The sequence below is a fragment of the Mesorhizobium sp. M0243 genome, assembly GCF_040321775.1.
Classification (GTDB): Bacteria; Pseudomonadota; Alphaproteobacteria; order Rhizobiales; family Rhizobiaceae; genus Mesorhizobium.
This window is the reverse complement of record NZ_JAMYSF010000001.1, coordinates 229725-344512: the sequence shown is the minus strand read 5'-3', so window position 1 is coordinate 344512 and position 114788 is coordinate 229725. Positions and strand designations below refer to the sequence as shown.

100 protein-coding genes, 1 tRNA gene, 4 pseudogenes and 1 riboswitch (1 of these 106 only partly in view) are annotated in these 114788 nt (G+C 61.9%); of the genes and pseudogenes, 57 read left to right on the top strand and 48 right to left on the bottom strand.

What is annotated here, in order from left to right:
* Positions 1-362: 362 nt before the first annotated feature.
* The 3 genes from NKJ11_RS01575 to nifA all read right to left on the bottom strand — a co-directional run bounded on the left by NKJ11_RS01575 (position 363) and on the right by nifA (position 4618).
* Positions 363-1403 (bottom strand): LLM class flavin-dependent oxidoreductase, encoded by a 1041-nt coding sequence (locus NKJ11_RS01575; RefSeq protein WP_352792541.1) that lies wholly within the window; start codon positions 1401-1403, stop codon positions 363-365.
* 90 nt (positions 1404-1493) lie between these two features.
* Positions 1494-2633 (bottom strand): histidinol-phosphate transaminase, encoded by a 1140-nt coding sequence (gene hisC, locus NKJ11_RS01570; RefSeq protein WP_352792540.1) that lies wholly within the window; start codon positions 2631-2633, stop codon positions 1494-1496.
* A gap of 218 nt (positions 2634-2851) precedes the next feature.
* Positions 2852-4618 carry a nif-specific transcriptional activator NifA gene (gene nifA, locus NKJ11_RS01565; RefSeq protein WP_352792538.1) on the bottom strand — a complete coding sequence of 589 codons (1767 nt, stop codon included), beginning with the start codon at positions 4616-4618 and terminating at the stop codon, positions 2852-2854.
* 958 nt (positions 4619-5576) lie between these two features.
* Between nifA and NKJ11_RS01560 the strand changes: the two genes are divergently transcribed.
* Positions 5577-7199 (top strand): dicarboxylate/amino acid:cation symporter, encoded by a 1623-nt coding sequence (locus NKJ11_RS01560; protein WP_502905777.1) that lies wholly within the window; start codon positions 5577-5579, stop codon positions 7197-7199.
* 305 nt (positions 7200-7504) lie between these two features.
* Positions 7505-8536, top strand: coding sequence for a LacI family DNA-binding transcriptional regulator (locus NKJ11_RS01555; RefSeq protein WP_023736284.1), 1032 nt, complete (start codon positions 7505-7507; stop codon positions 8534-8536).
* Between the two features lie 631 nt (positions 8537-9167).
* Here NKJ11_RS01555 and NKJ11_RS01550 read toward each other — a convergent pair.
* Positions 9168-10067: pseudogene (locus tag NKJ11_RS01550) on the bottom strand (LysR family transcriptional regulator); the annotation flags it as partial.
* Between the two features lie 238 nt (positions 10068-10305).
* On the opposite strand from NKJ11_RS01550, the gene NKJ11_RS01545 reads away from it, so the two are divergent.
* The 13 genes and pseudogenes from NKJ11_RS01545 to NKJ11_RS01485 all read left to right on the top strand — a co-directional run bounded on the left by NKJ11_RS01545 (position 10306) and on the right by NKJ11_RS01485 (position 22573).
* Positions 10306-10899, top strand: a complete 594-nt coding sequence (locus NKJ11_RS01545) for a NodA family N-acyltransferase (protein ID WP_023736281.1) — start codon at positions 10306-10308, stop codon at positions 10897-10899.
* Positions 10896-11555, top strand: coding sequence for a chitooligosaccharide deacetylase NodB (gene nodB / locus NKJ11_RS01540; RefSeq protein ID WP_023766912.1), 660 nt, complete (start codon positions 10896-10898; stop codon positions 11553-11555). Before NKJ11_RS01545 ends, nodB begins: the two co-directional genes overlap by 4 nt.
* Positions 11556-11569: 14 nt before the next feature.
* On the top strand, positions 11570-12928 hold the full coding sequence (nodC, locus tag NKJ11_RS01535; protein WP_352581813.1) for a chitooligosaccharide synthase NodC: 1359 nt from the start codon (positions 11570-11572) through the stop codon (positions 12926-12928).
* A 35-nt stretch (positions 12929-12963) separates the two neighbouring features.
* Positions 12964-13572, top strand: coding sequence for a nodulation methyltransferase NodS (gene nodS / locus NKJ11_RS01530; protein WP_023770905.1), 609 nt, complete (start codon positions 12964-12966; stop codon positions 13570-13572).
* A gap of 35 nt (positions 13573-13607) precedes the next feature.
* Positions 13608-13853, top strand: a pseudogene (locus NKJ11_RS01525) (carbamoyltransferase N-terminal domain-containing protein); the annotation flags it as partial.
* A gap of 43 nt (positions 13854-13896) precedes the next feature.
* Positions 13897-14808: a nodulation factor ABC transporter ATP-binding protein NodI gene (gene nodI, locus NKJ11_RS01520; protein ID WP_023736276.1), complete on the top strand. Its 912-nt coding sequence runs from the start codon at positions 13897-13899 to the stop codon at positions 14806-14808.
* Positions 14809-14811: 3 nt separating this feature from the next.
* Positions 14812-15600, top strand: a complete 789-nt coding sequence (locus NKJ11_RS01515) for an ABC transporter permease (RefSeq protein ID WP_023736275.1) — start codon at positions 14812-14814, stop codon at positions 15598-15600.
* Positions 15601-15666: 66 nt separating this feature from the next.
* The gene (locus NKJ11_RS01510; RefSeq protein WP_023736274.1) at positions 15667-16617 is read left to right on the top strand and encodes a LysR family transcriptional regulator; all 951 of its coding nucleotides are present in this window, start codon (positions 15667-15669) and stop codon (positions 16615-16617) included.
* A gap of 30 nt (positions 16618-16647) precedes the next feature.
* A pseudogene (locus NKJ11_RS01505) lies at positions 16648-16909 on the top strand (hypothetical protein); the annotation flags it as partial.
* Positions 16910-17218: 309 nt separating this feature from the next.
* Positions 17219-17617, top strand: coding sequence for a hypothetical protein (locus NKJ11_RS01500; RefSeq protein ID WP_352792620.1), 399 nt, complete (start codon positions 17219-17221; stop codon positions 17615-17617).
* A gap of 722 nt (positions 17618-18339) precedes the next feature.
* Complete coding sequence (locus tag NKJ11_RS01495; protein WP_031249252.1) at positions 18340-19140, top strand: calcium-binding protein; 801 nt, start codon at positions 18340-18342, stop codon at positions 19138-19140.
* A gap of 369 nt (positions 19141-19509) precedes the next feature.
* Positions 19510-21285, top strand: a complete 1776-nt coding sequence (locus NKJ11_RS01490; RefSeq protein ID WP_352792609.1) for a type I secretion system permease/ATPase — start codon at positions 19510-19512, stop codon at positions 21283-21285.
* Positions 21260-22573, top strand: a complete 1314-nt coding sequence (locus NKJ11_RS01485) for an HlyD family type I secretion periplasmic adaptor subunit (protein ID WP_352441440.1) — start codon at positions 21260-21262, stop codon at positions 22571-22573. Before NKJ11_RS01490 ends, NKJ11_RS01485 begins: the two co-directional genes overlap by 26 nt.
* A gap of 284 nt (positions 22574-22857) precedes the next feature.
* Here NKJ11_RS01485 and NKJ11_RS01480 read toward each other — a convergent pair whose 3' ends face one another.
* Positions 22858-23088 (bottom strand): hypothetical protein, encoded by a 231-nt coding sequence (locus tag NKJ11_RS01480; RefSeq protein WP_023736267.1) that lies wholly within the window; start codon positions 23086-23088, stop codon positions 22858-22860.
* 405 nt (positions 23089-23493) lie between these two features.
* Between NKJ11_RS01480 and NKJ11_RS01475 the strand changes: the two genes are divergently transcribed.
* The 3 genes from NKJ11_RS01475 to NKJ11_RS01465 all read left to right on the top strand — a co-directional run bounded on the left by NKJ11_RS01475 (position 23494) and on the right by NKJ11_RS01465 (position 25020).
* Complete coding sequence (locus NKJ11_RS01475) at positions 23494-24012, top strand: AbiJ-related protein (protein ID WP_352792535.1); 519 nt, start codon at positions 23494-23496, stop codon at positions 24010-24012.
* Entirely contained in the window at positions 24006-24302 is a 297-nt protein-coding gene (locus NKJ11_RS01470) for a putative endonuclease domain-containing protein (RefSeq protein ID WP_352792534.1), read from the top strand. Before NKJ11_RS01475 ends, NKJ11_RS01470 begins: the two co-directional genes overlap by 7 nt.
* A gap of 241 nt (positions 24303-24543) precedes the next feature.
* Entirely contained in the window at positions 24544-25020 is a 477-nt protein-coding gene (locus tag NKJ11_RS01465; RefSeq protein WP_352792533.1) for a hypothetical protein, read from the top strand.
* 67 nt (positions 25021-25087) lie between these two features.
* On the opposite strand, the gene NKJ11_RS01460 is transcribed toward NKJ11_RS01465, so the two are convergent.
* On the bottom strand, positions 25088-25306 hold the full coding sequence (locus NKJ11_RS01460) for a Shedu anti-phage system protein SduA domain-containing protein (RefSeq protein WP_352792532.1): 219 nt from the start codon (positions 25304-25306) through the stop codon (positions 25088-25090).
* A gap of 15 nt (positions 25307-25321) precedes the next feature.
* Between NKJ11_RS01460 and NKJ11_RS01455 the strand changes: the two genes are divergently transcribed.
* The 5 genes from NKJ11_RS01455 to NKJ11_RS01435 all read left to right on the top strand — a co-directional run bounded on the left by NKJ11_RS01455 (position 25322) and on the right by NKJ11_RS01435 (position 29435).
* Complete coding sequence (locus NKJ11_RS01455; RefSeq protein WP_023736263.1) at positions 25322-25915, top strand: GIY-YIG nuclease family protein; 594 nt, start codon at positions 25322-25324, stop codon at positions 25913-25915.
* A gap of 576 nt (positions 25916-26491) precedes the next feature.
* Positions 26492-26977, top strand: a complete 486-nt coding sequence (parS, locus tag NKJ11_RS01450; RefSeq protein ID WP_352554104.1) for a type II RES/Xre toxin-antitoxin system antitoxin — start codon at positions 26492-26494, stop codon at positions 26975-26977.
* Positions 26974-27483 carry an RES family NAD+ phosphorylase gene (locus NKJ11_RS01445; RefSeq protein ID WP_352441449.1) on the top strand — a complete coding sequence of 170 codons (510 nt, stop codon included), beginning with the start codon at positions 26974-26976 and terminating at the stop codon, positions 27481-27483. Before parS ends, NKJ11_RS01445 begins: the two co-directional genes overlap by 4 nt.
* A 229-nt stretch (positions 27484-27712) precedes the next feature.
* Entirely contained in the window at positions 27713-28150 is a 438-nt protein-coding gene (locus NKJ11_RS01440) for a hypothetical protein (protein ID WP_023813918.1), read from the top strand.
* A 175-nt stretch (positions 28151-28325) separates the two neighbouring features.
* Positions 28326-29435 (top strand): DUF4432 family protein, encoded by a 1110-nt coding sequence (locus NKJ11_RS01435; RefSeq protein WP_352612184.1) that lies wholly within the window; start codon positions 28326-28328, stop codon positions 29433-29435.
* On the opposite strand, the gene NKJ11_RS01430 is transcribed toward NKJ11_RS01435, so the two are convergent.
* The 3 genes from NKJ11_RS01430 to NKJ11_RS01420 are packed head-to-tail and all read right to left on the bottom strand — an operon-like array spanning position 29432 to position 33258.
* Positions 29432-30313, bottom strand: a complete 882-nt coding sequence (locus tag NKJ11_RS01430) for an alpha/beta hydrolase (RefSeq protein WP_352792531.1) — start codon at positions 30311-30313, stop codon at positions 29432-29434. The genes NKJ11_RS01435 and NKJ11_RS01430 overlap by 4 nt on opposite strands.
* A 25-nt stretch (positions 30314-30338) precedes the next feature.
* Positions 30339-32390, bottom strand: a complete 2052-nt coding sequence (gene fhuB, locus NKJ11_RS01425) for a Fe(3+)-hydroxamate ABC transporter permease FhuB (protein WP_352792530.1) — start codon at positions 32388-32390, stop codon at positions 30339-30341.
* Positions 32383-33258, bottom strand: coding sequence for an ABC transporter substrate-binding protein (locus tag NKJ11_RS01420; RefSeq protein ID WP_352792529.1), 876 nt, complete (start codon positions 33256-33258; stop codon positions 32383-32385). The genes fhuB and NKJ11_RS01420 overlap by 8 nt, the downstream gene beginning before the upstream one ends.
* A gap of 507 nt (positions 33259-33765) precedes the next feature.
* Between NKJ11_RS01420 and NKJ11_RS01415 the strand changes: the two genes are divergently transcribed.
* Positions 33766-34113 (top strand): hypothetical protein, encoded by a 348-nt coding sequence (locus NKJ11_RS01415; RefSeq protein ID WP_032808338.1) that lies wholly within the window; start codon positions 33766-33768, stop codon positions 34111-34113.
* Between the two features lie 86 nt (positions 34114-34199).
* On the opposite strand, the gene ggt is transcribed toward NKJ11_RS01415, so the two are convergent.
* The 3 genes from ggt to NKJ11_RS01400 all read right to left on the bottom strand — a co-directional run bounded on the left by ggt (position 34200) and on the right by NKJ11_RS01400 (position 39779).
* Positions 34200-35939 carry a gamma-glutamyltransferase gene (gene ggt / locus NKJ11_RS01410; protein ID WP_352792528.1) on the bottom strand — a complete coding sequence of 580 codons (1740 nt, stop codon included), beginning with the start codon at positions 35937-35939 and terminating at the stop codon, positions 34200-34202.
* 291 nt (positions 35940-36230) lie between these two features.
* Positions 36231-37523, bottom strand: coding sequence for an L-rhamnose catabolism isomerase (rhaI, locus tag NKJ11_RS01405; protein ID WP_352792527.1), 1293 nt, complete (start codon positions 37521-37523; stop codon positions 36231-36233).
* Positions 37524-37676: 153 nt separating this feature from the next.
* Entirely contained in the window at positions 37677-39779 is a 2103-nt protein-coding gene (locus NKJ11_RS01400; RefSeq protein ID WP_128305240.1) for a bifunctional rhamnulose-1-phosphate aldolase/short-chain dehydrogenase, read from the bottom strand.
* A 184-nt stretch (positions 39780-39963) separates the two neighbouring features.
* Between NKJ11_RS01400 and NKJ11_RS01395 the strand changes: the two genes are divergently transcribed.
* The 7 genes from NKJ11_RS01395 (at position 39964) to NKJ11_RS01365 (ending at position 47109) form a co-directional block, all read left to right on the top strand.
* Positions 39964-40773, top strand: coding sequence for a DeoR/GlpR family DNA-binding transcription regulator (locus tag NKJ11_RS01395; RefSeq protein WP_023813909.1), 810 nt, complete (start codon positions 39964-39966; stop codon positions 40771-40773).
* A gap of 55 nt (positions 40774-40828) precedes the next feature.
* Positions 40829-41824 carry a rhamnose ABC transporter substrate-binding protein gene (rhaS, locus tag NKJ11_RS01390; RefSeq protein WP_023813908.1) on the top strand — a complete coding sequence of 332 codons (996 nt, stop codon included), beginning with the start codon at positions 40829-40831 and terminating at the stop codon, positions 41822-41824.
* An 84-nt stretch (positions 41825-41908) separates the two neighbouring features.
* On the top strand, positions 41909-43450 hold the full coding sequence (locus NKJ11_RS01385; protein ID WP_128305242.1) for a sugar ABC transporter ATP-binding protein: 1542 nt from the start codon (positions 41909-41911) through the stop codon (positions 43448-43450).
* Positions 43447-44427, top strand: coding sequence for an ABC transporter permease (locus NKJ11_RS01380; RefSeq protein WP_023813906.1), 981 nt, complete (start codon positions 43447-43449; stop codon positions 44425-44427). The genes NKJ11_RS01385 and NKJ11_RS01380 overlap by 4 nt, the downstream gene beginning before the upstream one ends.
* On the top strand, positions 44424-45419 hold the full coding sequence (locus NKJ11_RS01375) for an ABC transporter permease (protein WP_023813905.1): 996 nt from the start codon (positions 44424-44426) through the stop codon (positions 45417-45419). Before NKJ11_RS01380 ends, NKJ11_RS01375 begins: the two co-directional genes overlap by 4 nt.
* Positions 45419-45736 carry an L-rhamnose mutarotase gene (gene rhaM / locus NKJ11_RS01370; RefSeq protein ID WP_023813904.1) on the top strand — a complete coding sequence of 106 codons (318 nt, stop codon included), beginning with the start codon at positions 45419-45421 and terminating at the stop codon, positions 45734-45736. Before NKJ11_RS01375 ends, rhaM begins: the two co-directional genes overlap by 1 nt.
* Positions 45733-47109 (top strand): FGGY-family carbohydrate kinase, encoded by a 1377-nt coding sequence (locus tag NKJ11_RS01365; protein WP_128305245.1) that lies wholly within the window; start codon positions 45733-45735, stop codon positions 47107-47109. Before rhaM ends, NKJ11_RS01365 begins: the two co-directional genes overlap by 4 nt.
* Here the strand turns inward: NKJ11_RS01365 and NKJ11_RS01360 are convergent, their stop codons facing one another.
* The 3 genes from NKJ11_RS01360 to galE all read right to left on the bottom strand — a co-directional run bounded on the left by NKJ11_RS01360 (position 47110) and on the right by galE (position 51290).
* The gene (locus tag NKJ11_RS01360; RefSeq protein ID WP_352792526.1) at positions 47110-48936 is read right to left on the bottom strand and encodes an alanine racemase; all 1827 of its coding nucleotides are present in this window, start codon (positions 48934-48936) and stop codon (positions 47110-47112) included.
* A 2-nt stretch (positions 48937-48938) separates the two neighbouring features.
* Positions 48939-50189 (bottom strand): D-amino acid dehydrogenase, encoded by a 1251-nt coding sequence (locus NKJ11_RS01355; protein ID WP_352792525.1) that lies wholly within the window; start codon positions 50187-50189, stop codon positions 48939-48941.
* Between the two features lie 105 nt (positions 50190-50294).
* On the bottom strand, positions 50295-51290 hold the full coding sequence (gene galE, locus NKJ11_RS01350; RefSeq protein ID WP_352774590.1) for a UDP-glucose 4-epimerase GalE: 996 nt from the start codon (positions 51288-51290) through the stop codon (positions 50295-50297).
* A 268-nt stretch (positions 51291-51558) separates the two neighbouring features.
* Between galE and hemA the strand changes: the two genes are divergently transcribed.
* Positions 51559-52836 (top strand): 5-aminolevulinate synthase, encoded by a 1278-nt coding sequence (gene hemA / locus NKJ11_RS01345; protein WP_127297829.1) that lies wholly within the window; start codon positions 51559-51561, stop codon positions 52834-52836.
* Between the two features lie 336 nt (positions 52837-53172).
* Here the strand turns inward: hemA and NKJ11_RS01340 are convergent, their stop codons facing one another.
* Together NKJ11_RS01340 and mscL are read right to left on the bottom strand one after the other, a co-directional pair.
* Positions 53173-54339: a pyridoxal phosphate-dependent aminotransferase gene (locus NKJ11_RS01340; protein ID WP_352792524.1), complete on the bottom strand. Its 1167-nt coding sequence runs from the start codon at positions 54337-54339 to the stop codon at positions 53173-53175.
* Between the two features lie 112 nt (positions 54340-54451).
* Positions 54452-54874 (bottom strand): large conductance mechanosensitive channel protein MscL, encoded by a 423-nt coding sequence (gene mscL, locus NKJ11_RS01335; RefSeq protein ID WP_023813897.1) that lies wholly within the window; start codon positions 54872-54874, stop codon positions 54452-54454.
* A 263-nt stretch (positions 54875-55137) separates the two neighbouring features.
* On the opposite strand from mscL, the gene NKJ11_RS01330 reads away from it, so the two are divergent.
* A complete protein-coding gene (locus tag NKJ11_RS01330; protein ID WP_352554085.1) occupies positions 55138-58626 on the top strand; it encodes a PAS domain-containing hybrid sensor histidine kinase/response regulator in 3489 nt (1162 codons plus the stop codon).
* 147 nt (positions 58627-58773) lie between these two features.
* On the opposite strand, the gene NKJ11_RS01325 is transcribed toward NKJ11_RS01330, so the two are convergent.
* On the bottom strand, positions 58774-59682 hold the full coding sequence (locus tag NKJ11_RS01325) for a LysR family transcriptional regulator (RefSeq protein WP_352792523.1): 909 nt from the start codon (positions 59680-59682) through the stop codon (positions 58774-58776).
* A 146-nt stretch (positions 59683-59828) separates the two neighbouring features.
* Here NKJ11_RS01325 and NKJ11_RS01320 point away from each other — a divergent pair, with 146 nt between their 5' ends.
* Positions 59829-61340 carry an MFS transporter gene (locus NKJ11_RS01320; RefSeq protein ID WP_352554084.1) on the top strand — a complete coding sequence of 504 codons (1512 nt, stop codon included), beginning with the start codon at positions 59829-59831 and terminating at the stop codon, positions 61338-61340.
* A gap of 32 nt (positions 61341-61372) precedes the next feature.
* On the opposite strand, the gene NKJ11_RS01315 is transcribed toward NKJ11_RS01320, so the two are convergent.
* Together NKJ11_RS01315 and NKJ11_RS01310 are read right to left on the bottom strand one after the other, a co-directional pair.
* Positions 61373-62032: a response regulator transcription factor gene (locus NKJ11_RS01315; protein WP_023813893.1), complete on the bottom strand. Its 660-nt coding sequence runs from the start codon at positions 62030-62032 to the stop codon at positions 61373-61375.
* A 122-nt stretch (positions 62033-62154) separates the two neighbouring features.
* Positions 62155-62583 (bottom strand): hypothetical protein, encoded by a 429-nt coding sequence (locus NKJ11_RS01310; protein ID WP_023813892.1) that lies wholly within the window; start codon positions 62581-62583, stop codon positions 62155-62157.
* Between the two features lie 187 nt (positions 62584-62770).
* Here NKJ11_RS01310 and NKJ11_RS01305 point away from each other — a divergent pair, with 187 nt between their 5' ends.
* Together NKJ11_RS01305 and NKJ11_RS01300 are read left to right on the top strand one after the other, a co-directional pair.
* The gene (locus NKJ11_RS01305) at positions 62771-63121 is read left to right on the top strand and encodes a DUF952 domain-containing protein (RefSeq protein ID WP_352554146.1); all 351 of its coding nucleotides are present in this window, start codon (positions 62771-62773) and stop codon (positions 63119-63121) included.
* Positions 63118-64194: a quinone-dependent dihydroorotate dehydrogenase gene (locus tag NKJ11_RS01300; RefSeq protein ID WP_352792522.1), complete on the top strand. Its 1077-nt coding sequence runs from the start codon at positions 63118-63120 to the stop codon at positions 64192-64194. The genes NKJ11_RS01305 and NKJ11_RS01300 overlap by 4 nt, the downstream gene beginning before the upstream one ends.
* A 7-nt stretch (positions 64195-64201) precedes the next feature.
* Here NKJ11_RS01300 and NKJ11_RS01295 read toward each other — a convergent pair whose 3' ends face one another.
* Together NKJ11_RS01295 and NKJ11_RS01290 are read right to left on the bottom strand one after the other, a co-directional pair.
* The gene (locus tag NKJ11_RS01295) at positions 64202-64375 is read right to left on the bottom strand and encodes a hypothetical protein (protein WP_164748943.1); all 174 of its coding nucleotides are present in this window, start codon (positions 64373-64375) and stop codon (positions 64202-64204) included.
* Positions 64376-64676: 301 nt separating this feature from the next.
* Positions 64677-66050: an MATE family efflux transporter gene (locus NKJ11_RS01290; RefSeq protein WP_352554082.1), complete on the bottom strand. Its 1374-nt coding sequence runs from the start codon at positions 66048-66050 to the stop codon at positions 64677-64679.
* A gap of 132 nt (positions 66051-66182) precedes the next feature.
* Here NKJ11_RS01290 and NKJ11_RS01285 point away from each other — a divergent pair, with 132 nt between their 5' ends.
* The gene (locus NKJ11_RS01285) at positions 66183-67085 is read left to right on the top strand and encodes a histone deacetylase family protein (RefSeq protein WP_352554081.1); all 903 of its coding nucleotides are present in this window, start codon (positions 66183-66185) and stop codon (positions 67083-67085) included.
* A gap of 60 nt (positions 67086-67145) precedes the next feature.
* Here NKJ11_RS01285 and NKJ11_RS01280 read toward each other — a convergent pair.
* Together NKJ11_RS01280 and NKJ11_RS01275 are read right to left on the bottom strand one after the other, a co-directional pair.
* Positions 67146-67418: pseudogene (locus NKJ11_RS01280) on the bottom strand (DUF6460 domain-containing protein).
* 90 nt (positions 67419-67508) lie between these two features.
* Positions 67509-67823 carry a DUF6460 domain-containing protein gene (locus NKJ11_RS01275; protein ID WP_196815359.1) on the bottom strand — a complete coding sequence of 105 codons (315 nt, stop codon included), beginning with the start codon at positions 67821-67823 and terminating at the stop codon, positions 67509-67511.
* 410 nt (positions 67824-68233) lie between these two features.
* On the opposite strand from NKJ11_RS01275, the gene NKJ11_RS01270 reads away from it, so the two are divergent.
* From NKJ11_RS01270 to NKJ11_RS01230, 9 genes are all read left to right on the top strand, one after another.
* Entirely contained in the window at positions 68234-68851 is a 618-nt protein-coding gene (locus NKJ11_RS01270) for an outer membrane protein (protein ID WP_128305256.1), read from the top strand.
* Positions 68852-69168: 317 nt separating this feature from the next.
* Positions 69169-69561: a hypothetical protein gene (locus NKJ11_RS01265; protein WP_352441472.1), complete on the top strand. Its 393-nt coding sequence runs from the start codon at positions 69169-69171 to the stop codon at positions 69559-69561.
* Positions 69562-69601: 40 nt separating this feature from the next.
* Positions 69602-70276 (top strand): response regulator transcription factor, encoded by a 675-nt coding sequence (locus tag NKJ11_RS01260; protein ID WP_128305258.1) that lies wholly within the window; start codon positions 69602-69604, stop codon positions 70274-70276.
* Positions 70273-71772: a sensor histidine kinase gene (locus tag NKJ11_RS01255; RefSeq protein WP_352792520.1), complete on the top strand. Its 1500-nt coding sequence runs from the start codon at positions 70273-70275 to the stop codon at positions 71770-71772. The genes NKJ11_RS01260 and NKJ11_RS01255 overlap by 4 nt, the downstream gene beginning before the upstream one ends.
* Positions 71773-71852: 80 nt before the next feature.
* Positions 71853-72842 (top strand): glycosyltransferase family 2 protein, encoded by a 990-nt coding sequence (locus NKJ11_RS01250; RefSeq protein ID WP_206535300.1) that lies wholly within the window; start codon positions 71853-71855, stop codon positions 72840-72842.
* A gap of 41 nt (positions 72843-72883) precedes the next feature.
* Positions 72884-73330 (top strand): GtrA family protein, encoded by a 447-nt coding sequence (locus NKJ11_RS01245; protein WP_128305261.1) that lies wholly within the window; start codon positions 72884-72886, stop codon positions 73328-73330.
* A gap of 33 nt (positions 73331-73363) precedes the next feature.
* Positions 73364-74854, top strand: coding sequence for a hypothetical protein (locus NKJ11_RS01240; protein ID WP_352792519.1), 1491 nt, complete (start codon positions 73364-73366; stop codon positions 74852-74854).
* Positions 74855-75051: 197 nt separating this feature from the next.
* Positions 75052-76965, top strand: coding sequence for an acyltransferase family protein (locus tag NKJ11_RS01235; RefSeq protein ID WP_352792518.1), 1914 nt, complete (start codon positions 75052-75054; stop codon positions 76963-76965).
* Positions 76966-77042: 77 nt separating this feature from the next.
* Positions 77043-77116: transfer RNA gene (locus NKJ11_RS01230), tRNA-Gly, on the top strand.
* Positions 77117-77118: 2 nt separating this feature from the next.
* Here NKJ11_RS01230 and NKJ11_RS01225 read toward each other — a convergent pair.
* Both NKJ11_RS01225 and NKJ11_RS01220 read right to left on the bottom strand, forming a co-directional pair.
* The gene (locus NKJ11_RS01225) at positions 77119-77355 is read right to left on the bottom strand and encodes a hypothetical protein (RefSeq protein ID WP_023813880.1); all 237 of its coding nucleotides are present in this window, start codon (positions 77353-77355) and stop codon (positions 77119-77121) included.
* A gap of 222 nt (positions 77356-77577) precedes the next feature.
* Complete coding sequence (locus tag NKJ11_RS01220) at positions 77578-78567, bottom strand: LysR family transcriptional regulator (protein WP_352613080.1); 990 nt, start codon at positions 78565-78567, stop codon at positions 77578-77580.
* Positions 78568-78879: 312 nt separating this feature from the next.
* Here NKJ11_RS01220 and chvE point away from each other — a divergent pair, with 312 nt between their 5' ends.
* The 4 genes from chvE (at position 78880) to araD1 (ending at position 84186) form a co-directional block, all read left to right on the top strand.
* Entirely contained in the window at positions 78880-79950 is a 1071-nt protein-coding gene (gene chvE, locus NKJ11_RS01215) for a multiple monosaccharide ABC transporter substrate-binding protein (protein ID WP_023813878.1), read from the top strand.
* Positions 79951-80072: 122 nt separating this feature from the next.
* Complete coding sequence (gene mmsA / locus NKJ11_RS01210; protein ID WP_023813877.1) at positions 80073-81605, top strand: multiple monosaccharide ABC transporter ATP-binding protein; 1533 nt, start codon at positions 80073-80075, stop codon at positions 81603-81605.
* Positions 81602-82894, top strand: coding sequence for a multiple monosaccharide ABC transporter permease (gene mmsB / locus NKJ11_RS01205; protein ID WP_352792517.1), 1293 nt, complete (start codon positions 81602-81604; stop codon positions 82892-82894). Before mmsA ends, mmsB begins: the two co-directional genes overlap by 4 nt.
* A 299-nt stretch (positions 82895-83193) precedes the next feature.
* Positions 83194-84186 (top strand): AraD1 family protein, encoded by a 993-nt coding sequence (gene araD1, locus NKJ11_RS01200; RefSeq protein ID WP_352613082.1) that lies wholly within the window; start codon positions 83194-83196, stop codon positions 84184-84186.
* A gap of 55 nt (positions 84187-84241) precedes the next feature.
* Here araD1 and NKJ11_RS01195 read toward each other — a convergent pair whose 3' ends face one another.
* Together NKJ11_RS01195 and NKJ11_RS01190 are read right to left on the bottom strand one after the other, a co-directional pair.
* On the bottom strand, positions 84242-85012 hold the full coding sequence (locus NKJ11_RS01195; protein ID WP_352554073.1) for an ABC transporter substrate-binding protein: 771 nt from the start codon (positions 85010-85012) through the stop codon (positions 84242-84244).
* 99 nt (positions 85013-85111) lie between these two features.
* The gene (locus NKJ11_RS01190) at positions 85112-86206 is read right to left on the bottom strand and encodes a 2'-deoxycytidine 5'-triphosphate deaminase (protein WP_352443181.1); all 1095 of its coding nucleotides are present in this window, start codon (positions 86204-86206) and stop codon (positions 85112-85114) included.
* Between the two features lie 138 nt (positions 86207-86344).
* Positions 86345-86422, top strand: a riboswitch (SAM riboswitch).
* 57 nt (positions 86423-86479) lie between these two features.
* On the opposite strand from NKJ11_RS01190, the gene NKJ11_RS01185 reads away from it, so the two are divergent.
* On the top strand, positions 86480-87667 hold the full coding sequence (locus NKJ11_RS01185) for an O-succinylhomoserine sulfhydrylase (RefSeq protein ID WP_023811337.1): 1188 nt from the start codon (positions 86480-86482) through the stop codon (positions 87665-87667).
* 5 nt (positions 87668-87672) lie between these two features.
* Here NKJ11_RS01185 and NKJ11_RS01180 read toward each other — a convergent pair whose 3' ends face one another.
* Positions 87673-88824 (bottom strand): ceramide glucosyltransferase, encoded by a 1152-nt coding sequence (locus NKJ11_RS01180; RefSeq protein ID WP_352613086.1) that lies wholly within the window; start codon positions 88822-88824, stop codon positions 87673-87675.
* A 121-nt stretch (positions 88825-88945) separates the two neighbouring features.
* The gene (locus NKJ11_RS01175; RefSeq protein ID WP_352554071.1) at positions 88946-89149 is read right to left on the bottom strand and encodes a hypothetical protein; all 204 of its coding nucleotides are present in this window, start codon (positions 89147-89149) and stop codon (positions 88946-88948) included.
* A gap of 25 nt (positions 89150-89174) precedes the next feature.
* On the opposite strand from NKJ11_RS01175, the gene apaG reads away from it, so the two are divergent.
* Positions 89175-89567, top strand: a complete 393-nt coding sequence (apaG, locus tag NKJ11_RS01170) for a Co2+/Mg2+ efflux facilitator ApaG/CorD (protein ID WP_013533640.1) — start codon at positions 89175-89177, stop codon at positions 89565-89567.
* 48 nt (positions 89568-89615) lie between these two features.
* Here apaG and NKJ11_RS01165 read toward each other — a convergent pair whose 3' ends face one another.
* The 3 genes from NKJ11_RS01165 to NKJ11_RS01155 form a co-directional block, all read right to left on the bottom strand.
* A complete protein-coding gene (locus tag NKJ11_RS01165; protein ID WP_031213286.1) occupies positions 89616-90647 on the bottom strand; it encodes an Hsp33 family molecular chaperone in 1032 nt (343 codons plus the stop codon).
* 110 nt (positions 90648-90757) lie between these two features.
* Complete coding sequence (gene argF / locus NKJ11_RS01160) at positions 90758-91669, bottom strand: ornithine carbamoyltransferase (RefSeq protein ID WP_352792516.1); 912 nt, start codon at positions 91667-91669, stop codon at positions 90758-90760.
* Positions 91670-91686: 17 nt separating this feature from the next.
* A complete protein-coding gene (locus tag NKJ11_RS01155; RefSeq protein WP_023811341.1) occupies positions 91687-92886 on the bottom strand; it encodes an aspartate aminotransferase family protein in 1200 nt (399 codons plus the stop codon).
* A 358-nt stretch (positions 92887-93244) separates the two neighbouring features.
* Between NKJ11_RS01155 and NKJ11_RS01150 the strand changes: the two genes are divergently transcribed.
* Positions 93245-93763 carry a GcrA family cell cycle regulator gene (locus NKJ11_RS01150; RefSeq protein WP_023811342.1) on the top strand — a complete coding sequence of 173 codons (519 nt, stop codon included), beginning with the start codon at positions 93245-93247 and terminating at the stop codon, positions 93761-93763.
* A gap of 99 nt (positions 93764-93862) precedes the next feature.
* On the opposite strand, the gene NKJ11_RS01145 is transcribed toward NKJ11_RS01150, so the two are convergent.
* The 3 genes from NKJ11_RS01145 to NKJ11_RS01135 all read right to left on the bottom strand — a co-directional run bounded on the left by NKJ11_RS01145 (position 93863) and on the right by NKJ11_RS01135 (position 97067).
* The gene (locus tag NKJ11_RS01145; protein WP_023811343.1) at positions 93863-94873 is read right to left on the bottom strand and encodes a magnesium and cobalt transport protein CorA; all 1011 of its coding nucleotides are present in this window, start codon (positions 94871-94873) and stop codon (positions 93863-93865) included.
* 89 nt (positions 94874-94962) lie between these two features.
* Positions 94963-95688 carry a phosphate signaling complex protein PhoU gene (phoU, locus tag NKJ11_RS01140; RefSeq protein ID WP_023811344.1) on the bottom strand — a complete coding sequence of 242 codons (726 nt, stop codon included), beginning with the start codon at positions 95686-95688 and terminating at the stop codon, positions 94963-94965.
* A gap of 113 nt (positions 95689-95801) precedes the next feature.
* The gene (locus NKJ11_RS01135; RefSeq protein ID WP_023811345.1) at positions 95802-97067 is read right to left on the bottom strand and encodes an ATP-binding protein; all 1266 of its coding nucleotides are present in this window, start codon (positions 97065-97067) and stop codon (positions 95802-95804) included.
* A gap of 224 nt (positions 97068-97291) precedes the next feature.
* Here NKJ11_RS01135 and ppk2 point away from each other — a divergent pair, with 224 nt between their 5' ends.
* Positions 97292-98200 carry a polyphosphate kinase 2 gene (gene ppk2, locus NKJ11_RS01130; protein WP_023811346.1) on the top strand — a complete coding sequence of 303 codons (909 nt, stop codon included), beginning with the start codon at positions 97292-97294 and terminating at the stop codon, positions 98198-98200.
* Between the two features lie 53 nt (positions 98201-98253).
* Here the strand turns inward: ppk2 and NKJ11_RS01125 are convergent, their stop codons facing one another.
* The 3 genes from NKJ11_RS01125 to NKJ11_RS01115 all read right to left on the bottom strand — a co-directional run bounded on the left by NKJ11_RS01125 (position 98254) and on the right by NKJ11_RS01115 (position 100484).
* Complete coding sequence (locus NKJ11_RS01125) at positions 98254-99003, bottom strand: enoyl-CoA hydratase-related protein (protein WP_013533649.1); 750 nt, start codon at positions 99001-99003, stop codon at positions 98254-98256.
* A gap of 14 nt (positions 99004-99017) precedes the next feature.
* The gene (locus NKJ11_RS01120) at positions 99018-99656 is read right to left on the bottom strand and encodes an acyl-homoserine-lactone synthase (protein ID WP_352631080.1); all 639 of its coding nucleotides are present in this window, start codon (positions 99654-99656) and stop codon (positions 99018-99020) included.
* Between the two features lie 96 nt (positions 99657-99752).
* The gene (locus NKJ11_RS01115; protein WP_023811347.1) at positions 99753-100484 is read right to left on the bottom strand and encodes a helix-turn-helix transcriptional regulator; all 732 of its coding nucleotides are present in this window, start codon (positions 100482-100484) and stop codon (positions 99753-99755) included.
* 248 nt (positions 100485-100732) lie between these two features.
* On the opposite strand from NKJ11_RS01115, the gene NKJ11_RS01110 reads away from it, so the two are divergent.
* Positions 100733-101581, top strand: a complete 849-nt coding sequence (locus NKJ11_RS01110) for an ABC transporter substrate-binding protein (RefSeq protein WP_352792515.1) — start codon at positions 100733-100735, stop codon at positions 101579-101581.
* A 61-nt stretch (positions 101582-101642) separates the two neighbouring features.
* On the opposite strand, the gene NKJ11_RS01105 is transcribed toward NKJ11_RS01110, so the two are convergent.
* Positions 101643-102050 carry a tellurite resistance TerB family protein gene (locus NKJ11_RS01105; RefSeq protein WP_281040482.1) on the bottom strand — a complete coding sequence of 136 codons (408 nt, stop codon included), beginning with the start codon at positions 102048-102050 and terminating at the stop codon, positions 101643-101645.
* Positions 102051-102215: 165 nt separating this feature from the next.
* On the opposite strand from NKJ11_RS01105, the gene NKJ11_RS01100 reads away from it, so the two are divergent.
* Positions 102216-103862 (top strand): lysine--tRNA ligase, encoded by a 1647-nt coding sequence (locus NKJ11_RS01100; RefSeq protein WP_352792513.1) that lies wholly within the window; start codon positions 102216-102218, stop codon positions 103860-103862.
* On the opposite strand, the gene NKJ11_RS01095 is transcribed toward NKJ11_RS01100, so the two are convergent.
* From NKJ11_RS01095 to NKJ11_RS01060, 8 genes are all read right to left on the bottom strand, one after another.
* Entirely contained in the window at positions 103828-104679 is an 852-nt protein-coding gene (locus NKJ11_RS01095) for a thermonuclease family protein (protein ID WP_352792512.1), read from the bottom strand. The genes NKJ11_RS01100 and NKJ11_RS01095 overlap by 35 nt on opposite strands.
* A 9-nt stretch (positions 104680-104688) precedes the next feature.
* Positions 104689-105357 carry a S24 family peptidase gene (locus tag NKJ11_RS01090; RefSeq protein WP_352773360.1) on the bottom strand — a complete coding sequence of 223 codons (669 nt, stop codon included), beginning with the start codon at positions 105355-105357 and terminating at the stop codon, positions 104689-104691.
* Positions 105358-105472: 115 nt separating this feature from the next.
* On the bottom strand, positions 105473-106027 hold the full coding sequence (locus NKJ11_RS01085; protein ID WP_352610729.1) for a thioesterase family protein: 555 nt from the start codon (positions 106025-106027) through the stop codon (positions 105473-105475).
* Positions 106028-106092: 65 nt separating this feature from the next.
* Entirely contained in the window at positions 106093-108312 is a 2220-nt protein-coding gene (locus NKJ11_RS01080; protein WP_352610731.1) for a 3-hydroxyacyl-CoA dehydrogenase NAD-binding domain-containing protein, read from the bottom strand.
* Positions 108313-108326: 14 nt separating this feature from the next.
* A complete protein-coding gene (locus NKJ11_RS01075; protein ID WP_127295300.1) occupies positions 108327-109535 on the bottom strand; it encodes an acetyl-CoA C-acetyltransferase in 1209 nt (402 codons plus the stop codon).
* Between the two features lie 33 nt (positions 109536-109568).
* Positions 109569-110738, bottom strand: a complete 1170-nt coding sequence (locus NKJ11_RS01070; protein ID WP_352631071.1) for an acyl-CoA dehydrogenase family protein — start codon at positions 110736-110738, stop codon at positions 109569-109571.
* A gap of 121 nt (positions 110739-110859) precedes the next feature.
* On the bottom strand, positions 110860-112671 hold the full coding sequence (locus NKJ11_RS01065) for an acyl-CoA dehydrogenase (RefSeq protein ID WP_352610735.1): 1812 nt from the start codon (positions 112669-112671) through the stop codon (positions 110860-110862).
* Positions 112672-112941: 270 nt separating this feature from the next.
* Complete coding sequence (locus tag NKJ11_RS01060; protein WP_128304373.1) at positions 112942-113400, bottom strand: MerR family transcriptional regulator; 459 nt, start codon at positions 113398-113400, stop codon at positions 112942-112944.
* Between the two features lie 454 nt (positions 113401-113854).
* On the opposite strand from NKJ11_RS01060, the gene NKJ11_RS01055 reads away from it, so the two are divergent.
* A protein-coding gene (locus NKJ11_RS01055) for a peptidoglycan-binding protein (RefSeq protein WP_352792510.1) crosses the window boundary here: on the top strand, positions 113855-114788 show its start. It continues 3089 nt past the right edge of the window; the window shows 934 of its 4023 coding nt (coding positions 1-934); the start codon lies at positions 113855-113857; its stop codon lies off the right edge, out of view.

Below are 114788 nucleotides of genomic sequence, written 5' to 3'. Positions count from 1 at the left end.
CGTAGCGAGTGGCGGCTTTGCTACCGCCGGGCCGCTGATGAAGCTGGATGGGGGGCGCCGCACCGACGCCGCCCCAGGCGAGAAGAACCTCTGCGGCGGGCTATGGGCAACGGCTAGCGCGAGCGCGACGAGCAGACGCGTGCCTGCATCGTGACGCGCTCGGCCATCATCTCCTTAGGATCATGCAGGTTCACAAGATGGCCCAGACGCCAGCCAACGCACAAACCTGGTATTCTGTGCCGCCGGCTCGTCGTCAGTTTGGCCTCCCTCCCGATTGCCCGTCCCCATCACGTGCACGCTCGAGCACGTGGATGTGAGGGAGCGCTGTACAACGATTCAACCTCAGACCGCGAATTTCATGGTCAGCCAAGTCGAGCCATGATTTCGGATTGAATGGTCGTCGCAGTGTACAGGGAAGCATCTAGCGGCAGATTTCCAAATGCCAGTTGACAAAGCAGGTAGTTGGCACCTGCCTCTTCCAACTGACCTAACAGAGCTTTTCGCACAGATTCTGCTGATCCTACCACGCACAATTCACTCTCGACTGCCGCATCGAAGGTCAGCGGCAGGTTTGGTGGAGTGGGGATAGCGTTAAGCTCGTAAAGGAATTGGAAGCTCTTGAGCCAGCGTTCGTAAGCAGGTGCCGCGAGCGAATAGGCATGTGTGTCACAACGCCCAACCACGACCATGCGGAGCAATCCGATAAATTGCGCCTGATCCCCCGCGCCAGCGTTGTCCTCTCGATAGGCGCGGAACGCATCAGTAGTTTTGCGAACAGAAGAGGAAGGTCCTACACACGCGATATTGGTTCCATTCGCAGCCGCCCAAGCTGCGGACTCGGGTCGATTGGCAGCAACCCATGTCGGCGGATGTGGACGCTGATGAGGTCTTAACGTCAAAGGAACGTCATTGAGATCAAAATGGCGGCCTTGATAGCATAGCGTGCCGACCTTCATCGGATTAACAAGTATTTCCATGAGGATTTCGCTGGCTTCGGCATAACGGCCCGGCACCGCGTCCGCACCAATCCCGAAGTAGCCCAATTCGATCGGGAGAGCACCGCGCCCTATGCCCAGTTCGAGCCTGCCACCGCTCAACTGGTCCAGCATACAGATCTCTTCGAACGCACGCAGCGGATGATAAAGCGCAAGCAGCATCACCAAGGGTCCGAGACGCAAGCGCAGGGTGCGCTGGGCGACGCTCGATAAGAACAGATTCGGCGATGGACCTCTCCCATGGGGAGTACAGTGATGTTCTGCGAGATGATAGGCATAGAACCCTAGCTGATCGCACGCCTCTGCTAATATCAGGCGATCTTCGTATTGCCGACCGATATCGCGGCCATCCTCGTCCAGATGATCGAAGATGCCGAACGCTAGGTTTGAAGGAAAGACGTTTGTCACTCGATAAGTCCCCGATTTTAAAAGGCAGGCTGTTCTCTTGCTGGGATGACCAAGCAAGTCGGAAGAGATGTGTGTGATCGCCGATTTGCGTCAGCGTAACGAAGAAGCAGAGCCTGACGCTTCCCTGCCCTTGGAGCTTGGCACCGTTAAGCTTCCAGCAATGTCGCCAGCGGCAGCAAGAAATGCATCCATCTGCTCTTTTGTGCCGATGCTGACGCGGATGCAGTGTTCCAAGCCTTTGTCCGGAAAAAACGCGACAAGTATCTTTTGCCTTTCCAATGCTGCTTGCCACCATGAGCCGTCCTGTCCCGCGGGCACACGGGCCAGCAAGAAATTTGCGCGGGAGGGCGTTACGGAAAATCCGAGTTGCGACAGCGCGACTGTCACTCGCTCTCGTTCATCCTTGATGTGCTTGTGGTTCTCTGCGTAGGCGCCGCGATGCGCAAGCACGCTGATACCAACGGCATGCCCGATGACGTTCATGTTGAAGACGTTCTGGATGTTTCGCAGCCTGCCAATAATTTCAGGGTGACCGAAACCGAAACCGACGCGAATGCCGGCGGCGGCATAGCTCTTCGAGAATGACCTCAAGATCAGAACGTTCGGATACTGGTTGATGAGGCGCAGGCCATGATCGGGTGCAAAGTCGACGTAGGCTTCATCAAGGACAACCAAGCGGTCCGATTGTGCTACGAGGCGTTCGATATCGCTTATCGGGAGGAATGTTCCGGTCGGATTGTTTGGATTGGCCAACATAATGAACTTGGCGTCTTTTGCCGGACCGGAAAGCAATTGCTCCATTGGCAGGGAATGAGCTTGACATCCGATTTCGAGAAACTCGGCGCCCTGAATCATGGCAAGTTTGCGGTTGAACGAAAACCCTGGCGACATCATCGCAACCTTGTCGCCAGGCGCGAGGAAAGCTCTGTAGATGAGTCCGAGCAGTTCAGACGACCCGTTGCCTGCGATGACCTGATCCCTGGAAACGCCATAGGTGCTGGACGCCGCTTCCCTCAAGCTGATGTTATCGTCATCCGGATATAGATACTGGCACTTGAGGGCCGCCACTGCACTTTGCATTATGATTGGCGGCAACGGAAACGGGTTCTCATTCGTATTCAGCTTGACAAAATTTCCGTCCGGCGCTGGTCCGTTGGACGGCAGAGGATCTAACTGTCGCGTCACTGGCGGAAGAGCCGAAAGCACAGTTTGCAGTTTTGCATCGGACATATTTTAACTCCGTTTCAGTCAACAGGGGCATCCGTATGAGCTCGCAACGAGAGCAACATGGCGGACAGGATTGACGATGGAAGCGTTGCCTCTCACACGATGGTCGCAACGCAGACACGGGAATTCGGCCAGGCTGTCCTCGGTGAATCGAGTGGACGCGGACGTGGATCTGCATCGCTGCCGCAAGGCGCTAAGCAGCTCAGCTCATCTCCTCGGTTTCAGATACGCTTGATCTCGACGCCGTATTTCCTCAGCACGTAGCCAATCTGGCGCGGGGTCAGTCCAAGGAGGCGCGCTGCCTTTGCCTGCACCCAGCCACATCTTTCCATGGCAGCAATGACGCGCTCTATGTCGGGGGTCCTCGCACCAATTGGGTGTGTTTCGCCGGTACGCGGGACTGTGGTCGCGGCCGAACAGGCTGCCGCATCCGGCGGCGTGGCCGGATTCACTGACTCCGGCAGGATCGGCGCTGGTTGCAGCGCGGCCTTGCCCGATCTGCACTTCCACAGCGCCTCGGCAAAGCATTGGCCTTGGGAGCAGGCAAAGTCGTTTCTCCCGATTGATAGTCCCTCGGCCAGGATCGCTGTCCGGTGCACGCAATTTTCAAGCTCGCGAATGTTGCCGGGAAACTCACATTTCATCAGCACTTCAATCGCACACGGATCGAAGGTAAGCGTACAGCCGTTCTCGTCGTTGAACTTCTTGAGAAACTCAGCTGCGAGCAGCGGAATATCGCTGCGCCTCTGGCGCAATGCTGGTACCAGCAAGGGAACCACGTTGATGCGGTAGTATAGGTCGGCGCGGAACTCATTCCTTGCAACCGCCTCTTCCAGGTTCCTGTTCGTGGCGGCAATCACGCGAACATCGACCTTAATGGTCTGATTGCTGCCGACGCGCTCAAACTCCTGCTCCTGCAGCACGCGCAGTAGCTTTGCCTGGAACGAGGCCGAGATCTCGCCAATCTCATCCAGAAACAACGTCCCCTTGTCAGCTAGCTCAAAGCGCCCCTTGCGGGAATTGAATGCGCTTGTGAAGGCACCCTTCTCATGACCGAACAATTCGGATTCCAGGACTGTCTCTGGGAGCGCTGCACAATTGAGTTTAACGAAGGGCCGCTTGGCGCGCGGCGACAACTCGTGAATTGCCTTGGCAGCCAGCTCCTTCCCTGTACCGGACTCGCCTCGCAACAGAACCGTGGTTTTTGCCTTGGCTACGATCGCGATCTTCTCCAGCAGCGCACTTATCGCCGGACTGTCACCAATCATCCCCTCGACATGAACCTTTTTGCGCCGGGGTGCAGGGTGCTTAACATCGGAAAATTTCGTTTGCAGCCGATCTTCCAACTCCGGCGGTCGCTCGCGGTCCCCCGCGCAGAAGCGGTGCAACTTGACTGTCTGTCCCACCATGTTGGCAATCATGGTGAGCAGTCGGACATCGTAATCGAGCCGATAGCTTGACCTGCTTTCCAAAGCCCTGTCCATAGTCAGCGCGCCTACGGCGTTCCCATCAACACGAATGGGAACGCCGATGAAGGACACGGTGTCGGAGGCCCCAAGCACCTCGATGTCAGCGGCAGTGAAGGCCGGATGCATTGCTATGTCCTCGGCGATGAGCGGCGTGTCCGTCGTCACAATCTGATCGATGGCGTTGCGCGGCACGCGCGACCGGGAGGGCTCATTGCTGTTCGTGTCGCGGTCGCTGGCCACGGTGATGTCCAGTCCGGCCTCGGCATCGCAGAGAGTGATGATGCCGTGCCGCATTTGCACTAACGAGTGCAGGAGATCAACGACCTTGGCCAACGTGAGTTCGAGCCGGGCGGGACCGGTGAGTATTTTCGATATTTCGAAGATTCCGGTGAGGGCGCGCTCGTGCAATGCCCCATTCGCAGGATTCGTCTCGGACGTTGGACAACCCCTTATCGCATCCGGCAGCGATATGCCGCACTCGCTGGCATTTTGTTCTGATTTGCGAATGTTGTGGTGCATGTGATCCTCGATCTCGCGCCATCAAACGTAGGCCGGCGGCATGTGCGCCCGCGACGTCGCGAGCAAGCGCGAAAATACTCCGACGTGAACTCGTGCCGCCGCCGTTTGGTCGAGTGCAGAGCGGATCGAACCCTGATGCATCGCTTGGCTCTCCCCTCCACGAAGCTTGGCCATGGTCTCGGCTTGCACCAAGGCAACCACACGTTGTTTTCAACAGACTGGAGCGAGGCGGGATAGTCAATCGAGCTTTCTTTCATTCGTGAAAGGAAACCTCGCGGCATATGATAGAATTCATCAATTCTGTTTTTGCCGTTGAACGACGGAAATACTTGCGCCGGCGATGCGGTGCCCGAGCGGCTGACCTCGCCGAGTGTAAAAGCCGGGCCGTGCCATTCACCAGCGCCCGCGAAGGAGGGGCGGAAGTGATAATAACCGCCAACGGCACTGGTCGTTTGCGGCAACCGCCATTTTGCTCGAGTTGATCATGCGGCGGCGGTGTCGCGTGTGAAGGCGCGAAGCTGGCGTCGAGTACGGCTTGGTAGGCGGTGCTCGCAATTTCCAGATCGCATCGTCGTGGTCAGCGCCAACGGCGTCAATCTCTCCGTCTCGACGTGGCTTTCATGCAGCGGGAGCGCTGCAAAGAGCACAGCCATTCTCGGCTCTGGTGCCACCGATGAACCGCGAGCCAGAGGGATCGACCGGCAGCACTCTGTCAGTGAACATCAACGGGTCGTGCTGGACCCTCGTCGTTCCAGCCTTGTGCCAGCGCATTCATTCCATCATGGGTGCCACGGCTAGTCAGGGAAAGCGAAGCTCTCGGCCTCCTCTAGTCATGTGGCGCAGGCGTTCCGGCGAGAGAAACTCGCCTCTCACAGCGCTTCCGAACAGGGGTAAGTTAGCCTGTCATCTGGACGGGCTTATGAACAGGCGACCTATCTGGTACGCGCTGGCGCCAGCGATGCGGCCCGGTCCAAAGCCGGCTAAAACGAGGAACCCACCACGCTCTGTGCAGCAAACCGCTAGCCAGAGGGATCGACCGGCAGCACTCTGCCAGAGACATCAAGGGCGTGCCGGACCGCGGCCTCCCGCTGGTCTGACACCGCATTCCTCCATCATTGGCGAGCCCACGTCAGTTCAGGTCATGCGGATTCATCTGGCATGGGTATTGCGGCGGCGTTGGTGCAGCGTTCGACCGGAGCGCCGCGATAGGGAGAAGTCACGCCACCTCGATCCGGTCAGGGAGAGAGAAACAGTGTCAGCTGCGCAAGTCCGCGGCGCGAGTCCCGCGCCCCGCAAACCCTTCTACACCAAGCTCTACGCCCAGGTGCTTGCCGCCATCGCGCTCGGCGTCGCAATTGGCTATTTTTATCCGGAGACCGGCGAGAGCCTGAAGCCGCTGGGTGATGCCTTCATCAAGCTGGTCAAGATGATCATCGCGCCTGTCATCTTCCTGACAATTGCCACCGGCATTGCCGGCATGAACGATCTTCATAAGGTCGGCCGGGTCGCCGGTAAAGCAATGGTCTATTTCCTCACCTTCTCGACGCTCGCGCTGATCGTCGGCCTCATCGTCGCCAATGTCGTCCAGCCTGGCGCCGGCCTCAACATTGATCCGGCCTCGCTCGATGTCCAGGCCGTGAATACCTATGCCGCAAAAGCCAGCGAGCAGTCGGTCACCGGCTTTCTGATGAACATCATCCCGCCAACGATCGTCGGTGCCTTCGCGGAAGGCGACATCCTGCAGGTGCTGTTCTTCTCGGTTCTGTTCGGCATGGCGCTTGCGATGGCCGGAGAGCCGGGCAAGCCTGTCGTTTGCTTCCTTCAGGCGCTCATCGCGCCTGTCTTCAAGCTCGTTGGAATTCTGATGAAGGCCGCGCCGATCGGCGCTTTTGGCGCAATGGCCTTCACCATCGGCAGATATGGCATCGGTTCGGTGGTCAACCTCGCGATGCTGGTCGCGACGTTCTATTTCACCGCCTTCCTCTTCGTGTTCGGGGTTCTCGGCGCGGTCTGTCGCTACAACGGCTTCTCGATCTGTTCTCTCATTCGCTACATCAAGGAAGAGCTGCTGCTTGTCCTCGCAACGTCCTCCTCGGAGGCGGCGCTCCCTTCGCTGATGCAGAAAATGGAGAAGGCGGGCGCCAGGCGTTCGGTTGTGGGTCTCGTCATCCCGGCCGGATACTCATTCAATCTGGACGGCACGAATATCTACATGACGCTGGCGGCCCTCTTCATCGCGCAGGCGACGAACACGGATCTGTCCATCGGCGATCAGGTGCTGCTGCTGCTCGTAGCAATGCTTTCCTCCAAGGGCGCTGCAGGTGTCACAGGCGCGGGCTTCATCACCCTGGCGGCTACGCTCGCCGTAGTTCCGAGTGTTCCCGTTGCTGGGATGGCACTGATACTCGGCATCGACCGCTTCATGTCCGAATGCCGGGCGCTGACGAATTGCGTCGGCAACGCAGTGGCATCCCTCGTCGTCGCCCGCTGGGAAGGAGAATTGGACCGAGCACAGATGAAAGCCGCCTTCTGCGGTCATCAGCTTGCCGAGGCATCAAACCGGCTACCCTCCTCCAAGTAAGGTGGGCGGCCCACGACCTGTTAAGTCGCCTAGCTGGTCACATGAACTGAACGACCGACCCGCAGCCTCTAAACGGCTCCTCACGGACCATGTAGCCGAAGCGCTAAATGTGTGAGTGCAAACCGTCACCGCCCTTTAAGCGAATGAGCCTTTCAGTATACCCGGCCGGTTTACGTCTGGAATGATGTTCGTCCAACACGCTGTTGGCCATTCGTATGGGACGTTTTCACTTTGCCACCCGAAACCGAAACGCGTTAGGCGACAGAGAGCCGGCCCGCGTCAAAAACCGATCAGAATAGGGACCTATGACCAAGCGCCCCACAATTGCCGATCTCGCCCGCGAAGCCCGAGTCAGCGTAGCAACGATCGATCGGGTTCTGAACGCCCGCCATCCGGTGCGCGAGGAGACCGCGCGGCGGGTCCACGACGCCGCCCACGCGATCGGCTATCATGCTGCCGGGCTAATCAAGCAGCGCTTGCGGCGAGACCTACCGCACTACCGTCTGGGCTTCATCTTGAGAAAACCGGCCCAGCATTTCTACCAAGATTTTGCGCGCGAGGTCGAAGCATCGGTCAATTTGGCCCAGTCCTTCCACGGCATTCCGCTCGTCGAATTCGCCCCGTCACATATGCCGAGCGACCTGATCGCACGGCTCAAGGATTTGGGCGCACGCTGCCATGCGATCGCGATGGTGGCACCGGACCACCCGAAAATTACAGCAGCGGTTGAGGACCTCAAGGCCAAAGGCATTCCGGTTTTCTCGCTGCTTTCCGACTTCGCCGCCGGCGTACGACAGGGGTATATCGGCCTTAACAACCGCAAGGTGGGGCGCACGGCCGCTTGGATGGTGTCGAAGGTCGCAAAACGGCCCGGCAAAGTGGCGGTTTTTGTCGGCAGCCATCGTTTCCAGGGGCACGAGCTCCGTGACGTCGGCTTTCGCTCCTATTGCCGTGAGAACGCGCCCACGTTCGAGGTGCTGGATCCTGTCATGAACCTCGAGAAACGGCAGATCACCTACGAGGCAACGCTTGATCTCATGCAGCGAGAGCCCGAGCTCGTCGGCTTCTATGTCGCCGGCGGCGGCATGGAGGGCGCCATCTCCGCGCTCCGAGAAGAGGGCAAAAGTCGCGATCTCGTCGCGATCGTGAATGAAATCACGCCGGAGTCTCGGGCGGCGCTCGCAGATAATATCGTCACGATGGCGGTCGCCACGCCAATGCGCCGACTTTGCCGGGAGCTGATAACGCTGATGACGCGGGCTATCGAGACCGGCACCGCTGAAACACCCGGACAGACATTTCTCCCGTTCGACATCCATCTGCCGGAAAATATATGAAACTCATGGGCTCTATCGTGAGCGGGGAGTTTCCTTTCATAAACCAGAGAAAGTTGAATGATGATCCAATCCCGCGGGGTGGCCGCACCCACGGACCTCAGCCGGGCAGAATGTAGCGCCGATTAGATGAACGGATCGGCCACGCGTTCAGGCAGAAGCGCGGGGTCAATTGCCTGGGTCCGCAGCGTCAAGCTCGACCGGCTTCATTGCCAAGTGCCCGACTTTCTCGGTGCAGGGGACTGTGGTCGACGCCAGTAGCCGAGCGAGGCTGGCACAGATTGGATCGACCACGTCGACCGCCATCTCCTCGCCTGGCCGCGCGTGAAAAGCCGCGGCAAGGCCTGCGACGTGGCAATTAAGTGGGGCTGAGCATCTTCTGGGACTCCGCAAGCAAAATCGGAGGCGGCAGTCAATCCAGTAGCAACCCCGGGCGTGTGTTCTGCTCGTTCCTGGCCCTCGTACTTGACAAGCAACTGCACCGCTCTGCTGGGCAAAGGCCCGGTGTTTAAGTGGGACTTAACATCTTCCGGGACTTCGCACGTGAAATCGAGGTGGCAGTCGGTACCAACAACCGCAAGGTCGGATCGGCGTGCACGAGACGCTCATTGATTTCAGGCAAAGGCGCCAGGCTAGATGCCTCCTGCAACATCATTTCCCGCATCCACATGCTTGCCGGATCAGTATTGTGAAGCTCAGGCCACTGGACGGCCTCCGTGAATGCGGGAGGAGGAAGTGGCGGCGGAAGTTGGACAATCCGCAGGGGTGTTGTTTTTGCGAAATGCTGCGCCAGCCGTAAGGGCATGGTCCCGATGCGGTTGCTGCCTGACAGGACGGGCGCGATCAGGCTAAAGCCCTGTACGACGACCTCGACACGTCTCTCGAAACCGTGCTCGAGCAAATACCATTCCTCCATGGTGGGCTGCCGGGTGTGCCTGAATTTGAGCACGACATGCCCCATGGACAAGTATCGCTCGAATGTAAGTGGCTCTGACAGCTGCTTGTTCGTGCCGCAGCCTACGCATACGAGCATATCTTCGAACAGGACTGCGCGAGGATGTTTCGACATGAACACTTCCGGCATAATCAGAAAATCAAGGTCGCCGCGCCGGAGAAGCTCCTCGGGGTCGTCGCAAATAGGCAGACATTCAAAGCGAACGGCGGGTGCTTCCCGCGCAGCACGCTCTACGATCTTCTTAAAAAATACGAGCGTGATGTAATCGGAAAGCATCATTCGGAAGAGACGATCCGATTGGGCTGGGTTGAAAGCGTCGGAGGAAATAATCGATAGCTGGATGTGCAGCAATGCCTCCCGGACTGCTGTGGCGAGCCCGTCGGCGCGCGGTGTCAAAATGAGCTCGCGGCCGTTCATCGTAAATAGCTCATCGTTGAAATAGGCGCGTAACCGAGCAACGGCGGCGCTCATGGCCGGCTGGCTCAGGTTGATACTGCGAGCCGCGGCAGTGACTTTACGCTCCCTCATCAGAGCGTCCAGCACAACGAGGAGATTTAGATCGAGTCCCTTGAAACGCATGTCATGTTCTATCCAACGCGTGGATGCGTATCATTCAAACAATCAATTTTACGAATTTACGAGCCATGCATTAGAGGAACGTTAATGAGCGACGTCAAGCTCAAATCGACGACACGGGCCGGAACTTCGAGAGAGCGTCTGGCTCACCTTCGCCAACGACAACGGCTGAATGCAGCCAACAGCGCCGCTTTGGTCGGGTAATGCGGCCGCAAAAAACTAATATGAAGAGAGGTCCTGAATGCGCCATCAGGTGCAGTGGAAGTTGTGCTGGGAAAACGAATTGCAGCTCTCCGATCACGTTGAGCTCGCCGAGTTCTTTCGTGATACGTACGGGCCGACTGGGGCGTCCAACGCAGAACCGTTCGAAGGTAGTCGAAGCTGGGCCGGAGCCAGGCCTGAACTCCGCGTGATCGCCTATGATTCAAGTGGTGTAGCGGCTCACATGGGCATACTGCGCCGTTTCATCAAGGTTGACGCGGTCGACCTGTTGGTGGCTGAGCTGGGCCTGTACGGGGTACGCCCGGACCTTGAGGGTCTCGGAATCGCCCATTCAATCCATGTCATGCTTCCAATACTGCAGGAGCTTGGCGTTCCATTCGCTTTCGGAACGGTCCGGGACGCGCTGCGGAATCATGTTGAGAGGTTCGGGCGGCGATACAGGCCTTTGGCCGTTTTGTCGGGAATTCGCGTGCGCTCGACCCGACCAGAGGCCCGCCTCGACCTGCCGCCCACACGCATCGATGACGCACTCACCATTGTTCTGCCGGTTGGACGGCCGATCAGCGAATGGCCCACGGGCACGATGATAGATCGGAACGGACCAGAGCTATGAGCCGTCCCGATTGCTTGTACGAAGTGCGCCGTGAGTGCTCTGACGGCACCGGCCGTCGCAGCGTTTATCTGACGTTTGACGACGGTCCCAATCGACTTTTCACACCGGAGATTCTCGATGTGCTGGCAGAGCAGCGGGTGCCGGCGACTTTCTTCGTCATCGGCGCCTACGCCTTAGAGCACCCAGATCTAATCCAACGGATGATCGCAGAAGGGCACGAGGTAGGCAACCACACGATGTCTCATCCGGATCTGTACCAATGCGGTTTCGGCGAAGTGCAACGTGAGGTCTTTGAAGCGAACGACGCCATCATGAGAGCGTGCCCGCAGGCCTCGGTGCGCTATGTTCGCGCGCCCTACGGCGCCTGGAGTGAAGAAGTCTTCACAGCGTCACAGATCGCCGGGCTGGCGGCCCTCCATTGGTCCGTCGACCCTCGAGATTGGTCTCGCCCTGGGGTCGACGCGATTATCGATAAAGTGCTCGCCTCTGTCCGGCCGGGCGCAATCGTACTCTTGCACGACGGATGCCCTCCCGGCGAGTTGGGCCGGGGCGCTCACGCCGGTCTGCGCGACCAGACGGTCACGGCGCTGTCCCGGCTGATTCCAGCATTGCGTGAGCGCGGATTTGTAATCCGCTCACTTCCTCAACATCACTGAACAAACGAGATCCCATGACTCTTCTTGGTACAACCAGCACTGTGGCCATATCGCTTTATGCGCTGCTCTCGACTGCTTATAAGAGCATGCAGGGGCTTTATGCTCTGCCGACAAACGACCCATCGGCGTTGGAGGTTCTCGTCGGCTCCGATCAACTGCCCAGCGTGGATGTCATCGTCCCCTGCTTCAACGAGGATCCGCGCACGCTTTCAGAGTGCCTGGCTTCCATTGCCGACCAAGAATACGCCGGAAGACTTCGGGTCTATGTGGTTGATGACGGTTCTGGAAATCGCGAAGCCTTAGGAACTGTCCACGAAACCTACGCGCGCGACCCTAGGTTCGACATCATTTTGCTTCCCGAGAATGTTGGAAAGCGCAAGGCGCAGATCGCCGCGATACGCCGCTCATCAGGGGATCTGGTGCTTAACGTTGATTCAGACACGTTACTCGCGTCCGACGTCATTGCCAAGCTTGTACCGAAGATGCGAGATTCAGCGGTCGGCGCAGTCATGGGTCAGTTGACGGCCAGTAACCGGACCGAGAGCTGGCTGACCAGGCTGATAGACATGGAGTACTGGCTGGCTTGCAACGAGGAGCGCGCGGCGCAGGCTCGCTTCGGTGCCGTTATGTGCTGTTGCGGCCCATGTGCCATGTACCGCCGGTCTGCGCTCCTTTTGTTACTGGACCAGTACGAGTCGCAGTTTTTTCGGGGCAAGCCAAGCGACTTCGGTGAGGATCGCCATCTTACTATCCTGATGCTGAAAGCAGGCTTTCGAACCGAGTACGTTCCGAGCGCCATCGCGGCCACAGTCGTCCCGAACAGACTAGGACCGTATCTGCGCCAACAACTCCGTTGGGCACGAAGCACATTCCGGGACACGCTGCTTGGGCTGCGCTTGCTGCCCAGCCTGAATAGCTATCTCACGTTGGACGTGGTCGGACAGAATCTCGGCGCGCTACTCCTCGCCATATCGGTATTAACGGGCCTCGCACATTTCGCACTGACAGGCTCTGTGCCTTGGTGGACAGGACTGATGATTGTGTCCATGACCCTGCTCCGATGCAGCGTGGTAGCATTTCGTGCCCGACAGTTTCGATTTCTGGGCTTTTCGCTGCACACGTTCATCAACATCTTTCTCTTGCTTCCGTTGAAAGCCTACGCGCTGTGTACATTGAGCAATAGCGATTGGCTGTCGCGAGGCTCTGCTGTCGCTACATCGAACACTGGGGGAAAACAGGCCCCCACCCAAACTCCGATCACTGGTTCCAGCAGGGCAGAATTCTCGCCGCATGCGGCTCCGCTTCGCAGGCTCAATCTTGCGCGGGATTCTTCGGAATTAGTGCTGTCGGGCAACATTTGCGGCGACGAGTGATCGCTAATTACCTAGTGGACGAGAGGTGCACGAGTTTGACCCAGAACGTGAATCATCAGTTGCTTGATCGGGAATTGGCCGCAGACGATCCGTGGCTTCTCGACGGCAATCCGTTCGAGCGGAAGCGCCACACGCAAATGCTCCAGCTGGCGCTTGCCCAAGGCTCCATTTCAAATGCCCTCGAAGTCGGGTGCGCTGCCGGCGCATTCACGGAAAAACTAGCCCCCTACTGCCAAGGGCTCACCGTCATCGATGTCGTGGCGCAAGCGATTGCTCGAGCACGTCAACGGATAAACGAGCCGTCGCGCATCAACTGGATAGTCTCCGATGTTCAACAGTTTTCGACCGACGAGTTGTTTGACCTGATCGTTGTGGCGGAGGTCCTCTACTATCTCGAAGACATAGCCGAGATGCGCGCGGCCGTCAAAAACCTGGTGCGGGTGCTTGCGCCTGGCGGGCATCTGATCTTCGGATCGGCAAGGGATGCTAATTGCCGTCGCTGGGGCCACGCCGCTGGTGCTGAGCCGGTCATCGCCATGCTGAACGAAACGTTGATCGAGGTAGAGCGTCTTGAGTGTCGGGGCGAGTCGGTCAACGAAGACTGCTTGCTCGTCCGTTTCCGAAACCCGCTTTCCGCTTCCTGATGAATCGAATCTATCGCCGTTAACCTGGAGACACTATGCGCATCTTTGGTATCAAGCTGACCCATGATGGGGCGATCGCCCTGGTCGAGGATGGACGGCTCGTCTTCTGCGTTGACCAGGAAAAGCGGCACAACGATCCGCGTTACCAAGCCATCGATAATCTATACGCAATTGTCGCCGCTTTACCGGAACAGGGGCTAAATCCTTGTGATGTCGATCAGTTCGTTATCGACGGCTGGAATGGCGAAGACGAGTCACAGTTTCAGGTCCGGCAGGCAACCAAGCAACCGCCAGTCTTGGCGTCCCTCTCGGTAAAATGAACCCATGTCCATGGTAGCGATCGATCTTACTGACGTAAGCAAAACTTATGACAAGCTCGTTGTCGACAGACTGTCGTTCCGCGTTGCGGCGGGGGAATGCTTCGGGCTCTTGGGACCGAACGGCGCGGGCAAAAGCACGATTGCGCGTATGGTCCTCGGCATGACATCGCCCGATGCGGGGAAGATTACTGTGCTCGGCGTTCCAGTGCCGGCGCGCGCGCGTTTGGCACGTATGCGCATCGGCGTGGTCCCGCAGTTCGACAATCTTGATACCGCGTTCACTGTACGCGAGAACCTGTTGGTGTTCGGGCGCTACTTCCGGATGAGCAGACGCCAGATCGATGCGGTCATACCATCGCTGCTTGAGTTCGCCCGCCTCGAGAACAAAGCGGATGCGCGCGTCGCCGAACTGTCCGGCGGCATGAAGCGGCGCCTGACGCTCGCGCGTGCGCTGATCAATGACCCGCACTTGCTGGTGATGGACGAGCCGACCACCGGCCTCGATCCGCAGGCCCGCCACCTGATCTGGGAACGGCTGCGATCGCTGCTGGCGCGGGGCAAGACTATTCTTTTGACTACCCATTTCATGGAAGAGGCCGAGCGGCTGTGCGATCGGCTGTGCGTTATGGAGGAGGGGCGCAAGATCGCCGAAGGCCGCCCGTCCGCACTCATTGACGAGCAGATCGGCTGTGACGTGGTCGAGGTCTACGGCGGCAATCCGCATGAACTGGGTGCGCTGATCCGGCCGTACGCACAGCGCATTGAGGTGAGCGGTGAGACGCTTTTTTGCTATGCACCCGATCCGGAGCAGGTGCTGGCGCAGCTACGCGGGCGCGCGGGTCTACGCCTTCTGCAGCGTCCTCCCAATCTCGAGGATGTGTTTTTGCGGCTAACCGGGCGCGAGATGGAGGACTGAACAATGGGCGAACGTTATGCGGCGGGCATGCCCGCCAATGCGTGGAATTGGGTCGCGGTTTGGCGCCGCAACTATCTTGGATGGAAGAAAATCGGGCTTGCATCGGTGCTCGGCAACCTCGCCGATCCGATGATCTATCTGTTCGGTCTCGGCTTTGGAATCGGAACAATGATAGGTCCTGTTGAGGGCACTTCGTACATTGCGTTTCTCGCGGCTGGCATGGTTGCCACAAGCGCGATGGCATCGGCGACCGCTGAAACGGTTTACGGGAGTTTCGGCCGCATGGGCGACCAGCGCACCTGGGAAGGAATGCTATGCACTCAGCTGACGCTCGGCGATATCTTACTCGGCGAATTGGCGTGGGCAGCCACCAAGGCCCTGATGGCGGGCACAGCAATCACTATTGTTGCGACCACGCTAGGCTACGCATCGTGGCCATCCATCCTCTGCTTGCTGCCAGTCATCGCTCTCAGTGGCCTCGCCTTCGCGAGTCTAGCGATGGTCGTCACGGCGCTTGCGCCCAGTTATGAATATTTCATATTTTATAATACGCTTGTTATAACACCCATGCTGTTCCTTTGCGGCGCGATGTTTCCGGTCAACCAATTGCCCGGCGCTTTTCAGGACGTCGCCTCCTTGTTGCCGCTCGCACATGCAATTGACCTCATTCGTCCGGCGATGCTTGGCCGTCCCGCCGGCAGCATGGGCCTGCATATCGGCGCGCTTTGCATATACACGGTTTTGCCGTTCTTCCTATCGGTTGCTCTGTTTCGTCGTCGGCTGATGCGTTGACGCTCTCACCATTCGTGAAATTGATTGTTTGGGCGATACCCATCCACGCGTCGGATAGGTCAATGCATGCGTTTTAAGGGACTCGATCTAAATCTCCTCGTTGTGCTGGACGCTTTGATCAGGGAGCGTAAAGTCACCGCCGCAGCCCGCAGTATTAACCTGAGTCAGCCGGCCATGAGCGCCGCCGTCGGTCGGTTACGCGCCTATTTCAGCGATGAGCTATTTACGATGAACGGCCGCGAACTCATTTTGACACCGCGCGCGGAGGGGCTCGCCACAGCAGTCCGGGAGGCATTGCTGCACATCCAGCTGTCGATTATTTCCTGGGACCCCTTTAACCCGGTCGGATCGGATCGTCGCTTCCGCATCATCCTTTCCGATTACCTCACACTCGTATTTTTTAAGAAAATCGTAAAGCGTGCTGCGCGGGAAGCTCCCGCCGTCCGCTTCGAATGTCTGCCTATTTCCGACGACCCCGAGGAGCTTCTCCGGCGCGGCGACGTTGATTTTCTGATTATGCCGGAAGTGTTCATGTCGAAACATCCTCGCGCAGCCCTGTTCGAAGATATGCTCGTATGCGTAGGCTGCGGCACGAACAAGCAGCTGTCAGAGCCACTTACATTCGACCGATACTTGTCGATGGGGCAGGTTGTGCTTAAATTCGGGGACACCCGGCAGCCCTCCATCGAGGAATGGTATTTGCTCGAGAACGGTTTCGAGAGACGTATCGAGGTCGTCGTACACGGCTTTAGCATGATCCCGCCCCTTCTATCAGGCACCAGCCGCATCGGGACCATGCCGTTGCGGCTGGCGCAGCATTTCGCGAAATTAACACCCTTGCGGATTGTCGAACTTCCGCCGCCACTTCCTGCCGCATTCACGGAGGCCGTCCAATGGCCTGCGCTTCACAATAATGATCCGGCAAGCCTATGGATGCGGGAAATGATGTTGCAGGAGGCATCTCGTATGATTGCCCTGCCTAAGAGCACCGGACGTCTCAGTTGTCGGCCGAATTGAGAAACTGACCCCTCGGTTATGGGAGGAGGCATGGATGGCGATTGGGATTGGGCGATTCCTGCATTGTCGAGAACGATGCAGGGAGAGCAGATCCTTCAGCCTGAAGAGGTGGCAGCGATGCTGCGGCGGCATGAGGTTGGCGGGGAACCGACGGGCGAAGGAATTCGGGTGCGCGCGCAACACCGTGCATCGGCATCTAAGCGAGGGCGGGACTGTTCCGTTTCGCAAGCCCGTGCGGCCGACGGCGTTTGACGGACTGGACGATTGGCTGCGGGAGCGCTTCTTCCCCCATGGGTCGAGCCGGATGACGATCTCGACCCGCTCCAGATGCACCGGGAACGCCTTGCGCGGTCGCGCAGCACGTCGCGGCTCGCCTGTCGGTCTTGCGGCCTTGCGGCCTCGAGTTCGGACTCAATCGCGCCGAGCCCGGTCTGGATTCGAAGGCGAAGGCCTGCTGGGCACGTTCGAGCTTCTCGGAGCTGCGACCGAAGCGCCGCGCTCCAGCTGCTTGACGATCCCTGAAGGTCGGCGAGCCTCTCCTGGGCACGCTCGTGTGTCGCCATCCGGACGATCTCGGCCTTGAGTGTTCGCTCCGGAGTTGTTGCAGTTCGGCCTTCTCCGCCGCCATGGGGACGAATATCGCCTTGAGCGGAACGATTTCGTGGAGACGGGCCAAAGCGCTTCTCTTCATGACGCCGACAAAAGCTTATTTTGCACGGCCAGAGGCCCGCCTTTTGCGCCTGAGTCACTTCGCCACGGCCTATCCGGCCGACGTCGGACGCCGTCTCCGTTCGGCTTAAGCGCGCCAGTCCATGCCTTCGACGAGCGCCATCAGTTGGTGCGTCTATCGGTTCCGCATGCGGAACTGACGAAGCTCAAGGACCTGACGCTCGTGCCCGGCATGCCGGCCGAAGCGATGGTCCAGACGGGCGAGCCTACGGCGCTTTCCTATTTTGTGAAGCCGCTGTCGGACCAAATCAGTCGGGCATTCCACGAGTAATGAAAGTAATTCTGTTAGCTTGGCGTAGGCCGCGTCGCGTAGAGCCCGTGCGGCCGACGTGCGGAAGCTGTCGTTCCGAGATCCTTGAACTCTCGGCTCGCGCGAACGCGCTCCCTAATGTTCCATTGCTCGCAATGGGCAGTGCTGGCGAGATACTCGGCAACACAGCCCTATGCCTGTTCTTCCGAGGCCGGCTTGACGGTGAGCGAATGCGTAACGCAGCTGTGAGGACCCGTCAGTTGTCGTTTCAGCTCGGCTTCGGTCAACTTCGACAGCCTGTCGGCGAAAGGCGCTATCACGAGACCATTGGCGGCAAATTGCCCCCCCCCTGTTGCGCGGTAGCAGCATGCGTGTCGGGGAAGGAACCGTCTCCGGCCCCCATTCATCGCTGAGCCGCGCCGTACCCGCCGCCACCGGAACTTGTCCACGTCCAGCGCTTACGGTGCGGGTATGCCGGCGTCGAGCAAACAGAGAGAGGTTTGGGCCCAACCAGGGCGGCCGGTTACCAAGTTTTCCTCGTCCGCTTGAGTGTGAATGTTCGGGTCGATCGTCTGGGCGCGTCCCCGCCGCCTGCGAGCCCGCTACTGCTCAGCGGAAGGGCGAAGTGAACGTGAATGCATCCATTTCGTAAATGTGTGTCTATCCAAGCAATCGATTTCTCTAATTACCCGATGGGCAATATGAACGCGTCAGGCAGGGTGCATCATTAGGAGTATTTTTCGATGGCAAACATTATCGAGGGTAGCCCGGATGCCGAAACACTCCTCGGCACAAAGGGTGAAGATTGGATGGAGGGTTTCCAGGGCGGTGACTGGATTGACGGTCGTGGCGGCAACGACGAGATCTCGGCTGGCCCGGGCAGTGACCGAGCCCTTGGCGGCGAGGGTAACGACCGCATCTTCGGCGGAGATGGCTGGGACGATCTCTCCGGCGACAACGGCCGCTTCAACGCGCGCGTCTCCGGTGAGGACAATGACAGGCTCAGCGGCGGTCCCGGCCAGGATGTCCTCTACGTGGGTGACGGCCAGGATACGTTGACCGGGGGCACCGACAATGACACGTTCGTGTTCCAGTTCCACAATCCGGTGCCTGGGGTCAATCCGAGTGTCGGGTCGAAGCCGGACATTACCACTATCACCGATTTCAACCCGGCGGAGGACAAGTTCGCCTTCGATGCGGTGGGCCTCTACAACGACGGTTTTGGCGCGAACTTCGTCAACAACGCCAGCATACAGTCCGGCTACCCGGTGAGCAGCTTCTACAGTGGCGCGGCCTCGGGTGCGAACGGCGAACATGTCGTGGTAATCACTGGCGAATCTTTCAACTCTGCTAATGAGGCAGCGAGTGCGATCTCCGGCGAGCACGCCGGCGACATCATTGTCTACCAAAGCAGCTACACCGACAGAGTCGCAACTCTGGCCTATGTCACCGCCGACGGCAGCGCGCACGAGTTCGCCCACCTGGGCGGTGTGGTCACCGTGGCCGACCTAGGCCTGACCGCGTCGGACTTCACCTTCGTTTGATCCAGAAAAACGATACGGAACAGCGCCCCGCCCCCTGGGCGGGCGCTTTCCGTCTCCGCTACTTGCGATGGGCCGGGGCGCCGGGAGCAGTCGCAGCGTGTACAGCTTGACGAAGCCCTGCACGTCGCGCTGGTCGTACACCGAAATCTCCCTGAAGGCGTCTGTTCGGGCCCTTGCGGCCGGCCACGATGAATCCCTTCCAAACCTTCAGCCGGACGGTGTCGTTGTTGACCCGCTCCATTAGATGCCAAACCAAACAAATTCGGCGGGAGCACTGATCCTGAATCAGCGAGTCGGTTGCCGCTCGGGGAGCAATATAGGGAGCTGGGTCGCCAGATCCTCACGGAGACCTACGTGAGTAACCATTCCATGAAGGATTCAGCTTTGAGACCTTTCCCTCTGACTTCCGCTATTTGGGGAATTCTGTTGATCAGCGGCGTGGTCAACGTGCTTGCGCTGATCTCGCCGCTGTTCATGCTTCAAGTCTATGACCGCGTTCTGGCAAGTGGCAGCGTATCGACGCTGGTGGGGCTCGTCGTGCTTGCTGCGGGGCTTTATGCGTTCCAATGCTTGCTCGACATTTTGCGCGCCCGCGTGCTGCTGCGGATTGGCGAGCGTTTCGATGGAGAGTTTTCCGGACGCGTTCACAATGCGATCGTTCGCCTTCCGCTTTCAACGCGCATGCCGGGCGACGGCTTACAGCCGCTTCGCGATCTCGACAATGTTCGCGGCTTCTTAGGTGGAAATGGTCCGACAGCGTTCTTCGATCTGCCATGGATGCTGCTTTATCTTGGCATTTGCTTCCTCCTTCATTTCTGGATCGGCATGACGGCACTTATCGGGGCGGTCGGCCTCACATCTCTGACACTCCTTGCCAACACTCTCTCGCAACGGCCGATAAGCGATACCGTTTCCCACAACATGGCACGCAATGGTCTGCTGCAAGCAGCGCGTTGCAATGCCGAGGTCGTGCAAGCTCTCGGTCTTGGAAAGCGGATCGCTGCCCGATGGCAAAAGGCCAATGCCAAGTTTCTGGCCACCAACCGGAAAGCTGGGGACGTGGCAGGTGGGCTGGGTGCCATTTCAAAATCGCTGCGCGTGCTGCTGCAATCGGCCATTCTTGCCGTCGGCGCGTACCTTGTCATCAGACAGGAGGCTACGGCCGGGGTTATGATTGCCAGTTCGATCATGATGGGGCGCGCGCTGGCTCCGGTCGATCTGGCCATTTCAAGCTGGAAACCTTTCCTCATGGCGCGCCAGGGTTGGGCGCGGCTGGAGGAACTCCTGGAAAAGGTTCCTGAATCCGCTGCCGTTATGCCAATGCCTGCACCTGAACGCGAACTGCGCCTCGAAGGCGTGACAATCGTTCCGCCCGGCGCAAGGAAGCCGACCGTGACCGGCCTTGCGTTTGCCATTCAGGCGGGAAGCGCACTCGGGATCATCGGTGCATCGGGCTCGGGCAAGTCGACACTCTCGCGCGCCATCGTCGGCGCATGGGCGCCGGTCGCCGGAAAAGTTCGCATCGACAGCGCAAGCCTCGATCAATGGGACCGGGAAGCACTAGGCCGTCATATCGGCTATCTGCCGCAAGGTGTTGAACTGTTCGACGGCACCATTGCCGAAAACATCGCTCGTTTTGAAGATAATCCTGACCCTGAGGCTATTGTCGCCGCGGCGAAAGCAGCGGGCACGCACGAACTGATCCTCCGATTTGAGCACGGCTACGAAACTCCGATCGGTGAGGCCGGATCGGCACTTTCCGCCGGGCAGCGCCAGCGTATCGGCCTTGCCCGTGCTCTTTATCGAGACCCTTTCCTTGTTGTGCTGGATGAACCCAATGCCAATCTCGATTCGGAAGGCGAGGCTGCGGTCATTAAGGCGATCGCCTCCGTGCGCGAGCGCAAGGGCATTGCGGTTGTCGTCGCCCATCGGCCCAGCGCCATCCGCGCCGTGGATTTGGTGTTGGTGATGGAAGGTGGACGGCAGCGAGCATTCGGTGCGCGTGATGAAGCGCTTTCCAAAGTCCTGAAGGGGACAGCGATGGCACGAGGCGCTGGCGTCAACGCCATCGAGTCTACACAGGATCACGTGGGAGAGCGCGCTGACATGGAGGATCCCGGTGTCCGGCATTCATCAGAACAATGACGTTTCCAGCTCCATTCGCCGCCACCTGGTGGCGGGCCTTCTGGCGAGCGTAATCTTTGTGGGAGGAGCCGGAGCCTGGGCGGCCTTCACGAATCTCTCCGGTGCGGTTGTCGCGTCCGGACACTTTGTCGTCGATTCCTATGTCAAGAAGGTGCAGCACCCGACCGGCGGGGTGGTGGGAGAAATCCTGGTGCGCGAAGGCGATAAAGTGAAAGCCGGCGACATCCTCATGCGGCTCGATGCCACCCAGACGCGCGCCAATCTCGCCATAGTCACCAAGCGGCTCGATGAGCTCGCCGCCTACCAGGCAAGACTCGATGCTGAACGTGACGATCTCGCGGAGATCGCCTTCCCGGACTGGCTGCTCGCCCGAAGAGATGTTCCGGACGTAGCTTCGGCAATACATAGCGAGACGCTGCTGTTCGAATTCCGCAGACAATCCCGCGACGGAAAGCAGGCGCAACTGGCGGAACACATTACTCAATATCACCACGAGATCGAAGGATTCGAGGCGCAGGAAATTGCCTGTGAAAAAAGGATCGAGGTTCTCCTAAAGGAAATTGCTGTTCTGAGTGGGCTGCGCGACCAAGGCATTGTCTCGGACCAACGGTTGAACAGCCTGAAGATCCAGGTTGCCACTTTCGGTGGTGAACGCGGTGAGAAGATCGCACATCAGGCACAGACAGCAGCCCGCATAGCCGAAACGCGCCTGCAGATCCCGCAGATCGATCAGGATTTCAAGACCGAAGTCGGCCAGGAGCTCAGAGAGGTTCAGGCGCAGATCGGGGAGTATGGTGAGCGCAAGGTGGCGGCTGAACAGGAACTGCGACGGATCGATATCGTCGCGCCGCAGTCAGGCACCATTCAACAACTCGCAGTTCATACGGTCGGCGGAGTGATTACGCCCGCCGATCCGATCATGCTAATCGTGCCGAAAGGCGACGATCTTGCGCTGGAAGTACGGATCACCCCGAAGGACATCGACCAAATCCAGCTTGGTCACAAGGCCGTGCTGCGGATGTCAGCCTTCAATCTGAGAACCACGCCGGAATTGAACGGATATGTCAGCCGGATCGCAGCAGATCTGGCGACGGACGAAAAAAACGGCATTTCGTATTACCTGGTGCGTCTATCGGTTCCGCATGCGGAACTGACGAAGCTCAAGGACCTGACGCTCGTGCCCGGCATGCCGGCCGAAGCGATGGTCCAGACGGGCGAGCGTACGGCGCTTTCCTATTTTGTGAAGCCGCTGTCGGACCAAATCAGTCGGACATTCCGGGAGGAATGAAATAAGCCACAGAAATATATTGTTGTATTTCTTGGTTTCTTTGAGAGTGGTAACACCTGAAGGCACAGACATATTTCCTCATTTGCCTCTGGTCACCACTTCTTTCTGTAGTGAATTTAGCATCTTAACGTACCCTCAAATGCAGAAATGTCCGCGTTTCATGTTGCAACTGAGTATCCTTGGTTTTCAACGGTTTTTAATGGTGCGCGACATGAAAGGCGACACGAAACACCGCCACCAGCGGCAGCGGGCTGTTCGTTTCTCTTCTGCGGAATGAAAGTCAGTCAGTGCCGCGTGGCTGACATCGCCTCGAACATATCCCAAGCCTCATCTCGGTTTCGGTGCTTGCCGGGAATGCGGACCCAGCACTGCTTCGCAAAGATCCGAGCTTCTAGATCGTCATCAGGATGCGTATCGGTCATAAGCGCCGTCCAGTCCCACTTCCGGGCTTCGCGGCGCATCACGTCGACCACAAACCAGCCGGAAGGCGGTCGATCACGTTCGGTGGTTCGCATGGCAGTTTCCTTCTGAACGAAAGATCCATCTCGACGGTCTCTTCACTGTGGGTGCAATGCATAGGAAGGTCAGAATCTCGCGGGAGGCGTCGGCTATGGCGCTTCAACTTGCCGTTCTTTGAAAGATCGCATCACAAAATGGTGTGGCGGTCTGAGCAACTGCCTCCCCGTTCGAACATCGCGATGATGATCATGCGTCCGCCGCAGCACGGGCACGGAAGCGCAAGCCGTCCGGTTCGGCTGATGGGTCGTTAGTGGCGGGAGGCACGGCCGCGAGCACGGGATCTGCGGTATTGTCGCATTAGATTACCTGGCTCGCGATCGAGACGGTCTCTTCGTCTTGCGTTGCCGTCGGCTCGATCTGAGATCGGGGCCTTCGATTGTTCAAGGGCCAGGTTCGGCGCTTTGCTCGAACAGGCTGTTCACCCCCTTTCCCGATCTGGCGATGAGCAGGCGAAGACGGTCGCTGCCCTGAACAAGGTCCTTTCGCGGGATGGATATGAGCTGGCCCAGGATGGCGAAATCTCCGGTCATCCGCTCTTCAGTTTTCGCTCTGTTGTGCGCGGGGTCGGTGGCAGGCCGAAGAACCTGATCTTTGCCTCGCGGGGACCAAAGCCGGAGATCGGCTTCGCCGATGCGATCAACAACGACATCGTCATACTGTCCGGCGAAGAGAGCTGCCTTGTTTACGACCGGCCGATCGGCGCGAGCGGACTTCTGTGGTCGGAGCTCGTCGCCTGGTGGGGCGAGGTTGCGCCGGGAGCAGATGCCGCAAAACTCGGGGCGCGCCTTCAGGAATCGCTGGCCTCGGACGCGGAACGCAAGCTTTTCGCGACCTACTTCAAGTCCTATCGCTCCGCCCTCGGCGAGGAGTTGCCCGCACTCCTGCCCAAGTCTATCTTCACTATGACCCTGCAGTGGTGAAGACCCTGCGTCATCGACTGCCTCTGCCGCGTCAGCGCATGGACTTCCTTATGTTACTTCGCAACCGTCAACGCATCGTGATCGAGGTCGATGGCAAGCACCATTTCTCGGAAAACGACCTCCCATCATTGAATGTCTATGCCGACATGGTGTCGGCTGACCGTGAACTGCGCCTTGCAGGATATGAGGTCTACCGGTTCGGCGCGAATGAACTGGTCGGTAGCGGTGCCGAGGCGAGGATCACGGATTTCTTCGAGAAGCTTTTTCGGCTGCACCGCATTCGGCAATGAGGGTGTCGGGTCTCGGGCAAAAGGATGACTTCGCGCGGTTTCACATGGTCCGCGAGCGCGTCAGCGGCAGCGATGCCGCAGCTTGGATCGGCCCTCACGCGGCCATAGGTCGGCGCGACCTCCTCGCGAGGCCAGCGCTCGACGACCGCATCGCGTTCCTGCAAGGCGCAAGGCCAGCCAGGGCGACCTCGCTTGCGGCACAACGAACGCGTACTATAACGGCCGCTCGGGGAAAGATGACATGGACCTTTTGTTCGACGACGCGCAGCTGAAGCGGGTGTGGAATCAAGAAGCCATCCCGGTCATCTTGCGACGCATCGGTAAGGGCGAGAAATTACGGGTGCGGTTGCCCTACGGAGAACGCAATCGCAAGTGGCTGCGCAATGAACGCCGGCATCGCCCGGAATGGATCGAGGAGCTGCGTTGCTGGGACTTGCCGAAAGCCTGGCTAAATGATTTCGTCGATCGCGCGCTTGTACGCTACCGCAGCGTTTACATTATTCAGCCGTACCGCGAGCAGGAGAAATGTTCCCCTGCTTGCCTCAACGCAACTGGGCACGATTGCGAATGTTCCTGCATGGGCGAGAACCATGGTGCAGGCAATGACGGCAGCTGGTTTGAAGTATCCGAGACATTCGCAACGCGATGGGGTGGGCCTGAGCTGGCGTGTCGGCTTCTAACAGCCAAAAGTTGCGCGTCAGCAGGCGACCACGGGTAGGTCGGATTGTGGGTAGTCAAGCGCGGTGAGCGGAGGCCTGCACTACACGCAGCATCCCTGTTGACAATCAACCTTGATCCATCTGCTCTGGACCATGTTCCACGATGAACCTCGCGCGCTCCAACAACTCATCGAACGTGACAATTTCTGGGCGATTGGTGTGGCGCCGGTGAAGCTCGAATGAGCGAAACTTCGGGAGATTCGTCCCACGATCAAATTGAAATTCGGCCAGCGAACCGATGACGAGACAGGATCGCACGTAAGAGCCGCGTAGCTTGTTTGACATGGGAGGCGATTAGCGATGCCCATTTATTTCATCCTCGAGGAGAATAACGCCGATTGGCGGATGAAGATCGGTCGCGCGACGAACCTTAGAGGTCGTCGAGGTGCCTTACAGACCGGCAACTCGCGCCCGCTAAAGGTAGTGGGGTGGATCGAAGCGGAGAATGAGGCCGAAACGGAAAGGCGGCTCCACGAGAAATATGCAGCGCATAACATTGGCCGGCATGGAGGGAGTAGCGCCAGAGAGTGGTTCTACCTTCAACCCGCCGACATTCTCGAGGATCTGAAACGCGCGGGCATCAAGGGTTTCGTCGAAAAGAATGCAGATGCCTTTGAAGTCGTCGGTCACGATCGTGACGGCTCACCTGAATATCTCGGCGTCTGGGACTGGAGCAACCTCGAGCTTGAAGAGTGCTGCCCGTTTTGTGGCTGCTTGTGCGGCATGCACTTTCAGGACGCATCGCAGATGTTTCACTGTTTAAGCTGCGATGAACTCACCGATTTCTCACAGCCCGATTTTGACAACGAGGAAGACTATATGGCTTGGAAGGAGTACGAAGAGCGCTTGAAAGTAGGGCGTGCAAGTAAGGCGCGACGTAGCAGGTTAGCTTAGACGACGGCGGCTTTTGGGACCATTTGCACAGCGAATGAACGACCGACATCAGGCGCATTTGGGCCGCAAGCGGCCATCCGTTCTCATTGAGTGGTCTTGGGCAGCCGTGGTCTTCACTCGACCCCCTGCATGATGATAAATAACCCAAGAAGGATCTAGACCGAACCGGAAGAGACAAGGTGCAGGTGCGAGGCATTGAGAGAAATAGCAGGAACCGAACCAATCCACAGAAATATTTTGTTGGTATTTCTGTTGGTAGCAGATGCGACTAGCCTTCGTATAAGTCTCTGAAAGGAAAACGGGATTTTCTTCACTTGGATTCCGCCTCTGGGCACCATTTTCCAAACAATATAAATGACTTAATCGTTGGACGCTTAGCCGTCTTGCGCGCCGTCAAGACCCTGCCCACTACGTCAGATACGACCGCCTTTCCGGCCTTAATTCTAATCATCTGGCTACCGACGCCGCGCACTCGGTCATATCTTCCGGACTGGGTTCAAGCAGCGCCCGCTGCCCACTTGAAATCGCCGCCGTCAACTGTCATATTTTACGCGACAGTTGACGCAGGAGGCGCACATGACGGCTACGGCGGATAAGGTCGTTACGGAAGCGAGAGACGGCGGTCTCCAACGAGTGGAGGCACTGCTCGGCGGGTCTCGTATATTGTCGCGTCGATTGACCAGCGCACTTGATGCGCATGAATTGCTTCTAAGTGGCCTGCCGGCCTCGGCGCTAAACCATCTCGTCGGACAACTGGTCTTCATTGACAAGACGGCGTCCCTCGAAAAGGCGGTTGGTATGAGCCTGCGAACCTGGCAGCGCCGCAAAGACGCTCCATCCAAGCCTCTTAGCCAAGAGCAAAGCGGACGGACTTGGAAATTCGCAGAGATCCTGGCGAAGGCGACGGATGTCCTCGGTACGCAGGCGGAAGCTGAGCAATGGTTGGAGCGCCCGGCGATCGGTCTCGACCAGCGCCGTCCGATCGATCTTCTGGGCACTCCCGCCGGCGTGGAACTGGTCGAAGACTATCTCGAACGGCTTGAATACGGCGTCTATGCATGACGCCTCTGCCAATAGCGCTCGGAGGAACGGAACTCATCGCGTGGCGGCTTGACCAGGCCGTCCATGCCGCGACATGGAATAGTGGCGAAGGTGCCTATCGGGTGGGCGGCCGCTGGAACAGCAAGGGCGTAAGAGCTGTGTACTGCTCGATCGATCCCGCCACGGCTATCCTCGAAGTCGCCGTACATAAGGGTTTTCGCGCCCTCGACACAGTTCCTCACACGTTAACAGCCGCTGTCATCAGCGATGCATCGGCTATACATGTCGTCGATCCTGCAAGCGTGCCCAATCCGAACTGGCTGCGCCCCGGCATACCAAGCGCGGGTCAGCAGGCATTCGGGGATGACCTTCTGATGGGCCATCGCGTGGTGGCGATACCGAGTGCGGTCTCTTCACATAGCTGGAACTTGATCTTCGTGGCAAGCGTAGCGACAGATACCTATGCGCTGAAGCTCCAGGAAACTTTTGCTCTCGACACAAGGCTGCATCCCCCGGCCGGCCGCTAATCTGGCCGCGTGGGCGCTGTGTGCAAGGCGTCGGCTCACCGGGAGTCGCAGCCAAAATATCTGCCGCTTGGTGACGGCCAGCAGGGTGGCCATAAAAGCTGGCCAACCGGTCACCGCAAGCATCATTGGCCGAAACAAGTTTGCGCTCTTCTGCCTGCATGCGGATTTAATTTGCTTGGCCACCCGTCAACCCTGGGGCAAACTGCCTGCCGGGGCTGCAGGAGGTGAAATGAGAGCACGCGCAGCAACGCTTGGGGATCTGGAGGATGTCTTTCGCGGTCTGTCCAAGCGGATGTCGGACGAATACGTGGCGGCCGGCAAGGACAGCAAGATCGCCTACGACAATCTGATGATGAATTTGAAGGAGGGCCGCGCGCACGCGCTTGTCGAGGGCGACAAGGCCGTGGCGATTATCGCCTGGCACGAGAACAGCGACGCCGCCGACACGCTGTTCGCCGCACGGGAGGATTTCTTCCGTGCGGCGACCGTTCGCTTCTGCAAGCGGCATATCCGGCACATCCAGGCGCTCGCCGGCAACCTCGCCATCCACTCGCGCAGCTGGCTGCAGGGGCCGGATGTCGCAAGATGGTTTGGCGTTATCGGCTATGTCGAGCGCGGCCGGGAGAATGGCGCCACTTTGTTCGAGCTGCCGCCGGCTCGCGGATAGGCAATCGCGGGATATTGCCTGGCAAGCTTGCAGTTTCGAGCGCTCTCCCAGGAGGGTGCGAAGAGACTTTTCCACCAGCCGTCCTGGCAGAAGCTGTGAGGCGTGCTGCCGTTGATTTCCAGATGTTTCCTGCGACTATCGGCACGCACACTTGCGGAAGATAGAGGTCGAAACAATGCATCTGGACCACTCCGATCACGTCTTCGTCGACCTCGTGCCCGAGCAGTTCGGCCCGTCGGAAACCATCGTCGCGCGCTATCGCGGGCTTGTCGCCACCGCCTTTCGCTATCGATCCGGCGTTGCCGGGCTTCGGATCAGCAACGCGAAGGGCGAAATCGTCATGCTGCCGTTCCAAGGACAGCAGATCTGGGACGTGACCTTCCTCGGCCGCTCCCTGACCATGCGCTCGATGTTCGATGAGCCGGTCGCGACCCGGGACTATCTTTCCAACTACGGCGCGTTCTTCATTCACTGCGGCGCTACCGCAATGGGAAATCCGGGCCCGGATGATCGTCACCCGCTTCACGGCGATCTGCCCAATGCGCCTTATCAGGACGTGCAACTGATCGCCGGCAGCAATTCCGAAGGACCCTTCATGGCGCTGACGGGGCGCTGCCGACAGACCGTCGCTTTCAGCCATGACTATGTGATGGAGCCGACCGTACGGCTGCAACTCGATGCCAGCAGCGTCGCAGTCGACATCGTGATCGAGAACCTGAAACGCTCGGCCATGGAGTTGATGTACCTGGCGCACATCAATTTCAAGCCGGCCGACGGCGGGCGCCTGGTCGACACCGTAGCGGATGATTCCGCGGACATTGTCGTGCGCCAGACGCTGCCGCCCTTTTTCACACCGAGCGAAAGCTACCTTGCTTACCGCGATGCCGTTGTCGCCGATCCTTCGCGGCATCGCCTGCTGACCAAGGGCGAGCCGATCGACCCAGAACTCGTGCTGACGATGAGGGCTAAGGCGGACCTCCAGGGCTGGGCGCACGCCTTGCAGGTCCATCCGGACCGTACGGCGGATTTCGTCAGCTTTCGCCCCGACGAGCTCAATTATGCCGTCCGCTGGATCACGCGCGGCGCCGACCAGGACGCACTTGGCCTCGTGCTGCCGGCCACCGCCGAACCAGACGGCTATCTTGCGGCCAAGGAAAGAGGCCGCCTGGTTCGCGTCGTACCCGGGGAAAAATTCCGCTGTGCCCTGCGTTTTGGCGCTATGGACGCGGACGCAGCCGCACAACGGGAACAAGCCATCGCAGCGTTGAGAGGTGAAGGCCGTTAGTCGCAAGCCCTGACCGCAAACGCTGCCTGAACCGCGCGATTGACCGTGACCGGCAGGATCGACATGTGGTTCTCGCCGGCGTGCAGCTCGAAGCGCGCGCGCACGCCCGGGAGAGCATCAAGCCGCTGCGCCATTGCCCGCGCGAATTCGTCGGTGCGTGTCACCTTCTTCTGCCGCAGGCGCTTTTCCTCGTCCTCGGCGCCAATCTGGAACGGTGCCAGCTTCTCGGTCTCGTACTCGCCGGCCGACAGGATCATGGTCGCCGCCAAACCAGCGGGAACGGCGGCCTCGAAGGTTTCGAGAAAGCGGTCGATGGCACGCTCTTCCCAATAGAGGGCGGGGCTCGCCGCGATCCAGGTCTGGAAGTCAGAAGGCCGCGTGAACAAGGCATAGAGCGCAAACAGACCACCGAAAGAATGGCCATAAAGCGCCTGGCGGCTTGTGTCGACCGTGACCCGACCGGCGACCCATGGCTTCAGCTCGTCTTCGATGAAGGCAAGGAATTCCGCTGCCCCACCCGTCCGGACTTCGGGCGTGCCCTCGTAGAAGGGCGGATAGGTCTTGCCCGGCGGCGGGCCGAGGTCCCATGAGCGGCGCAACGGGTCGTAGCCGCCCTCGACGGGATAGCCAATGGCGACGATGACGCCCCAGCCGACATTGGTGCCCGTTGGATAGAAGGCCTGCGCGCGCATGGCGTCGACCGCCGTGCCGATGACGGCATTGCCGTCGGTCATGTAGAGGACCGGCCAGCCGGCTTCTGGCACCGGCCCGGACGGCACATGCAGGAATATCCGCCAGGGGGCGCCGCCCTGCGCCGGGACGAAGTCGTGGATCGTGGTGTCGGCAATCAAGGCTGGCGCCGCCATCGACTTGGACATGGATATCTCCAGAGGGACAAAAAAGTCAGCGGCGGCGCAGCAGCCACATCAGCACCGGGCCGCCGATGAGCGTGGCGACGAGACCGGCCGGGATCTGGCGCGGGAAGATGGCGGTGCGGCCCACCCAGTCGGCGGCGACCATGATCAGCGCGCCGGCGAGCACCGCGCCAATGGCCTGCGGCAGCGCACGGGACAGGCCAAGGCGACGGGCAAGGTGCGGCGCCATCAGGCCGATGAAGGTCAGCGGACCGACGATCAGCGTCGAGGCTGCGGTGAGTGCCGCGACCACCAGAAGCACGAAAAGCCGCGTCCTCTTCAGGTCAATGCCAAGGCCCTGCACAGCGGCGGGGCCAAGCGGCAGGATGTCGAGCCAGCGCATGAAGAAAGGCGCGAGCGCGAAGAGGCAGACGGCGATACCACCGGTCAGCAAGGCGTCACCGACATCGACGCCATAGGTCGAGCCGGTCAGCCAGTTGAGCAGCAGCATGGCACGCGGATCGCCGGTGGCGGTGAGCACCAGGATCAGCGCGTCGAACAAGGCCGTCAGGGCAACGCCTGCGAGCAGCAGCCGCTCCGGCGCATAGGCGGCACGGCCGCCGATCGCCAGCATCACCAGCAAAGCGGCGAAGGCGCCGATGGTTGCCGCCGCCGTCTGAACCGGACGTCCGGCATCGGAGAGCGCAAACAGCGCCACCATCATGCCGAGCGCAGCACCGGCGCTGATGCCAAGCACTTCCGGGCTGGCCATCGGATTGCCGGTCAGCCGCTGCATCATCAGCCCGGCGAGCGCCAGCATCGCCCCGGCGCTCAGCGCGGCAAGCACACGAGGCCACCGCCACGACAGCAAAGGCTGCAGCTCGTCGCCGAAGGCGAAGGTCCAGCCATGTGGACCCGGTCCATAGAGCAGGGCCAGCCCGAGCAGCAAAAGCAGGGCCAGGCCGATCGCCGTCAGTATAAGGCCGGGCCGGCTTGCGCGCGGTAGGCGCGCGGCCATCAAGGTCGGGGCTTCCGAGCCAAGAGCAAGGCGCGGCAGCAGCCAGAGAAGCAGAGGCGCGCCGAGAAGTGCTGTGATCGCTCCGGTCGGCAGCAGGTCGCCTTGCGGTCCAGTGGCGATCTGTACGGCCTGGTCGGCTGTCCATAACAGCGCCCCGCCGATCAGTGGCGCCATCACCAGTTGTTGGCCCAGCCGCCGGGCACCGCCGACGCGCGCGAGCGTCGCCGCGGCCAGGCCGACGAAACCGATGACGCCGACAGCGGCAACAACAAACGCGATCAGGGCGACCGCGGCCGCCAGTCCTGCGAAGCGATAGGCGCCGAGCGGCACGCCAAGGCTGCGCGCGCCTTCATCGTCGAGACCAAGCAGGGCCAGCGGCCGCACCATGAGGAAGATCGCCAGTGCCGCGCTGCCGATGCGTGGCAACAGCCACAGTGTCGTCGACCAGTCCTGCTGGCCCAGCGAACCGGCGCCCCAGATGAACAGGCCGGCCAACCATTCATGCCGCAGCACAATGAGGGCAGCGCCGATAGCGCCGGCATAGAGACTGACGACAAGCCCCGCCAGCACGACCGAAAGCGGTGACAGGCCTTTGTGCCAGGACAGAGCGATGACGGCGGCAAGGGCAACCAATGCGCCGCCCAGCGCCACCCATTCGCGGCCAAAGGCAAGCAGCGACGGTGACAGAAGCGTTGCTAGTGCCAGCGCCAGATAGGCGCCCGCCGAGACGCCGACCGTTTCGGGCGAGGCAAGCGGGTTGCGCAGAACCTGCTGCAGGACGGTTCCGGCAAGCCCGAGCGCCGCACCGCATAAAAGGCTGACGGCAAGCCTGGGCAGGAAGGCGTAGTGGACGAGCACCTGCCGCATATCATCAATATCCGGGGCGGCGAGCGATTGGAGCCAGAGCGCCGATGGCAGCTGCACGGTGAGGTTCGAGACGGTTGCCGCGATCGCCGCCGCGAGCAGCACCGCGCAAAGCAGGATCGCGCCTACCGGCTGATTGCCAAGAGAGCCCCATGGCAAGGCGCGGCCCGACGGCGCAAGCTTTCCTTCTTGAGTGACGGCCGCGGCATCCTCAGCCATGGGCGGCCTCCGCGGTCATCGCCGACGCCAGGACCCGAGCAAAACGGCGCGCGGATGGAAGCGCGCCAAACATCAGGACGGCAGGAAGGCGCATGATCGAGCGGTTGCGCACGAAAGGCATGGCGTTCCAGACCGGACTTTCGGTCAGCGTGCCGCCAGCGCCCTCAGGCAAGGGTTCGAGATAGGCGAGGCGCGCATCGCTGGATGTTGCCAGCCCGTCGATACCGACGGTCGAAAACCCCCAGTAATTGGTCTCGGCCGTCCACGCGTTGCTGAGCCCGATGCGGTCGAACACCTCCTGAAACAGGCTCTTTGCGCCGTAGACGCGCACATTGCGGGGGTCCAGGAAGCTGACGACATAGATCGGCCGTGCCGACAGCGGCGCCAGTTGCTGGCGAACTTCCGTAAAATACGCGTCTGTCGCCACGATCAGCGCTTCGCCTTCGCTTTCCTTGCCGACAAGCCCGGCGAGCTGGCGCGTCGCCTCGACGGCGTGCTGATAGGGCTGCCCGGCTTCGGTGTAGAGACCGATCGTCGTCACCGGAGCCACGCGTTCGAGCAGCGGCTTGATGCCGTCAAGATACGGCATGGACAGGATGATGTCGGGCCTGAGCTGCTGCAGAAATTCGAGATTGGGCTCGAGCAGCGTGCCGAGATCGGCGATGTCGGGCGGCAGCCGCGGCTCGACCACCCAATTCTCCCAGACCTCCCGATCGGCAATGGCGACCGGGCTGACGCCGAGCATGAGCAAGGTCTCGGTCAACCCGTCATCCAGGCAGACTATGCGCAACGGACGGGCTTCAGCCGTGGAGAACCCCATGCCGGCGAACGGCAGCGTGAAAAGCCCGAGCGCCTGGCGCCGGGTCATTCGGCTGCGCAAGTGATCGGACGCGGCTCTGGGCTCTCGGTCTCTCTGCAATGCGGCGTGCCCTGCTTTTCGGGATACGGTCTCCAGTGACCACTGCCCGGTTGACTATGAAACATGAGTTCAATAGTCAACATTTTGATGGCCTGACAAGTCAACTTTACGCAACCGCATGCCAGGCGCAGCCGCCGCTTGGCCGCAAGGCGATTCGCCCGTACAACAGCGCTGTGCGATGTGGCCGACCAAAAAATCACCGCCCGCGAAGCCCAATCCGCGCTCGCATCATTTTTCCTCCACGAAGGCATTCCATGATAGACGAAGCCACGGTCGCCTTTGGGCAGCCGTTTCCTGGATTGCCTGAGAGACCAAAGACGGCCAAGGAACGAACCAAAAAAGCCGGCAGCAAGCCGCCGCCTGAAGACGTCAAGGACCGGTCGAACGCATCAAGGCAGCGCGATCGGGTTGCACTCGGCAAGGCTTGATGATTTGTTGCCGCTATACGGAGAACGAATGATGCGAGAGCCTGCCGGTCAAGACGAATACGGGTCGACGAACCCCTTCGATCCGGACGACCTGCCGACGTTGAACGCAATCGGCCCGAGCATGGGTAGCGGCAATGATTTCGAGAGATATGCCGTTGCCGTGATCATCGTGTTCGGTGCGCTGATCATTGGCGGGCTGATGGCCGCATCGATGGTCTTCGGGCACCGCAACGGCTTCCTCTTCGCGCTTGGCGGCGCCACGTCCGCTTGGATATCCGGAAACGCGCTGCTGCTCGACCGGCCGCGTATCTATGCGCTGTTCGTCGGCATTGCCGCCTTGATGCTGGTTGCGTCCACCCTCACGCTGGTCTTGTGACGATCAAATCGGTGTGAGCCGATCCACTTGAGCAGCGGGCGATCAACCCGAATCGCCACGCTGCACCAAGCTTTTCCTCCGAGCTATCAGTATCCGAGCGCCTCGCCAGAGGCCGCGCGGCTGTCGATGGCGCCGTTGTAGCGCGCGCCGCCGCCCTTCTCGATTTCCGCCAGGCTCTTGCCGCCGACCAGGATGCCGGCCGCCTGCCCCCAGGTCTGGTCAGCGAGATCGAGGTGATATCCCATGCTGGCCAGCAGCTTTTCTGTGTCCGGCGACAGGCCGAACGGCTCGACATAAACCTTGTCGGGCAGCCATTGATGGTGGATGCGAGGCGCGTCGATCGCCTCCTGGATGTTCATGCCGTGGTCGATGACATTGACGATCGCTTCCAGCGTGATGGTGATGATGCGCGAACCACCCGGGCTGCCTATGACCATGAACGGCTTGCCGTCCTTGGCAACCACGGTCGGGCTCATCGACGACAGCGGCGTCTTCTTCGGCTGGATGGCGTTGGCCTCGCCCTGGACCAGGCCATAGAGGTTGGGCACGCCGGGTTTCTGGGTGAAATCGTCCATTTCGTTGTTGAGCAGGATGCCGGTGCCGTCGGCGACGACGCCGGCGCCGAAGGAGCCGTTCAGCGTGTAGGTGACCGCGACCGCGTTGCCTTCATCGTCGATGATCGAATAATGCGTCGTCTCCTTGCTCTCGCCAAAGCCCTTCGGCATCAGATCCTGCGACACGCCGGCCCGGAACGGATCGATCTTGTCGCGGATATCCCTGGCATAGGCTTTATCAAGCAATTTCGAGACCGGATTGTCGACGAAATCGGGATCGCCGAGCGCGGAATTGCGATCGACATAGGCGTAGCGCATCGCCTCGATCATGACGTGGACCGTCTCGGCAGAACCGGCACCGAGGTAGGATAAGGGATAGCCCTCCAGAACGTTGAGGATTTCGCAGATGATGACGCCGCCGGAGCTGGGCGGCGGCGAGGAGGTGATCTCGTAGCCGCGATAGGTGCAGGTCACGGGCTTGAGTTCGCGCACCGCATATTGCTTGAAATCCGGTTTGGCGAGAATGCCGCCCTTGGCGCCGCTCGCCTTGACGATGGCATCGGCGATGGCGCCTTTGTAAAAGGCATCCGTACCCTTTTCGGAAATGGCGGCGAGCGACGCCGCGAGGTCGGGCTGGACCAGCCGCTCGCCGATGCCATAGGGCTTGCCGTCGGGTTTCAGGAATATGGCGGCGGCCGCGGGGTCCTTCGCCAGCCTGTCGGCACTGCCGGCAAACGAGGCGGCGTCGCCCTGGTTGAGGATGAAGCCGTCCTTGGCATAGCCGATTGCCGGCGCCATCAGATCCTGCCGGGACAGTTTGCCGTATTTTTGGCGGGCCATCTCCAGACCGGCCACCGAACCCGGCACGCCGACCGCAAGATAACCGTCGAGACTCGCCCCCTTCACCGGGTTGCCGTCCTTGTCGAGATACATGGTTTTTGTCGCCGCCAGCGGCGCCCGCTCGCGGAAATCGAGAAAGGTCGATTTGCCGTCCTTGAAGCGGATGGTCATGAAGCCGCCGCCGCCGACATTGCCGGCATTGGGGTAGACGACCGCGAGCGCATAGCCGACGGCAACCGCCGCATCGACAGCATTGCCGCCCTTCTTCAAGACCTCGATGCCGACTTCGGACGCCAGATGCTGGGCCGTCACCACCATGCCGTGCTCGCCCTTGGCCGGTTGCGGGGAAGCGGCAAAGGCGCTCGTCAACGGCGCCAGGGCGAAGGTGATGCAAAGACTGGCGGCGATCAGTGTTCTGCGGGTGAGCGGCATGGCGGTTCTCCGGGCGGGGGGACGCCTAGAAAAGACCCTTGGGATGGGTTAGTCCAGCCAATAGTGATGGTTGGCGTTCCTTCACACCCCCCTCTGTCCTGCCGGACATCTCCCCCGCAAGGGGGGAGATTTGCAGCTTCAGCTGCGGCGCTCTTCCTGCATCGTTGGCGATTGGCGAAAGCAGAAATGACATCCGATCTCCCCCCTTGCGGGGGAGATGTCCAGCAGGACAGAGGGGGGTGCTCAAGTGCCGCCCTCTCTGTCGGATCGACGGAAAATCGAACTAAAGGCCTACACAATCCCGCCTGAACCGCCCGCAACCGCCGGGCGTTCGGCCGCGACTTTCGCCCGGTAGCCCGCCGCACGATACGCCGCGACCGGATCAATGGCGCCACCCGTCTTCAGCCGCGCCATGGCGAGGATCGGCTCGACATCGGTGCGGTAGGCGGCTTTCAGCGTCTGCGTCGCCATCAGCGCGTCGTTCAAGTCCTGAAAACCTTCCAGCGCCTTGCGGTCGACGAGCAGCGCCTGCGCATAGGCGCGCTGCACCTCGACCGCCGACAGCATCAGGCTTTCGATCGGATCGGTGACGTTGTGGCTCTGGTCGAGCATGTGGGCCGGGTCGAAACCCTCGGCGCCGGACAGTTCGGCATCGACCAGTTCGTTGAAGACGAGGAACAGCCGGTAGGGGTCGATCGAACCGGCATCGAGGTCGTCGTCGCCATATTTCGAATCGTTGAAGTGGAAGCCGCCGAGTTTCTTGAACTGGATCAGCCGCGACACGATCATCTCGATGTTGACATTGGGGGCATGGTGGCCGAGGTCGACGAGGCAGAACGCCTTGTCGCCCAACTCCTGCGCGATCATGTAGTTGGTGCCCCAGTCCTGCACGACGGTGGAGTAGAAGGCCGGCTCGTACATCTTGTGCTCGCTGAACAGTTTCCAGTCGGCGGGCAGTCCGGCGTAGACCTCTTTCATGGCGTCGAGATAGCGCTCGAACGCCCTGGCGAAATTGACCTGGCCTGGAAAGTTCGAACCGTCGCCGATCCACACCGTCAGCGCCTTGGAGGCGAGAGTCTTGCCGATCTCGATGCATTCGAGATTGTGCTCGACCGCTTGCCGGCGCGTCCCGGCATCGGCATGCGAGAGCGAGCCGAATTTGTAGGAGAGTTTCTGGTCCCTGGCATCGGAAAAGGTGTTGGAGTTCATGGCGTCGAAGCCGAGGCCAAAGCGCGAGGCGGCCTGTTTCAGCCGGTTCGGGTCGGCCTTGTCCCACGGAATGTGCAGGGAGACGGTCGGCGTCGCCTGCGTCAATTGCTGGATGACGGCGCAATCCTCGATCTTGTCGAAGATGTCGCGCGGCTCGCCGGCGCCGGGAAAGCGGGCAAAGCGCGTGCCGCCGGTGCCGACACCCCAGGACGGGATCGCCACCGCGAATTTCTCGACCTTGTCGCGGATGGCGTCGATGGCGATGCCGCGACGGTCGAGGCGTTCGCCGAGCGAGGCGTAGTCGCGCTCAAGGTTGACCTGGCGCGCGGCGTTGTCCTTGTCGACGAGGTCGGCGGAGATGATGGATTCGGACACTAAAGTTTCCTCCCAAGATGCAGCTTTACCCTCCCCCTCCTTGTGGGGAGGGTGGCCCGCAGGGCCGGGTGGGGGTACCCCCCGCCCCGGCAAGCACTCACCGCTTCGCGGCGACTGCCTGCCGACCCTCCCCACAAGGGGGAGGGTAAGAAATTATCGCGTAAAGCTCTGGGCGTTGCCCGCGTCGACATTGATGATGTTGCCGGTCGACTTGGCCGACATGTCGGACGCCAGGAAATAGATCGCTTCGGCGATGTCTTCCGGGAACACCGAGCGCTTCAGCATCGAACGCGAGCGATAGTGCTCCTCCAGATCGTCGGTCGACATCTTGTAGGCGGCGGCGCGCTGTTCCTTCCACTCGCCGGTCCAGATCTTCGAGCCGCGCAGCACCGCGTCCGGGTTGACGACATTGACCCTGATCTGCGCCTCCGCGCCCTCCAGCGCCAGGCAGCGGGCGAGATGGATCTCGGCGGCCTTGGCGGTGCAATAGGCGGCGGCGTTGGGCGATGCGGCAAGGCCGTTCTTGGAGGCGACGAAGACGACGTTGCCGCCAATCTTCTGCGCGCGGAACAGCCGGAACGCTTCCCGCGAGACCAGGAAATAACCGGTCGACAATATGTCCATGTTCTTGTTCCACAGCGCCAGCGTCGTCTCCTCGATCGGCGCCGAGGAGGCCAGCCCTGCATTCGACACCAGAATGTCGATGCCGCCGAACTCGACCGCCGTCTCGGCAAAGCCCGAAATGACCTGGTCCTCCGAGGTGACGTTGATCAATACCGGGCGGACGAAATCCTTGCCGTAGACTTTCGCCAGTTCGTCATTGGCGCTGGCCAGCGCTGTCTCGTCGATGTCGGCCAGCACCACGCAGGCGCCTTCGCGCAGCAGGCGGTTGGCCGTGGCGCGGCCGATGCCGCCGGCGCCACCGGTGACCAGCGCGATCTGGCCGGCAAGCGACTTCGGCTTCGGCATACGCTGCAGCTTCAGATCCTCGAGCAGCCAGTATTCGATGTCGAAGGCTTCCTGTGCGGGCAGGCCGACATAGGACGATACGGTGGAGGCGCCGCGCATGACGTTGATGGCGTTGACGTAGAATTCGCCCGAAATGCGCGCCGTCGCCTTGTCGCCGGCGAAGGTGAACATGCCGACGCCGGGCATCAGGTAGACGACGGCATTGGGATCGCGGATGGCGGGCGAGTCCGCATGCTTGCAGCTGTCGTAGTAGGCCTGGTAGCCGACGCGATATTCGGCGATGTCGTCGGCAAGGCGCGCGATGACCGCATCGACATCGGGTTTTGCCGGATCGAACTCGATGACCAGCGGGCGGATCTTGGTGCGCAGGAAATGGTCGGGGCACGACGTGCCGAGTGCCGCCAGCGGGCGCAGATCCCTGGAGTTGACGAATTCGAGCACAGCAGTGGAATCGTCGAAATGGCCTGTTTTGTGGCTCTTTTCCGAAATCAGGCCGCGAATCCTCGGCATCAGCTTTGCGGCAATCGCACGGCGCTCAGTGGCGTCGAGCGACTTGACCGCTTCACCGCCGAGGATAGCGACACCCTCGGAGCGGCGCTCGAACCATTCGATCGCCTGGTTGATCACCGAGATCGTCGTCTCGTAGCATTCCCTGGGGGTGTCGCCCCAGGTGAACAGGCCGTGGCTTTCCAGGATAACGCCTTTGGCGGCAGGATGTTCGAGGCAGAATTTTTCCAGCCACAGGCCGAGTTCGAAGCCCGGGCGCTTCCACGGCAACCAGCCAATGGCGTCGCCGAAGATTTCTTTGGTCAGCGCCTTCGAATCCTTTGCCGCGGCAATGGCGATGATGGCATCGGGATGCATGTGGTCGACAAAAGGCTTCGGCACGTAGGCATGCAACGGCGTGTCGATAGAGGCCGCGCGCGGATTGAGGTTGAAGGTGCAGTGCGGCAGGAAGCCGACCATTTCATCTTCGTGCTCGACGCCGCGATAGAGGCCTTTGAGCGCGCGCAGCTTGTCCATGTAGAGCGTGGCGAAGCCATCCAGCTTGATCGAGGCGCTGTCGCCGCCCGACCCCTTGACCCACAGCACTTCGACATCCTCGCCGGTGAGCGGGTCTCTCTGCCAGATCTTCGAGGACGTGTTGCCGCCGCCATAGTTGGTGACGCGCTTGTCCGAGCCAAGTGTGTTCGAGCGGTAGACCAGAAGTTCCGGCCCGCTCATCGCGTGAGCCTTGGCCTCATCCCACAGATTGGCGAGGCGCGCGCCGGTGCGCTTGTCGAGCATAAGAAATCCTCCCGAAGGCACGCAAAAGGCGCGGCCATTTGGTTCGAATTTCCACGGAAGCAGCCGGCTTGTCAATCACAAACGATCAAGATCGATCATATTGCACTGCACAATGAAATTATATGATCGGAAATGATTGACACTGCGCGTTTTGGGTGCCTAGATGCTCTGGCAGGGAGGAACCATGCACGAAAAAGAGCGCCACAGGATCATTCTATCCGCCGTCCAGGAAAAGCCTGTTGTGACGGTGCAAGAGATGGTCGACCTGACGGAGTCCTCCGAGGCGACGATCCGGCGCGATATCGCGGCTCTCCACGTCCAGAAGCGCCTGCGCCGCGTCCGCGGCGGCGCCGAGGCAATCTCGCCGCCGCAGTTCATCGGGCTGGCCGGCCGGCCCTTTTCCGTCAACGAAACGATCAACGCCTCGCAGAAGCGGGCAATCGCGCGTGAAGCGGTCGAACTGTGCAAGGACGGCGAACCGATCATCATCAATGGCGGCACCACCACCTTCCAGATGGTGCATTTCCTGACCGGCCGCCGGATGCCGATCTTCACCAACTCGTTTCCGATCGCCGAGCATCTGCTCAAGCACTCCAAGAACACGGTGATGCTGTCGGGCGGCACCATCTATCGCGAGCAGAACATCATCCTGTCTCCCTTCGACAATGACGTGACGCGCAATTTCTATGCGCGCCGCATGTTCATGGGCGCGCAGGGGCTGGGGCCGCTTGGCCTGATGGAAGGCGATCCGCTTTTGATCCAGGCGGAGCAGAAGCTGATCGACCAGGCCGACGAGTTGGTGGTGCTGGTCGATTCCTCAAAATTCCGCAAACGCTCCAGCCTGATCCTGTGCGGCCTGTCGCGCATCGCCACCGTCATCACCGATGACGGCATCGAGGATCGCGAAGCCAAGATGCTGGAAACCGCCGGCGTGACGCTGATCGTCGCCCGCACATCCGCAACCAACAAGGAAGAATCTTCACTGCAGGCCTGAGGCCAACTCGCGCTCGCAGCGGCGATGGAATGCAACGCTCAAGGGAGGAAATTCGATGAGCTTCTTGAAGAAATTGATGGTGACGGCTGCATTCTCAGCCGCCATGTTCGTGAATGCCGCCTATGCCGAGAACGTCAAGATCGCGTTGGTGGTGAAGTCGCTCGGCAACGGCTTCTTCGATGCCGCCAACAAGGGCGCCGAAGAGGCGGCCAAGGAACTCGGCGATGTCGACATCATCTACACCGGCCCGACCAAGGCGACCGCCGAAGCGCAGATCGAAGTGGTCAATTCGCTGATCGCGCAGAAGGTCAACGCCATCGCCATTTCGGCCAATGACGCCGACGCGCTGGTACCGGTGCTGAAGAAGGCCATGGAACGCGGCATCACCGTCATCTCCTGGGATTCGGGCGTCGCCAAGGAAGGCCGCCAGCTTCACCTCAACCCGTCCGACACCGGCCTGATCGGCGAGACCATCATCAAGCTTGCCGCCGATTACCTGCCGGAAGGCGGCGAAGTCGCCATCCTGTCGGCCTCCTCGACCGCGACCAACCAGAACGCCTGGATCGATGCGGCCAAGAAGATCCTGCCGGAGAAGTTCCCCAAGATCAAACTTGTCGCCACCGTCTATGGCGATGACGATTCGGCCAAGAGCACTGATGAGGCCAAGGGCCTGTTGAAGTCCTATCCGAACCTCAAGGCGATCATAGCGCCGACCACCGTCGGCGTCGTTGCCGCCGCCCAGGTCGTCACCGATGAGAACTTGATCGGCAAGGTCAATGTCACCGGCCTGGCGCTGCCGTCCGAGTTCAAGAAGTTTATCGACAACGGTTCCAGCCAGGCGGTTGCGCTGTGGAATCCGATCGACCTCGGCTACTCGGCCGTCTACCTCGCCCATGATCTGGCGGTGAAGAAGGAAGAGGCGAAGCCCGGCGCCACGCTGTCGATCGGCCGCGTCGGCAAGGTCACGCTCGACGACACCAACTCGGCTGCGATGGCTCCGCCGTTCCAGTTCGACAAGTCGAACATCGAGAAGTTCTCCAAGATTTATTGATCTGGAGCGCTCTCAAGCTGTCGCGGCGGAGCTCACGTCCCGCCGCGACTTTAAACGGACCTTGTTTCAGGGCTTGATACGACTATGGACACGACAGCCCAACCCGGCACGGTGAAGGAGCAGCCTCTAGCCTCGGCTCCACGCCTGACGCTGTCCGGCATCTCCAAGAGCTTTCCCGGCGTGCGCGCGCTGCACAATGTCAGCCTGTCGCTCTACCCCGGCCAGGTGACGGCGCTGATCGGCGAAAACGGCGCCGGCAAGTCGACGCTGGTCAAGATCATGACCGGCATCTACCAGCCCGACGAGGGTACCATCAGCATCGACGGCCAGGCAGTCACCCTGCCCAGCGCGCATGCCGCCTTCGGCTATGGCGTTACTGCCATCCATCAGGAAACCGTGCTGTTCGACGATTTGACGGTCGCCGAAAACATCTTTCTCGGCCACGCGCCGCGCACGCGTTTGCGCACCATCGACTGGCGCACGATGCGCAAAAATGCGCGCGAAGTGCTCGACACCATGCATGCCGGCCATATCGACGCCGATGCGCGCCTGAAGGACCTCGGCATCGCCAACAAGCATCTGGTCGCCGTCGCGCGCGCCATGTCGATCGACGCGCAGATCGTCATCATGGACGAGCCGACCGCCGCGCTTTCGATGAAGGAGATCGAGGAGCTCTTTTTGCTGATCGAGTTCCTCAAGAGCGACGGCAAGGCGATCCTGTTCATCAGCCACAAGTTCGACGAGATCTACCGTATCGCCGACCGCTACACGGTGTTCCGCGATGGCGAGATGGTCGGCGAAGGCCTGATCAAGGATGCCGGCCAGAGCCAGATCGTGCGCCTGATGGTTGGCCGCGCGGTCGATCACATCTTCCCGCAGCGCAAGGCCGAGATCGGCGCGCCGGTGCTCTCCGTTTCCGGCCTGTCGCATCCGACCGAATTCAACGATATCGGCTTCGAATTGCACAAGGGCGAGATCCTCGGCTTCTACGGCCTGGTCGGCGCCGGCCGCAGCGAGGTGATGCAGGCGATATCTGGCATCACCCGCACATCAGCCGGCACGATCACGCTGGAAGGCAAGACGCTCGCGCCGAAATCGGCTGCGGATTCGATCGATGCCGGCATCGTCTACGTGCCGGAGGAACGCGGCAAGCAAGGCGTGGTGATCGGCCTGCCGATCTTCCAGAACGTCTCGCTGCCTTCGCTCAAGCGCACATCCAAGTCAGGCCTGCTGCGGCTGTCGGAGGAGTTTTCGCTCGCCCGCTCCTACACCGAGCGGCTCGACCTCAGGGCCTCCTCGCTCAGCCAGGACGTCGGCACGCTGTCGGGCGGCAACCAGCAGAAGATCGTCATCGCCAAATGGCTGGCGACGTCGCCCAAGGTGATCATCCTCGACGAGCCGACCAAGGGCATCGACATCGGCTCGAAGGCCGCCGTGCACGGCTTCATGGCCGAGTTGGTGGCGCAAGGCCTGTCGGTGATCATGGTGTCATCCGAACTGCCCGAAATCCTCGGCATGTCCGACCGCGTCGTCGTCATGCGTGAAGGCCTTGTCGCGGCGGTCTACGACAACAAGGGGCTGGACGCCGAGACGCTGGTCAGGACGGCAGCGGGGATCGCGGCATGAGAGCTTTCTTGAAATACCGTGAAATCTGGCTGCTCGCGGCCATCGTCGTGCTGATCGGGCTGATCTCGACGCGCTTCCCGGCCTTTGCCGACCCCGGCAATCTGCGCCAGGTGTTCAACGACACCTCGATCCTGATGATCCTGGCGCTGGGCCAGATGGTGGTCATCCTGACCCGGTCGATCGATCTGTCGATGGCGTCCAATCTCTGCTTCACCGGCATGGTGGTGGCGATGCTGAACGCCGCGCATCCGGCAATCCCCATCCCGCTGCTGATCGTCATTGCGCTGGCCGTCGGCCTGGTGCTCGGCGCCATCAACGGCCTTTTGGTCTGGCGGCTGAACATCCCCTCGATCGTGGTGACTTTGGGCACGCTGACCATCTATCGCGGCGCCACCTTCGTGCTGTCCGGCGGTGCCTGGGTCAATGCCGACAAGATGAGCCCGGAATTCATCGGCTTTCAGCGCGCAGCCTTCATCGGCATTCCGGTGCTGTCGTGGATCGCCATCCTGGTCATCGCGCTGTTCTTCGTTTTGATGACGCGCACCGCGCTCGGCCGCTCGATCTACGCCATCGGGGTCAACCCGACGGCTTCCGTCTATGCCGGCATCGATGTCGGCCGCACGAAATTCATCGTCTTCTGCATCTCCGGCATGATCGGCGGCCTGTCAGGCTATCTCTGGATCTCGCGCTATGTGATTGCGTCGGTCGAGGTCGCCAACGGCTATGAGCTCAACATCATCGCCGCCTGCGTCATCGGCGGCATTTCCATCGCCGGCGGCATCGGTTCGGTCGGCGGCGCGGTGCTCGGTGCGCTGTTCCTCGGCATCATCTCCAACGCGCTGCCGGTCATCAACATCTCGCCCTTCTGGCAGATGGCGATTTCGGGCAGCGCCATCATTCTGGCCGTCGTGCTCAACGCGCGCGGCGAACGCCAGCAAGGCCGCATCATCCTGAGAAAGGTGGAGGCGGGGACATGACCGACATCCCTGCCCCGCGCCACATTCCCGACCGGCTCGACAAGCCGCTTCGTTCGGCGATCTTTTCCTGGGAAGCGCTGCTGGTCGTCGTGGCCGTCGCCATCTTCGCCATCAACAGCTTCGCCTCGCCCTATTTCCTCGATCCCTACTCGCTGTCCGATCTGACCTTCAATTTCACCGAGAAGGGCCTGATCGCCTTCGCCATGGCGTTGCTGATCATTTCGGGCGAGATCGACCTGTCGGTGGCCGCCATCATCGCGCTGGCGTCGACCATGATGGGCATGGCGGTGCAGGCCGGCGCCGGCACGCCGGTGCTGGTGGCGATCGGCATCGTCGTCGGGCTCGGCTGCGGCGCCTTCAACGGTCTGCTGGTGACAAGGCTCGGCCTGCCCTCCATCGTCGTCACCATCGGCACGATGAGCCTGTTTCGCGGCATCGCCTTCATCATCCTCGGCGACCAGGCCTACAAGGGCTATCCCTCAAACTTCGCCTTCTTCGGCCAGGGCTATGTCTGGTGGGTGGTGTCGTTCGAACTGGTGCTCTTCCTGATCGCGGCCGTCGTCTACTGGTTCCTTCTGCACCGCACGAGTTTCGGCCGCCGCGTCTTCGCCATCGGCAACAATCCGGTCGCTGCGCAATTTTCCGGCGTGCGCGTCGGCCGCACCAAGTTCATCCTGTTCTGCCTGACCGGGCTGATGTCGGGCATCGCCTCGGTGCTGATCACCTCCCGCCTCGGCTCGACACGGCCGTCGATCGCGCAAGGCTACGAGCTGGAAGTCATCACCATGGTGGTGCTCGGCGGCGTCAGCATCCTCGGTGGCGCCGGCAGCATTCTTGGCGTCGTGCTTGCAGCCTTCATCATGGGACTGGTGACCTTCGGGCTTGGCCTGCTCAACGTGCCCGGCATCGTCATGTCGATCTTCATCGGCCTGCTGCTGATCATCGTCATTGCCTTGCCGATCGTCTGGCGGCGACTCCGCGGAGGGCGTTGATGGCCGAAAAATACGCATTCAAGATGAAGCTCAAGCCCGGCATGAAGGCCGAGTACAAGAAGCGCCATGACGAAATCTGGCCGTCGCTGCTCGCGCTGCTGAAGCAGGCCGGCGTCTCCGACTATTCCATTCATCTCGATGAGGAGACCAATATCCTGTTCGGTGTGCTGTGGCGGCGAGACGACCACGGCATGGACGAATTGCCCAGGCATTCGGTGATGCAGCGCTGGTGGGCTGAAATGGCCGACATCATGGAAACCAGACCGGACAACGAGCCGGTGGCCGTGCCGCTGGAAACAATGTTCCACATGGCATGAGTGCTATGCGCCACATCGCCGTCATCGACATCGGCAAGACCAACGCCAAGGTGGCGCTGGTCGACCTCGCGACGTTGAGCGAGGTGGCGCTGCGCCGAATGGCCAATGCGCCGGTGCGACAGGCGCCCTACCCGCACCACGATGTCGAGGCCTTGTGGGCATTCATCCTCGAAAGCCTTGCCGGCCTCAACCACGAACAGCGCATCGACGCCATTTCGATCACCACCCACGGCGCGACCGGCGTGCTGGTCGACGCGGCGGGTGAACTGGTGCTGCCTGTGCTCGACTATGAGTTCGATGGCCCTGACAGGCTGGCAGCGGATTATGAAGCGATCCGCCCGCTCTTTTCCGAGACCGGCACGCCGCGCCTGCCGCTCGGCCTCAATCTCGGTGCGCAATTCTTCTGGCAGCAGAAAAGCTTCCCGGCCGAATTCGCCAGGGCCGCCGCGATGCTGATGTACCCGCAATACTGGGCGTTGCGCCTGACCGGCATCGCCGCCAACGAAGTTACCTCGCTCGGCTGCCACACCGACCTGTGGAACCCATGGACGGCGGATTTTTCATCGTTGGTCGACAGCCTGGACTGGCGGAGCCTGATGGCGCCGGTGCGGCCGGCCAGGGATCGTCTCGGCCCGATCCTGCCCACTGTTGCGGCGCGAACCGGACTCGATCCGCAAACACCGGTGTTCTGCGGCCTGCATGATTCCAACGCCTCGCTGCTGCCGCATCTGCTGTCCGACAAACCACCTTTCTCCGTCGTCTCGACCGGCACCTGGGTGGTGTCGATGGCGGTCGGCGGCAAACAGATTGCGCTGGATGCCACGCGCGACACGCTGGTCAATGTCAACGCACTCGGCAATCCCGTTCCCTCTGCGCGCTTCATGGGCGGCCGCGAGTTTTCCGTGCTGACCAAGGACCAGCCGGAGCAGTGGACTGAAGATGATGTCGGCGCCGTGTTGGGGCGAAAGATGCTGCTGCTGCCGTCGACCCAGCAAGGCTCGGGCCCATTCCCGCACCATGTCGCAATATGGCTTGATGCCGAGGGCCTGAACAGCGGCCAGCGCTTTGCCGCCATCTCGTTCTATCTGGCGTTGATGACGGCGACCTGCCTCGACTTGATCGGCGCGGACGGTCCGACCACGGTCGAAGGCCCCTTTGCCCGTAACCGGCTCTTTGTCGGCATGCTGGCGGCAGCCACGGCGCGCGCCGTGGTTGCGTCCGAGGCCGCCACCGGCACCAGCATCGGCGCGGCGCTGCTGGCATCCGATCAGCCGGCGACGCACGGCAAGGGCGAAAGAATAGAACCGCCTGTAGACCCGGCCTGGGTTGATTATGCCAGCGCATGGCGCGCGGCAGTGGACGTGCAGGGCTGATCAAAGAATCCGCTTGCCGAAGGCCGACATGACGAAGTTGACCGCGTCGGTGCCGATCCGCGGCTCCAGATCCGCCGTCAGGCCCGACACATCCATCGACAGTAGCCCGCCGGAGAGTGCGATCGCCTCCATCGCCTGATGCGTCTCGCGCACGGTCAGCCCGCCGGAGCCCGCAGCCCAGCCGGCGAATTCGGTCGCGGTCGGCGAATAGCTGACGTGAAAGCCTTGCGTACCAGAGGTGGCGATGCGTATCGCCTCATGCATCAGGTCGCGCATGCCCAGGGCGTCAATATCGGTCATGGTGAATGCCGACACGCGCGAATCCTTCAGCACCCGCGCTTCGGCCGGATCGGCGTGACGCAAGCCGACGATGACGACATTTTCCGGCGACAGCTGCGGCTGCAGCGCACCCGCCTTGTGGTCGAGGCCGAGAGTACGCGCCAGCACCGAGCCTTCCGGCAGGTCGATGCCGTCCTCGTCCTCGGGCATCAGGGCGGCGATCGAATCGATCCAGATCAGGCCGAAAGAATGTGTCGCGCGCGCCGTCGCGGTCAGCGCCTTGTGGGCGATGCGCCGGTCTGCGCCTGCGATGAGCCGGACCAGCCCCGATGGCGGCCTCTCGACATCGGCGAGTTCCACGACGTCGAAGTTCATCGCTTCCAGCCGGGCGCCGGTGCCTTCCCGGGCCAGGATGCCGGCAGCTCCCTGCCCGGCCGTGATCTGCACCATCTTGCGACCGGAAAAATCCTCGACGTCATGCATCGGGGCCTTCTCGACATATTCCGAAGTCATTGCCAAAAGCATGGCGCCATAGCTCATGCGGAAGGCGACGCGGTCGCCGACGGAGGGCCTTGGATCGGCATCGGCGACGTCGAGCAGCAGATGATCGCTGGAGGCGCCGAGCACCCGTATCCCCCTGGCGATCGGCGTCAGCCCCTCGACCAGCACGTCCTCGCGGCCGATATTGGCGATGGCGCGCAGCCTGTCGCCCTCGTCGGGGAAGACCGGCTGGTTGCCGAAGGCGTCATAGCCGGATTGGCCGATCGGCCGTGACGGCTTGAGCTTGACCTCGATGATGTCGCTGGTCAGCCGGCAGGCATCGGGTTCGAGCTCCGCCCACGGCGTGTCGCGGAAGGTCTCGACGCCGCCTTGCAGGATCGCCTCGCCGACCCGCAGATTGTTGATGCCGGCCGGCAGTCTGCCTTCGAGCAGCAGCGGCAGCGACGACGAGGCACCGCCGGAGATCACGTCGAGGCTTCTGCCGGACAGGCGCTCGGTCTTGTAGGCATGGGCGACGAGCTGGCCGAGATTTTCCGGCGTCGGCATGATGGCGCCGAAACAGCCGAGATTGGTGCCGATGCCGGCAATGCGAACGCCCTTGAACTGCAGTATCTGCTCGACCGTCGGAATAAGGTCATTTGGCCAGATGCCTTCGCGCAGATCGCCGAGATCGATCATCAGCATGATGTCGTGGACACGGCCCATGCGCTCGGCGATGCGCGAAATCTCGCGGATGGTGGCGAGTTCCGACTGCAGGCTGATGTCGACGGTGCGTACCACCTCCTCAACCCGCGCCATCGGCGGGCTGCGCAACAGCATGATCGGCGCGTTGATGCCGCTGTCGCGCAGCCGGCGGATGTTCTCGAAGCGCGATTCGGCGATGCCGGCGACACCGCCGCGCAGCATGGCGCGCGCCACTTGCGGCATGCCGCAAGTGCCCTTGGTGACGCCGAATACTTTTATGCCCGACAGCGCGCAACGCTCGACGATCGTGCGCGCATTGCGCTCGATGCGGCCAAGGTCGATGGCGACTTGCGGCCCCGACATTTCTAGCCTCCGTAAACCAGCCCCTGCGGGTCGATCTCCGGCTTGCGGCCGGCAACGAGGTCGGCAAGGAATTTGCCGGAGCCGCAGGCCATGGTCCAGCCGACATGGCCGTGGCCGGTGTCGAGATAGAGGTTCTTGTAGCGCGCCTGGCCGATGACCGGCACCGAGTTGGGCATCATCGGCCGCAGGCCCGCCCAGAACACAGCCTTCTTCTCGTCGAAGGCACCCGGGAAAAGATCCTTGCCGGTGCTGATGATCGTCTTGAAATCGGCGGGCTTGAAAGTTCGATCGAAGCCGGTGAATTCAGCCGTCGAGGACATCCGCAAGCGGCTGCCCAGCCTGGAATAGCCGATCAGCCGGTCCTCGTCGGCGCCGCCCATGGTCGGTCCCTTGCTTTCGTCCTCCAAGGGAATCGTCGCGGTATAGCCTTTTACCGGATAGACAGGCAGGTCGATGCCGTAGCGGCGCCCGAGCAGGCCGCTCTCCGGTCCCATCGAGATGACCACGGCATCGCCAGCGACCGGGCCGGCCGACGTCATCACCGCGCGCACATGATCGCCCTCGATGTCGAGGCCTTCGACTGTCGTTGCGAACAGGAATTTGACGCCGAGCTTCTCGGCAGCATAGGCGGCCAGCCTGTCGACAAACTGCTTGGAATCTCCGGTCTGGTCGGTTGGCGAATAGACGCCACCGGCAATCTTGTCCTTGACGCCGGCAAGGCCTGGTTCCAGCTCGACCAGCCGGTCGCGGCCGACGATTTCGATCGGCAGGCCGTGCTTGGCAAGATAACGATAATTGTCGGTACCGGTGTCGAGGCTCTTTTGCGAGCGGAAGAAATAGAGAATGCCCTTCTTGCGCTCGTCGTAGTGGATGCCGGTCGCTTCCGAAAGCGCATTGATGCAGTCGCGCGAATAGAGCGCGAGCCTGAGCTTGATGTCGGTGTTGGCGCGCAGGCGCGCCACCGTGCACTGGCGCAGGAAACGCAGGCTCCAGGCGAGGAAATAGGGATCGAAGCGCAGCCTGACCTTGATGCCGAGATCATGGTTGTAGAGCCCGCGCAGGAAGGTCTTCAAAGCCGCCGGCGAGGCCCAGGCGGTGGCGTCACCCGGTGACACCAGGCCGGCGTTGGACTGGCTGGTGCCTTGTGCCGCCGCCGGATGGCGCTCGATCACTGTCACCTCATGGCCGTCGCTGGCCAGATAATAGGCGGCCGCCGTACCGACGACCCCGGCCCCGAGCACCGTTATTTTCATGCCATCCCCCAAGAGCTCCTCGCGGTGCGGCGCCTCCGCGCCTTGCCGCGAATGCCTTCAATAGCGCTTCACTGCCCGCCTTGCGAGCCCTTGGGAGAACCCGGCTCAGCCGCGCGCGGAGTTCTTGCCGGTCAGGATGCGCTCCCAGGCGAGCGCGTCGGCGACGATCTGGTCGAGATCGTCGCGTTGCGGGGTCCAGCCGAGCTCGGCGCGGGCGAGATCCGAATTGGCGACCACCGCCGCGGCGTCGCCAGGGCGACGGTCGCCCATCTTCACCTCGAAATCACGGCCAAAGGCGCGGCGCACGCTGTCGATGACCTCGAGCACCGAATAGCCATGGCTGTAGCCGCAATTGGCGACGAGGCTGGTGCCCCCGGCGCGCAGCCGCTGCAGGGCCAGGCGATGCGCCGCCGCCAGGTCGCTGACATGGATGTAGTCGCGCATGCAGGTGCCGTCCGGCGTCGGATAATCGGTGCCGAACACCTGCATGAACGGCCGCTTGCCAAGTGCCGTCTCGCAGGCAACCTTGATCAGATGAGTGGCGCCCGGCGTCGACTGGCCGGTGCGGCCCTTCGGGTCGGCGCCGGCGACGTTGAAGTAGCGCAGCGCGGTATAGCGCAGGCCATGCGCGATCGACGCGTCGCGCAGCATCCACTCACTCATCAGCTTGGACAGGCCATAGGGCGATTCCGGCGACAGGCGGGCGTCCTCGCGCACCGGCTCCAGGCCGGCTCCGCCATAGACGGCGGCGGTCGAGGAAAAGATGAAATTGGGCACGCCTTCGCGCACCGCGGTTTCGATCAGCGTGCGCGTCTTCGAGGTGTTGTTCTCATAGTAGCTGAGCGGGTCGGCGACCGATTCCGGAACCACGATCGAGCCGGCGAAATGAATGATCGCGTCGACCTTGTTCTCCCTGATGACCCCGCCGACCAATTCCCTGTCGGCAACATCACCGACAACCAGCCTTGCCTCGGGCGCCACTGCCCATTCGAAACCGGTGGAAAGACGGTCGAGAACGACCACGCTTTCGCCGGCATCCAGCAGCTCCCAGACCATATGGCTGCCGATGTAACCGGCGCCGCCTGTAACCAAAACCGTCATCCGCGTCCTCGCTTATCCAAGATTTATCGGAAACTGTCTCAACCCCCGCTCTACTGGAAAGCCCGCCGCATGACCATTGGAACCCGTGGTAACCGGCCTCGCCGGCCAGTGGCATTGTCCTGAAACAAAGTTGATCCACATCAAGGGAATAGGCCACGATCCGTGGTCGTTAGGAACAGGTCCGGGGCGTGGCATTTTGACCAAAAAGGCCAGGTGGACGACCAACAGGCCAATGATTATGATCCCGCGCAAAGATTGGGAAGTCGACATGAACTATCAGCGGTTCTTCGAGGAAGCGATCGACCAGCTCCATGCCGAGCGTCGCTACCGCGTTTTCGCCGACCTGGAGCGGATCGCGGGCAAGTTCCCGCGCGCCATCTGGCGTTCCAATGGCCGCGCCGAGGAAATCACCGTCTGGTGCTCCAACGACTATCTTGGCATGGGCCAGCATCCCGACGTCATCGCCGCTTTCCAGAATACGGCAGGCAAGATGGGTTCGGGCGCCGGCGGCACCCGGAACATTTCCGGCACCTCGAACCCGCTGGTCGAGCTCGAGGTGGAGCTTGCCGACCTGCACGACAAGGAAGCGGCACTGGTCTTCACCTCCGGTTTCGTCTCCAACGAAGCCTCGATCTCGACCATCGCGAAGCTTTTGCCCAACTGCCTGATCATCTCGGACGAATTGAACCACGCCTCGATGATCGAAGGCGTGCGGCGTTCCGGCGCCGAGAAGAAGATCTTCCGCCACAACGATGTGGCGCATCTGGAAAGCCTTTTGCAGGCGGCGGGGCGCGAACGCGCCAAGCTGATCGTCTTCGAAAGCGTCTATTCGATGGATGGCGACATCGCGCCGATCAGAGAGATCGTCGAGCTCGCCGAGCGCTACAACGCCATGACCTATATCGACGAGGTCCATGCCGTCGGCATGTACGGGCCGCGCGGCGGCGGCATCACCGAGCGCGAAGGCCTGGCCGACCGCATCGACATCATCGAAGGCACGCTGGCCAAGGCATTCGGCACGCTGGGCGGCTATATCACCGGCACCAGCGCCGTGATCGACGCCGTGCGTTCCTATGCGCCGGGCTTCATCTTCACCACGGCACTGCCGCCGGCGATCGCGGCTGCCGCGACCGCGTCGATCCGCCATCTCAAGCGCTCGCAGGCCGAGCGCGACGCCCAGCAGCAGCAGGCGAGCCGAACCAAGCAGATCCTGTCGGCCGCCGGCCTGCCGGTGATGGACTCGCCGACCCACATCGTGCCGCTGCTGGTCGGCGATCCCGAGGCCTGCAAGATGGCCAGCGACCGCCTGCTCGGCGTGCACGGCATTTACATCCAGCCGATCAACTACCCGACCGTGCCGCGCGGCACCGAGCGGCTGCGCATCACGCCGACGCCGTTCCATTCCGATGCGCTGATCGCCGAATTGCAGGATGCGCTGGTCGAGACCTGGGATGCGCTCGGCATCCCCTATGGCTCCGCCGGGCGGCCTTCGGTGGCCAAGAGCGACCGCATCATTCCCCTGCTGGTGCCCAAGTCGGGCGGCTGAATCCCGTTGCTGGTTGCGCCTGTCGATTGCTTCCAACGCCGCGACGCTCCGACGTCACGGCATGGATCCTAGGGTCTCCGCGGCGTCGCTTCGCGACTGCTACGCCCTAGGATGACGAAGCGTGGGGGCTTCTGGCTAGTCACAGAGATGGAGTTTGGCATCGTAGCAATGGCCGACCTTCGAGGTTGGCCGAGGCATCTTTCTCTTCGTCATCCTAGGGCGGAGCAAGGAGCGAAGCGACGCGGCGCAGACCCTAGGATCCATGCCGTTACTGCGGCCGAAGAGTGAGGCGGTCCAGAATCTTCAAACGCGCGGCTTTCCTGTCCAGCCCAATCCTCAAATAGCCTTCATCCAATTTGCCAGCCGGTGTGCCGCTTCCTCGACCTGGTCGAGGCGGCGGTGGAAACACAACCGCAAAAACGCCTCGCCACCGGGGCCGAAAGCGGTGCCTGGCGCCAGGCCGACATTGGCCTTGTCGACAATGTCGAAGGCAGCGGTGCGTGAATCGGTGATGCCGTCGACAGTGAAAAACAGATAGAACGCGCCCTGCGGCACCGTGAACCGGGCGCGGCCGGTGGCGCCGAGAATGCCGCAGACAAGGTCGCGCGCCTTGCGCGCCCGCTCCACCTGTTCGGCAACGAAGGCGTCGCCCCCATCAAGGGCGGCGGCCGCGCCGCGCTGCATGAACTGGGCGACGCCGGAGTTCGAATACTGGATCAGGTTCTCGAACACCTGCTGCAAGCTCGGATGCGTCTTGATCCAGCCGACGCGCCAGCCGGTCATCGCCCAGTTCTTGGAGAAGGAGTTGACGTACAGGATGCGGTCTTCCGCCGACGCGATGTCGAGGAAGGACGGCGCGCGGCCATGGCCATAGTGGAAAAGCGAATAGATCTCGTCCGCGATGATCCAGAGGTTTTTCGCGCGCGCCAGATCGAGGATGGCCTGCAAGGTCTCATGATCGGCGGTCCAGCCGGTCGGATTCGACGGCGTGTTGATGAACAGCGCCTTTGTGCGTGGCGTGATCGAAGCCGCGATCTTCTCGACGTCGCAGGACCAGCCATTGCCGGAATGATCGAGCGTGACCGCGACTGGAACGGCTCCCGCTATCGCTGCTGCGGCATCGAAATTCGGCCAGGCCGGCGACAGATAAACCACCTCGTCGCCGGCGCCGGCGAGCGCGTCGAGCGCCAGCTGGATGGCATGCATGCCGGAGCCGGTGACGATGAATTCTTCCTCCGGGAAGGTCTTGCCGAAATGCCTGGCATAGTAGCGGGAGAGCGCCTGCCTGAGATCGGGGATGCCCCTTTGCCAAGTGTAGAATGTCTCGCCGCCGGCCAACGCCTTCGACGCGGCATCGGTGATGAAGGCTGGCGTCGGCAGGTCGCCCTCGCCGGCCCAGAGCGGAATCATGCCTTCGCGCAGGCGGCCGTAATTGACGACGGCGACAATGCCGCTTTCGGGTGCCGCACGGGCCTCGGTGCGCAAGCTGTCGATCAGGGTCATTGGCGGGTCCGTTTTGGTCAGCGGTTTTCGTCAGCGGTCCATACCAGATGCGAAAACAGAAAACCCCGGCCGCGAACGACCGGGGTTTTGGTCCAGCAAATGCTGCCCGTGGTCAGCGCCTGGCGAGCAGATCGCGAATTTCAGTGAGCAGCGCGACGTCGGCTGGCGGCGGAGCGGCCGGAGCAGCGGGCTTCTCGCGCTCAAGCCGCCTGCGCATGTTGTTCACCGCCTTGACCATCAGGAAGATGATGAACGCGAGAATGAGGAAGTTCAGCGCCACGGTGATGAAGCTGCCATAGGCAAAGACCGCGCCCTGCTTCTTGGCATCGGCCAGCGAGGTCGCGTTGACGGCTGAGGACAATCCGAAGAAATAGTTGTTGAAGTCCAATCCGCCGAAAATCGCACCGACGATCGGCATGATGATGTCGTTGACAAGGGAATCGACGATCTTGCCGAAGGCCGCGCCGATGATGACGCCGACCGCAAGGTCCATCACATTGCCCTTGGAAATGAATTCCTGGAATTCTTTCAGCATTCGACCCTCCTTGTCGTGACTGGCCAAGCTGCCGTTTCCGTCCTTGCGGCATCGACCTGAGGCAACATAACAAAAACCTCCGGTTGCAACATCGATAAAAGGGAGAAAACAACCGCTTTCTTCTTACCTGACGGCACCTTGCTTGTACTGTCTGAATATCGCGGTCGCGATCATGCTTCCAAAGCCGCAATGGACTCGGACGCCAAGCTGTGGTTGCGTCCGGGCAAGCCGGATAAAACGCGGCAGAGGAGGAAAGTCCAGGCGTGCAGGGCTTGTTCATCGTCATCATCGCGGTCGCCTATGTGACGCTGCTGTTTGCCATCGCCAGCCTCGGCGACCGCCGCTCGGCCATTTCAGGGCCGAGCCGGGGGCGGCCTTTCATCTACGCACTTAGCCTCGCGATCTACTGCACATCCTGGACTTTCTTCGGCTCGGTCGGCCTCTCTTCCGAACGCGGCCTCGAATTCCTCGGCATCTATACGGGCCCGGTGCTCGTCTTCGTGTTCGGCTTCCCGCTGCTCAACCGCATCGTGCGGCTGGCCAAGACCGAGAAGATCACCTCGATCGCGGATTTCCTCGGCGCACGCTACGGCAAGAGTTTCACCGTCGCGGCGATCGCCACGCTGATCGCCACCATCGGCGCGGTGCCCTATATCGCACTGCAGTTGAAGGCGATCTCCGGTTCGGTCAGCCTGATGGTCGAGCACTATACGGGATCGCCGCCTTCGTTCGATCCCTTCGTCAGCGACATCTCTCTGGTCGTCGCCATGCTCCTGGCGCTGTTCGCGGTGCTGTTTGGAACCCGTCACGCCGACGCCACCGAACACCAGGACGGGCTGGTGCTGGCGGTGGCGGTCGAAACCGTCGTCAAGCTCGCCGCCTTCCTGGCGATCGGCCTGATGGTCACCTTCCTGATCTTCGGCGGCCCGGGCGACATGTTCGACAAGCTCGCCGAGAACGCGCAGGTCCGACATGCGATGAGCTACAACACCTCGCTCGCCACCTGGCTGGTGCTGACGTGCCTCAGCGGTTTTGCCATCATCATGCTGCCGCGGCAGTTCTACGTCACCATCGTCGAGAACCGCGGCGAGGCCGAACTGCGCACCGCGACATGGGTGTTTCCGCTCTACCTCGTGGCGATCAACCTGTTCGTACTGCCGATCGCCTTCGCCGGCCTTTCGCTGGTCGGCACCGGAACCAGCAGCGATCTCTACGTGCTGTCGCTGCCCCTGTTCAGCGGCCATGATTTGCTGGCGATGGCGGCTTTCATCGGCGGCCTGTCGGCGGCGACGGCGATGGTGATCGTCGAAAGCGTGGCGCTGTCGATCATGATCTCCAACGACCTCGTCATTCCGCTGTTCGTGCGCCGCCTGCTCAAGACCTCGACCTCCGAGACGGAGGACTGGTCGACGCTGATCCTCAATGTGCGGCGCGGGGCGATCTTCATCCTCTTGTTCATCGCCTTCCTCTATTATCGCGAGAGCACCGACAGCGCGCGGCTGTCGTCGATCGGCCTGATGTCGTTCGCGGCCATCGCGCAGTTCGCGCCCGCCCTGATCGGCGGGCTGATCTGGCGCGGCGCCAATGGCCGGGGTGCGGCACTTGGCATGGTCGCCGGCATCCTCGTCTGGGGCTACACGCTGCTGTTTCCATCGCTTGCCGCCCCTGATACCGGCATCATCGTGCACGGGCTGTTCGGCTTCGAGGCGCTGCGGCCGCAGGCATTGTTCGGCACCGTCGCCGAACCGCTGAACCACGGCGTGCTGTGGAGCCTGTCGCTCAACGCGGTGTTCTTCGTGCTCGGCTCGCTGTCGCGCGCATCGGTGCCGCTGGAACGCATCCAGGCGTCGATCTTCGTGCCGCGCGATGCCGGCCCGATGCCAAGCCTGCGCCGCTTCCGCACCGCCATCACCGTCAACGACCTGAAGGACACGATCGGGCGCTATCTCGGCGTCGAGCGCACCGAGCGCTCTTTCCAGTCGTTCGAAAAGACCAACGGAGCCTCGCTGCACGGCAACGAGCAGGCGAGCATGGACGTCATCCGCTTCTCCGAGCAATTGCTGGCCAGCGCCGTCGGTTCCTCCTCGGCGCGGCTGATCCTGTCGCTGCTGTTTCGGCGCCACGACCGCGAATCCAGGGATGCCTTCCGCTTGCTCGACGACGCCACCGAGGCGCTGCAGCACAACCGCGACCTGTTGCAGATCGCGCTCGACCAAATGGAACAGGGCATCACCGTCTTCGATCGCGATTTCCGCCTGATCTGCTGGAACCGCCAGTACCGGGCGCTGTTCGACCTGCCCGACGAGATGGGCCAGGTCGGCGTCTCGCTCGACCGCATCCTGCGCCATCTCGCCGAACGCGGCGACATCCCTGCCGATCAGCGCGTGGCCATGCTCAACCGGCTGACCAGTTTCGTCAGCCCGTGGCAGATGGAGCTGAAAACCTCGGGCCGCATCCTGGAACTCCGCTCCAACCCGATGCCGGACGGCGGCATTGTCGCCACCTATGCCGACATTTCCGGGCGCGTGGAACAGGATCTGGCCCTGAAGCGTGCCAATGAATCGCTGGAGCAGCGCGTCAAGACCCGCACCATCGAACTGACCCGGGTCAACGAGGAGCTGGCGCAGGCGCAGATGCTGGCCGAGGAGGCCAATCTCGGCAAGACGCGCTTCCTCGCCGCCGCCGGCCACGACATCCTGCAGCCGCTGAACGCCGCCCGGCTCTATTGCTCCTCGCTGATCGAGAAGGCCGGCAAGGGGCCTGCCGGCAAGGCGGCCGTCAACATCGAATCCTCGCTGGAATCGGTCGAGACGATTCTCGGCGCCGTGCTCGACATCTCCCGCCTCGATGCCGGCGCAATGAAGCCGGACGATACCGCCTTCAACCTCGACGGATTGCTGCGCCAGATCGGCAACGACTTCCGGCCGCTCGCCGCCGAAAAGAAGCTCGCGCTGACCATCATGCCGTCATCGCTGACAGTGACGACCGACCGCAATCTGCTGCGCCGCCTGATCCAGAACCTCGTTTCCAACGCCATCAAATACACGCGCCACGGCCGCGTGCTGGTTGGCGTCAGGCGGCGCGGCGAACTGGCCGAGATCCAAGTGATCGACACCGGCATCGGCATCGCCGGCGACAAGCTGAACACCGTCTTTCGCGAATTCACCCGGCTCGACGAGGGCGCGCGCGAGGCCGAAGGCCTCGGTCTCGGCCTCTCCATCGTCGACCGCATCGCCCGGGTGCTGCGCCTGGAGATCCGGATCTTTTCCACCCCTGGCAAGGGCACGCGCTTCTCCGTCATCCTGCCCGTGGCGGCCGTGCAGGAGCCGCGGCGCGAGATCGAAACCAGGGCTCCTGCCCGCGCGACGGCTTCGCTGGCCGGGCTGCACGTGCTGTGCATCGACAACGACGCCCGCATCCTCGAAGGCATGCGGCTCCTGCTCGAAGGCTGGGGTTGCAACGTCGACACCGTGGCCGGTTCAAAGGATCTGGAGACCGCGAAGATACACCGCCCGGACATCGTTCTTGCCGACTACCATCTCGACGGCGAAACCGGTCTCGAACTCGTCGTCAGGCTGCGCGCGATCCATGGCGACAACCTGCCGGCCGTGCTGGTCACAGCCGACCGCTCCAACGAGGTGCGCACGGCCGCCGGCGGGCTCGAGATTGCGGTGATCAACAAACCGCTCAAACCAGCGGTACTGCGCTCGATGATGGCCAGGGTCAGGCCGCTGGCACCGGCGGCCGAATAGCATCAAAGGCGCCCGGTCTCAGCCCTGGTGTCCGAGGGTGGCGTCCTAGAGCATTTCACCGTTTCACGGAAACGGCGTTCTGCTCTAACTCTTTGTTTTAACGCAATTCTAGACGGAAAACCGCTTCACACTTTTCCTAGAATTGCTCTAGGCCAGGCCGTCGACCATCTGGGAACTGCGGAACCGGGGCCGTCCGGCATCGCCCGCCACAGGCGGACGATGCTCGCGAAAGGCCATTGCAAGCGTCCTCAGCGCCTCGCGGGACTTGGCGTCCGTCAGCGTCGAAAGCAGCACGATCTCGGAAGGCGGCAGCGCCGGAAGCCCGAATTTCCGGCTGACCTCGATGGTGCCGGATGGGGCAAGCCGGCAGGAAAATACCGAGGCTGCGAGGCCGGCCGAGACGGCCTCCGCGACGGCGAAGGAGCCGCAGCCGAGGAACACCTCCGTCCACGGTATTCCGACAGCGTCGAGCGCGCGGGTCGTGATGTTGCGGATACCGCAGGATGGCGAGGATGCCGCCAGGCGCAGCGGCTCGTCGGCCCGGTGGATGAAGTCGGGCGCGGCGTACCAGCCGAAATGTTCGGGCGCCAGCACTTCACCATCGCGCCGGTCGTCCTCCCGGCGGATGATCGCCGCGTCGATCTCACCGCGATCGAAAGCGTCCAGCAGGTCGTGTGAATCATCGAGCCGCACTTCGATGGTGAGCGCCGGGTCATGCGCGTTGAGCCGCGCCAGCAATGTCGGGACTTCCGCGCCTCCGACATGGGTGGCGATGCCCAGTGTGAAGCGGCGGCGCACCGAAGACAGGCTGGCAATGGCGCGATCGTGTGCCGCGAGGAAGTCGCGTGCGGGCTGGAGAAACACCGCGCCCTGCGCCGACAAGCGCACCAGCCGAGGCGTGCGCTCGATCAATTTCTGGCCGACGCGCTCTTCCAGCCGCTTCAGCTTCACGCTGATCGCCCCTTGCGTGCTGCCAAGAGCCTCGGCCGCCCGCGTAAAGCTCTGAAGATCGGCGATGGCGACGAATGTTTTCACAGCGTCTACGTCCAGCGTCATGTCAGCTATCCGCACTTGTTGTCTCTGAAATAGCCAACCATGCAATTCTAAAATGATCAAGCCTCGCCTACCCTGGGCCATACGCGCGCCGGGCGAGCTGCAATGGATTCGCCGATTGCCGACAAATACGTTCGAAAGGTTGAACCATGCCCACTGCCCTGACCCGCCGCGGCATCATCGTTCTGTTTGCCGCCTGCCTGGCGTGCCTGATGTTCGGTCTGGAGATTTCAAGCGTTCCCACGATCCTGCCGACACTGGAGCAGGTGCTGCATGCCGACTTCAAGCAACTGCAATGGGTGATGAACGCCTATACGATCGCGGTCACGACGGTGCTGATGGCGGTCGGCACGATCGCCGATCGTTACGGGCGCAAGCGTGTCTTTCTGGTCGCCATCGCCGCCTTCGGCCTGACATCACTGATTTGCGGCGTCGCCGAAAGCGTCTCCACGCTCATCGTCGCCCGGTTTCTGCAGGGCCTGAGCGGCGGTGCGATGCTGATCTGCCAGCTTGCCGTGCTGTCTCATGAATTCCGGGAAGGGCGCGAACGCGCCGTCGCATGGGGCTGGTGGGGCGTCATCTTCGGCATCGGCCTCGGCTTCGGCCCCATCATCGGCGGCGGCATCGTCGCGGTCTCGAGCTGGCAATGGGTATTTCTTGTCCACGTGCCGGTTGCTGCGCTGGCATTCGCCCTCGCTCTGATGGGCGTCCACGAATCGAAGGACCCGCAGGCGGGCAAGCTCGACATAGCGGGCATCCTGACGCTGTCACCGTCGGTCTTCTGTCTCGTCTTCTACATCATCCAGGGGCCGGATCTGGGTTTCTCCAGCCCAACCGCGCTGGCGATCCTCGGCATCTCGATAGTGAGCTTCATCGCCTTCCTCATTGCCGAGAAGGTCAGCCAGCGGCCGATGTTCGACTTCTCGGTCTTCCGGATCCGACCCTTTTCCGGCGCCATCGTCGGCTCGGCGGCGATGAACCTCAGCTATTGGCCTTTCATGATCTACCTGCCGATCTGGTTCCACGCCGGGCTCGGCTATGACACCGTCTCCACCGGCCTTGCCCTGCTTGCCTACACGCTGCCGACGCTTGTGCTGCCGCCCTTGGCAGAGCGCTTTTCGCTGCGTTATCGGCCCGGCATCATCATTCCGGCGGGCCTCGTCATCATCGGCGTCGGGTTCATCCTGATGAAGTTCGGCAGCGCCGCCGCGCAGCCGGATTGGCTGACGATGCTGCCCGGCTGCCTGATCGCGGGGATGGGTCTGGGAATAACCAACACACCTGTCACCAACACGACGACGGGTTCCGTTTCGAGCGACCGCGCCGGCATGGCCTCCGGCATCGACATGAGCGCCCGCATGGTTTCGCTGGCGGTAAACATCGCGGTGATGGGCTTCATCCTGGCCAGCGGTGTGCTGGCGCATCTGAGGCATGCGCTGCCCGACCTCGACGCTGCCCAATTGCGTCTTCTCGCCGAAGCTATCGCTGCTGGAAATCCCATCTCCGGGCTCGCCGGGACCGTCGCCCCGGATGCGCTGCGCAACGGCTTTGGCTGGGTCATGCTCTATGGCGGGATCGGCGTCTGGATCATGGCCGCCATCAGTTTCGCAAGCTTCAACGCGCGGCCGATGCGGCGGACGGAGGTTCAGTGCTCTGATTGAACAATGTTCTGATTGAACAGGCGCCCTGGCGATCAACCCGCCGGCTGCAGCGGGTCGCTGCCGATCTTGGACAGAAGGATCACCGCCTGCGTGCGGCTGTCGACGCCGAGCTTCTGCAGGATGGCGGAGACATGCGCCTTGATAGTGGCCTCCGATACGCCGAGTTCATAGGCGATCTGCTTGTTGAGCAGGCCCTCGGCCAGCATGCCCAGCACCCGTGTCTGCTGCGGCGTCAAAGCCTGCAGCCGCTTGATAAGGTCCGATATTTCGGGATCGCGCTCGATGCCGAGATCGACGCCGGCTGGTGCTGCGATGTCGCCGGCAAGCACCGATTGCACGGCGCTGCGGATCTCTTCCATGCTGGCCGATTTGGAGATAAAGCCGGAAGCGCCGAGGTCGAGCGCCCGCCTGATGGTCGCCGGATCGTCGTGGGCCGACACCACGACCAGCGGCACCGCCGGATGGATGCCGCGCAGCGAGACCAGGCCGGAGAGCCCGCTGGCGCCCGGCATCGACAGGTCGAGCAGCACCAGATCGACGTCCTCGTTGGCCACGACCAGCGCCTTGGCGCTCTCGAAATCGCCGGCTTCGTGGATGGCGGCGACGTTGCCGATGCCGGCGAGCGCTTCGCGCAGCGCACCGCGAAACAGCGGGTGATCGTCGGCGATGACGAAAGAATAGCCTGCCGGCAAATGTCCCTCCCCGAATCCCCTATGGGTTTAGCTTTTTCGGGATCAGTGGGCGATTATGCGGGGCGGCGCGCTGTTTTCAAGCGGCAAAGCCAGCGCCCCGCGTTTTCCCTTGGTTGAAGCGCTCAGGTCTTCTGCGAATTGGGCTGGGCGCCGTTGTCCTTGTCCATATCCCTGACGATGCCCATGAAGCCGCGAAGGAAGCGCTCCATGTAGCCCATCGTCTTGTTGAAATCCTCCTCGCTCGGCAGTTTCGATTCGAGGCGGGCGGAGAGCGAATTCTCGAGCTTGGTGACGCGCTCGTCCATCGCCTTCATCGAGGTTTGCAGGCGGTCGACCTCGTCCTGGAAAGCAGCGCGTTCGTCGGCCGCCATCTTGCAGACGAGCTGGCCCGAACGCTCCTCGCAAATCGACATGGCGCCGGTCTGCGTATCGATACGGACAAAGCCGTTATCGGACTTTTCCAGCCGGTAGCGGTCGGTTTCTTCCGAGTAAGCTGAAGCCGCGATCAGCGAAACGAGCGCGGCGGGGATCAAGATGTGCTGCAGACGCATGTTGTCCTCCATGGCCAAGGCCTCAGATATCGCATGTTTGCGCCGGAAATGGGGAAGACCCTTGGCATGGCCTTTCCCGAATGGCTGGTTCGGAATCTTCTTGACGCAATTCCCAAGGGAAAGCGCTATGCGCTTTTCCCGGGAAAACCGTTTCACACTTTTCCTGGAACTGCTCTATAGCGCAACCATGTCTCAGATTATCTACAAGATAACCCCGCAAGCGCCATGGCGCGAGGCCGAAACGCATGGCCGCTTCACCGGCGCGCCGATCGATGTCGCCGACGGCTTCATCCACTTCTCCACGGCAGCACAGGTCAGGGAAACGGCGGCAAAGCACTTTGCCGGCCAGACAGACCTTTTGTTGGTCGCCGTCGACGGCGCCGGCCTGGGCGCCGCGCTGAGATACGAGGTCTCGCGCGGCGGCGAACTGTTTCCGCATCTCTACGACGTTCTGGACCTGAAAGCAGTGCTGTCGGTCCGACCACTGCCGCTTGGCGCCGATGGTGTGCACCAGTTCCCGGCACTGGAGGGGCAATGAGCGTGCTCGACCGGCTCGGCCAGAAGCTGCTGTTCGCCTTCGATCCGGAAACGGCGCATGGCCTGTCAATCGCCGCCTTGCGATGCGGCGTTCCGGTTGGTGCGCCGGCGGTCCGCGACGACAGGCTGAAGGTCAGCGTCTGCGGCCTCGATTTCCCCAATCCGCTCGGCATGGCGGCCGGCTATGACAAGAACGCCGAGGTGCCCGACGCGCTGCTTGGGCTGGGTTTCGGCTTCGCCGAGGTCGGCACGATCACGCCGCTGCCGCAAACCGGCAATCCGAAGCCGCGTATTTTCCGGCTGACTGCCGACGATGCGGTGATCAACCGGCTGGGCTTCAACAATGAAGGCCATGCAGCGGCCGAAAAGCGCCTTGCCGCACGTAAGGGCCGCTCCGGCATCGTCGGCGTCAACATCGGCGCCAACAAGGACAGCAGCGACCGAATCGGCGACTATGAGCGCGGTGTCGCCCGGTTTGCGCAATACGCCAGCTATCTCACCGTCAACATCTCCTCGCCCAACACGCCGGGCCTGCGCAACATGCAGGCGCGCGAGCAGCTCGGCGAACTCTTGTCGCGGGTCATGGCCGCGCGCGCCACGGGAACGGCGCAGCCGCCGGTGTTCCTGAAGATCGCGCCGGATCTGGTCGAGGCCGAGCTGGAGGACATCGCCGCCGAGGTCACCGAGAAGCGGATCGACGGCGTCATCGTCTCCAACACCACCATCTCCCGGCCGCCGCTGCGCAGCGGCGACACCGCGCGCGAGACCGGGGGACTCTCCGGCAAGCCGCTGTTCGAGCGTTCGACCATCGTGCTGGCGAAGATGCGCAAACTGCTCGGACCGGACCGCGCCATCATCGGCGTCGGCGGCGTCGATTCCGCCGATACGGCGCTGGACAAGATCCGTGCGGGTGCTGATCTGGTCCAGCTCTACACCGGCATGATCTATGCCGGGCCTTCACTGCCAGGCCGTATTCTTTCCGGAATGGTCCGTTTCGTCGAAAAAGAACGGCTGAAGTCGATTTGCGAGTTGCGCGACAGCCGCCTCGACTTGTGGGGGTCCAGGCAACTCTGAACTGCTCTCAGGAGCGTAGATTGCGACTGACGGCCCGCTCGCAAATGGCGCCGCCGATGGCAGGCAACACCCCGAAGAGAAGCAATTGCGCGGTGCCGCCGATGCCAGAAACCGCGGAGAGAATGAACGCAGCGAGCAATCCCAGCGCCGCGCCCAAGACATATGGCAGGTAGCTTCGCATAAGCTCGCCCTGGAACAATTGGTGCATCAAGTCTGTTGGAAATCGACTGGAAGTGCAAGTGCATCCGACCGCACAGCATTGGCAACGAACCCGGGTTAACGGGTTCCTTCGGAGTCTCGCCGGGGCGTTGGCTGACGAAGCATCAAACGAAAAACCCGCCTGTGCGGCGGGTCACTGGCGCAAATCAGCACCATAAACAAATATGTACCATAGCTGAGGTCACCGAGTCAAGAAAAAATTCCTATCGCGAACAGGTGTCGTTCGGTGCCTGGACGGCGCAGGGCCTTCCGGGGGACATCGTCTAAAACGCCGTCCGTACCCTGAGCCGCAGGATCGTCAGCAGGCTGAAGCCTCGCACCAGCAGGAAGACGTGCAGCGCCGCCCACAGTCCATTGTTGCCGAAGGCGGGCGCAAGGGTCAGCAGCGCGGCCGCGAAAACCAGGAACGACAGAAGCATCATGTTGCGCATGTCGCGGGACCAGGTCGCGCCGATGAAGACGCCATCCATCTGGAACGCCAGCACACCGCTCAGCGCCGTGAATGCCGCCCACGGCAGGTAGATGTCGGCCACCGAACGGACTTCCTCCGATGTCGTCACGAGTGCGACCAGATTGGCGCCCCCAGACAGCATTACCAGCGTCGCGGCTCCCGCCAGTCCGAAACCCCAAAACAGCGTCAGCCGGACGGCCTGGCGGAACGGTGCGGCGGCGCGCGCGCCGACGGCACGGCCAGCCAGCTGTTCGGCGGCGGTGGCAAAGCCGTCGAGGAAATAGCCGGCGACGAGGAAGAAGTTCATCAGCACGGCGTTGGCGGCCAGCGTCACCGTGCCGAACTGCGCGCCCTGGCGGGTGAACAATGCGAAGGCGGCGAGCAGCGAGAACGAGCGGATCATGATGTCGCGGTTGAGCGACATCATGCGCAGGAAGGCGGCCATGTCGAGCAGGCGGTGGCGCGGCAAGGATGGGGCAGCCCGGAACCGGCGGATCACGATCGCCAGGCCGAGCAGCATGGCCAGGAACTCACCGGTGACGGTCGCCCAGGCAACGCCGGCGACACCCCAGCCAAGTTTCAGCCCAAGCAGGAAGCAGAGCGCGATGTTGATGCCGTTCAGCACCAATTGCAGCACCAGCCCAAGCCCGCCCTCGCCACGCCCCAGCACGTAGCCAAGGATGGCGTAGTTGATCAGCGAAAAGGGAGCCGCGAGCAGCCTGATCCTGATGTAGACGCCCATTGCCTCGCTGACGCGCGGTTCGGCGCCCATGAACTTTTGCCCGGCGATGGCGACCAGCGGCGCAAGGGCAGCGAGCACGATGCCGGCGATAACCGCGATTAGCACGGCGCGCCAGAACACCGCCTGCTCCTCCAGGGCATCGCCGCGTCCGAAAGCCTGGGCGACGAGCCCGGTGGTGCCCGAGCGCAGGAAATTGAAAGAGGTGAAGACGACGTCGAAGATCAGTGCGCCGGCCGCAAGGCCGCCGAGCAGGGCGGCATCGCCGAACTGGCCGATGACAGCCGTGTCGACCAGGCCGAGCATCGGCGTCGTCAGATAGGCAAGCGTCATCGGCACGGCGATGGCGAGCACGGAGCGGTTGGTGACGACAAATGATCCGGGGTGGATCGGGGATCCCGCGTGGATAGGGGATCCGGCGTCGGCTGGTGTTGCACCTTTGTCCAAGGATTGCTGCCTTGCTGATTGCGGCTTGATAGAACCGTCGATGTGCCCCATTTTCCGGCCACCGCGCAATCACCTATCCCTTGACGGCCAACCGAAATCCCGGTCTGGCGTGAGCCAGCCGGATACGATTTCATGCCTCTGCAGATCGTCCATCATCCCGACTACGACGCCGGCTTCGCCGTCAACCATCGCTTTCCGATGAGCAAATATCCGTTGCTGATGGAGGCGCTGCGTACGCGCGGCCTCGCCGGCCCCGACGCGCTCAGCACCGCCGAACCGGCACCAGCGTCATGGCTGGAGCTTGCCCATGCGGCGGACTATGTCGACCAGGTCGTCAACTGCCGCGTGCCCGAGAAGATCGAGCGCGAGATCGGTTTTCCGATCGGACCCCGCGTCTCGCTGCGCGCGCAGCTTGCCACCGGCGGCACCGTGCTAGCGGCGCGGCTCGCCTTGCGCCACGGTATCGCCTGCAACACCGCCGGCGGCAGCCACCATGCACGGCGCGCGCAAGGCGCGGGCTTCTGCACCTTCAACGATGTCGCCGTCGCCGCGCTGGTCCTGCTCGCCGAAGGCGCGGCACGCAACATCCTGGTCGTCGATCTCGACGTGCACCAGGGCGACGGCACGGCGGATATTCTCACCGATGATCCACGCGTGTTCACCTTTTCCATGCATGGCGACCGCAACTATCCCGTGCGCAAGATCGCCTCCGACCTTGATGTCGCGCTGCCCGACGGCACGGGTGACGCCGCCTATCTCGAGAGGCTCGCCGACATCCTGCCGGAACTGTCCGCCCAGGCCCATTGGGACATCGTGTTCTACAATGCCGGCGTCGACGTCCATGCCGCGGACCGGCTTGGCAGGCTGTCGCTATCGGATGACGGCCTGCGCGCCCGCGACGACATGGTCATCAGCCATTTTCGCGCGCAGGGCGTTCCGGTGTGCGGCGTCATCGGAGGTGGCTATTCAACGGATGTGCCCGCACTCGCGGCGCGCCACGCCATCCTGTTCGAGGTCGCCGCGGGCTACGCCTGATAGTCCTTTTTCAAGCACGGTCTTGTCGGAAAACCGGTTCCCACTTTTCGGGATCATGCTCTACTTCCGGTAGTTGGCGATCCTCAACAGGATGAAGGCCGGCACGACGATAGCCGCGCCCAGCAGGATATACCCGAGAAAGCGGTCGATGGCGTGGAAGCCGAGATTTCACAGGTCCATGAAGAACTTCCGGATGCCGTAGAGCACATCCATCGGCGACCAGCCGAAGGCATTCATGACAAGGCCGACGAGGAAAGACACCACCAGCAGTTTCAGGATCACCTTGAGCGGCGAGTCGCCAAGAAAGCGCGTCAATGCGGCGCGCCACGCCATCCTGTTCGAGGTCGCCGCGGGCTACGCCTGATAGTCCTTTTCAAGCACGGTCTTGTCGGAAAACCGGTTCCCACTTTTCGGGATCATGCTCTACTTCCGGTAGTTGGCGATCCTCAACAAGATGAACGCCGGCACGACGATAGCCGCGCCCAGCAAGATATAGCCGAGGAAGCGGTCGATGGCGTGGAAGCCGAGATTCCACAGGTCCATGAAGAACTTCCGGATGCCGTAGAGCACATCCATCGGCGACCAGCCGAAGGCATTCATGACCAGGCCGACGAGGAAAGACACCACCAGCAGTTTCAGGATCACCTTGAGCGGCGAGTCGCCAAGGAAGCGCGTCAATGCGGACAAGGCCCGTCTCCAGATTGAGGTACCCAGACTCGAGGGCTTCGGCCCAGACATACGCACTTGGCTTGCCCGCTTCAAGCCGGCAGTTTTGCGGGATGCCAAAGGCCTCCACCGAGCGATTGCATGGCAAGATTGTGCTGCTGAACTGGCCAAACCCGCGCCAGACTGTTAAATTTGCGTAAACAGAACCGCTTTAATATCTTGAAAATAAAGCGAAAAATCTTCATTTTTCGACTTCCCGCAATGTGCGTGCAATTTTCGCCTGCGAGACGGTCGGCGTCTTTCAGGTGATTGGCCGCGCGGGCGCTCTGACCCCCCTACCACAGCTGGCGAAAGCCAGTCCCAGGACCGCGCAACCATCCCTGAAAGACGCTAAATCGGAGCCCGACCGCCCCAACGGTCGAGTTCTTCGGGAATTAACCTGCGCATCGATTGCCGGATGCGCGCGTGTGTGGAGTAATGCAGTGTTCTCTCAAGCAAAGATCATCCTGACGGCAAGTGCCCTTGCCGTATGCCTCCTAGGGCCGGCGATGGCCGCCGACCTTTCGCCCACCTACAATGATCCCCCCGCGTTCCAGTGGAGCGGCGCCTATGTCGGCGTGCATGGCGGCACGGCGTTCACCGGGATGCCGAACCCGTTTGCCGGCAGGAATGGTCTCAGCGGCGGCGTTCAGGCCGGCTACAACCAGCAGATGGGTCCAGCGGTTCTCGGTGCCGAGATCGAGGGCTCCTATCTTGGTGGCGCCGAGCACGACGTCCGGGGCGGCAAGATCAAGGAAAAGTGGCGCGGAGCCGCCAAGGCCAAGGCCGGCTTGAGCTTCGACCAGACGCTGCTGTTTGGAACCGGCGGCGTCGCCATGACCAAATTCGACAAGGGCGACAAGGTAAGCAGCACCGACGGATGGAAACTCGGCTATCTGGTCGGCGGCGGCATCGAGCAGGGTTTTGCCGGCGGCCTCTCGGCCAAGGTCGAGTATGACTATGTGCGCACCCCAGGCGTCGAAACGACGTCCGCCCTGGGCAAATCCAAGGCGACGATCGGCAGCCATGAACTGAAGGCCGGCATCAACTACCGGTTCTAGGGCAGGCCATGGGTTCCGTTGAACCCGTCTGTATTTTGCTCGAACGACCTTGCGCGGCGCCCGGATGCAACGGGGCCGCGCAATTGCTTTGCGTCCATCCGCACCGGCGTCGACGCGTGTCGGCAGACCGCATTTGTGTGCCAGGTCCTGCGTAATGTCGATGCAATCTTCACACCCTAAAGCGCGTCGCATCGAAGCGGATCATGCGGCCCGCTTCAGGTTTTTGTTTTTGTGCATGTCGTTGTCCCCAAAACCGGGGCCACTTTTGGGCGACATGCATTCGGTGCCGCGGATAACCTTGATGACGGGAATCGGATATGTCCAAACGCAGCGCAAACCATCTGGTGTGGATCTCCAAGGCGTTCTTCGTCGCAATCGTGCTGGTGCTGACGGGATGCGCCTCCGACATTATGAAGAACTACATCGGGCAACCGGTCGAATCGGTCATTCTGGACTACGGGCCGCCGACCGCCGTCGTTGATCTCGGTCGGGGCGAGCGGGCCTATCAGTGGCGGACAATATCCACCAACGCGGTTTCCGGGACCTCCAGCGGCGAGGTTCGCCACACAAAACACGGAACCGTCTACGAAGAAACCGAAACGCCTGGCTATATCGAGCGCCAGGAATGCTTCTATACGTTCTATGCCCGCGCCTCGGGCGGCCGATGGTTCATCACCAATTTTCGTCAACCGAAGCTGGAATGCGAATGAATTGCCACAGCGTGCCGGCTGCCTGTGACGGAGAGTGCGCATGCGCATCCTGCTGATCGAGGACGAGCCGGAAATGGCCTCGGTGCTGAAGACCGCGCTCGAGCGCCAGGACATCATCGTCGACCATGCCGCGACACTGGCGGATGCCGAAGCCGTGGCGCGGCTCGGCCACCATGACGCGGTGGTGCTGGACCGCCGGCTGCCGGACGGCGATGGCCTCAGCCTGATCCCGCGCCTGCGGGCCTTGCATCTGGACGTGCCGGTGATCGCGTTGACGGCGCTCAGCGGGCTCGACGATCGCGTGGCGGGGCTCGATGCCGGCGCCGACGACTACATGGTCAAGCCGTTCGCCACGGTGGAACTGGTTGCCAGGCTCAATGCCTTGCACCGGCGTTCGTTCACCACGCGCGCCCACCAGACGGTGGTCGGCCGCCTCACCTATGATTTTCGCCATCGCGAGGCGCTTGTCGAGGACCAGACGCTGGAGCTGCCGCGGCGCGAACGGCTGGTGCTCGAAACGCTCATCCGCAGGCCGGGCCGGACGATTATGCGCGGGACGCTGGAAGAAGCCGTCTATGCTCTCGACGACGAGATCGGCTCCAATGCATTGGATGCGCACATTTCGCGGCTGCGTCGCAAGCTTGACGACGTCGCTGCCGGTATCGAGATCAGGGCGATCCGCAACCTCGGTTATCTCTTGCGGGCCGCCTCGTGAAGAAGCCGCGCACGCGATCGCTGCAATGGGTGCTGGTGCGGCGGATGATCCTGCTGCAGGCGGCGACACTCCTTGCCTTCATCGTGCTGTGCGCGGCCGCGCTATGGATCGCCAATCCGCGGCTTCTTGTCGACAACGAAGCTGCCGTTGCCGCCCTGAAGGAGGCCGTCGATCGTGACGGCAACGGCAAATTGATCGTCCATGAGACCGACGGGCTGCGTTCGTTTCGTGAGGGTTTCCCCAATGTCTGGTACATCATTCGCGACAACAGCGGCCAGAGCATCCGCTTCGGCAGCATACCCGACGTCTACACCAGGAATTTTGGCGATCTGCTGGGCCAGGCCGATCACGCCACCATCGGATTTTCCGAAGATGATTTGAGGCCGGAGGCCTATCTCGAAAGGGTTTCGACCAAGGCCGGCACGGTTCAGATCATCGCCGCGACAAGGTCATCGCGGGAAGAGACCGAGGGCCTCGAGGTCACCATTTCGGCCAGCATCGACGTCGCCAAGAACCCGGATGGCAGCAGGAACTGGGAGAAGGCGCTTCCCGCTCTCGTGGCCATCATCGTCATCCTGCTGTTGCCGATTGTCCTCGTCATGGGAGCCACGACCCTGGTGACGACGCCAGCCGTCGTGCGCCGGTCGTTTGCCGGACTTGTCGACACCGTCCAGCAGGCCGCGCGCATCGACATCGGCACCCGTGCGATGCAACTGCCGGTCAAGAATGTGCCGCAGGAGATCGCGCCGCTCGTGCATGCCTTCAACCAGACGCTGGCGCGCCTCGCCCAGGGCTATGACCGGCACAATCGCTTCCTCACCGACGCCGCGCACGAACTGCGCACGCCGATCGCCATCCTGCGCACGCGCGCCGAATTGCTGAAGCAGGAACCGCAAAGCGCGCGCCTGCTGCATGACATCGAGCGCCTGTCGCATCTTGCGCAACAGCTGCTCGACCACCAGTTGCTCGACCGCCCGGCGGACCAGCGCCAAATCATCGACCTCTGCGATCTTGTCAGCCGGGTCGCGGCCGACTTTGCCCCGCTCGCCATCGAAGCAGGCTACGATCTTGCCTTCGAGCCGACAGCCAACAAGGTCCATGTCGAGATCAACGTGCCGCAGATCGAGCGGGCGCTGGCAAATCTCGTGCGCAACGCCATCGATCATGGCGGCGGTTCCGGCACGATCACCATAGCGATCTATGAAACCGGCGGCGTCGAAATCCGCGACGAAGGCCCAGGCATTCCGGCCGATGAGCACGAGAATATTTTCGAGCCCTTCTACCGCCTGCAGCCGCAATCGCGCGGCGCCGGTCTGGGATTGAACCTTGCCCGGCAGATCGCACTGCTGCACGACGGCTCCATCCGGATATTGGCGGGCTCCTGGCAAGGCGCCCGCATCCGCATGGAGTTGCCGGTTCGGTCGGTGGCCGCGTGCGGCAGAAATGATGGCCGGCCGACGGTTGCGGCCGATCCCATTGGCTTATCTGTTTTCTAACCAATTGCCGCTATTCCCAATCGAATAGCGGGAGCAAGGCTTTGGTGGAGACGGAGAGAAACACCGCGCGACGCGGCGTCATGCTGTCGGTGGTCATACCATGCTACAACGAGCTGGATGGCGTGGCCGAACTGCACCGGCGGGTAACGGCCGCATGCCTTGAACAAGGCCCTTCCTACGAGATCGTCCTTGTCATCGATGGCGCGACCGACGGTACGCGCGAAGCCATTCTCCAGCTGGCTGAAAAGGACGACCATGTCGTCGCCATCGACCTTGCCCGCAATTACGGCCACCAGATCGCGTTGAGCGCCGGGCTCGAATTCTGTCGCGGCCAGCGCATTCTCATTCTCGATGCCGACCTGCAGGATCCGCCTGAACTGCTCGGCGCGATGATGACGAAGATGAACGAAGGCTTCGATGTGGTCTACGGCCAGAGGCTGACGCGCGATGGCGAAAGCTGGTTCAAGCTCGCCTCCGCGTCCATGTTCTATCGCTTGCTGCGCCGGATGGTCGACGTCGACATAGCCCCGAATACCGGTGATTTCCGGCTGATGAACCGTCGCGCGCTCGACCATCTGAACGCGATGCCAGAACGTTACAGGTTCATTCGCGGCATGGTGAGCTGGATCGGGCTGAGACAGGTGGCTTTTCCCTATGAGCGGCACCGCCGCTTTGCCGGCACCACCCACTATCCGCTGAAGAAAATGCTTCTTCTGGCGGTCGACGCGATGACCAGCTTCTCCATCGTACCCTTGCGGTTCGCCTCGCTGCTCGGAATGATGTTCGGGCTTCTGGGGCTGGTCGTGCTCGGCTACACCCTGTTCGAATGGTCGGTCGGAAACGTCTTGCCCGGCTGGACCAGCCTTGCCGCGATCATGCTGATCCTGGGCAGCGTCCAGCTCATGGTGCTTGGCATCTTCGGCGAGTATCTCGGGCGCATGTACATGGAGACGAAGCGGCGGCCGCTTTATTTCGTCAACGAGATCGTTTCGCGCAGCCAGGCAGCCGAGGACAAGGAGCTGCCCGTCCATCGCCTGCAAGAGATGGCAAAGAAGGCCGCACGTGCTTGAGACGGCGTTCTACCGATAGGCGCTGGCACACCAGGAACAGCATGCTGTCAAGTCTGCCATCCGATTTATTGAGAATGTTGCGGTTTGGCGCCGTGGGGGTGCTCAATACCGCGCTAGGATATGCAACAATACTGGCTGGGCTTGCGCTGGGCCTTGGTGACATCGTTTCCAATGCAACAGGCTATGCTGCCGGCCTCATCCTTGGTTTCTTCCTCAATCGCCAATGGACCTTCAACAGAGAGGGGGGCTTTCGACCCGGCACGGCCCAACGATATGTGATAATTTTTGTCGTCGCCTATGGCGCCAACCTGGCCATCGTGGTTGCCGCCGTTTCGGCAGGCATCCTCGAAAACCCATTCGTCCACTTGGCCGGAAACTGCCTTTACTCGATCATTTTCTACTTTGGTTCGGCCCGCTTTGTGTTCGTGGGAAATACGGATGGTAGCGCAGCGGCCATTCGGGCGACGTCAATGGACCACATTCCTTGATTGAGGTGCAATGCAATGGCTTTGGGGCATGATGTGAGCGAGATTCAATCGACTGTGCACGCCTTGCCGTCATTCGAGGATTCGCAGCGCATCCGGCTGATCTTCTGCCTGCTTGCGGCCTTGGCGATGGCGGGAGCACTGGCTGCCCAGGCCGGTTCCACCCTGCAGGATCCCGACAGTTGGTGGCAAGTCAAGGTCGGGCTGGATTTCCTGGCAAACCGGACATTTCCGGCAGTCGACCCTTATTCCTACACTTTTGCCGGCCAGCCGTGGATTGCCAAGGAATGGCTGGGGCAGGTCCTGCTGGCTCTTGGCTACCAGGCAGGAGGCTGGAACGGGGTGGTCACGCTGATCATCGCCTCGATCTCCCTGACGGTGCTCCTGATGGGGTGGTTTCTCAGCACATGGCTGAAGCCGATGCTGGCGATTACGCTGGCCTTCGCCGCAGTGTTCCTGATCAATCCGATTTTCACCTCGCGTCCGCATGTCTTCACGTTCCCGATCATCGTCATCTGGACGGAGATGCTCTTTCGTGCGGCACGGGAAGAGCGGGCGCCGCCATGGTGGCTGCTTGTGCTGGTTGTGTTGTGGGCGAACCTGCACGCCACCTTCACCTTGAGCTTCGTCATCGCGGCTTTCGCCGGTCTCGATCTGCTGGAGCGCACAGGCCTGTCGAAACCTGCCCTCGTGGCGAAATGGATCGCATTCGGGCTGCTTTGCCCGCTGGTCAGCCTGATCCACCCCTATGGCGTCCAGGCCATACTGGCGACCCTGACCGTGGCCTATGGCAATGAGGCCGTGCCGCTGATCATGGAATGGAAACCGTTCAGTCAGCCGGATGGCCCCGTCCAGGAAGCTGCGATTCTGCTGGCGCTTTTCGGGCTTCTGGTGTCACGGCTGCGAATTGGCTGGGCCAAGGCGTTGTTCGTCGTCTTCACCTTGCATGTCTATCTCGCCCATGTGCGTTTCATGTATCTGTTCTTCCTGCTGGTTCCCCTGATGATCGCGGTCGAGGTCGCACAGCAATATCCCTCGCTTTCGGCCACCACATGGCTGGCGGAAAAGCGCGACGGACTGGAAAATTTCCTCGCCAGGCGGTTCTATGCGATCTGCGGCGCGGCAGCCGTCTTGCTGATCGGCGCGGTCGCCGTGCTCGGCAGTGCCTATCAGGTCGCGCCAAGCCCGAAGACGTCGGCCAGCGGGGCGCTGGCATTCGCCGAAAGCCATCATCTATCCGGCAACGTGCTGAATTCCTACAATTTCGGCGGCACGCTGATTTTCCACGGGTTCAAGACCTATATCGACGGACGGACGGACCAACTGTTCCTGGGCGGTTTTACAAAGAACGACAACGAGACAGGACAAAGCGGCGGCAGGCCGCTCCTCGAAGCCCGCCTGAAGCAATACGCAATAGGCTGGGCGCTGCTGTCGGCTGACGACGCCCGCATCCCCTTCTTCGACCAGTTGGGCTGGAAACGGGCCTACTCGGACGACTACGCGGTAATCTATCTGCCCGGCGTCTGATCCTGGTGCGTTGCTGGCGAATTTCGCGACAGCCAATATATGCCTTGACACCCATGTTGCAGCGCAGCAAAATTGCTGCCTGAGGGTAAGCCTGTGAGATCGACGAGCCGGGATTTTCAGCACGACCGAAGGCATCGCCGCATGAGCGTGTCGGGTGCGGCCGCACGGATCCTGGTGGTCGCGCGCGAGCCGGCCGGATGAACTACCGGCGCGACATCGACGGCCTGCGGGCCGTTGCGGTGCTGCCCGTCGTGCTCTTCCATTTCGGCGTGTCCGCCATTCCTGGCGGCTTCACCGGCGTCGACATCTTCTTCGTCATATCGGGCTATCTGATCAGCGGCAGCCTGCTCGATGATCTTGAGCGGGGCCAGTTCTCGATCGGCCGCTTCTACTGGCGCCGCGCACGGCGCATCCTGCCGGCGCTGACCTTCGTCATCCTGCTCGCGAGCATTGCCGCCTGGTTCATCCTTCTGCCTTCGGATCTCCACGAATTCAGCCTTAGCGTGATCGCCGCCTCGACCTTCTGGTCGAACATCTATTTCTGGAAAACGACGAACTATTTCTCCATCGACGCCGAACTGCGGCCGCTCCTGCACACATGGTCACTTTCGGTGGAGGAGCAGTATTATATCTTCGCGCCGATCCTCCTTTATCTGATCCACCGATACGTCTCGAAGCGCTGGCTGACGGTACTTCTGCCGATGGCCATCGGCAGCTTTGCCCTGGCAGTCATAGCAACCTCGCTGGCACCGACGGCAGGCTTCTATCTCTTGCCGACGCGCATATGGGAGCTGGCGCTGGGCGCCATGCTGATGTTGCGGAAGCCTCCGGTCCTAGCCAGTCGGCTGGCGGTGGACCTGATCGGCCTCGCCGGCTTTGCCCTGATTGCATTTGGCTTTGTGATGATTTCGGACAGCGATCCGTTTCCCGGCTACAATGCCCTATTCCCCTGCATCGGAACAGCTCTGCTGATCTATGCTGGCCAGGATAACGCCGACAGGCCGGCACCTGTCGCCACTCGCGTGCTTCGGTTGGCGCCGCTGGTCTGGGTCGGCCTCATTTCCTATTCGCTTTACCTCGTCCACTGGCCGATCAACTCGTTCGTCCATTATCTCTCCCTGAAGACTGTCGGTGTGCCAACGATTATCGCGATGACGTTGGGCAGTTTCGCCTTGGCGGCATTCTCCTGGAAATATGTCGAGCAACCCTTCCGCCACAAACGAGCCTATACCGCCCCGCTGCCTATCTTCGCCTTTTCGGCGACGGCAATCGCGCTGCTGTGCGCCGGTGGTTTGGCCGGCGCACTGGGCAACGGTTTCCCGCAACGGTTTCCGGATTTCTCGACCGAACGTATCCGGGTTGGCGACTGGCGCAACGGCATCTGTTTCAACGAAAACGGGACCCGCATCGAAGACTGGAACCTCGCCGACTGCACCCGTACAACGGGCTTTGCCACCAATGTGCTGCTGTGGGGCGATTCTTTCGCTGCCCATTATGTTCCGGGACTTGAGCCCAACGCCCAGAAAATCCACGCCAATGTCATCCAATACACCTATGCCGGCTGTCCGCCCGACCTGACCTATTTTTCCTATGCTCGGCCCGCCTGCACCCGCTTCAACGAACGGGCCTTGTCGATCATTCGCGACGCCAACATCCAGGCGGTGATCCTGAGCGGCCGATGGACCGACTACCAGGCCAGGGGCTTCGACGGCCTGCAGAAGACGATCGATCGGCTTCGCGAGATGGGGGTCAAGGTCTATACCGTCGGCCAGTCTCCGGAATTCATCGCCGACGTCCAGAAGATCGCTTTCTTGGTGAAACGGGAGCATGCCGGAACCACATCCTGGCCGATGGCTATGGATCCGAACATCAACGCACGGGTTCTGCCGTTCACCAAAGGGGCCGATTTCATAGATCCGCTGACATATCTGTGCGACTCGGCCGGTTGTTCATACGCCGACGCCGAGACCAATGAATTTCTCTACTTCGACTATGGCCACTTCTCTTCCGCCGGCGCGACGCTGGCCATCTCGAAATACTGGCCAAGCTTCGCCACCAGCAATAAGGTCGCGGAGGCAAAACGGCAATTCACGGCCGCGGGCGCGCCGTGATCCGCAGCACGACCGTCGTGAGAACAGACCGCTTTGCGATTGCCCGAAGCCGGGCCGTCATGGTAACGAGGGCGCACGCGGGTATGATGTAATGGTAGCTTGTCAGCTTCCCAAGCTGAACGCGAGGGTTCGATTCCCTCTACCCGCTCCAGTCTAAGGCGTCAGAACCATTTCAGCGCCTGCCTGTTCGTCGAACACAACCGAGCAGCCTCGCGCAAGCGCCACCGTTGCGAGGGCGTTTGCTGCCACGTCATCCGATGAAACGAAATCGCCGGTCAACACCCGCAATTCTTCCACGCCTTCAGCCATGGAAACGAAATTCCCGACCGATCGATCGTGCTTGCAGGCCTCGATCACGTAAAGCAGATCGATGATTTCGAAGCTGCGCATGTTCAGCCTCCAGAAGAAATCGTCCCTTGCAAGATCATGAACGCATTGGCGGGAAACAATGTTCCCAGTTCGCTTTCGCTAGAGCAATTCCAGGAACGGTTTTCCGTCCGGAATTGCGTCAAAACGAGGAGTTAGAGCGGGTCGCCGTTTCCGTGAAACGGTGAACTGCTCTAGCCTCGGCCTGGCGGTGCTTTCGCCGGACAACCTTACCCGAGCGAGCCATCATCCCACTTCTCTCAGAATGAAGTCGTGCAGCATCTTGGCGGCCGGCGACAGCGCGCGATTCTTCACCGTGATCAGGCTGTAGGGCCTGACCTCGATGTCGAATTCGGTCTGGACGACGTCGATGGCGCCGGCCAGCCCGTCAGGGTTCTGGATGAATTTCGCCACCTGGACAGAGACCGGTGCGATGGCATCGGATTGCGCGACCATGACCAGGGTCAGGAGCAGCGAACTGGTGTTCAGGATACGATCCGGCAAAGCGATGTTGCGGTTGAGGAAGTTGCTCTCCATGGCCTGGCGCAAGGGCGAGCCGCCAGACTGGAAGACCCAGTCATAGGCGGCGGTCTCTTCCAGCCGCACCGCCTCGCCCTTGGTGAGCGGATGGCCCCGGCGCACGATCAGGCAGGCCTTCTCGACGCCGATGACGCGCGACTCGAACAGCCGCGGATTGAGATCGTCCGGTATGCGCGCGATGATGAAATCATGACGCGTGGCGATCAGCTCGCGTGCCAGCACATTGGAGGTCTCGACCTGCATGGTGATCTCGATGCGCGGATAGATGCGGCGGATCTCACGAATTGCCGGCACCGCCAGCTCGATAGCCGGCGCGGTCACAGCACCCAGGAAAACCGAACCACCCTTGCCCGCCTTGAGCTCGGAAATCTCGCGGTCGACCTCGCGCATCTCCAGCAGGATCGAGCGCGCCCGCCTGGCCAAAGCCTTGCCGTATGGCGTCAAGGTGATACCGCGCGGCAGCCTCTCGCACAGCTTGACCTCCAGCACCGCCTCCATCTCCGCGATCATGCGCGAGGCCGCCGGCTGCGAAATGTTCAGAACCTGGGCTGCCGCGCTGACTCGGCTGTGGTCGTCGAGCGCGACGATCATGCGCATGTGACGCAGACTGAGACCGCTGCGCAGCAGGGTTTCGCCATCGCCCGGTGCTTCTCTGTAACCATTTGAAGCTGTTGTCAGATTCCTGGGCGGCGCCATCGCTTTTCCCTGCCTTCTGCTCGTGTAAGGCCGACCTTGGAGTCAGCCCGTCACGTCCCAATACATATACCAACCATGATATAGCAACCATCAAAGATCGCATTTGACAGTTATGGCAAAGACCCACACCCTCCGCGCGTTCCAAGACGTGACGGTCGCTGACGAGAAAAATCGTATCGATTGAACCAGCGTCTCGGGGCCATGGGAGGATACCGGAGATCGATATGACGGCAGCAGTGCCTTGGCGCTTCTGCACGATTGCGCGGCCCGCGACCCCCGGGGTGCCGCGTCCATCAAACAGGGAGAGTTAAAGTGAAAATCATCAAGACACTGGCCGCCGTCGCGGCCCTTGGCATCGCTGCCATGACTTACTCGGCGCACGCAGCCGACAAGGGTCTTGTCGGCGTGCTGATGCCGACCAAGACCTCGCAGCGCTGGATCAATGACGGCGATGCCGTCAAGTCCCAGCTCGAGGCTCTCGGCTACACCGTCGACCTGCAATACGCGCAGGACGACATCCCCAACCAGCTCAGCCAGCTGGAAAACGAAATCACCAAAGGCCCGAAGGCGCTGATCATCGCTTCGATCGACGGCACCACCCTGTCGGATGCTCTGCAGAAGGCCGCTGACGCGGGCGTCGTCGTCGTCGCCTATGACCGCCTGATCAAGAAGACCGCCAATGTCGACTACTACACCACCTTCGACAATTTCGGCGTCGGCGTGATCCAGGCGAATTCACTGGTCAAGGGCCTCAAGGAGCGCTTCCCGAACACCAAGCCGTGGAACGTCGAACTGTTCGGCGGCTCGCCCGACGACAACAACGCCTTCTTCTTCTACAATGGCGCCATCTCCGTCCTGCAGCCGCTGATCGACGACGGCTCGATCAAGATCAAGTCTGGCCAGACCGGCATGGACAAGGTCGGCACGCTGCGTTGGCTCGCCGCCACCGCCCAGGCGCGCATGGACAATCTGCTGTCGGCCAACTATTCGGACGGCAGCCGCGTCGATGGCGTTCTGTCGCCCTATGACGGCCTGTCGCGCGGCATCACCGCCTCGCTGCGCGCCGTCGGTTACGGCACCGAGGCTCAGCCGTGGCCTGTTGTGACCGGCCAGGACGCCGAAACCGCTTCGGTCAAGCTGATCATCTCGGGCGAGCAGTACTCGACCGTGTTCAAGGACACCCGCGAACTGGCCAAGGCCACCGTCGAACTCGTCGACAAGGTGCTCTCGGGCGGCAAGCCGGACGGCCTCGATGAAAAGACCTACAACAACGACGTCAAGGTCGTTCCTTCGATCCTGCTGACGCCGCATGAGGTCGACAAGTCGAACTACCAGGCGCTGGTCGTCGACTCCGGCTACATCAAGGCCGACGAACTGAAGTAATCCCGGTTACAAAGTCAGGGGTCCTGCGCAACGCAGGGCCCCTTTTCGTTCACCAGCGAGCCCGGTATTGTCACCGACCTCGCCGGCAATGTTTGCCGAGCTCTCAAGGAGCGGTAGTCCCCATGGCCTCGACGATTTTGGAGATGCGCGACATCACCAAGACGTTTCCCGGCGTGAAGGCGCTGTCGAACGTCAATCTCAGCGTCGAGGAAGGCGAGATCCATGCCGTGGTCGGCGAAAACGGCGCCGGCAAGTCGACGCTGATGAAGGTGCTGTCGGGCGTCTATCCCTCCGGCACCTATGACGGCCAGATCATCTTCCAAGGCCAGGAATGCCAGTTCAAAGGCATCCATGACAGCGAACACAAGGGCATCGTCATCATCCACCAGGAGCTTGCGCTGGTGCCGATGCTGTCGATCGCGGAAAACATCTTCCTCGGCAACGAACACGCCAAATTCGGCGTCATCGACTGGGATGCCAACGAGGCGCGCACCAGCGCGCTGTTGAAGAAGGTGGGCCTCAAGGAGGACCCCAAGACGCTGATCACCAATATCGGCGTCGGCAAGCAGCAGCTGGTCGAAATCGCCAAGGCGCTGAGCAAGGAAGTCAAGCTGCTGATCCTGGACGAGCCGACGGCTTCGCTGAGCGAGAAGGACAGCCAGGCGCTGCTCGACCTTCTGCTCGAGTTCAAGCGGCAAGGCATGACCTCGATCCTGATCTCGCACAAGCTCAACGAGGTGAACCGGGTCGCCGACAAGGTGACGGTGATCCGTGACGGGCGCACCATCGAGACGCTGGCCAAGAAAGACATCTCGGAAGACCGCATCATCACTTCGATGGTCGGCCGCTCACTCGACGACCGCTATCCGCCGCGCGAGCCTGATATCGGCGAGGTCGTGTTCGAAGTGAAGAACTGGTCGGTCTATCACCCGATCCATGCCGAGCGGCAGGTGATCAAGGGTATCGACATCAACGTGCGCAAGGGCGAAGTGGTGGGTATTGCCGGGCTGATGGGCGCTGGCCGCACCGAATTCGCCATGAGCCTGTTCGGCCGCTCCTACGGCCGCCGCATCTCCGGCGAGGTGCTGCTCAAGGGCAAGCCGGTCGACGTATCCTCGGTGAGCAAGGCGGTCCAACACGGCATCGCCTACGTCACAGAGGACCGCAAGACCTACGGTCTCAACCTCATCGACCATATCAAGCACAACATCACGCTGGCCAATCTTGGCGGCGTCTCGCGCCACAGCGTGATCGACGACATGCGCGAGCTCGCCGTTGCCAACGACTATCGCAAGAAGACCAATATCCGCGCGTCCAGCGTCTATCAGATGACCGGCAATCTCTCCGGGGGCAACCAGCAGAAGGTGGTGCTGTCGAAATGGCTGTTCGCCGACCCGGACGTGCTGATCCTCGACGAGCCGACGCGCGGCATCGATGTCGGCGCCAAGTACGAAATCTATACGATCATCGCCCGTCTCGCGGCTGAGGGTAAGGCGATCGTCGTCATCTCGTCGGAAATGCCGGAGTTGCTCGGCATCACCGACCGCATCTACGTCATGAACGAAGGGCGCATCGTGGGCGAAATGCCCGCAGCGGAAGCAAGCCAGGAAAAAATAATGCGCGCCATCGTTCGTGGAGAAGGAAAAGCAGCATGAGCACCGAAAGCGCCCCCGCCCCGCAGGGCAAAGTCGCCGAAGACGTGCAGCAGGGTCCACGCATCGCCGTCTCGGCGCTGACGACGAACCTGCGCGAATACGGCCTGATCCTGGCGCTGATCGCCATCATGGTGTTCTTCCAGTTCACCACGAACGGAACGCTGTTCAAGCCGGTGAACCTGAGCAATTTGGTGCAGCAGAACTCGTTCATCATCGTGATGGCGCTGGGCATGCTGCTGGTGATCGTCTCCGGCCATATCGACCTAAGTGTCGGATCGGTGGCGGGCTTCATCGGCGCGCTGGCGGCGATGATGATGGTCATCTGGCCGCTCGGCCCGTTCAGCAATCCGCTGGTGGTGTCGATCATCTGCCTGATCGTGGGCGGCGCGATCGGCGCCGCGCAAGGCTACTGGATCGCCTATCACCGAATACCGAGCTTCATCGTCACGCTGGCCGGCATGCTGATCTTCCGCGGCATCTGCCAGGCCCTGCTGGGCGGCGGATCCTCGGTGGGGCCGCTACCCGATGGCTTCAAGGCGCTCAGCTCCGGCTTCATCCCGGATGTCATCGGCCCGCTGACGCTGATCCCGCCGACGGTGAACGCGGCCGGCAAGACCATCATGGGCAGCGGCCTGACGCTGCACATGACGACGATCGTGCTGGGCCTGATCGCTGTGCTGGCCTACGCCTATTTCGGGGTGAGGACGCGCCGCAAGCGCGAACGCCATGGCTATGAGGCCGAGCCCTTTGCCCTGTTCATCGTCAAGACGCTGGTCGGCAGCGCGCTGGCCCTGTTCCTGGTCTACCAGTTCGCCAGCTACAGGGGCCTGCCGGTGGTGCTGCTCGTCATGGGCGTGCTGATCTCGCTGTTCGTCTTCGTCACCAAGCGCATGACCATCGGCCGCCGTATCTACGCCATGGGCGGCAATTCCAAGGCCGCGCAGCTGTCGGGCATCAACACCGAGCGGCTGACGCTGATGGTGTTCATCAATATGGGCGTGCTGTCGGCGCTCGGCGGCCTGATCATCGCGGCGCGACTGGGACAGGCGGTGCCGGCCGCGGGCCTCGGCAGCGAGCTCGACGTCATCGCCGCCGTCTTCATCGGCGGCGCCTCGGCCATGGGCGGCGTCGGTCAGGTCATCGGTGCGGTCGTTGGCGGCTTCATCATGGGCGTGATGAACAACGGCATGTCGATCATGGGCGTCAATGTCGACTGGCAGCAGGTGGTCAAAGGCCTGGTGCTGCTCGGTGCCGTGATCTTCGACGTCTACAACAAGAACAAGGCCTGAACGGGCTTAAGAGCAATTCCAAGGAAAAGTGTGAAACGGTTTTCCGCCCGGAATTGCACCACAATGAGTTAGAGCGGTTCGCCGTTTCCGTGAGACGGTGAACTGCTCTAGTCGAGGCAAGCAGGAGGCATACGATCGCGGCGCTGCCGGCAACCCGGTAACAGAAGTCCCTGAGGGACCAGGCCCGCGAGCGCAATCCGAACTGAGAATTTAAACCGTGGCATGGACGAGGTCCGGCCGCGCCGAGCAAGGTCTGCCGTTTTGGCAGCCCTGCCAAGGCAAATGAGAGAGGATTCATCATGCTGATCTCCCAGATCCTTGACGACGCCGAGACCATCCGCGTCGTTGCCCGCAATAGCGGCAAGACCCGGATCATCAATGGCGCCCGCAGCGTCTATTCGCTGGCGATGGAGGCCGCCCGCACCGGCGTCGGCCTCGTCGCGCTGATCGAACGCAAAGGACTTGGCGAGACGGTCGATCTCGAGGCCGCTTACAAGAAGGGGCGGCTGCTGTCGCCGATCAACCACCCCGATCCGGCGCATCTGCACCTGACGGGCACCGGGCTGACGCATCTCGGCTCGGCGGCGACGCGCGATTCCATGCACAAGAAGCTGAGCGCCGACGGCGAGGAGCAGCTCACCGATTCCATGAAGATGTTCCGCATGGGGCTGGAGGGCGGCAAGCCCGCGAACGGCCAGATCGGCGTGCAGCCGGAATGGTTTTACAAAGGCAACGGCACGATGGCGGTGGCGCCAGGTGCCGCACTCCTGTCACCGGCCTTTGCCAAGGACGCCGGCGAAGAGCCCGAGGTGGCCGGCATCTATGTCATCGGCGACGACGGCGCACCTTTCCGCGTCGGCTTCACGCTGTCGAACGAGTTTTCCGACCACGTCACCGAGCGCGTGAACTATCTGTTCCTCGCCCATTCCAAGCTGCGCAACGCCTCGTTCGGTCCGGAAATCCTGATCGGCGACCTGCCGCCCGATATCCGCGGCACCTCGCGCATCGTGCGCGACAGCGAGGTGCTGTGGGAAAAGCCGTTCCTGTCCGGTGAAGCGAACATGTCGCACACCATCGCCAATCTCGAACATCACCATTTCAAATACGCGGCCTTCCGCCAGCCGGGCGACGTGCATGTGCATATGTTCGGTACGGCGACGCTGTCCTTCGCCGACGGCATCAAGACCGAGGCCGGCGATGTGTTCGAGATCGAGGCTGGGGACTTCGGCCTGCCGCTGCGCAACCCGCTGGAGATCGAGCTGCCCGTGAAGGTGGCTGTGAAGGCGCTTTGAGGTAGCACCCTCCCTTCTCCCCTTGTGGGAGAAGGAAGAGACGCTCTTCGACGTTTCAATAAATATCGAAGTCGAAATACTTGGCCTGAATCTTCTTGTAGGTGCCGTCGGCGACGATCGCGTCGATGGCCGCGTTGAGCTTGTCGCGCAGGGCCGTGTCTTCCAGGCGCACGGCAATGCCGGCTTGCGTTTCGGTGCCCTTGACGTCGCCGACCAGCTTGCAGCAGCCGTCGCTTGCCTTCTTCAGCCAGTCCATCAGCACGAACTTGTCCGAGATCACGGCGTCAAGGCGGCCGTTGGTCAAGTCGGTGATCGCCTCTTCCTGGGTCGGATAGAGTTTGGCCTCCGCGCCCGCCTTGCCATATTCATTCTGGGCATAGTCGGCCTGCGTGGTCGAAGCCTGGGCGCCGACCGTCTTGCCGGCAAGGGCCGCCGGTTCGGTCGAGGTCAGGTCGCTGTCCTTCGGCGCCACCAGGGCGAGCGGTGTCGTATAATATTTGTTGGTGAAGGCGACCTGCTTCTTGCGCTCCTCGGTGATGCTCATCGAGGCGATGATGGCGTCGAATTTCTTCGCCTGCAAAGCGGGAATGATGCCGTCCCAGTCCTGCGTGACGATCTCGCATTCGACCTTCATCTGCGCGCACAGCGCATTGGCGATGTCGATGTCGAAGCCTTCGACCTTGCCGTCAGCGGTAATGGTGTTGAACGGCGGATAGGCGCCCTCGGTGCCGATCTTGATTTTCTCCTGCGCCTGCGAAAGCGAGCCGGCCGCCATCACCAGCATGGCAGCGCCTGCTGCCGATATGATCCATTTTGAAATCTGCATTTTCTTGGTTCCCCTTGAACGCCGGCATCTTGACGGGCGGCAAGGCAGCCAAGCATGGCGCGCCGGTACAGGCAAGTATTTTGCCTTGGGGCAATGAGGTCAGCGCGCGGCGCGGAAATGCTTGGACAGCTTCAGGCCCTGCGCCTGGTAGTTGGAGCCGAGATCGGTGCCGTAGAGGGCCTGCGGCCGCTTCAGCATGTGTTCGTAGACCAGCCGGCCGACGATCTGGCCATGGTCGAGAATGAACGGCACTTCATGACTGCGCACTTCCAGCACCGCCCGGCTGCCCGTGCCGCCAGACGCGGAATGGCCAAAGCCCGGATCGAAGAAGCCGGCATAGTGGACGCGGAACTCGCCGACCAGCGGATCGAAGGGCGTCATCTCGGCGGCGTAGAGCGGCGGCACATGCACCGCCTCCTGGCTGACGAGGATGTAGAACTCGTCGGGGTCGAGCACCAGTTCGCCGGCGCCGCTCTTGTGGATCGGCTCCCAGAAGTCGACGACTTCCTGGGCCGCGCGCTTGTCGACATCGACGAGGCCGGTGTGATGCTTGCCGCGATAGCCGACCAGACCGTTTTGGTCGCCGTTGAGGTCAATCGACAGCGCGATGCCGCCGCCGGAAATATTCGGCGGCTCGGTGGCGACCAGCGTCTGCGCGCGATGCAGGTCGTGCAGCTCGGCTTCCGAGAGCAGCGCATTGCCGGTGCGGAAGCGTATCTGCGACAGGCGCGAGCCGGTGCGCACGACGATCGGGAAGGTGCGGGGGCTGACTTCCAGAAAGAGCGGGCCATGATAGCCGGCAGCGATCTTGTCGAACTCGTGGCCGCGATCGGTCATGACCCGGGTAAAGATGTCGAGCCGCCCGGTCGAGCTCTTCGGATTGGCCGAGGCCGAAATGTCCGCCGGCAGCGCCAGGCTTTCAAGCAAGGGCACGATATAGACGCAGCCGGTCTCCAGCACCGCGCCCTCGGCAAGATTGATCTCGTGCAGCTGCAGCCGGTCGAGTTTTTCCGAGACCTTGTGGTTGGGGCCGGGCAGGAAGGAGGCCCGCACCCGCCAGGCCTTGTCGCCGAGCCTGAGATCAAGGCTGGCCGGCTGGATCTGGTCGGCGTCGAGCGCACGCGCCGACTTCAGCGCGCCGGACTGGAACAGCGCCGAAATGTCCTGATCGGGAAGAATGCCTGTCTGCCGCAAGGCTCCACTCCTAGGTCAGACGTTTTTCTTGTCGCAGGTTCTTGTCGCAAAACCGTGGAACACTTTTGCGGAACCTGCTTGGTACAAACCTCTTAATGAAGCCGGCAATTGACGCAAGCGCGGCGCGGGTCTAAAGGGTCGTTATCCCGTGGTGATTTGGCCGGTCGGCTTGCAGCCACGTTAAACAAGTCGCTAAAGGACCGTCGGGCCGCAAGGCCGTATGGACCGGTTGCGACTTTCGCGGCCGGTTTTTTTGTGTCTGGAAGAAAAGCGATGAGCACCAAGAAGCACAACTGGAAGCCTCAGACGGCACTCGTGCACAGCGGAACGCTGCGTTCCGGTTTCGGCGAAACGTCGGAAGCGATTTACCTGACCCAGGGCTATGTCTACGAAACGGCACAGGCCGCCGAAGCCCGTTTCAAGGGCGAGGAGCCAGGCTTCATCTATTCGCGCTACGCCAATCCGACCGTCGACATGTTCGAGAAGCGCATGTGCGCCCTCGAAGGCGCCGAAGATGCCCGCGCCACCGCCTCCGGCATGGCCGCGGTGACGGCCGCCCTTCTGTGCAGCGCCAAGGCCGGCGACCACATCGTGGCGGCGCGTGCGCTGTTCGGATCCTGCCGCTGGGTGGTCGAGACGCTGGCGCCGAGATACGGCATCGAGGCGACGCTGGTCGACGGCACGGATATCGCCAATTGGGAAAAGGCGGTCAAGCCGAACACCAAGCTGTTCTTCCTGGAAAGCCCGACCAATCCGACGCTGGAAGTGGTCGATATCGCCGCTGTCGCTTCGCTTGCCAATTCGATCGGCGCAAGGCTGATCGTCGACAATGTCTTCGCCACGCCCCTGCAGCAGAAGCCCTTGCAGCTCGGCGCCCATATCGTCGTCTATTCGGCGACCAAGCACATAGACGGCCAGGGGCGCTGTCTCGGCGGCGTGATCCTGTCGGACAAGAAGTGGATCGACGAGAACCTGCACGATTATTTCCGCCATACCGGCCCAAGCCTGTCGCCCTTCAACGCCTGGACGCTGCTGAAAGGCCTGGAAACACTGCCGCTGCGCGTGCGCCAGCAGACGGAAAGCGCGGGCAGGATCGCGGATTTCCTGGCCGAACGGCCGGAAATCGCCCGCGTCATCTATCCCGGCCGCGCCGACCACCCGCAGGCCGATATCGTCAAGAAGCAGATGTCGGGCGGCTCGACGCTGATCTGCCTGGACGTCAAGGGCGGCAAGCAGGCGGCCTTCGCCTTGCAGAACGCGCTCGACATCGTCTTGATCTCCAACAATCTCGGCGATGCCAAGAGCCTGATCACCCACCCGGCGACGACGACGCACAAGAATCTGAGCGACGAGGCGCGCGCCGAGCTCGGCATCGGGCCGGGCACGCTCCGGCTGTCGGTCGGGCTGGAAGACACCGACGATCTGCTTGAGGACATCGCGCAGGCGCTGAAGGCCAGGTAGGACCTTCAGGCGCCGGACGGCGTCTCCTCCAGTTCGGCCGTCTTGGTGCCGATGGTCATCGCGTTGCCGCGCCAGTCGACGGCGCCGCCAAGCCAGCCGCGCGCCCACAGCGCTGGCAGGATCAGGTCGCGCATCATGATCGCGGCCACCATGCGTGGCGACAGGTACCAGCCCTTGGACCAGGCCAGCGCGCACTCGGGAAGGTAGAAGGCTACCAGCACTGCAAGGGCGGTTGCCCAGAGGCTGAAGCCCGCACTGGCCGCGGCAATCAGCGCAAGCACCAGCGGCACCACGGCGCCGGTCAGGATTTCGGGTGCGAAGAACAGCGGGAAAGTGACGCGGCGCAGGCGCGCCCAACGGGCCTGACGCGACCAGATCTCGTCAAAAGAGCGCCGGCCAAGCGGCTGCTCGAAGGGGGCGGCGACGAGATTGACGCGCAGGCCGAGACCGTTCACCAGCTTGGTCGCGGCGGCATCCTCCGCGATCTCGGCGGCCAGCGCGCGGATGCCGCCATTGGCGTCGAGCATCGGCTTGTTCCAGAGCATGCTCTTGCCCTGGGCAAAGCCAAGGCCGAGCGCATCGCCGGCGTATTGCCAGCGCGCCTGCAGCGTGTTGAGGAAAGCGCATTCGACCTCGGCCCAGAAGCCGGCCGGCCGCGAGCCAATCGGCGTCGAGCAGACAAGGCCGGTGCCGGGCCGCCAGGCAGCCATCAGATGCTGGACGTAGTCCCTCGGCATCAGCACGTTGGAATCGGCCAGGACGACCCAGTCGTGCCGCGCCGCCTCCCAGCCCTTGACGCAATTGTTGAGTTTCGGATTGGCGCTGATGCGGTCGTCGCCGACAAGCAGCCGGGCCGGCACTTTCGAAAACCGGACGATCGTCCTGTTTATCAATTTGACCACCGGATCGTCGGCATGGGCGACGCAGAAAATCAACTCGTAGCACGGCCAGTCGAGCGAGAAGGCGCGCTCCAGCGTCTCCTGCGTGAACGGCTCGACGCCGCGCGACGGCACGACGATCGACACCGGCCGTGGCTTGCCGGCCGGCGCGGCAATGGCGCGGCGCCGTTTCAGACGCGAAGCGGCGAGCACGATGCTGGCGAGATTTGAGAGAATGAGGGCAGTTGAAAGCGTGGCGGCTATGAGAGTGAGTTCCATCGAAATCCGGTCACTCCAGGAAAACCGGTCCGCCAGAACAATCTGGCTGGCATGACGACCGATTCAACAATTCGACAGAGCGCCCGAGTCGCGCGGCACTGGTCGGCGCACACCATCATTGTCATGTGTCACTTAAATGACATTCTTTGCCGCCACCTGCGGTTCCGTCCGCAATGACAGGACGCGCACCGTTGACCAGCCCGCGTGGAGCGCCGAAAGTTCGACCTAGAGCCTGTTCCATCCCGATTGAACCGGGATGGGGCTCTATCTCTGTTTCTTTGAGCATGATCTTTTCTGAAAACCGGTTCCCACTTTTCAGGATCATGCTCTAGATTGTTTTGGAGCCGCTTATGTATAGCGCCGTCACGCGCAACATCGAAGTGCAGGTCAGGCCGTTCTATCTGGAGGACCGTTCGGATCCCTCGGAGAACCGCTATGTCTGGGGCTATCAGATAACGATCGACAATCAGTCGGACGATTTCGTGCAGCTTCTGTCGCGCTATTGGCACATCACCGACGGCACCGGCCGGGTCGAGGAAGTGCGTGGCCCCGGCGTGGTCGGCGACCAGCCCGAACTCAATCCCGGCGACAGCTACCAGTACACGTCCGGTTGCCCGCTCTCGACACCATCCGGCATCATGGTCGGGCACTACACGATGCGCAACAAGCGGGGCGAGACGTTCGACATCGCCATTCCGGCGTTTTCGCTGGATCTGCCGGGGACGCGGCGGACGGTGAATTGATTTCGCCTCACCGGCCGCGGAGCGGCCGGTGAGGCGTGGTTTTTTTCTCTACTGGGCCGCAAATTCCGCCGGATCGAAATCATATTGCTTCGAGCAGAATTCGCAGGCGACGTGGATGCCGCCGTCTTCGGTGCTGTCCTTGATCTCCTGGGCGGAAAAACCCTCGAGGATGCCGCGGATCTTGTCCTTGGAGCACGAGCACTGGTCGGCGACCGGAACGCCGCCGAAGACGCGCACGCCATGCTCGTGGAACAGCCTGTAGAGCAGCCGCTCGGCGCCGATCGTCGGGTCGATCAGTTCGGTCGGCTCGATCGTACCGAGCAGCGCCAGCAACTCCTGCCAGGAATTGTCGGCCGGATCGTGGATCTCCTCGCGCGGATCGCCATCGCCACCCGGCAGGTCCGGGACGCGCATGCGCTCGGGCGACTGCGGCAGGAACTGCGCCAGGATACCACCGGCGCGCCACTGCTCGCGGGCGCCGCCGGGACCGGGCGTCAAAAGCTTGGCCACCGACAGCCTGAGATCCGTCGGGATCTGCTCCGACTGACGAAAATAGGTGCGCGCAGCATCCTCCAGCGTCTCGCCGTCGAGCTGGACGATGCCCTGATAGCGCTGCGTGTGAGCGCCCTGGTCGATGGTCAGCGCCAGCACGCCGCTGCCGAGCAGCGTCTGCTGGGAGGTTTCGCCGGCCGCGACCAGCGCTTCCAGCCGGTCGGCATCGAAACGCGCATAGGCGCGCAATGCCGAGGGCGTGGAAAAATCGGCGACCAGCATGTCGACAGGCCCGTCGGTGCGGGTCTGCAGGATGAACTTGCCCTCGAACTTCAGCGAAGTGCCGAGCAGCACGGTCAGCACACAGGCCTCCGCCAGCAGGCGGGCGACCGGCTCGGGATAATCGTGGCGGCCGAGGATGGCGTCCAGCATCGGCCCGAGTTGGACCGTGCGGCCCCGCACATCGAGCGGGCCGACCTCGAACGGCACGACGTGATCGTCGCCGGCATAGCCAAATTCGCCGAGTTTGGGGTGATGTTCAGTCACTTGATAGGTTTCCAACATGACAAAGCTCCAGGGCGCGGCCATGCCGCCCTCCGGGGCGCATGCGTCGAAACGCGCTTGATTTGCGTGATGCGGCGCAAATAGGCATCACACCCCCGCAGATCAAGCTCCTGGGGATCAAGCGCCGAGACACTTCAAGCGCCGAGACACCAGGCCAGCACGGCCTTCTGGGCATGGAGCCGGTTCTCGGCCTCGTCGAAGACCACCGAATGCGGTCCGTCGATGACCTCGTCGGTCACCTCCTGGCCGCGATGCGCCGGCAGGCAGTGCATGAACAGCGCGTCCGGCTTGGCCCTGGCCATCAGCTTGGCATTGACCTGGTAGGGCGAGAACACATTGTGGCCGCGGGCGCGATGCTCCTGGCCCATCGACACCCAGCAATCGGTGACGATGCAGTCGGCCTGGTCGACGGCTTCCTCGGGCGAGCGGGTGAAGTGCAGCTTGCCGCCATGCGCCTGCGACCAGTCAATGTGCTTCTGCGCCGGCTCGCTGCCTTCGGGCACGGCAACGTTGAGGTTGAAGCGGAACCGGGCCGAGGCCTCGATCAGCGAATGCAGCACATTGTTGCCGTCGCCGGTCCAGGCGATGGTCTTGCCGGCGACCGGACCGCGATGCTCCTCGAAGGTCATGATATCGGCCATCAGCTGGCAGGGATGGGTGTCGTCGGTCAGTCCGTTGATCACTGGCACGGTGGCGTTCTCGGTCAGCTCCAGCAGTCGCTCATGCGAGGTGGTGCGGATCATGATCGCATCGACATAGCGCGACAGCACCTTGGCGGTGTCGGCGATGGTCTCGGAACGGCCGAGCTGCATCTCGGTGCCGGTCAGCATGATGGTCTCGCCGCCGAGCTGCCGCATGCCGACGTCGAAGGAGACGCGTGTGCGCGTCGACGGCTTGTCGAAGATCATCGCCAGCACCTTGCCTTCGAGCGGTTTGGTGCGCTCGCCGGCCTTGAGGCGCGCCTTTCGCACCACCGCATCGTCCAGCATGAAGCGCAAATCGCCTTCGGAAACGGCGGAAAGATCGGTGAAATGGCGAACTGACATCAGCAATGGTTCCGGGATTACTTCGCCGCGGCGGAAGCGATCGCCTCCGCCAGGCCCTTGGCGCCGGCGCGAATGCGGTTGAGCGCGTCATGGATCTCGGCGTCGGTGACGGTGAGCGGCGGCAACAGGCGAATGACGTTGTCGCCGGCCGGAACCGCCAGCAGGTGCTGGTCGCGCAAGGCCATGTTCACCTTGGTGTTGGGCATGGCGCATTTGAGGCCGAGCATCAGCCCGGCACCCCTGATGTCCTCGATGATTTCGGGAAACTCGTCGGCGACCGACGCCAGCCCCTGCTTCATGAGCAGCGCCTTGCGCTGGACATCTTCGAGGAAGCCGTCTTCCAGCACGACGTCGAGCACGGCGTTGCCGACTGCCATGGCCAGCGGGTTGCCGCCGAACGTGGTGCCATGCACGCCAGCGGTCATGCCGACGGCCGCTTCATCCGTGGCAAGGCAGGCACCCATCGGGAAGCCGCCGCCAATGCCCTTGGCGATCGCCATGATGTCTGGCGTTACACCTGACCATTCATGCGCAAACAGCTTGCCGGTGCGGCCGATGCCGCACTGGACCTCGTCAAAGATCAACAGCAGGCCGTGCTGTTCGCACAATTGCCTGAGCCGCTTCAGCGATTGCGTCGGCACCGGACGGATACCGCCCTCGCCCTGCACCGGCTCGATCAGGATGGCGGCCGTCTCCGGCGTGATCGCCTTTTCGGCGGCGTCGATGTCGTCGAAACTGACCTGATCGAAACCTTCGACCTTGGGGCCGAAGCCCTCGAGATATTTGTACTGGCCGCCGGCCGCGATGGTCGCCAGCGTGCGGCCATGGAAGGCACCTTCGAAGGTGATGACGCGGAAGCGCTCGGGGTGTCCGTTGACGAACTGGCAGCGGCGCGCCGTCTTGATCGCGCATTCCAGCGCCTCGGCGCCGGAATTGGTGAAGAACACCTTGTCGGCGAAGGTGGCGTCGGCCAGCCGCTCGCCAAGCCGGCTCTGCCCGGGGATCTCGTAGAGGTTGGAGACATGCCACAGCTTGGCTGCCTGCTCGGTGAGTGCGGCGACCAGATGCGGATGGCTGTGGCCCAGCGAATTGACGGCGATGCCGCCGGCAAAGTCGAGATATCGCTCGCCCTTGTCGGTAATCAGCCATGTGCCTTCCCCGTGGTCGAAGGCCAGGGGTGCGCGAGCAAAGGTCTCGTAAAGCGCCGAACCGCTCATTATATGCGTCTCCGGTACCGGAAAATCAAAAAAGCCGCCAAAGCGGCGGCCTGTGCGGCTTATCCCGTTTTTCGGCCATGAAGTCAACGAAAACGTCGCGTAGTGGCGCGCGGCAAGCCCCCTGACGGGACGCCGGCTCATAAGCGACCGGGCAAGTTGGGGAAAACCGAAAAAACCGATTCGTGTTGCACTTGGGACTCTTGTCACCGAGTCAGCGCATAGAGTAGTTGTAGTCGAGAAATAACTAGATTTCGTGCGGCGGACCTAATCACCAGATATATGTGGTGTCTGCCCCGGCAAATGTTGCCGGGTCGGGAGAAGGATTCCGATTGCCGCACGCTTAGAGGAGCGCGGTCTCATGAACTGGACTGACGAGCGGGTAGAACTCTTGAGAAAACTGTGGTCGGAGGGTCTGAGCGCAAGCCAGATTGCTGCGCAGCTTGGAGGGGTCAGCCGCAATGCGGTCATCGGGAAGGTGCATCGGCTGAAACTCTCGGGCCGCGGTCGCTCGACCGCCACGCCGGCACGCCAGAAAAAGGCGGCACAAGGATCGACCGTCCAGAAATCGGTATCACGCGCTGCAACCACGGCACGCCATGTCACGACATCGATCGGCGCGACGGCCTTGCAGACACAGTTCGACGCCGAACCGGTGGCGCGCCATTATATCCGTCCGGTTGAGAATGTCGTGCTGCCGATCTCGCGGCATCTGCAGCTGGTCGAGCTGACCGAGCGGACCTGCAAATGGCCGAACGGCGATCCGCTTTCAGAGGACTTCCATTTCTGCGGCAACGATGCCGCCGAAACCGGTCCGTACTGCAAGTACCACGCCCGCGTGGCATTCCAGCCGGCATCGGAGCGGCGGCGGAGCCGATAGTTAGGGATTGGGCAGTAGGCAGTAGGCAGTAGGGGCAATATGCTCTGAATTTCTTGCCCTACTGCCTACTGCCTACTGCCTACTGCCTACTGCCTACCCTCACAGCCACCCGTTCTTCCTGAACCGCCAGTAGAGAAACGTGCAGATCAGCACGATAGCGCCCAGCACCACCGGATAGCCGTATTCCATCTTCAGTTCCGGCATGTCGCTGAAGTTCATGCCGTAGATGCCGGCGAGCGCCGTCGGCACCGCCAGGATTGCGGCCCAGGAGGCGAGCTTCTTGGTGTTCGCGGTTTCCTGACTCTGGCCGACCAGCAAGCTCGCCTCGAAAGCGAACGCCAGCACCTCGCGCAGACTGTCGATCTTCTCCTGGACGGTGCGGATGTGATCGGTGACGTCGCGGAACAGCGGATGCATGGCGGTGTGTATCTGCGGCAGCTCGGCGCTGGTCAGCCGTCGGCAGACTTCGACCAGCGGAAGCGCGGCATTGCGCAGGCGTAGGAGATCGCGGCGCAGCATATAGAGCCGTTCGATGTCGGGAGCGGTCATCGGCTTCAGCAGAACCTTGTCCTCGATCGCCTCGACCTCGTCCTCGATCTGCTCGAGCACCGGCATGTAATTGTCGACGATGAAATCGAGAATGGCGTAAAGGACGAAATCCTCACCCTTGGCCAGCGAGTGCGGGCAGCTTTCCCAGTGCTGCCGAACGGCGGCATAGGACGTCGAAGGACCGTGCCTGACGCTGACGATGTAGCCTGAGCCAACAAACAAATGGGTCTCGCCGAAGGTGACCCGACCGTCGATCAGCTGCGCGGTGCGAGCGACGATGAACAAGGCGTCGCCATATTGCTCGATCTTCGGCCGCTGGTGCGGGTGCTCGGCATCCTCGATTGCCAGCTCATGCAGGTGAAATTGCGCCTGGACGCGCAGCAACAGGTTACGGTCGGGCTCCAATAGGCCGATCCAGACGACATGACCGGATTTCTTTGCCCATTCGCCGGCTTCCTCGATGGGAATGTCGGCGATGCGGCGCCCGGCCGTGTAGACGCCGCAAGCGATAATGCCGGATGTCGGCCCAGGCGCCGGGGTCAGGTTCCGAACATTTTCCATCACGACCTCCCGGAGCAAATCCACGGACGAGGATAGAGGCAAAGCCCGGAAAGCTTAGCGTAAATCGGATTACGGTTCGAGAGGCGCGTTCACTTCAGCGGCTGCGTCCCGGAAAGGCTGATTTTGTCGGTCTTGTCGCCCTTGGGCCGCTCAGCCGGCAACTGATCGCCGGTGACGATGTAGTAGATGGTCTCGGCTATGTTGGTGGCGTGATCACCGATACGCTCGATGTTCTTGGCGCAAAACAGCAGATGCGTGCAGGGCGTGATGTTGCGCGGATCTTCCATCATGTAGGTCAGCAATTCGCGAAACAGCGATGTGTACATGGCGTCGATCTGGTCGTCACGATCGCGCACGAAGCCGATTTTCTCCACCGAGCGAGACGCGTAGACGTCGAGCACTTCCTTGAGCTGGGTCAACGCCAGGTTGGACAGAGCCTCGAGGCCGCGGAACAGGCTGGTTGGCTGGCGTCCGTCGGTGACGGCGACCACCCGCTTGGCAACGTTCTTGGCGAGATCGCCAACCCGTTCGAGGTCGGCGGAGATGCGAATGGTCCCGACGATCTCGCGCAAATCCCCCGCCATCGGCTGACGCTTGGCAATGATGATGATCGCCTTGTCGTCGATTTCGCGCTGGCCCTCGTCCAGTACGGTATCGTCGCGGACGACCTTCTGGGCAAGGCCTGGGTCGGCATTGACGAGAGCGGCGACCGCCTGTTCGACCATGCGCTCGGCATGGCCGCCCATCGCGGCGATGCGCTTCGACAGATATTTCAACTCCTCGTCATAGGCGCTGACGATGTGCACGGACTGCATGGCAAAATGCCTTCCCACGGGATGTTTTGATTTTGAGTCGTTTCCTCGAATCCCCGCTGATACGCTAGCCGGATGACAGAAAAAAGAAACAGTCCCCTTGAATTAGGGCGATATCAGTGCGTCGGCAAATGAACCGAGAATGCCGCGCCGTTGCCGACTTCGGACTTGATCGAAAGCCGGGCGTTGTGGCGCGTCAGTATATGCTTGACGATCGACAGGCCGAGGCCGGTGCCTTTCTGGGTCCGGCTGGTCTCGACGTCGACGCGGTAGAAGCGCTCGGTAATGCGCGGAATGTGCTCCTCGGGAATGCCGGGGCCAAAGTCCCTGATCGTCACGTCGATGCCCGGCTCTGATCCGGCATCGCCATGCGCTATGGATACAACCACGCGCCCACCAGACTGCCCGTATTTGCAGGCGTTTTCCAGGAGGTTCTCGAAAACCTGGAAAAGCTCATCTCGATCGCCAGGCACATGAAGCGGCCCATCGGCGTAGTGCCGCTCGATGGCAACGGCGTTTTCGCTGGCCAGCGGTCCGAGCGAATCGATGACGCTGTCGACTGTCTGCCGCAGGTCCACCTCGGTTCCCGGCTTCAGATAGGGTTTCATCTCGAGCCGCGACAGCGACAACAAATCGTCGATCAGACGCGCCATGCGACCGGTCTGGCTCTGCATGATCTGCAGAAACTGGTCGCGCGCCGCCGCGTCGTTGCGGGCTGGCCCGCGCAGCGTTTCGATAAAGCCGGCGATTGAGGCGAGCGGCGTGCGCAGTTCATGGCTGGCATTGGCGATGAAGTCGGCGCGCATGCGGTCGATCCTGCGTGCTTCGCTCTGGTCCTTGAACACCAGCACATAGAGATCGGTGGCGTGACCGACCGAGGACACGCTCACCCGGTAGGCCCGTTCGACCGGCAGCTTCTCCATGTAGTCGACGACATCCGAGGCAACATCGCCGGATAGCACGCCGTCCAGCAGGGTCTGCATCTCCGGTGCCCGGAATTTCAGCGACAGCGACATGCCTGGCGCGATGCCACCGAAGGCGGCGAAGGCGGCGGCGTTGGCATGCACGATGGTGGCGGTCCGGTCGAAGATGATCAGCGGATCGGCGACGGCGGCGGCCAGATATTCACCCGAGAGCCGCTGCAGGCCGATGGCCTCGATGGCAGCGCCGCTGCCGGTGGATTGGCGCGCGCCGGCGGTCGGCAGTATTGCCGCTGCAAGCAGCAACAGCAGCGCCGCGGGGACGACATAGGCTGAAATCCCGGCCAAGGCATAGACGGCGACGACCGCGGTGACGCCGGCCGCAAGCAGCCAGCGGCTATGCCACAGCCGTGCGGCCATGCTTTGCGTGATGCCTCTCTGCTCTGTGTCCAGGTCAGCCATTCGCTCGTGACCTGCCCCCCAATGTCTTCGCACCCGGTCGCACGGTGGCAGAAAACTTCCACCAGATCGCTTGCCGCATGACCCCGAAAATCGGGAATCGATTTTCGGAAAGGATCATGCGCAAATTAAAAGTGCTACAGCGTCCTTTGCGCATCCAAACGGACGCGCGGCGCTGTAGTGGCTCCCCATAGCATGAGTCCGGAAGCTGGAAAGGGTTCGTCTCGATGAAAAAAGCCAAGGAAAGTCCCGCCGCGCCAACTTCGGGGCCGCTGAAGATCAGGATCGGCGGCAAGGAGAGGGAGTTCGACATCGATAATCCCGTGCTTCCCGACTGGGTCGAGGACAACAAGCTGACCGCCGGCGGCTATCCCTACGACAAGAAGATGAAAAGCGACGAGTATGACGAGATGCTCGAGAAGCTGCAGATCGAGCTGGTCAAGGCGCAGGCCTGGCTGCAGTCGACCGGCAAACGGGTGATGGCGCTGTTCGAGGGCCGCGACGCTGCCGGCAAGGGCGGCACGATCTTCGTGGTGCGCCAGTACCTCAATCCGCGCACGGCACGCAACGTGGCGCTGACCAAGCCGACCCCGACCGAGCTTGGTCAATGGTACTACCAGCGCTATGTCGACCACTTCCCGACTTCAGGCGAATTCGTCACTTTCGACCGGTCCTGGTACAACCGCGCCGGTGTCGAGCCGGTGATGGGTTTCTGCACCCCGCAGCAGCACGAGCAGTTTCTCGACGAGACGCCGCATTTCGAACGGATGATCTCCAACGAGGGCATCCACTTTTTCAAATTCTGGCTGAACATCGGCCGGGAAACGCAGCTCGAGCGCTTCCACGACCGCCGCTACAGCCCGCTGAAGAGCTGGAAGTTTTCCCCCATCGACGTTGCAGGCATCACCAAGTGGGACGACTACACCAAGGTGCGCGACACAATGTTCGAGCGCACCCACAAGGAATTCGCGCCGTGGATCATCGTACGGGCCAATGACAAGCGGCGCGCGCGGCTGGCGATCATGCGGCGCATCCTGTCGTCTCTGCCCTATGAGGGGCGCGATCTCGAAATCATCGGCAAGGAAGACAAGAAGATCATCGGCGAAGGGCCGTCATTCCTCGGCAAGCAGGATTGACGCTTCCGCGCCGCGCGGGCTTGGCCGCGAGGCGCGTTGCGGGGTGGTTTCGCTCAGGCCGCGAGCCGGGCGATGCGCTGCAATCGCCGCAGCGTGGTGTCGTCCTGCAGCGCCTGCTGGAAAAGCGAAATCTCCTGATCGATGCGGTCGCAGAGGGCCTCGGTGTTCCCCTTCAGCAGGCCGCGCGTCTGCAGCAAGGCGGCGACCGGCTTCTTGACGAGTTGTCTTGCCCGGCCGAGAGCCGCCTCCTCGACGGTGCCTCCCGGCACAATCTCCGCGACAAGGCCGAGCGCCCTGGCATCTTCGGCGCGAAGCGTGTCGCCGAGGCAGAAGAAGCGGAAGGCACCGGCATAGCCGAGCTTCTGCGGCGCCAGGATGCTGGTCGCCGCATCCGGCACCAGGCCGAAATCGACGAACGGCACCCTGAACGTGCTCTCATCGGACGCGATCACCATGTCGCAATGGAACAGGATGGTGCAGCCGACACCGACGGCATCGCCATCGACGCAGGCAAGGATGGGCTTGGGAAACGTCGCCAGCGTGCGGAACAGGTCGGTGACGGCGGCAATCAGTTTCTGGTGCTTGGTGGCGTCGAGGAATTCGGAGAAGTCCCCGCCCAGGCAGAAACAGCCTGCCAGGCCGCGCAGCACGACGACGCGAACCTCCTCATTGTCGGCGGCTTCATGGAAGGTCCTTGCCAGGCTTTCATAGGCTCTCCTGTCCAGCACCGGCCGGCCGTCACTCGACGACACGGTGACGACCAGCGTGTGGTTGCGAAGTTCAGGTTGCGGGTGTGTGCTCATGACTGTCTCCGATCTCATGACGCACGCCTTTGCCCGAGCATGTCGGGATATCCCCTGGCCAGCACGGGAGCAAAATGATTGCGGCGCGACCGCACCACATCGAGGGTGTGTTCGTTGAAGGTGAGCAAAGTGGCGACGACCTGCTGGTTGCCATAGGTGCGCTGATAGCCCAGCGGGGTCGCCAGGAAATGCAGTTGCAAGGCGCGCAGCACCCACATCGGCTCGAACTCGATGATCACCTTGTCGACGCCGCGCTTCAGCCCCCACTCGACGAAACCGGCAATCAGTTCGGTGCCGACGGTCGAAACGCCGCGACGGCCGTCACGAAAACCGGGAGCTACCGCGTAGCGGGTCAATTCCCAGATGTTTGGACCCGATGGCGGCGTTCCTTCGGAAAGATCGGCCAAGACCTCGGTCAGCAGATGTGGCCGCGTCGTCGGCAACATCCTCTGATAACCCGCCACTTCACCGCCCCTGATGACTATCTGATGGACCGCCTCGTCGTGATCGAACTGGTCGAGTTCGAGCCCGTCGGGGCGCCTGAGGTCATCCCACCCCATCTCTTCGACGAATATCTTGTAGCGCAACCGATGGACGGCCTCCCAAAGGTCGGGACGTTCCATCAATTCCTGGGTTGTAAGGGAAAAAAGCATTCCGCCGTCTCCTGCGTTCAGAGGAAGATACGGCCGTGCTTTGATGAGAAAATTGCGTGATCGCGTAGGCAAAAATTCCAGGTCGGCACGGCCGACCTAACTAATGTAGCCGCGCCGTATCGCTTCCGCGACGGCCTGCACCCTGTTGACGGCACCTAGTTTGCTTTTGGCGTTAAGAAGATGTTTCTCCGAGGTGTGTTCGGAAATGCCGAGGATTTGCGAAATCTCCCATTCGGACTTGCCGACGGCGGCCCATTGCAGGCATTCGCGCTCGCGCGGCGTCAGCACGATATGATCGATGGTGCTGTTCGCCATGGTGTGGAGTTGCATGGCGCGGCCGACCGCGTAGGTCGAGACCAGCGACACCTGGCCGAATTCGGCGACGGACAATTCCACGGCCTCGCCGCCGAGCGACACCATGACGATCTGGCCGTCGAGCGTGATCAACGGAAAGGCCAATCCATCACGCAGTTTGAAGGCGCCGGCATCGCCCATCACTTCGCCGCTGCTCTTGTCGATGCGGATGCCCTGCGACGCCTCGTGCCACTGGAAGGGCGCCTGCAACTGTTTCATATGGCTGACGACGGGGTCATGATCGACATAGTTGCGCGCGACATAGCGCTCCAGCCACTCTCCCGGCCAATCGCAGAGAAGCACATGCTGCTTTTGCTGGCCGGCCGGCGTGCCTGGCTGCGGTACGGTTCCAGCCATCAGTGCGGTGAGACCGAAATCCGATGTTATGCCCAGCAGCCTTTCACAGACCGCCGCCGCCGTTGCGGCGTGCTGCAGTTGGTCTATGTATTCCAGCGTGCGATCGAACTGACCCATCGCAACATCAACCCCATGTTGCCTCGTGCATTGCGGCCAATGATGCGTGCCTGATTTACACTTCGCCACCGACCACGGATTGCAAATCGCATACTTATTTTGTGGCTTCCCTCACCGAGGCGGCCGGAGCTGATTTGCAAACCGGTTGAATCATATCCTGAAATCGGCGGGTTGAAATCAAAAACCATTGTGCCTGTACCATTTTCGTACCAAAACCGGTGCGAGCACGACTGTGGCGGAGTTTTATCTTGGCGTTCCGGTGGAGATCCTTCGCCTTTGCGATGCTGATCGGATTGCTGTCGTTCGCCGACGGCGCGCGCGCCGCGGCGCCTCAGGTTCCGATGCTGTGGGATGCCAAGGAGCGGCTGCCCAAACCAGACCTTTCGACGCTGCCCCGGCTGAGATTCCTGACCACCACGGACTTCCCGCCCTTCAACTTCCTCGACGGTGCGGGAAAGCTGTCCGGCTTCCATATCGATCTGGCACGCGCCATCTGCGCCGAGCTTGGCATCGTCGAAAAATGCCAGATCCAGGCCCTGCCTTGGGCCGAGCTGGAAGGCGCACTGCGGAAAGACGAAGGCGAGGCGATCATCGCCGGCATCGCCGCAACACCGGAATCGCGCACGACCTACGCCTTCTCGCGCTCCTATCTACAGTTTCCAGCGCGCTTCATCATGCCGAAGAGCAAGGCACTGACCGAGCCCGTCTTTGACAAATTGCACGGCAAGCGTGTCGGCGTGATATCAGGCTCGGCGCATGAGCGCATGCTGCGCGACTATTTCAGCACGGTTCAGGTCATCCCTTTCGACAGGCCGGAAGACCTCTATGCCGATCTCAAGGCCGGCAAGGTCGACGCCACCTTCGGCGACGGCATGCGCCTGGCTTTCTGGCTGGGCGGCTCGGACGCGGCGGGCTGCTGCCGCTTTGCCGGCGGGCCCTATCTGGCGCCCGAATATCTGGGCACTGGCATGGCCATCGCCACCAAAGCGGACAATCCGGCGCTGGCCGCCGCGATCGATTACGCGCTGCAGGAAATTTCGATGAAAGGCACGTTCGCGGAATTTTATCTGCGCTATTTTCCGGTGAGCTTTTTCTGATCCGGTTCCGGTCAGCTTTGCCGGCCTGAGCCGAATCTCAACAACGCCCGGCCAAGGACTTTCAGGTCAGCGTGCGCAGCCGCGCCTTGGCCGCGCGGCCGATGGCAGCAACCGTCAGCGTGTCGAGGTCGAGCTGCCGCCGGATCAGCTGCAGCACCCGCACCTCTTCCATGCGCATTTCGAGGTCGACGGCGGCAACCTCGAAGGCGGCGGCATAGGCGGTGTCGCGCAGCCGCTCAGGCAAGACCTCGGCGACTTCAGCCAGCACGCCCTCCAGCCCATGCTTTTCGTGCAGGCGCTTCTGGCAGTCCTGGGCGACGCCGACAAGCCTGTCGTGGTTGAAGTCCTCGAACACCGGCCAGGAGCGGACGACCTCGCCGATCCGCGCCAGTTCGACATCGGTCATGTCGCGGTCGGAGGCCGAGGTGATGACCATCAGATAGATCAGGGCTTCATGAGGTGTCGGCAATTTTTTCTCCTTGAACCGGGCCTCGAAGTTAGGAACGCCCGTTCTGCACCGCAAGGAAAAAGCGCCGCACGCGTTGACGCTCCGGCGCTGCACGCCTAGAGACCGGATGAAAAACCCTTGCTGCGGCCCGCCTTCGGGCCGGCAAATGATTTGGAAAATTGTGACATGGCGGGATCAAACATCATCGATCTCAACCCCGAGCTGCTGGCGGCCGCGACCGAAAGCAAGGCATGGCCGTTCGAAGAAGCCAAAAAGATCATCGAGCGCTACAAAGGCGCCGACTTCCCGCAAACAGTCCTGTTCGAGACCGGCTACGGGCCGTCCGGCCTGCCGCATATCGGCACGTTCGGCGAGGTGGCGCGCACCTCGATGGTGCGCCATGCCTTCCGCGTCCTGACGCAGGACAAGGTCGCGACCAAGCTGCTGTGCTTTTCCGACGATATGGACGGCATGCGCAAGATACCCGACAGCGTGCCGGATCGCGCCGCACTCGAGCCGCATCTGCACAAGCCGCTGTCGTCGGTCCCCAACCCCTTCGGCGGCGACTATGCGAGCTTCGCCGACCACAACAACGCGATGCTTTGCCGCTTCCTCGACACGTTCGGCTTCGACTACGAGTTCGCCAGCGCGACGCAATACTACAAGGCCGGCCGTTTCGACGCGATGCTGCTGCGCGCCGCCGAACGCTATGAGCAGATCATGGCGGTGATGCTGCCGACGCTCGGGCCCGAGCGGCAGGCGACCTACAGCCCGTTCCTGCCGATCTCGCCGAAGAGCGGCCGGGTGCTTTACGTGCCGATGAAGCATGTAGACGCCAAGGCCGGCACCATCACCTTCGACGACGAGGGCACCGAGACCACGCTTTCGATCACCGGCGGCCGCGTGAAGCTGCAGTGGAAGCCGGATTTCGGCATGCGCTGGGCAGCGCTTGGCGTCGATTTCGAAATGTTTGGCAAGGACCACCAGACCAATGCGGTGGTCTACGACCGCATCTGCAACATTCTGGGCGGACGGGCGCCGGAGCATTTCGTCTACGAACTGTTCCTCGACGAGAACGGCCAGAAGATCTCGAAGTCGAAAGGCAACGGGCTGACCATCGACGAGTGGCTGACCTATGCGCCGACCGAAAGCCTCGGGCTCTACATGTACCAGCGGCCGCGGCAGGCCAAGAAGCTGTATTTCGACGTCATCCCGCGGGCCGTGGATGAATACTATACGTTCCTCGCCGCCTATCCCCGGCAGGACTGGAAGGAACGGCTGGGCAATCCGGTCTGGCACATGCATGACGGCAACCCGCCCGCGATCGACATGCCGGTGCCGTTCTCGCTGCTGCTCAATCTGGTCAGCGCCTCCAACGCGCAGAACAAGGATGTGCTGTGGGGGTTCATTTCACGTCATACGCAAGGCGTGACGCCAAAGACGCATCCCGAGCTCGACCGGCTGGTCGGCCATGCGATCCGCTATTTCGACGATTTCGTGAAGCCGACGAAAACCTTCCGGCCCGCCGACGAGGTCGAGCGCGAGGCGCTGGCAGCCCTCGACGAAGCGCTTGGCGCGCTGCCGGTGGACGCCAGCGGCGAAGCGATCCAGAACGCCTCGCTCAATGTCGCACGCAGGATCGAGCGCTATCAGGATCATTCCAAGCAGAGCCCGGAAGGCGGCCCCGGCGTATCGGGCGCCTTCTTCCAGATGATCTACCAGGTGCTGATCGGCCAGGAGCGCGGCCCGCGCTTCGGCTCGTTCGCAGCACTTTATGGCGTTGCCGAGACACGTGCGCTCATTGAGCGGGCGCTGGCTGGTCAGCTGGCTTGAGCACGCCATCGACCTCTTCGAGGATCGAACCCGGCGCCTGAGGCGCCGGGCCGGGCGCGGCCGGCATCGCCGGCATGCCGAACAGATCAGGCGCCGATCCGAAAATGCCCTTCTTCGCCGTGCGCGCCTTGTCGCCTGCCTCGATATAGGGGCCGCCCTTGGCGGCGCGCGCCCAGCCATTTTCGACCAGCCACTGACCGACATCCTGCTTGCCGATCCGGCACTCGGCTGCGATCAGGTCGCGGCCACCCTGCGGCGGCACCGTGCAGACCACCGCGCGGCCGCGCAGGAAGGCGCGGAACGCCGTCCGCGCCCGGACGCCGCACGGCCAGGGCTTGCCGTCCTCGCTGCAGGTCTCGTCCTGCCTGACGATATCGATGCCGGAAACCGCGACCGAGTAACCCTTTGCCTCGATCAGGCCGGCGGCCGGCGCAACCGGCTGGAACAGCTTTGTGCCGTTCCAATCGTCAGGCATTTTCGGCTTGGGTGGCACAGCCAGCGCGAGCTTGCTCAACGGCTCGCGCGGCTCGACCCGTTCAAGCCCGTCGGCGGGCAGTTCCGGCGGCGCGACGATTTCGGGATCGATTGCCCTTGAATGCGGCCCCGGCTTCGGCGGCTGTGGAGCTGCGATGGCTGAGGTGGCCGGCTCCTGCGGCACCGTCCCGGCAGCCTGCTGCGCCATCGTATCGGCGCCCGGATCAAGCTGGTCCACGGCAATGACGCTTTCACTTCGTTTCAACGTGCGACCGCCGGTGACGACCATGGCCGCCATCACAGGGACCATCAGAACCGCCAGCGCATGATGGAGAAGCCGCACCAGCTTGACCTATTGGCTTGCCCAGACAATCCGCGCCACCCACTCGACATCGCGCATGGGAATGTCGCGGTCGGGATGATCGGGATTGAGCGAGACCAGCGCAATCGACTTGACGCTCTGGCGCTCGAGCACCTTGGCCATCACCTCGCCTGATGTGGTCTTGACAACGACGCGATCGCCCTTGCGGGTGACGGCGCCCGGTTCGACGATGAGGACGTCGCCATTGCGGTAGAGCGGCAGCATGGAATCGCCCTGCACCTGCAGCGCGTAGGAGCTCTCGGTCGATTGCGCCGGCAGTTCGACCAGATCCCAACCCTGCCCGACTGGAAAGCCGGCATCGTCGAAGAAGCCGCCGGCGCCGGCTTGGGCAAAGCCGAGCAACGGCACGGAGCTTCTGCGGGCGACCGAAGCGGCATGGCTGGTCGAAGCACCATTGCTTATCCCGGGCCGGCCTTCGATCAGACCGGTGAATTCGTCGAGTGAGGCGCCCGTTGCCTCGATGATCTTGGCCAGTGATTCGGTCGAGGGCCAGCGCGGCCGGCCATCCGACGACAAACGCTTCGACTTGTTGAAGGCAGTGGAATCGAGCCCCGCACGCTTGGCCAAACCCGAGGCCGAAAGCGAATAGCGCTTGGCAAGAGCATCGATGGCAGCCCAGACTCGGTCGTGCGAGAGCATGCTCGCTCTCCTTCGGTGCAGGAAAAAATACCTTTCCCTTCTAGTCTTGGAATGTCGTTTTGTCCACCGGTCGTGGAGTGGTTGCAAACGTTCCCGTCGATCGCGGAAAGTCCGATTACCGGGATCGATCGACGCCCTTGGCCAAGCTGCGCAGACCCTGGTGCGATGTCATGAAAATCCGCTCCGTTTGCGTCGGTGGCCGCGGGTTCACGGCACGACCAAGTGCCGAAACCACCTCGTCAATCTCAAGAAAGTTGCGAGCCTTGCGATCGTAGACGCCGGCTGTCGTCAGGATCAACGCGGCCGTCTCGCTATTGTCGAGGACGAAGCGGTGCTTGCCGACAACTTGGGTGCCTTCCCAGGTCTCGATCGAGGACACCACTTCGAAGCGGCGCCAAAGCCTGATCTCGCGTGCATAGACCGCCTGCAGTCCGCCCATCATCGGCGCCCAGCCATTCTTCCTTGCCAGCGTGATGAGGCCTGCACGAACAAACAGGTCGATGCGGCCGAGATCGGCCAGCATCATGTATCGCGCATTGTTGAGATGGATGTTGAAATCGATGTCGGTCGGCAGGCAGCGGAAAGCCAGCCGGCCTTCGCCGCCCATCACGTAGGGGCCACGGCTGCGTGCCGTGGCCATCATGCGCACCATGCGCGCCCAGACATACATTACAGCGCCCCGTGTCCTCTTGGACGCGCAAAGGTCGCTGCAAGACGCTTGATTTTGCTCATGCGTCAGGCTGCCTGCTTCACGTCGCCTTTCGCATAGGGATCGAAACGCTGGTAGAAGCTCTCGCCCTTCTCGGCCATGTCGAGCAGCAGCTTGGGCGCCTTGAACTCGGCGCCGTATTTCTTCTGCAAGCCCTTGGCGATCTTGACGAATGCCTTGGCGCCGATGCCGTCGATGTAGGACAGCGCACCGCCGGTGTAGGGAGCGAAGCCGAAAGCGAGGATCGAGCCGACATCGGCCTCGCGCGGGTCGGTGACGATGCCTTCTTCCATCACCCGCGCCGCTTCCAGCGCGATGGTGACCAGCAGCCGCTGCTGCAGTTCCCCATAATCGACCTTCTCGGGTGCAAGCTGCGGATAGAGATCCCTAAGGCCCGGCCACAGCTTCTTCTTGGCGGGCTTCGCCGGGTAATCGTAAAAACCCTTGCCGTTCTTGCGGCCGAAGCGGCCGTGATCGTCGACCATGGTGTTGATCAGCGCCATCTGCTTGGGATCGACCGCCTTGTCGCCCAAATCCCTGATGGTCTGCTTCATGATCTTCTGGGCAAGGTCGATGGCCGTCTCGTCGGTCAGCGCCAGGGGGCCGACCGGCATGCCGGCTGCCTTCGCCGCGTTCTCGATCATCGGCGCGGGAACGCCCTCGATCAGCATCTTGTAGGCTTCCGACATGTAGCGCAGCACGCAGCGATTGACGTAGAAGCCGCGCGTGTCGTTGACGACGATCGGCGTCTTCTTGATGGCGCGAACGAAGTCGATCGCGGTGGCCAGCGCCTTGTCGCCGGTCTTCTTGCCCAAAATAATCTCGACCAGCATCATCTTGTCGACCGGCGAGAAGAAATGGATGCCGATGAAATTCTTCGGCCGCGCAGAATTCTTCGCCAGGCCGGTGATCGGAATGGTCGAGGTGTTCGACGCGAAGATCGCCGATGGCTTCAGCACGGCTTCCGCCTGTTCGGTGGCGCTCTTCTTCACGCTCGAATCCTCGAAAACGGCCTCGACCACCAGATCGCAGCCGGCAAGGTCGGCATAGTCCGCCGTCGGCGTGATCAGCGACAGCAGTTTGTCCTTGTCCTCCGGCTTGGCGCGGCCCTTCTTAACCTGATCCGAGATCAGGCCGTCGGAATGCGCCTTGCCCTTGGTCGCCGACTCCAGATCACGGTCGAGCAGCACCACCGGGATGCCGGCCTTGGCGGTGACATAGGCGATGCCCGCGCCCATGAAGCCGGCCCCGAGAATGCCGATCTTCTTGAATTTGGTTTCCGGCACGCCGGCCGGGCGGCGGGCGCCCTTGTTCAGTTCCTGCAGCGACACGAACAGCGAGCGGATCATCGCCGCCGCTTCCCTGGTCTGCATGATCTCGGTGAAATAGCGCTGCTCGATGCGCAAGGCGGTGTCGAACGGCACCAGCAGGCCTTCATAGACGCATTTGAGGATCGCGGCGGCGGCCGGATAATTGCCGTAGGTCTCGCGACGCAGGATGGCGATGGCCGGTGGCCACAGATTGGCGCCCGCCACCGAGTAGATCGGGCCGCCGGGCAGCTTGAAACCTTTCTCGTCCCATGGCGCCACCGGCTTCAGGCCATTCCTGATCATCGCCTTGGCGGTCTCGACCAGTCTGACCGGCTCGGCGATCTCATGGATCAGGCCCATAGACTTGGCTTTCTGCGGCGACAGGGTCTGGCCGGAGGTCAGCATCTGCAGCGCCTGCTGCTGATCGGTCAGCCGCGGTACGCGCTGGGTGCCGCCGGCGCCGGGGAAGATGCCGATCTTCACCTCGGGAAGCGCCATTTTTACCTTGTCGCTGTCGGCGGCGACACGGCCGTGGCAGGCGAGCGACAATTCGAAGGCGCCGCCCATGCAGGTGCCGTTGATCGCCGACACCCACGGCTTTCCGCAAGTTTCCAGCTTGCGGAACAGGCCGGTCATCATGCCGGCATTGTCGAACAGCGCCTTGGTCGCCTTTTCGGCGTCCTTGCCCTTTTCCGCAGCGAAGGTCGTCAGCATCTTCTGCAGCAGGGTGATGTCTGCACCGCCGGAGAAGGTATCCTTGCCGGAAGTGATCACGGCGCCCTTGATGGCGGCATCACCAGCCACCTTGTCGACAATGGCGTTCAATTCCCGCATCGCCTCTTCGGTGAAAACGTTCATCGAGCGGCCAGGCATGTCCCAGGTGACCAGCGCAATGCCGTCGGCGTCGATGTCGAGGGTGAAATTGGTGTAGCTCATCGTTTCTCTCCCCGTCAGACGCGTTCGATGATGGTTGCGGTTCCCATGCCAGCGCCGATGCACAGCGTCACCAGAGCGGTGTTGAGATCGCGGCGCTCGAGTTCGTCCAGCACCGTGCCGAAGATCATCGCGCCGGTGGCGCCGAGCGGATGACCCATAGCGATAGCACCGCCATTGACGTTGATCTTGTCGTGATCGATGTCGAACGCCTGCATGTAGCGCAGCACCACCGAAGCGAAGGCTTCGTTGAGCTCGAACAGGTCGATGTCCGAGAGCTTCATCTTGGCGCGCTTCAACAGCTTCTCGGTGACGTCGACCGGGCCGGTCAGCATCAGCACCGGCTCGGAGCCGATGTTGGCGAAGGTGCGGATGCGGGCGCGCGGCTTCAGCCCCATCGCCTTGCCCGCCTTCTTCGAACCGAGCAGCACGGCGGCGGCGCCATCGACGATGCCGGAGGAATTGCCGGCATGATGGACGTGATTGACCTCTTCCACCTCGGGATGCTTCTGCACGGCGACGGCATCGAAGCCGCCCATTTCGCCTGGCATGACGAAGGACGGGTTGAGCGAGGCCAGCGACTGCATGTCGGTGGACGGGCGCATATGTTCGTCATGGTCGAGGATGGTCAGGCCGTTCTGGTCCTTGATCGGGACGACGGAATTCTTGAAGCGGCCATCGGCCCAGGATTTGGCGGCGCGCTTCTGGCTCTCGACCGCATAGGCGTCGACGTCGTCTCTGCTGAAGCCGTATTTGGTGGCGATCAGGTCGGCCGAGATGCCTTGCGGCACGAACCAGCCGGGCAGGCCGACCGAAGGATCCATGAACCAGGCGCCGCCCGAGGCGCCCATGCCGACACGCGACATCGATTCGACGCCGCCGGCAATGACGATCTCATCGGCGCCCTGCGCGATCTTGGCGGCGCCGAAATTGATGGCGTCGAGCCCGGAAGCGCAGAAGCGTGAGATCTGCATGCCGGGCGCCTTGGTGTCGTAGCCGGCCTCGAAGGCGGCGGCGCGCGGAATGACCGAGCCGGCTTCGCCGACCGGATCGACGCAGCCGAAGATGATGTCATCGACATTGCCGGTGTCGAGCCCATTGCGGTCGCGCAGCGCCTCGAGCGTCTTGGCGGCAAGCCGCACCGCCGGCACCTCGTGCAGCGATCCGTCCTTCTTGCCCTTGCCGCGCGGTGTGCGCACAGCGTCATAGACATAAGCTTCAGCCATTTGCTTGCTCCTTGGGTTTGCCGGTCGTCGCCCTCAGAGAGAGCGGCCGATCAGCAATTTCATGATCTCATTGGTGCCGCCGTAGATGCGCTGGACGCGAGCGTCGCGGAACATGCGGGCGATCGGATATTCATTCATGTAGCCATAGCCGCCATGCAGTTGAAGGCATTCGTCGACGACTTTTCCCTGCAGGTCGCTGAGCCAGTACTTGGCCATCGACGCGGTCACAGGATCGAGGCCGCCGGCGATGTGGCGGGTGACGCAATCATTGTAGAAGACGCGGCCGATGGTGGCCTCGGTCTTGAGTTCGGCCAGCTTGAACTGGGTGTTCTGGAAATCGATGATCGCCTTGCCGAACGCCTTGCGCTCCTTGACGTAACGAATAGTCAGCGCCAGCGCCCGCTCGATCATCGCAATGGCGCCGGTGCCGATCTGCAGTCGCTCCTGCGGCAGTTGCTGCATCAACTGGACGAAGCCCTGCCCTTCCTCGTGGCCGAGCAGGTTGGAGGTCGGCACGCGCATGTCGTTGAAGAACAGCTCCGACGTGTCGTTGGCCTTGAGCCCGATCTTGTCGAGGTTACGGCCGCGCTGAAAACCTTCGACCTCGTCGGTCTCGACGACGATCAGCGAGGTGCCCTTGGCGCCCTTCTCCGGATCGGTCTTGGTGACGACGATGATGAAGTTCGCAAGCTGCCCATTGGTGATGAAGGTCTTGGAACCGTTGATCTTGTATTGATTGCCATCCTTCTGCGCCCGCGTCTTGACGCCCTGCAGGTCGGAGCCGGCGCCGGGCTCGGTCATGGCGATGGCGCCGATCAGCTCGCCGGTCGCCAGTTTCGGCAGCCATTTCTTTTTCTGCTCCTCGGAGCCGTAGTGGAGGATATAAGGGGCGACGATCGAATTGTGCAGGCCGATGCCGAACCCGTCGACACCGACATGGCCGATGGCCTCGATGATAGCGCTCTCATGCGCGAATGTGCCGCCGGAACCGCCATATTCCTCCGGCATCGAGGCGCAGAGCAGGCCGGCGGAACCTGCCTTCAGCCAGCTTTCGCGATCGACCATCTCGTTCTTCTCGAACTCGTCGTAGCGCGGCGCGATCTCCTCCGACATGAAGCGATGCGCCATGTCGTAGAGCATGCCGACCTCGTCCGCCGCCCAGGAGGGCTTCGGAAGGCCAAGGATTTCAGCTGGGTTGGTCATGCTGGTATGATACTCCTCCCGAGATGCATCATCGAAACTGAAGCCGGCGCACTGCCGCAACGACCCCTCCCGGCCCTTCGGGCCACCCTCCCCTCGAGAGGGAGGGGGACGCAGGTCATCTTTAGAACGCTTCCGCCGGCAGTGCCATCAATGTGTCGGCGCCGCTCGAAATGCGGGCGAGATGCGCCGACGTCTCCGGCATGATCCGCTCCATGAAGAAGCGCCCCGTCACGACCTTGTTGTCGTAGAAAGCCACGTTGTTTTCATAAGAGGATTGCGCGCCATTGGCGTCAGTCTTGCCAAGTGCCACCTTGGCCATCTGCGCCCACATATAGCCCAGAGCAACCAGGCCGAAGAGATGCATGTAGTCGGTCGAGGCCGCACCGGCATTGTCGGGCTTGGCCATGCCGTTCTGCACCAGCCACATGGTCGCCGCCTGCAAATCGTTGAGACCTTTCTTCAGCGCCTTGGTGAATGGCGCCATCTTCTCGTCGGAGCGGTTCTCCTCGCAGAACTCACCGACCTCCTTGAAGAAGGCCTGCACGGCGCGGCCGCCATTCAGGCCGAGCTTGCGGCCGACGAGGTCGAGCGCCTGGATGCCGTTGGCGCCTTCATAGATCATGGCGATGCGGGCATCGCGCACGAACTGGCTCATGCCATGCTCTTCTATATAGCCGTGACCGCCGAACACCTGCTGCGCCATGACGGCGTGGTCGAACCCTTTGTCCGTGAGCACGCCCTTGACCACCGGTGTCATCAGGCCGGTGTAGTCGTCGGCGGCCTGGCGGTCCTTGTCGTCACCCGAGCGGTGAGCGACATCGGACTTGATCGCCGTCCACAGCGCCAGCGCGCGGCCGGCCTCGTTGAAGGCTTTCATGGTCATCAGGCTGCGGCGGATGTCGGGATGGACGATGATCGGGTCGGCCTTCTTGTCCGGCGCCTTCGGCCCCGACAATGAGCGGCCCTGCAAACGGTCCTTGGCGTAGGACACGGCGTTCTGGTAGGCGATCTCCGACAGCGAAAGCCCCTGCAGGCCGACGCCGAGGCGCGCCTCGTTCATCATCGTGAACATCGCCTTCAGGCCGCCATTGGCCTCGCCGAGCAGCGCGCCCTCAGCCTCGTCATAGTTCATGACGCAGGTCGAATTGCCATGGATGCCCATCTTCTCCTCGATCGAGCCGCAGGAGACGGTGTTCCTGGTGCCCGGATTGCCCGACGGGTCGAGCTTGAGCTTCGGCACGATGAACAGCGAGATGCCCTTGACGCCTTCCGGCGCGCCCTCGATGCGGGCCAGAACCAGATGGACGATGTTGTCCGACATGTCGTGTTCGCCGGCCGAGATGAAGATCTTCTGGCCTGAAATTTTATAGGTGCCATCGCCGTTCGGCACCGCCTTTGTCCGCAACAGGCCGAGATCCGTGCCACAATGCGGCTCTGTCAGGTTCATGGTGCCGGTCCAGGCACCCTCGATCATCCTCGGCAACCATGTCGCCTTCTGCTCGTCGGTGCCGTGGGTGATGATCGCGGCGATCGCACCCTGCGTCAGGCCCGGATACATCATCAAGGACATATTGGCCGAGACCATATATTCGGCGACAGCGGTGTGCACGGCATAGGGCAGGCCCTGGCCGCCGAACTCGACGGGTGCGGCCAATCCCATCCAGCCGCCCTCACGATACTGGTCGAAGGCCTCCTTGAAGCCTTTCGGCGTGGTCACCGAGCCATCGTCGTGACGCACACAGCCTTCCATGTCGCCGACACGGTTCAGCGGATGCATGACGTTTTCGGCGAGCTTGGCGCCTTCGGCGAGGATCGCCTCGAGCACATCGGGCGTGGCATCGGCAAATCCGGGAAGGTTCGAATAACGCTGATAACCCAGAACCTCGTTGAGCACGAACAGCGTATCCTGGACCGGAGCCCTGTATGTCGGCATGCTTTTCTCCACCCTGCAAACCCGGTCCGAATACCCCCAAGACAAGCCAGGGCGGCATGCGGACCCATATTGGGAGCGGATAGCAAAAATTGACGTGTGCGTAAACGTCAATTTTTTCGATGCGACAAGATTCCCCGCCCACTGGAGCAATGAGCGTAGCGGCGCGACGTTGCGCAAGCCAGCGCCGAAAGGCCATAAGAGTGGGCCAGGACAACGAAAAGCCGCGTGGCAGGCCACGCGGCTTTGATCGTCAGACAATTGGCGGAGGACTTAGCTGGCGGCGCTCGCCTGCGGTGCCGAACGCTCGCTCAGCATCTGTCGCACCGCCGACATCGAGCCGCTCAGCTCGTTGATGGCGTCGTCGATCAGCGCCTTTTGCTTCTGCAGGCGGGCAAGCTGCTTTTCCGACTTGTCCAGCGCGAGCTTGAGCTGCTTGGTGTTTGAACCGGTCGGATCGTAGAGATCCATCATCTGCTTGACATCGCGCAGCGAGAATCCAACCTTGCGGCCAAGCAGGATCAGCTTGAGACGGGCCTTGTCGCGGCGCGTGTAGAGACGGGTCGATCCGTCACGCTGCGGGTTGAGCAGGCCTTTGTCTTCGTAGAAACGCAGCGTGCGCAGCGTCACTCCATATTTCTTCGCCATCTCGCCGATGCGGACGAGATCCTCGCCGGCTTCGGCAGACATATTGGTATTGGCCGCGGTCTCGCCGGCCGAGATAAGCTTCATGGTCACTGGCTTCCCCGTCTGGTGGCGTCGCGGTCTCGGACCGTGCGTCGCCTGACTGGAAGCGGGGGCCTGCTTCCAGTCGTGGTTTCAACAAACAAATCGCAAACATGCGCTCAATGCGCCTTTTACGTTTACGTCAATTCTATACCGATTGCCGCATGATGACGCAAGGGCGTTCTGCGCGCCGCCCTTTATGCCGCACCGTCAGGCCGGCAGCCGACATCCTTTCAATTTCTTAAGTTTGGTTAACGCGTTGTTTACCACGTTGGGGGAAATGTGGGCGGGTCGGCTACCCGTGTTTATCCTGTATCGAATTTTTCACGGTTTTTCGGAGCGCGGGCGAGAGCCCGGGAAGCTCGTCTTCCGCCGCGGCATCGCCGCCGGTCGCCTTCGTTCCGATAGGGACCTGGGGGAACTGGCCGCGAGCCAGCCATTCTGAAAGACGGACGCACCGATGAACAGCAAGCGGTCCTATCTCGATACACTCAATGCCGGCAGGCAGCGCAGGCCGCAGACCACGCTCGAGCAGTTGAACCAGTCGCTGGAGACGCTGGAGCAGCGGCTGGAGCGGACGCGCGAGGATCCGATGGCACGTCCCGATCCCCGCCAACCAGATCTGGGCCAAACCGATCCCCGCCAATATGCTGCCGACGCGCGCTATCCCGCCGCCCGGCCCTCTGGCCAGCAGCGCTGGTATGAGGACCCGCAGCCCGCGCCGCGTCCGAAGAGCCCGATGCAGGGAGCCGCCGCTTTCGAGCAGAATTACCAGGCCATTGCCCGCGATATCGATCGCGTGCGCGGCCAGGAGGATGGCGTTGCCATGGTCGGCAAGATCGCCGGCGAATTGCGCGGCATGCGCGAGGAACTGCGCCACCAGATGACCGCAGGTCTGCAGCGGGAATTCGAAGCGCTGCGCAAGGACATCGAGCGGGCTTTCCAGTCAGGCGCAAGGCCCGGTGCTTTGGCCAAGGGCAGTGCTGAACTCGGCCTTGAGTTCGAGCGGCTTTCGGGCGCCATCCAGACACTGGCCGAGAAGAGCGACGACAGAAGCGTCAACATGCTGCGGCTCGAACTCGAACAGGTCAAAGCCGCACTCGACACGCTGGCACGCGAAGAGAGCGTGCAGAAGGTCGACCGCCGCTGGGACGATTTCGATCGCCGCTGGACGGCGTTCGAAGACCGCGTCGACGCCGACCAGCGCAAGCGCTCGGACGACCCGGGCCTGTCTGCTCTGACGGCCCGTCTGGAGCAAATCAGCAATGCCGTCAACAATTTGCCGGAATCGTTGTCGCTGCGCTCGCTGGAGGAGAAGGTGCGCACGCTTGCCGGCGCTGTCGACCATTTCGCCAGCCAGCAGGACAATCGCGGCAGCGACACACTTGGCATGA

Excerpts from the sequence above, each read along its gene's own strand:
- hisC (WP_352792540.1), bottom strand. The coding sequence starts at position 2,633 with ATGTCCGATGCAAAACTGCAAACTGTGCTTTCGGCTCTTCCGCCAGTG.
- nifA (WP_352792538.1), bottom strand. The coding sequence starts at position 4,618 with ATGCACCACAACATTCGCAAATCAGAACAAAATGCCAGCGAGTGCGGC.
- NKJ11_RS01560 (WP_502905777.1), top strand. The coding sequence starts at position 5,577 with ATGCGGCCCGGTCCAAAGCCGGCTAAAACGAGGAACCCACCACGCTCT.
- NKJ11_RS01555 (WP_023736284.1), top strand. The coding sequence starts at position 7,505 with ATGACCAAGCGCCCCACAATTGCCGATCTCGCCCGCGAAGCCCGAGTC.
- NKJ11_RS01545 (WP_023736281.1), top strand. The coding sequence starts at position 10,306 with ATGCGCCATCAGGTGCAGTGGAAGTTGTGCTGGGAAAACGAATTGCAG.
- nodB (WP_023766912.1), top strand. The coding sequence starts at position 10,896 with ATGAGCCGTCCCGATTGCTTGTACGAAGTGCGCCGTGAGTGCTCTGAC.
- nodC (WP_352581813.1), top strand. The coding sequence starts at position 11,570 with ATGACTCTTCTTGGTACAACCAGCACTGTGGCCATATCGCTTTATGCG.
- nodI (WP_023736276.1), top strand. The coding sequence starts at position 13,897 with ATGTCCATGGTAGCGATCGATCTTACTGACGTAAGCAAAACTTATGAC.
- NKJ11_RS01515 (WP_023736275.1), top strand. The coding sequence starts at position 14,812 with ATGGGCGAACGTTATGCGGCGGGCATGCCCGCCAATGCGTGGAATTGG.
- NKJ11_RS01510 (WP_023736274.1), top strand. The coding sequence starts at position 15,667 with ATGCGTTTTAAGGGACTCGATCTAAATCTCCTCGTTGTGCTGGACGCT.
- NKJ11_RS01495 (WP_031249252.1), top strand. The coding sequence starts at position 18,340 with ATGGCAAACATTATCGAGGGTAGCCCGGATGCCGAAACACTCCTCGGC.
- NKJ11_RS01490 (WP_352792609.1), top strand. The coding sequence starts at position 19,510 with ATGAAGGATTCAGCTTTGAGACCTTTCCCTCTGACTTCCGCTATTTGG.
- NKJ11_RS01480 (WP_023736267.1), bottom strand. The coding sequence starts at position 23,088 with ATGCGAACCACCGAACGTGATCGACCGCCTTCCGGCTGGTTTGTGGTC.
- NKJ11_RS01465 (WP_352792533.1), top strand. The coding sequence starts at position 24,544 with ATGGACCTTTTGTTCGACGACGCGCAGCTGAAGCGGGTGTGGAATCAA.
- NKJ11_RS01460 (WP_352792532.1), bottom strand. The coding sequence starts at position 25,306 with ATGTCAAACAAGCTACGCGGCTCTTACGTGCGATCCTGTCTCGTCATC.
- NKJ11_RS01455 (WP_023736263.1), top strand. The coding sequence starts at position 25,322 with ATGCCCATTTATTTCATCCTCGAGGAGAATAACGCCGATTGGCGGATG.
- parS (WP_352554104.1), top strand. The coding sequence starts at position 26,492 with ATGACGGCTACGGCGGATAAGGTCGTTACGGAAGCGAGAGACGGCGGT.
- NKJ11_RS01445 (WP_352441449.1), top strand. The coding sequence starts at position 26,974 with ATGACGCCTCTGCCAATAGCGCTCGGAGGAACGGAACTCATCGCGTGG.
- NKJ11_RS01440 (WP_023813918.1), top strand. The coding sequence starts at position 27,713 with ATGAGAGCACGCGCAGCAACGCTTGGGGATCTGGAGGATGTCTTTCGC.
- NKJ11_RS01435 (WP_352612184.1), top strand. The coding sequence starts at position 28,326 with ATGCATCTGGACCACTCCGATCACGTCTTCGTCGACCTCGTGCCCGAG.
- NKJ11_RS01430 (WP_352792531.1), bottom strand. The coding sequence starts at position 30,313 with ATGTCCAAGTCGATGGCGGCGCCAGCCTTGATTGCCGACACCACGATC.
- fhuB (WP_352792530.1), bottom strand. The coding sequence starts at position 32,390 with ATGGCTGAGGATGCCGCGGCCGTCACTCAAGAAGGAAAGCTTGCGCCG.
- NKJ11_RS01420 (WP_352792529.1), bottom strand. The coding sequence starts at position 33,258 with ATGACCCGGCGCCAGGCGCTCGGGCTTTTCACGCTGCCGTTCGCCGGC.
- NKJ11_RS01415 (WP_032808338.1), top strand. The coding sequence starts at position 33,766 with ATGATGCGAGAGCCTGCCGGTCAAGACGAATACGGGTCGACGAACCCC.
- ggt (WP_352792528.1), bottom strand. The coding sequence starts at position 35,939 with ATGCCGCTCACCCGCAGAACACTGATCGCCGCCAGTCTTTGCATCACC.
- NKJ11_RS01400 (WP_128305240.1), bottom strand. The coding sequence starts at position 39,779 with ATGCTCGACAAGCGCACCGGCGCGCGCCTCGCCAATCTGTGGGATGAG.
- NKJ11_RS01395 (WP_023813909.1), top strand. The coding sequence starts at position 39,964 with ATGCACGAAAAAGAGCGCCACAGGATCATTCTATCCGCCGTCCAGGAA.
- rhaS (WP_023813908.1), top strand. The coding sequence starts at position 40,829 with ATGAGCTTCTTGAAGAAATTGATGGTGACGGCTGCATTCTCAGCCGCC.
- NKJ11_RS01385 (WP_128305242.1), top strand. The coding sequence starts at position 41,909 with ATGGACACGACAGCCCAACCCGGCACGGTGAAGGAGCAGCCTCTAGCC.
- NKJ11_RS01380 (WP_023813906.1), top strand. The coding sequence starts at position 43,447 with ATGAGAGCTTTCTTGAAATACCGTGAAATCTGGCTGCTCGCGGCCATC.
- NKJ11_RS01375 (WP_023813905.1), top strand. The coding sequence starts at position 44,424 with ATGACCGACATCCCTGCCCCGCGCCACATTCCCGACCGGCTCGACAAG.
- rhaM (WP_023813904.1), top strand. The coding sequence starts at position 45,419 with ATGGCCGAAAAATACGCATTCAAGATGAAGCTCAAGCCCGGCATGAAG.
- NKJ11_RS01365 (WP_128305245.1), top strand. The coding sequence starts at position 45,733 with ATGAGTGCTATGCGCCACATCGCCGTCATCGACATCGGCAAGACCAAC.
- NKJ11_RS01360 (WP_352792526.1), bottom strand. The coding sequence starts at position 48,936 with ATGTCGGGGCCGCAAGTCGCCATCGACCTTGGCCGCATCGAGCGCAAT.
- NKJ11_RS01355 (WP_352792525.1), bottom strand. The coding sequence starts at position 50,189 with ATGAAAATAACGGTGCTCGGGGCCGGGGTCGTCGGTACGGCGGCCGCC.
- galE (WP_352774590.1), bottom strand. The coding sequence starts at position 51,290 with ATGACGGTTTTGGTTACAGGCGGCGCCGGTTACATCGGCAGCCATATG.
- hemA (WP_127297829.1), top strand. The coding sequence starts at position 51,559 with ATGAACTATCAGCGGTTCTTCGAGGAAGCGATCGACCAGCTCCATGCC.
- NKJ11_RS01340 (WP_352792524.1), bottom strand. The coding sequence starts at position 54,339 with ATGACCCTGATCGACAGCTTGCGCACCGAGGCCCGTGCGGCACCCGAA.
- mscL (WP_023813897.1), bottom strand. The coding sequence starts at position 54,874 with ATGCTGAAAGAATTCCAGGAATTCATTTCCAAGGGCAATGTGATGGAC.
- NKJ11_RS01325 (WP_352792523.1), bottom strand. The coding sequence starts at position 59,682 with ATGACGCTGGACGTAGACGCTGTGAAAACATTCGTCGCCATCGCCGAT.
- NKJ11_RS01320 (WP_352554084.1), top strand. The coding sequence starts at position 59,829 with ATGCCCACTGCCCTGACCCGCCGCGGCATCATCGTTCTGTTTGCCGCC.
- NKJ11_RS01310 (WP_023813892.1), bottom strand. The coding sequence starts at position 62,583 with ATGCGTCTGCAGCACATCTTGATCCCCGCCGCGCTCGTTTCGCTGATC.
- NKJ11_RS01305 (WP_352554146.1), top strand. The coding sequence starts at position 62,771 with ATGTCTCAGATTATCTACAAGATAACCCCGCAAGCGCCATGGCGCGAG.
- NKJ11_RS01300 (WP_352792522.1), top strand. The coding sequence starts at position 63,118 with ATGAGCGTGCTCGACCGGCTCGGCCAGAAGCTGCTGTTCGCCTTCGAT.
- NKJ11_RS01295 (WP_164748943.1), bottom strand. The coding sequence starts at position 64,375 with ATGCGAAGCTACCTGCCATATGTCTTGGGCGCGGCGCTGGGATTGCTC.
- NKJ11_RS01285 (WP_352554081.1), top strand. The coding sequence starts at position 66,183 with ATGCCTCTGCAGATCGTCCATCATCCCGACTACGACGCCGGCTTCGCC.
- NKJ11_RS01275 (WP_196815359.1), bottom strand. The coding sequence starts at position 67,823 with ATGTCTGGGCCGAAGCCCTCGAGTCTGGGTACCTCAATCTGGAGACGG.
- NKJ11_RS01265 (WP_352441472.1), top strand. The coding sequence starts at position 69,169 with ATGTCCAAACGCAGCGCAAACCATCTGGTGTGGATCTCCAAGGCGTTC.
- NKJ11_RS01260 (WP_128305258.1), top strand. The coding sequence starts at position 69,602 with ATGCGCATCCTGCTGATCGAGGACGAGCCGGAAATGGCCTCGGTGCTG.
- NKJ11_RS01250 (WP_206535300.1), top strand. The coding sequence starts at position 71,853 with ATGCTGTCGGTGGTCATACCATGCTACAACGAGCTGGATGGCGTGGCC.
- NKJ11_RS01245 (WP_128305261.1), top strand. The coding sequence starts at position 72,884 with ATGCTGTCAAGTCTGCCATCCGATTTATTGAGAATGTTGCGGTTTGGC.
- NKJ11_RS01235 (WP_352792518.1), top strand. The coding sequence starts at position 75,052 with ATGAACTACCGGCGCGACATCGACGGCCTGCGGGCCGTTGCGGTGCTG.
- NKJ11_RS01225 (WP_023813880.1), bottom strand. The coding sequence starts at position 77,355 with ATGCGCAGCTTCGAAATCATCGATCTGCTTTACGTGATCGAGGCCTGC.
- NKJ11_RS01220 (WP_352613080.1), bottom strand. The coding sequence starts at position 78,567 with ATGGCGCCGCCCAGGAATCTGACAACAGCTTCAAATGGTTACAGAGAA.
- mmsA (WP_023813877.1), top strand. The coding sequence starts at position 80,073 with ATGGCCTCGACGATTTTGGAGATGCGCGACATCACCAAGACGTTTCCC.
- mmsB (WP_352792517.1), top strand. The coding sequence starts at position 81,602 with ATGAGCACCGAAAGCGCCCCCGCCCCGCAGGGCAAAGTCGCCGAAGAC.
- araD1 (WP_352613082.1), top strand. The coding sequence starts at position 83,194 with ATGCTGATCTCCCAGATCCTTGACGACGCCGAGACCATCCGCGTCGTT.
- NKJ11_RS01195 (WP_352554073.1), bottom strand. The coding sequence starts at position 85,012 with ATGCAGATTTCAAAATGGATCATATCGGCAGCAGGCGCTGCCATGCTG.
- NKJ11_RS01185 (WP_023811337.1), top strand. The coding sequence starts at position 86,480 with ATGAGCACCAAGAAGCACAACTGGAAGCCTCAGACGGCACTCGTGCAC.
- NKJ11_RS01180 (WP_352613086.1), bottom strand. The coding sequence starts at position 88,824 with ATGGAACTCACTCTCATAGCCGCCACGCTTTCAACTGCCCTCATTCTC.
- NKJ11_RS01175 (WP_352554071.1), bottom strand. The coding sequence starts at position 89,149 with ATGATCCTGAAAAGTGGGAACCGGTTTTCAGAAAAGATCATGCTCAAA.
- apaG (WP_013533640.1), top strand. The coding sequence starts at position 89,175 with ATGTATAGCGCCGTCACGCGCAACATCGAAGTGCAGGTCAGGCCGTTC.
- NKJ11_RS01165 (WP_031213286.1), bottom strand. The coding sequence starts at position 90,647 with ATGGCCGCGCCCTGGAGCTTTGTCATGTTGGAAACCTATCAAGTGACT.
- argF (WP_352792516.1), bottom strand. The coding sequence starts at position 91,669 with ATGTCAGTTCGCCATTTCACCGATCTTTCCGCCGTTTCCGAAGGCGAT.
- NKJ11_RS01155 (WP_023811341.1), bottom strand. The coding sequence starts at position 92,886 with ATGAGCGGTTCGGCGCTTTACGAGACCTTTGCTCGCGCACCCCTGGCC.
- NKJ11_RS01150 (WP_023811342.1), top strand. The coding sequence starts at position 93,245 with ATGAACTGGACTGACGAGCGGGTAGAACTCTTGAGAAAACTGTGGTCG.
- NKJ11_RS01145 (WP_023811343.1), bottom strand. The coding sequence starts at position 94,873 with ATGGAAAATGTTCGGAACCTGACCCCGGCGCCTGGGCCGACATCCGGC.
- phoU (WP_023811344.1), bottom strand. The coding sequence starts at position 95,688 with ATGCAGTCCGTGCACATCGTCAGCGCCTATGACGAGGAGTTGAAATAT.
- NKJ11_RS01135 (WP_023811345.1), bottom strand. The coding sequence starts at position 97,067 with ATGGCTGACCTGGACACAGAGCAGAGAGGCATCACGCAAAGCATGGCC.
- ppk2 (WP_023811346.1), top strand. The coding sequence starts at position 97,292 with ATGAAAAAAGCCAAGGAAAGTCCCGCCGCGCCAACTTCGGGGCCGCTG.
- NKJ11_RS01125 (WP_013533649.1), bottom strand. The coding sequence starts at position 99,003 with ATGAGCACACACCCGCAACCTGAACTTCGCAACCACACGCTGGTCGTC.
- NKJ11_RS01120 (WP_352631080.1), bottom strand. The coding sequence starts at position 99,656 with ATGCTTTTTTCCCTTACAACCCAGGAATTGATGGAACGTCCCGACCTT.
- NKJ11_RS01115 (WP_023811347.1), bottom strand. The coding sequence starts at position 100,484 with ATGGGTCAGTTCGATCGCACGCTGGAATACATAGACCAACTGCAGCAC.
- NKJ11_RS01100 (WP_352792513.1), top strand. The coding sequence starts at position 102,216 with ATGGCGGGATCAAACATCATCGATCTCAACCCCGAGCTGCTGGCGGCC.
- NKJ11_RS01090 (WP_352773360.1), bottom strand. The coding sequence starts at position 105,357 with ATGCTCTCGCACGACCGAGTCTGGGCTGCCATCGATGCTCTTGCCAAG.
- NKJ11_RS01085 (WP_352610729.1), bottom strand. The coding sequence starts at position 106,027 with ATGTATGTCTGGGCGCGCATGGTGCGCATGATGGCCACGGCACGCAGC.
- NKJ11_RS01080 (WP_352610731.1), bottom strand. The coding sequence starts at position 108,312 with ATGAGCTACACCAATTTCACCCTCGACATCGACGCCGACGGCATTGCG.
- NKJ11_RS01075 (WP_127295300.1), bottom strand. The coding sequence starts at position 109,535 with ATGGCTGAAGCTTATGTCTATGACGCTGTGCGCACACCGCGCGGCAAG.
- NKJ11_RS01070 (WP_352631071.1), bottom strand. The coding sequence starts at position 110,738 with ATGACCAACCCAGCTGAAATCCTTGGCCTTCCGAAGCCCTCCTGGGCG.
- NKJ11_RS01065 (WP_352610735.1), bottom strand. The coding sequence starts at position 112,671 with ATGCCGACATACAGGGCTCCGGTCCAGGATACGCTGTTCGTGCTCAAC.
- NKJ11_RS01060 (WP_128304373.1), bottom strand. The coding sequence starts at position 113,400 with ATGAAGCTTATCTCGGCCGGCGAGACCGCGGCCAATACCAATATGTCT.